Below are 115343 nucleotides of genomic sequence, written 5' to 3'. Positions count from 1 at the left end.
GGCGTGCCAAATGCGTGACCCTCTAGCGACAGAACCGGGCTAACCGGCTGCCGGAGAACGGCAAGGCGAGATCTGGCAATTGACCGACGGCATTCCCGCCTCCTATTTTACTCTCGATATGCCACGCAGCATTCGCTCCTGTTTGACCCCTTTTCCAGGTTTTCCATTGTCCCGCCAAAACATATCGATTGCGACGCCGACCCTCTGTATGCGGCGGACCGCCTCTGCCAGACGTGGGACGGACCGATGCTTCTGAAGGAAATCCGCCGCGGCTTTGGCCTCGGGCCTCGCGCAGGCCTGCCGCAATGGGTCGTGCTGCTTGTTCTTTCCATCGCTATCGTTGTCGTTCTGGAGCAGTTCGCACTGCCGGCATCCCTGCTGATCGGGCCGATGGCCGCGGCCATCGCCCTCGCCTTGCTGAGCCAGCAGCGCTCGGTGGCCGTGCCGCGCTGGCCACTCCTCTTTTCGCAAAGCCTCGTCGGTTTCATGATGGCGCGCAGCATCACGCCTGACATCATTGGCACGATGGCTGCGGATGCACCTCTCTTCCTGACAATGGTGATTGCCGTCATCCTCGTCAGCGCCACTCTCGGCTGGCTGCTCACTCGCTGGCAGGTTCTGCCCGGTACGACGGCGGTATGGGGTTCCTCACCCGGCGCTGCGTCGGCAATGGTCATCATGGCGGAGGCCTATGGGGCGGATGCCCGGCTCGTCGCATTCATGCAATATCTGCGCGTCGTATTCGTCGCCGTCGCCGCCTCGCTGGTTGCCCGCCTCTGGGCGGAAGCAGACGGCGTGGAACCGCCGCCGCTCATTCTGTTTCCTGCGGTTCAGTGGGGCGCATTTGCCGCCACGGTCTCGCTGACCGCCCTCTGCGCGTTCGTTGCGACACGCTTCCGGATACAGGGCGGCACGATCATCCTGCCGCTGGTTATCGGTTCATTGCTTCAGGGCTTCGGCCTGCTGACCATCGAATTGCCGATGTGGCTTCTGGCAGCGAGCTATGCGTTGATCGGCTGGAGCATCGGCCTGCGCTTCACGCGCCCGATCCTGATGCATGCGGCCCGCGCCCTGCCCCGCGTGGCCGGATCGACGCTGCTCCTGATGTCGCTGTGCGGCTGCATGGCCTTCGTGCTGACGAAGGTCGCCGGTGTCGATCCGCTGACCGCCTATCTTGCGACCAGCCCCGGCGGCGCCGATTCGGTCGCCATCATCGCCGCCTCCAGCGATGTGGACCTGCCCTTCGTCATGGCGATGCAGACGGGAAGGTTCCTGATCATCCTCTTCACCGGCCCCATGCTTGCGCGCTTTATCGCCAGGCGGACGGGGCTTGTGGAAAGCCCCGCCTGAGCGCGAGCCAGTGGCCGGGCGTCATGCCGTAGGCCTTCTTGAAATGGCGGTTGAGGTGGCTCTGGTCCGCAAAGCCGGTCGCGAAGGCGATCTCCGCCAGCGGCTCGCCCAGGCCCATCATCGTCCTTGCCCGCTGCAGCCGCCGCATCAGCTGGAAACGATGCGGGCTCGTGGCAAAGGCGACGCGAAAATGCCGTGACAGCATGAAGCGATCGAGCCCCGCGACATCCTCCAGTTCCCTCGAGGAAACGGCGCGCGTCGCGTGGGTGTCGAGGTAGTCTCGCGCCCTGCGCACCTGCCGCCAGGCAACGGCGCCAAGCGGACGCTGCGGAATACGGGCGTGCCGCGTCAGGCCTTCGGCGAGCTGCGAGACAAAATCGTCGACGAAGAGCGGCTCCAGGGCGCTGTCGAGTTCGCCGAGGGCAGCCGCAAGCAGACCTGCCAGCGCCTTGTCCTGGATCACCGGCGTGTCGATGAAGGGCAGGCCGATGCCTTTCCCCTCCAGGCATTCGGTCAGCAGCGCCGGCTCCAGATAAAGCATCCGATATTGCAGCCCCTCCTCCGTGCCGGCACCGCCGTCGTGCTCCTCGTCCGGATGCAGCACGATCACCTGCCCGGGCAGGCTGAAGCGGCGCTCGCCTCGATAGGAGAATGTCTGAACCCCCTTCATGGTGAGACCGAGCCCGTAGGTGTCGTGGCGATGCGGCTCGAATGCGTTGCCGCTGAAGTTCGCTTGCATGCGCTCGATGCCGGGAAACTCCGGCGCGGTGACGATGCCGCTTGCGCCGGGCGTGACGCACAAACGTTCAAGACCCTCGAAGGCACGGCTGTTTAGATCCTGGCTCAACCGCCTTGTGCATCCCGCATGAAAGAAACCGGAATGTTTGATACCAAAATTGCAATCGTCTTGCGAAACAATCTTGCCACCTGGCAGAAGCTGAACGTCACCGCCTTCCTGATGAGCGGCATCGTCGGGCAAAGCCCGCAGATCATCGGCGAAGCCTATCGGGATCGCGCAGGCAATCTTTTCAACGCGCTGTCGATCCAGCCCGTCATCGTGCTTGCCGCCGACGAGGCCGCAATCGCGACGATCCACCGCCGCGCGCTGGAGCGCGAGGTACCGGCTTCCGTTTTCATCGAGGAAATGTTCGCAACCGGCCATGACGTTGCCAATCGCGCGGTCTTCGCCGAATACGCACCGGAGGATGCCAAGGTCGTCGGGATCGCGCTGCGCACGGAGAAGAAGATTGTCGACAAGATCATGAAGGGCGCAACACCTCACCCCTGAAACACGAAAGGCCCCGCGTGGGGCCTTGTCGATTGGCAGATATAGTTTTCCGACCAGAAATGCATGAAAACAACGACTTGGGCAGCTCCTTTCTTCTGGAAGGAACCACCCGTCTGCCGCAAGAGCAGATCAGCTCTGGGTGATCGGGGCAATCTGGATCTCGACGCGGCGGTTCTGCGCGCGTCCGGCCTCGGTCGAATTCGAGGCGATCGGCTGCGACGGGCCGAAGCCGACGGCCGACATGCGGCGCTGGTCGATTCCCTGTCCGCCCAGATAGCCGGCGACGGAATAGGCGCGGCGCTGCGATAGGTCCTGGTTATGCTGCACGCTGCCCGTGGAATCGGTGAAGCCGTTGACGTCGATCAGCGTGCGGTTGAACTTCCGCAGCACGATGGCGACCGAATTGAGCGTCGGATAGAAGCCCGGCTTCACTGCGTCCTGGTCGACGTCGAAGGTGATGTTCGACGGCATGTTGAGAATGATCCGATCGCCGACGCGCGTAACCGAAATGCCCGTTCCCTCGAGCTGCGCACGAAGCTCGGCTTCCTGCTGGTCCATGTAGTTGCCGATCGCGCCGCCTGCGAGCGCACCGACGCCTGCGCCGATCAGCGCCGCATTACGCCGTCCCACCGGAGAACCGCCCACTGCAAGACCGACGAGCGCGCCGCCGACGGCGCCGAGCGCGGCTCCACCTGCCGTATTCGATACCTTCTGCTGACCGGTATAGGGGTCAGTGGTCGTGCAGGCGCTGAGATAGCTGGTCGCAAGCGCGAGCAGGATGAATTTCTTGATCATGGAATCGATTGTCTCCGTTCGGGGCCCATGCGAGGAAATATCAAGGATTGCGGCAACAAGATGAACGATGTTCATCCGATATCGCAAAACTTCGGAAATGGACACACTGTGCTTGCGTTAAGGCAGGGATATCACCAAATTCCTTGTGGTCGACGGGGAGCCGATGCTTTTTCGCAAGACGATACTCGATCGCATCGAGACCGGGGAAATCACGCTGGCCTTCCGGGTATGGAAGCGCCCGACGGTGCGCGCAGGAGGAAGCCTGAGAACATCTGTCGGCGTTCTCGCGATTACAGAGCTGGCGGAGGTCACATGGGCCGAGATTACGCAGCAAGAATTCCGCCAGGCGGGCTACGCCTCGGAACAGGAGGCAAAGGCCGAGCTCATTCCCAAGCCCGACGCACGCCTATTTCGCATCCGGTTCCATCGTGAAGGAAACGATCCGCGTCTCACCCTGCGCGAGCAGGACGCAATCTCGAACGCCGAAATGGAGAGTATCGGAGCAAAGCTGGATCGGCTCGACCGTACCGCAGGCCTGAGATGGACAAGACCGGCTCTGGCGATCATCGCGTCGAACGAGGGATTGGCCGCCACCCAGATCGCAGCGAGGCTCGGCCTTGCAAAGGACAGGTTGAAGGCCGGTCTCCGCCAGGTGAAGGAGCTTGGTCTCACTGAAAGCCTCACCACCGGCTACCGGCTTTCGCCCCGAGGCCACGTCTATCTCCGAATGGCGGGCGTGCCGGAAGCCGCTGACGCCGGCGCTTCCCTCCGGCGATCCTAGATATTCTGGAACAGCTGCCGGATCGTGTCGTAGCTCGCATTGGCGATCTGCAGCGACTGGAGGCCGAGCTGCTTCTGCGTCTGCAGCGCCGTCAGCTTGGTCGATTCCGCCTCCATGTCGGCGTCGACCAAGCGGCCGATACCGGAGGTGTAGGAATCGGAGAGGTTCTTGGCGAATTCGCTCTGCAGGTCGATGCGCCTTTCAAGGGCGCCGAAGGCGGACCCCACCGACGTCATCTGCCGCAGCACCGCGTCGGCAATGCTGATCATCTCGTCGATCTCGCTGTCGCTCGTCGTTGCAGTGAGCCCGATTTCGACCTGGCCCGTCGTATTGCCGCCCTTGCTTAGAATCATCACGTAGTTCTTCGACGCGCCGAGTTCCGTCGCAAAATGATCCGACGTCAAGGCACCGTATTCGCCGGTCCCGCCGCTGCGATCATCGACCATGTAGCGCGCATCCTGCGATGTCGTCACGCCGGTCGAAGGAAGGTCGATGTGGTAGGAAAGCGTGTCGATCGATACCGTGCCGTCGGCTGCGCGAATGTAGGAAGCCGGGATCTGCTTCGGTCGCGTCGGATTGTCCTCATCCGTCAGGACGACCCAATTGTCACCGTTGAAACTCGCAGACTCTGACACCGTACGCAGCTGCGCCTTGAGCTGCGTAATCTCCGCGTCGATCTTTTCCTTGTCGATACCATCCTCGGTCGCCGCCACCAGCTTCGCCTTGATCGCGGAGACAAGGTCGCTTGCGGCGGCCACTGCCGTGTACGCCGTGCCCATGGTTGCAGCGGCGATCCCAAGCGCGTCCTGGATGGCGGCATGCGCCTTGTTATCCGAACGTGCGGTCGTGGCGACCGCCCAGTAGGCAGCGTTGTCGCGGGCCTTCTCGACGCGCAGTCCGGTCGACACCCGGTTTTGCGTCTGCGTCAGATTTCGGTTGATATCGCGCACGATATGCAGCGCCGCATCGACCGATGTGCGTTGAAAGATACTCACGGGACTGAAACTCCGAACACAACTATACGCAACAAACTGACAATGACCGGTCCGCGAAACATCATGTCCGGGCGCTGGGAGCAGCGGAAAATCGATCCTCCGAAACGCTGGAGGCTCTTTCGGTCACAGTGCAATCATTGCGTTTTACACTTAAGAAACAGCTAACAATCAGGATCGGTTTACGCTGTTTCGCAATTCCCCGTTGACCATGCAGAGCGCGCCGCCGAACGGAGGAACAGCGGCGCTGCTGCGACTTAAAGGTCTAGAATTATTCCGCCGCCTCGAGATGACCGGGATCCGGCACCGGCCTCGGGCGAGTCGCAACTGACATCTCCTCGTGCAGCCGCGCTTCCTCGTGGGATTGCGGCTTGGCGAAGCGCGCGATCAGCAGATAGGCAACCGGCGTGATGAACAATGTCACGAGCGTTGCAAATCCGAGCCCGCCCACGATGACCCATCCGAGCGCAACTCGCGCCTCCGCGCCGGCACCATGCGCGAACACCAGCGGAACGCCGCCCAGGATGGTGGCGATCATCGTCATCATTACCGGACGCAGGCGCAGCGCGCAGGCCTTCTCGATGGCCGAGCGCACGCCCTCGCCCCGGTCGCGCAGCTGGTTTGCGAATTCGACGATGAGGATGCCATTCTTCGCCATCACACCGACAAGCAGCACGAGGCCGATCTGGCTGTAGATGTTGAGGCTCGAGCCCGTGATGATCAGCGCAAAGACAGCACAGGCAAGCCCGAGCGGCACCGTCGACATGATGATCACCGAGGAAAGAACGCTCTCGAATTGCGCCGCCAGGACGAGGAAGATAATGACGATGGCAAAGCCGAAGGTCAGCGCCATGCCGCTCGAATTCTCCTCCAGCGTCGCTGCCTCGGCGAGCGGTATCAGCCGGGCGCCGGGCGGAAGGAGCGGCTGCGCAAGCTCTGTCACCTGCTTGACGGCATCGCCAAGCGACATTCCGGGCTTCAGGCCCGCGGTTATCGCGACGGAGGCGAGCTGCTGTTCTCGGTTAAGCTGTGGTGCGACGGCGCCTTCCTTGAGGCTCGCGATCACCGACATCGGCACGATCTTGCCGTCGCCCGTCTTCAGGAAGACGTTCTCGAGATCGGTCGGATCGTCGATCGGCCGGGTCGTGGAAGCCAGGAGGACGGGATATGCTTCGCCGGCCACGAAGACATCGACGACCGACCGGCCCTCGAGAAGCGATTGCATGGCCGTCGAGAGGCCGGTGATGTCGATCCCGAGATCGGAGGCGCGTTCGCGATCTATGGCGACGGAAACCTGCGCCTGCGTCGGCTCGTTGGTCAGCCGCGGCGTGTCGTATTGGCCGGTGGCATCGATCGCCTGGACGAGCTTCGCGGCCGCGGCCGTGAGTGCCTCGTGGTCGTTGCCGACCAGCGCCATCTGCAAGCCGTTGCCCGCCCCGCGGATGCGAAGGCTGTTGGAGGAGATCGCGTTGCCGCGTAGCGCCGGCACACGATAGGCGGCCCGGTTGATATCGGCAACGATCTCGGCCTGCGTCCGATCGCGTTCGCTCCAGGGGGCAAGCGTCAGCACCATGAAGCCGCTATTGGCGGAGCCTCCCTGGCCGGAGATCGAGAAGATGTTGCGGATATCACCGCTGTCGACGAGGGGCTGCAGGTATTCCTCGACGCGCTGGAGCTGGTCGCGCGTGTAATCGAGGCTCGAGCCCTGCGGCGCCGTCAGCCGCATCATGACCATCGCCCGGTCCTCGTTCGGCGTCAGCTCACTCTTCACCGTCGTGAATGCGAAAACCGCCGCCGCCCCGAACAGGGTCGATGCGACGATGACGACGAGAGGCGCATTGAGGCATGCCCTGAGCGACCACTGGTAGAGGCTGGCGAAGGCTTCGCCGAAGCGTCCGAGAGCGCCGTGATCCTCCAACATTTCCCTGGTCAACATGCGCGAGGCGAGCATCGGGCAAAGCGTCAGGGCGACCAGCGACGACAGGCCGACCGAGAAGGCAAGCACGAAACCGAACTCGCGGAAGAGGCCACCGACCTGCCCCGGCAGGAATGAAAGCGGAATGAATACCGCGGCAAGCGTCGCCGTGGTCGCAATCACCGCGAAGAAGACCTCGCGCGTGCCGAGAACCGCCGCGGCGCGCGGCCCCATGCCTTCCGAGCGGCGACGCACGATATTCTCCAGGACGACGATCGCGTCGTCGACGACGAGGCCGGTTGCAAGCACGATTGCAAGCAGCGTCAGGATGTTGATCGAGAAACCGACCATGTAGATAGCCGCCAGCGTGCCGATCAGGGCGACCGGCATCGTTACCGCCGGAATGAGCGTCGCCCGCCAGTCTCGCAGGAACAGGTAGATGACGCCAATGACGATGACCGCAGCGAGAACGAGTGCCAGGACGACTTCATGGATGGCGCCCTGAATGAAGACGGCGTCGTCGCTGGTGATCGCGATCCGCGTGCCCTCCGGCAGCGTCTTCGAAAGCTGTGCCACGGCCGCCTTTACGCCGTTCGAAATGTTGAGCGTATTGGATTGCGCCTGGCGGATAATGCCGAGCCCGATGCCGGGCACGCCATTCGAGCGCAGCGCCGTCGTCCCGTCCCTCGGCCCGAGGGTGACAGTCGCCACGTCGCCCAGCCGCACCTTGTCGTCGACGATGAGGTTCGAGAAATCCTCGGGCTTCTGCAGGTTGGCGGTCGCCCGCACCACGATGTCCTGCGTCGTGCTCTTGAGCGAGCCGGCCGGTACATCGAGCGCCGAGCTGGAAAGCGCCTCGGTCAGGTCGCCGATCGTCAGGCCGCGGCTTGCAAGCGCGCCCTGGTCCACGTCAACGCGAAAGACCTTTTCCTGGTCGCCATAGGTTTCGACATCGGCCACGCCCTCGACGGAAGCAAGACGGTCGATGATCTCGTTGTCGACGAGCAGCGTGAGATCGTCCATCGAGAGTTTGCTGGACGTTACGGCAAGCCGCATGATCGGCTGCGAATCCGAATCGGCCTTGACGATCTGCGGCGGGTCGGCTTCGTCGGGCAGCTGGCCGCTGATGCGGCCGATCGCGTCCCGCACGTCATTGGCGGCAACGGCGAGATCGGTGGCGTCGGAAAATTCGATTGTCACCCGGCTGGAGCCGAACTGCGAGCTGGAGGAAATCGACTTCAGGCCACTGACGCGCGCTACCGCGCCTTCGATCACCTTCGTCAACTCCTGGTCGATCGTCTGCGGCGATGCGCCGTCGAATGTCGTACGCACCGTCACGACCGGCCGGTCGACGTCGGGAAGCTCGCGAACCTCGACGCCGAAATAGGCCGCGAGGCCAGCGACGACGAGAAGCGTGTTGAAGACCAGCGCCAAGATGGGGCGACGAACGAAGAGTGCGGTAAAGGTCTGCTTGCCGGAGGCCGGCTGGGGATGAGGCTCGCCGGTTGCGCTCATTGTGTCGCGACCCCGGCATTCTCTGCGAGTTCACTGGCGACCCGGACGTTGCCGCCCACGCGCACCCGCTGCAGTCCCTCGGTGACGATGGCGTCACCATCCTGGAGGTCGCCCGCCACGAGCACGCGGTCGGGATTGCGCTGGACGATCGTCACGCGCACCTTCTCCGACTTGCCGTCCTTCACCTGCCAGACGAAAGAACCTTCCGAATCCCACTGCACGGACAGGGGATCGACGGCCGGATAGCTCTGCCCTGCAAAACGCATGGTAACGTTGAACGACATGCCGGCACGCAGCTCGTCGGCCTTGTTGTCGATGCGCGCCCTGATATGCATCGTGCGGCTTGCAGCATCGATGCGGTTGTCGATCGCTTCGACGACGCCCTTAAAGACCTGGCCCGGCCGCGCCACCGACGTCGCTTCCACCGGAAGTCCTACTTCGATCGTATTCGCGAAACGCTCCGGCACCCAGTAATCGACCAGCACTTCGGACCGGTCGTCCAGCGTCACGATGCTGGTCGTCGTGGTGACGTTGTCACCGATATTGACGGGAACGATGCCGACGATGCCGTCGATCGGGGCGACGATGTCGCGCCGTGCGAGGTTGAGTTCGGCGGCCTGGAGCTGCAGCCGCGCGCCCTGCTCGGCGATCTCCGCATCGAAGACATCCATGCGCGAAACGCTGGACTTGATGTTGTGGTAGAGCTGCGACTTCTCGACGGCGCTCTTCAGCGCCACCTCTGCCTGGCCGCGGGAAATGATCTGTTCCTCGCTGTCGAGCTTGGCAAGCACCTGGCCGTGCTTCACCCGGTCACCCGACTTGATGAGGATTTCGCGGATCGTGCCTGTTGCCTGCGGCGTAACCGCCACGGAACGGATCGCGTCGCCCGTGCCGATTGCACTCAGTCGGTCGTTGACGACGCCGCGCACCACGGCCTGGGTTACGACCATTGGCGCCGCGTTGCGCCCGCCTTCACGGCGTCCCTGCCCTTGCCCGCCGGCACCTTCGCCCGCCGTCTCGGCACCCTTGGGCGCGACAAGGCCGACCAGCCGCGCTGGCACACCTATCTTTTCCAGCCCTTCGCCTGCCCCGGGCACAAAGGCCACCCAGCCGGCCACACCGGCCAACAGGACAACAACGGACAGGACAGACTGCTTCCAAACTTGCATTCACGTCTCCGGAAGGACCTGAAAAAGGAACATATGGAGGCGGAACAAGCCGCGATTCCCACTCGTATCGCGCAATATCCTTCTTTTGCAGATACCCGGCAAGCTTTGCATGACAAGATGACATAAATGTAATCTTGACATCCTTTCAGGAGACGCGCCCGCCCCGGAACCGGATTGCAGCGCCTTGCCGAAGTCGCCTTCGACGGGCAGGCCTCCCTTTCGCCGCAGAGCCAAAGGATATAGGAATGAAAGCAGAACATCTTTTCTGGTCTTTCCACCCCGAATCACTACATTACGCCGCATGACCATCGGAAATGACGATATTCCCTTCTTCGACGAGGAGCCTGCGCCGCGCGGGCCCGTCGCTTCCGCCGCACCGGTTGCCGGTGGCATAGCCGCCCGGGCCATGGCGGCCCGCGATACCGGAAACAGGCCCGATTATCTGGCGGGACTTAACCCAGAACAGCGCGAAGCCGTCGAAACGATCGAGGGTCCGGTGCTGGTTCTCGCCGGCGCCGGCACCGGAAAGACGCGCGTGCTGACCACGCGTATCGCCCATATCCTTGCCAGCGGGCGCGCCTTTCCCTCTCAGATCCTCGCCGTCACCTTCACGAACAAGGCCGCTCGTGAAATGAAGGAACGCATCGCGCTCCTCGTCGGCGGTGCGGTCGAAGGCATGCCGTGGCTCGGCACCTTCCACTCGATCGGCGTCAAGCTCCTGCGTCGCCACGCCGAGCTTGTCGGCCTGCGCTCGGACTTCACCATCCTTGATACCGACGATGTCGTGCGCCTCATCAAGCAGCTGATCCAGGCGGAAGGCCTCGATGACAAGCGCTGGCCGGCCAAGCAGTTCGCCGGAATGATCGACACCTGGAAGAACAAGGGCCTCGGTCCGGCGGACATTCCCGAGGGCGACGCCCGCGCTTTTGCCAACGGCAAGGGCCGCGAACTCTATTTCGCCTATCAGGCACGCCTGACGACGCTGAACGCCTGCGACTTCGGCGATCTGCTGATGCACCCGATCCATATCCTCCGGAAGAACCCGGATCTGCTGAAGGAATATCACGCCCGGTTCCGCTACATCCTCGTCGACGAGTACCAGGACACCAACACTGCGCAGTACATGTGGCTGCGCCTGCTTGCGCAGCGGCCGAAGGGCGAATTGCAGAATGTCTGCTGCGTCGGCGACGACGACCAGTCGATTTACGGCTGGCGCGGTGCGGAGGTGGACAACATCCTGCGCTTCGAAAAGGATTTCCCGGGCGCCAAGGTCATCAAGCTGGAGCGCAACTACCGCTCTACCGAGCATATTCTGGGTGCCGCGGCGCATCTCATCGCCCACAACGAGGGCCGGCTCGGCAAGACCCTGTTCACCGACCGCACCGATCCCGAAGACGACCGGGTGCAGGTGCATGCCTCCTGGGATTCCGAAGAGGAAGCCCGCGCCATCGGCGAGGAGATCGAGCGGCTCCAGCGCGGCGATGCCGACGGCAAGAAGCACGCCCTCAACGACATGGCCATCCTGGTGCGCGCCTCCTTCCAGATGCGCGAATTCGAAGACCGTTTCGTCACGCTCGGCCTGAATTACCGCGTCGTCGGCGGTCCACGATTCTATGAGCGCCTCGAAATCCGGGATGCCATGGCCTATTTCCGCCTCGTCGCCCAGCCGGCCGACGACCTCGCCTTCGAACGCATAATCAACACGCCGAAGCGCGGTCTCGGGGACACGACCGTCCGGGCGCTGCATGACTATGCTCGCGCCCGCGACATTCCGATGCTTGCCGCTGCCGCCGACATCATCGAGACCGACGAGCTGAAACCCAAGGCGCGCAAGGCCTTGTTCGATGTGATTCAATCTTTCCGCCGATGGCAGGAAATGCTTGAAAAGACTCCGCATACCGAGCTCGCCGAACAGATCCTCGAAGAGTCGGGCTACACCGACATGTGGAAGAACGACAAGAGTGCCGAAGCACCGGGTCGCCTCGACAACCTCAAGGAACTGATCCGCTCGATGGAGAGCTTCGAGTCGATGCGCGGCTTCCTGGAGCACGTCTCGCTGGTCATGGACGCCGAGCAGAACGAGAACCTCGACGCCGTCTCCATCATGACGCTGCATTCTGCCAAGGGCCTGGAATTCGACACCGTCTTCCTGCCCGGCTGGGAGGAGGGCCTGTTCCCTCACCAGCGCTCGCTCGACGAGAGCGGTCGCGCGGGACTGGAGGAAGAGCGCCGTCTTGCGTATGTCGGCATCACCCGCGCCAAGCGGCGCTGCCACATCTGGTTCGTGTCGAACCGGCGCATCCACGGCCTGTGGCAATCGACGATGCCGTCACGTTTTCTCGACGAGCTGCCGGAACCCCATGTCGAGGTCGCCGAGATGGAGCAGAGCTACGGCGGGTACGGCCGCGGCGGATACGGCCAGTCACGCTTCGACAAGACCGAGCCCTTCGCCAACTCCTATTCGACGCCAGGCTGGAAGCGCGCCCAGCAAAACAAGACCGATGCCACGCGCGACAACTGGGGAACGCGTTCAGGGCATGCCGTCGAGCGGATAGGTTATGGTGAAAGCGGACCGAAGGGGCGCACGATCGAAGGCGAACTCGTTGCGCGCTCGACCTCCAATGAACCGTCGCGTTTCACGGTCGGAGACCGCGTCTTCCACATGAAGTTCGGAAACGGCAATATCGCCGCCATCGACGGCAACAAACTCACGATCGATTTCGACAAGGCTGGCCAGAAGCGGGTGCTGGAAGGCTTCGTGGAGCGGGCATGAAGCTAAACAGCTGCCCGCTCAGCGCTTGATCAGCACTCCCGGCCCGGAAACGGCGAGACGTCGCTGCAGCGGCTATGACCCGGAAAGGTCGGACGGGGAGTCTCGGCCACAGGCTCCATGCGGATGGAACCGGTCGTCTGCGGCGAGGTGCCGGGCTCCGTCATATAGCCTGCAACGCCGACGCCGGCGATAAGTGCCAGCACGCAGAAAACAATGACACGCTCGCCAATGGAGAGACTCAGCGTGCGGAGATGATCGAAATACTCATGTTCGCCTTCGCCCCTGTTTTCCGTCGTATCCCGGGCAGCCCGGCGGCGAGACTCGTCAAAATCGTAATCCGTCATATCAAATCCCTCCCGCGACCGGTGAGCGCAGGTTTTCACAAATAGCCCCTAAAAGGCGATGTGAGGTTTCGCAGCAAGAAATTAAAGGGTCGCTAAGCAAACGCACTGTTCGGAAAAAATGACTAATCGACGTAGGCGGTCGTTTCCTGTACGTCGTTCGGAGGTGTCTGCCCTGCACAGCAAGGCTTTTCGTAGCTTTTCCCCAGCCGTAGCCCGCAGAAACCGGGAGCTTTAAAATAAACGTGATCGTCACTACATTTGCAATGCAGCATTGGCACGAGAACACGCTGGAGAATCGCTCGTGAAAGCCCTTCTTCTCATCGATATTCAGAACGGCTTTTGCCCCGGAGGTAATCTGCCGGTGGCGGACGGCCATGCCATCGTGCCGATTGCAAATGCCCTGATCGACAGCGGCAGATACGATCTGATCGTCGCCTCCCAGGATTGGCATCCGCCCGGCCACGGCAGCTTTGCGTCCATGCACCCCGACAAGGAGCCCTTTGAGATGGGCGTGCTTTCCGGCAAGCCGCAGATGTTGTGGCCCGACCATTGCGTGCGCGGCACGCCGGACGCCGAGCTTCATCCGGATCTGAAGGTCGAGGAGATAGATCTGATCCAGCTCAAGGGCGAGAGCCACGGAGTCGACAGCTATTCGGCCTTTCGCGACAACGACAAGGATGCGCTGACCGGGCTTTCGCAATTCATGAAGGACCAAGGGGTCACCGAGCTCGATATCTGCGGGCTGGCGACCGACTATTGCGTCAAGTTCTCGGCCCTGGATGCGATCGAGATGCTGCCGGAGGCGACGATTCGCGTCATCGAGGACGCCAGCCGCGGCATTACGCCGGAAGGCGTCAGCGCCGCGATCGAAGAAATGCGCGAGAATGGAATTGCCATCATCTCCAGCCGGGACGCAATCGCCGCCTGAAGCCTCCCGAAGGCGAATTGCCTTTTTGAACGGCGCGGGTTAGGTAACCCCGCCGTTTGAGGGGCGGCCCAAAGCCGAAGTCTGGAGGAGCCGGCGTGAAAACGATCAGAACCGTCGCAGAACTGCGCGCAAGCCTCGCGGCATATCGCAAGGCGGGCCAGAGCATCGGTTTTGTTCCGACGATGGGCTATCTCCATGCCGGACATATGGAACTCGTCGCCCGTGCCAAGGCGGAAAACCACGTCACGGCCGTCTCCATTTTCGTCAATCCGCTGCAGTTCGGCGCGAACGAGGATCTCTCCAGATATCCGCGCGATCTCGCCCGCGACAGTGCGATGCTTGAAGCAGCAGGCGTCGATATCCTCTTTGCCCCGGACATGCAGGAAATGTATCCCCGCCCCATGCAGACAGTCGTGGACGTCCCGACGCTGGGGAGCGAGCTTGAAGGTGCCGTACGACCCGGCCACTTTGCTGGCGTCGCAACCGTTGTGACCAAGCTCTTCAACCTCGTGCAGCCGGACGCCGCCTATTTCGGCGAGAAGGACTACCAGCAGGTGGCGATCATCCGTCGCATGGTGGAGGACCTGGCGCAGCCCGTGCGCGTCGTCCCCGTGCCCACCGTGCGGGAAGCCGATGGTCTCGCCCTCTCCTCCCGGAACGTCTATCTCTCCAACGAGGAGCGCGCCGCCGCCGTCATTGTGCCGAAGGCCCTTGCCGAGGCCGAGCGACTTTATGCCCAGGGGGTTACTGATCCCGCGGCCTTCGAGGCGGCCTTGCGGAAATACATCGAAGCAGAGCCGCTTGCGGTTCCGGAGGTCGTCGCGGTGCGCGATCCCGAGACACTTGAGCCGCTCGCGTCGTTGGCCGAGCGCGCGATCCTGATCGCCCTCTTCGTGCGCATCGGTTCCACACGGCTGCTTGATAACCGCGTCATTGGCGAGAAACCAGCGAAGGCCTGACCATGAGTACTCCCACCCGGACCAAGCGCACGACGCCCGCCATGATCGAAGCGATGAAAGGCAAGCAGCCCATCGTTTCCTTGACCGCCTACACAACGCCAATCGCGCGCCTGATCGATGCACATTGCGACCTTCTGCTCGTCGGCGATTCGCTTGGCATGGTGCTTTACGGCATGGAATCGACGGTCGGTGTGACGCTGGAAATGATGATTGCCCATGGGCAGGGCGTGATGCGCGGCGTGAAGAATGCTTGTGTCATCGTCGACCTCCCCTTCGGCTCCTACCAGGAATCGAAGGAGCAGGCCTTCCGCAACGCTGCCCGCATCCTCAAGGAGACAGGCTGCGACGGCGTCAAGCTCGAAGGCGGCGAGGAAATGGCCGAGACGGTCTCCTTCCTCACCTCGCGCGGAATTCCGGTTTTCGGCCATGTCGGGCTGATGCCGCAGCAGGTGAACACGACGGGCGGCTACCGCTCGCTCGGCCGTTCGGACAAGGAGGCGGACAAGATCCGTCGCGACGCCAGGGCGATCGACAATGCCGGCGCCTTTGCCGTCGTCATCGAGGGCACCATCGAGCCGCTGGCGCGCGAGATCACTGCCGCGCTTTCGATCCCGACGATCGGCATTGGCGCCTCGCCCGCCTGCGACGGGCAGATTCTGGTCTCCGACGACATGCTTGGCCTTTTCAACGAATTCAAGCCTCGCTTCGTCAAGCATTTCGCAGAACTTGCACCCATCGTCTCGAAGGCTGCGGAGGATTACGCGGCTGAGGTCAGGGCGCGGACATTTCCGGGCATGGAGCACACCTTCCAGCCGAAGCGCTGATGGCTAGCCCTTTTCATGCGGCTCGCGCTCGAGAAGGTAGATCGCCTCACCGAGATCCTCCATCTTCCTGACCAGCGCGGCGTGGGCATCGCGCAGGCCCTGATTGTAGTAGTAGCGCCCTATCTCGGCGGCGAAAAAGTCGAGCAGGAATTCTGCCGGCAGCCGGCCGATCGTCTGGTCCAGCTCGTCTGAGAAATATTGCTGGATCCGGTCGATGGCTGCCGACCGCTCATCCTTTTCGAGCACGATCTTCTTCATTCGCTTCCTTCCCGTCGCCGTTTGCAGCGCAGACAGTTCAGCGAAATCAATTGACTGATCAAGTAAATTCAGTTGCCGCGGCGCCCCGTGGACCTTACGGAGGTCCTCTGTTGTCAGGAAGGACGAAGGCTCATGAAACGAGCGGATTTTTTTGAGGGCCTGCGTGGCGGTTCCGCCGTCGCCCTCGCCTCGGCACCGTTCGCGGCACTCTTCGGCGCGCTAGCCGCGGATAACGGCATGACGCTCGGTGAAATCACCCTTATGAGCGCCAGCATCTACGCTGGCGCAAGCCAGATGGTCGGACTGGAACTCTTCGGTCACAATATCCAGGCTTGGGTAATCGTTGCCTCGATCGTGGCCGTCAACTTCCGCCATGTGCTCTATTCCGCAGCGATCGCGCCGCACATCAAGCACTTCTCGGCGCTCCAGAAGTTCTTCACCTTCTTCCTGCTGGTGGATCCGCAATTTGCGGAAACGGTCAAGCGCGGAGAGTCAGGCCGACCCGTCACCTTTGCCTGGTATCTCGGCTTTGGCATCATCATCTACATACCCTGGGTCATTGTCAGCCTGCTTGGCGGCACGCTCGGCAGCTTTATCGGTGATCCGAAGTCGATCGGTCTCGATATCCTTCTGCCGACATATTTTCTGGGCATCGTCCTCGACTTCCGCCATCGTGACAACTTCCTGCCCGTGGCCTCCGTCAGCGCCGTCGCGTCGATCATCGCCTACCACTACGTCGGTTCGCCCTGGCATGTGAGCCTGGGTGCTGCCGCCGGCATCGTCCTCGCAACCCTGTTTCCGCCCCCGCCGCACGAACAGGAACTCGAATCCGACCTGCACGAGGTATGACGATGACCTTCGATCTTCACATGGTTCTCATCATCCTCGCCGGCGCTGTCGCGACCTATGGAACCCGCATCGGCGGTTATATCCTCATAACCACGATGAAACGGATTCCGCCGCGCATGGAGGCTGCTCTGGCCGCCGTGCCGGCAGCCGTCCTGACCACGCTCGTCGCGCCGGCTTTCTTTGCCGGCGGCTGGGAATCGAAATTGGCCCTTTTGGCCGCGCTTCTGGTCGGCCTGCGCTTTTCGCACACATGGATGCTGGTCGCCGCCTGGGCGGTCGTCATGACCGCCCGTCACTTGCCCATCAGTGGCTGAGCGGCAGCGTCGCGTTTTCGAGCCATGCCCTGACATCGTGATCGTGGATCAGCGGCATCAGCGCCTCGCGCGTGCGGTCGTGATAGTCGTTGAGCCAGTTCAATTCCTCATGGGTGAGCAGGCCGGTGACGACGAGGCTGCGGTCGATCGGGCAATAGGTCAGCGTCTCGAAGCCGTACATCGGCAGGTCGCCACCCTCGATCTCCTCCGCCTCGCGGATGTAGACAAGGTTTTCGATGCGGATGCCGAAGCTTCCGGGACGATAGTAGCCGGGTTCGTTTGAGAGGATCATACCGGGCAGAAACTCCTGCGTCGAAAGGCGGGAAATGCGCTGCGGCCCCTCGTGGACAGAAAGATACGAACCGACGCCGTGGCCGGTGCCATGCGCAAAATCGGCCCCCGCCTTCCACAGCGCGATTCGCGCCAGCGGATCGAGGTCGCATCCGCGTGAACCCTTCGGGAAACGAGCAAGGCTGATCGCGATCATTCCCTTCAATACCAGCGTGAAGAAGCGCTTCTGGTCTTCCGGAACCGCACCGATACCGACCGTGCGGGTGATGTCCGTCGTGCCATTGATATATTGAGCGCCGGAATCGACGAGGAAGAGTTCGCCCGGCTGGATCAGCCGATCGGTCTCCGTCGTCACCCGGTAGTGCATGATCGCGGCATGCTCCCCCGCCCCGGCGATCGTATCGAAGGATATGTCCTTCAGCGGGTTCTGCATGCTTTGGCCGACACGCGCCCGCACGCCTTCCAATTGCTTCGTTGCCGCGATCTCGGTGATCGTCCCCGGCTTCGTCTGGTCGAGCCAGCATAGGAACTCGACCATGGCAGCGCCATCCTGCAGGTGCGCTGCGGCAGAGCCGTTGATCTCCACGGCATTCTTCACGGCACGCGGCAGCTTGGCCGGATCGGCTCCTTCGACCACCTCGCCCCAGGCGCGGCTGATGAGTTCGGTCAGCGCGTAGGGCGTCACATCCGGATCGACGAGAATGCGCCCGTCCTTCGAGACAGCCTCCAGGCGTTCCGAAAGCTCGGCCGGCGGACGCTGTGTGCAGATCTGCGCCAGATAGGCTTCTGCCTCGATACCGGTCTTGCGCTTGTCGAGGAAAAGCTCGGCATTTCCAGAGGCGTCAATGATTGCGCGCGCAAGGGGATGCGGCGTATGCGGCACATCGGCACCGCGGATATTGAAGATCCAGGCTATCGAAGACGGATCGGCGACCAGTACGGCGGTAAGATTCTTCTTTCCGAGGTCGGCGGCAATAGCCGCGATCTTGTCCTTCGCAAGCACGCCTGCCTGTGCGATGTTCTGGATGGCCACTGCGCCGAGCGGCTCGGCCGGGCGATCCGTCCACAGGCGGTCGAGCGGATTGTGCGGCAGGAAGACGAGCGTGCCCCCGACGTCACCGAGCGCCTTCTCAAGCCGGCGCACTTCGGCCCCGGCGTGCAGCCAAGGATCGATGCCGAGGCGCAGGCCCTTCTGGCCGTGGCGGCTGATCCACAGATGCGGCGGCTCGTTGACGAGGTCGCCGCCGGTGAAGACGGTACCATCCACCTGCTCAACAAGCTGCGTCACATAGCGTCCATCGACGAAGACGATCGCCTGCGACTGCGTCACCAGCGCGACGCCGGCAGAGCCCGTGAAGCCCGTCAGCCAGGAGAGACGCTCGGAGCACTTCGGGACGTACTCGCCCTGATATTCGTCGGCGCGCGGCACCAGGAAGGCGTCGATCTCGAGATCGGCGAAGCTTGCGCGCAGCGCGGCAACGCGCTCTTTTCCGAATTGCGGGGTGGAGGTGACTTCGAAGGACTGAAACATGCTGAAAACCCGAATGATTTGAAGTGAATCCACTAGTTGGCTGAACGCCATGTTAGCCGAATTTCCCACCGTTTGGCGATGCGCTGGATCATATTTCCTGGGCTCGCTGTTCATCAGTTAGGCACAAATGCGGCTGGTTGGCGGCAATTTGGCATGCTTCATGCATGCAGCGCATGGCTCCCATGAAAGAAACCCCCTGCCAGAGTTTTCGCAAATAGCTATATAGGCGCCATCAACAGCGTCGGGAACGAACCCGACACGAAAAGGAAATGAAAATGACTGCCTCACTCTCGCGTTTCGCTTACAAGAGCCCGATGCAGGCTGGCGAGCGCCGGACCGTGCGTCATGTAATTGGCTCGCGTGCCCTCGCGGAAGACAGCGTCCGCATGCTCGGCACGACCGGCAAGGAAATTCGCCGCAACGGCGCAAACAGCTACGCGTTCTGATCTTAAGCACCCGTCCGGTCTCTCCTCCTCCCTCACCCGGACACGGTGTTCAGAACAAGTAGGCCCACTTGAGCGCTCCTCCTCCTTAAGCTCGTGGGCGATCAGCTAAACTGATCAGCAGGCGGTGCCATTGGCACCGCCTTTTGCTTTTCTGCTGTCTGTAAACCTTCGTTATGGCCGGTCGAGATGAATGGTGACCCAGCCATTGCGCCAGATCGTGCCCACATGCCGGAGCTTGGCACCGTTATAGGCGGCGAGCACTTTCCAGCGCTGCGCGGCGAGGATACCGGAGAGTATGACCGAGCCGCCCGGCGCCAGATGCGAAACGAGCTGCGGAGCCATCCTTATCAGCGGGCGGGCAAGAATATTGGCGATGATGAGGTCGAATGGCCCATGCGTGGCGAAGGCCGTCGAATGGAATCCGGCCGCCGTCTGAGTCGTGAGGCCTGAGGGAATGCCGTTGCGACGGACATTCTCGCGCGCGACGCGTACTGCAATCGGATCGATGTCGGTTGCAAGGACCGGAATGTTCTTGAGCTTGCGCACAGCGATCGCCAGCACGCCGCTGCCGGTGCCGAGATCGAGCGCATTGCGCACGCGCCGCGCCCGCACGACTTTCTCGATCGTCTCAAGGCAGCCGGCCGTCGTTCCATGATGTCCAGTGCCGAAGGCCTGACCGGCGTCGATCTCGATGGCGATGTCGTTCGGCTGCACCTTGTCGCGGTCATGGGACCCATGGACAAGGAAGCGTCCCGCCCTCACCGGCTTCAGGCCCTCGAGGGATTTCGCAATCCAGTCGATGTCGGGAATGATTTCCCTTTGGATCGCCAGATCCGAAAAGGCAGGCTTCAGCAGCGCATCGAAGCGAAGGTGGACTTCATCCTCCTCGGCGGCCGCGAGATAGATGGACGCTTCCCATATGTCCCTCTTCTCGTCGACTTCCGTGGTCGCGATCGCCAGGTCGTCTTCTTCGAAGGCGTCGGTCATCAGGTCGAGGATCTGCTCGGCCTTCTTTTCGGTCGTGGATACGTAGAGGCGAATTTCACTCACGGTCTGGAACCCTCGGCAAGCAGGAGGCGGCTAAGCCAAAAAAGAAGCGCTGTTCAGGCGCTAACCCTTGCTGATCAGGTTTTCCAGCTTTTTCACGGCGGTGTCGGGATTTTCCCCATAGGCGATCGTCCCGGCGAAGCGGCCGGCCGAATCGAGCAGGAAGACCGAGGCCGTATGGTCCATGGTGTAGTCGCCATTGGGTTGCTTCTCATCGACCGGCACCTTCTTGGCGTAGACCCTGAAGCCCTTGATGACCTCGGCGACCTTGTCCGGCGGGCCCGAAATGCCCGTGATGCGCTTCGATACGTTGGAAACATATTCATTCATCAGTTCCGGTGTATCGCGCTCTGGATCGACGGTCACGAAATAGGCGCGCAGCTTCGTGCCGTCCGGATCTACCTTCTCCATCCAGCCGTTCAGCTCGAAGAGTGTCGTCGGGCAGACCTCTGGGCAATGCGTGAAGCCGAAGAAGACGGCGGACGGCTTGCCGCGCAGCGCGTTCTCGGTGATCGGCTGGCCATCCTGCGCCACGAGCGTGAATGGAACGCCATAGGGAGCTTCCGAGGCGATTTCCTTCGTCTTCGTAATGTCGAGCGTAAGCCAGCCAAGCACGCCTGCCATCAGCAGCACCGCAACCCAGACAGCTATCCGGAACGTTTTCATAAGTCGGCATCCCGATTCGCGAGAAGATCGCTCCGGCCCGCACCGGAGTCTGTCGCCTGATACAGCCTCGACGCCATCAAGGCAATTCAACATCACGTTTGCGGGCCTACCGCGATGATTTGTCTCGCAGTTCGAATAACCAGACATGCGCCGAATGCAGCATATCGGGCGGCCGATACAGTACAGCCCGCGATTTTAAAGCTTATTCAATCTGCCGCCCGCGATTTTAAACCTATCGTAACCTCTGCACGCGAATTTTAGAGTAGCAACGCAACCGCTCGGACAAACGCGCCGCCCGCGGCTACCAACTGGAAGAGTTTTGACCATGACGAATGCCATCAAGCAGTCGGGCGCTTATCTGGAAATCGTGTCCTTTCACCTTGGCGATCAGGAATTCTGCATCGACATCATGGCCATCCGCGAAATCCGCGGCTGGGCGCCGGTGACGCCGATGCCGCATACGCCGCCCTATGTGCTCGGCCTTATCAACCTGCGCGGCGCGGTGATCCCGGTCATCGACATGGCCTGCCGCCTCGGCATGAAGATGACCGAACCGTCCGAGCGCTCTGCAATCATCGTTACAGACATCGCCGGCAAGCTGGTCGGCCTGCTGGTCGAGCAGGTTTCCGACATGATGACGATCCGCGGCGAGGATCTGCAGCCGCCGCCGGAGATTATCCCGGAAGCCCAGCGCGCCTTCTGCCGCGGCATCGTAGCGCTGGAAAAGACCATGGTTTGCTTCCTGAACCTCGACACGGTCATCGCCGACGAGCTCGCGCAGGCAGCCTAAGTCAGCGTTTCAATCTTCGTTCGACAGGCACGGCGCTCACGCCGTGCCTTTTCTTTTTGGGCTTCGCCTGCGCCCGACGCGATTTCCATTTGCGTCCGGATGCAACTTTTCCGCCTCGGCTGTCGTTCAACTGACATGCAACGCAACAGCGATGCGAAGGGACGGGAAACAGATGGAAGAGGAGAACGACATGAAGACCCCGATGAGGATCACGTTGAGCGCGACAATCCTTGCTGGCGCGATGGCGATTTCCGGAGCCGCCTTTGCCGCTCCGGGCGACGGCGAATACTATCAGGGCGCCGAGCGCGGCCCTGTGATGCGCCACTACGGCTGGCAGTATCCCGGCCGGGCCCAGCCCGATACCGGTGACTATTACAGCGGCGCCGGGCGCAATACAGGCGGCTTGGACATGAACAGCACGGGCAGCATCCGCGGCGGATATTACTACGCGCCGCGTCCGCGCTACTATTACGACGACCGCTACTGAGCCGGATCGATCATGCCGAAGAAAAGCCCTGGAACCGGGAAGTTCCAGGGCTTTAGAATGACACGGTGTAGACGATCTTGGGGTGTTTCGCCGACACCGTTGGCAAGTCATCGAACAAGAGGCGAAGCAGAGCCTCTCCTCATGTGCGCCGCAAAATTGCCCTAAAAATTCGGGGGGCGAAAGGTCCAACTGCGGCAAAGCAGTTCTGAGACAGGCTCATTTTCGGACTATTTTTGGGGGCTTCCGGCAAACACACATTTTTTGGCGAAAATTCCGGGAGCCGGCGCGGGGCGCCCCTAGGGTTTGCCATTCTTCCACACGACGTCCTGGCCGTAGAGCGGGATCGTCGAGATCGACATCTTCGCTGAGCCCTCCGTAAGCTCGCGCGAATGAGCGAGGTAGATCAGCGTGTTATTGTCCTTGTCATAGATACGGTTGACGACGAGCGTCTTCCAGATCAGCGACATCCCCTCGCGAAAAACCTCCTGCCCGTCTGCGGAGAGGTCGATGTTGTCGATCTCGATGGGTCCCGTTTGGCGGCAGGCGATGGAGTTGTTCGACGGGTCCTCAAACCATTTGCCGTTCTTGAGCCGGTCGATAAGGCTGCGGTCGAAATAGGTGACGTGGCAGGTGACACCCTTCACCTCCGGGTCGGAGACCGCCTCGATGATGATGTCGTTGCCGATCCAATCGACCCCGACCTTGCCGACGACTTCGGCAGAAGTGGTGCCCGCGGAAGCCGCGACGAAGACGCCGGCGGCAAGGAACAGATTTCGAAGCTTGGACATGACGATCCCCTGAATGATCCCGAAACTTAGATAAGAATCGCCACGGCCTTTGCAAGCAAGCGAGTCAGGCCCTGCGGCAGGTACAGGGCTCGTATCCACGAGACGTCAGCCTGCCGGGCTTCATACCGATCACCGCCGGAATGGAGGCTACCGTCGAGGCCTTGACGACCCTCGCCATCTCGATGGCTGCGGCCGCGCAGACAGCCGCGTCCTCCGCGGCATTGTGATGGACGAAACGCAGGCCGAGATGTTCGGCGATTAGGTTCAGCCGGTGTGAAAGGAAATGCGGCCAGATGCGCTGCGCCATCTTCAGGCTGCAGAGGTAGGTGAGCTCGGGATAGGATTGCCGGTAGAGATCGAGGCTCGCTCGCCAGACGCTGAAGTCGAAGGCTGCATTGTGGGCGATCATCGTCGCATCGCGGAAATCATCATGGAACTCGTCCATCACCTCCGGAAATTCCGGCGCGTCCTCCACATCTTCCGGCCGGATGCCGTGGATGGCGATGTTCATTCCGGAAAAGCGCATGTCTTTCGGGCGGATAAGCCGCTCCTCGACGCGCGTCACGCGGCCGTCCTCGATCCAGGCGAGACCGACCGAACAAGCGCTGCCGCGCTGCTCGTTGGCCGTCTCGAAATCAATGGCAATCGTCTTCAATCCGCAGCTCCGAATCTGTCCACCTCCAGCAATAGCGAGCCGGGGCCGTCCAGGCAAACTTCTCGGGGTGGTTGACTTTTTCGCTCGGACAACGAAACTGCGCGACCATGATCGGCTCGATGACCATTGCAACGCTTATGCACGTTACCACGACCCTTGAAGGGTACGCGGGAGCGATGGCGCGTCAATAGCGATCCGATCATTCCCGAGAACCCTGCCGAGGCGAGCAGGGTTCGGGAACTCTGCTCTCCTCCTCCAAAACCAAGGAGAGCGTTTTGAAATTTTCAGATGAAGATCAATTGCGAAGTCGGCCGTCTGTCGAGGGCCTGACCGTGCGCGCGATGCGCCCGTCCGATGTCGAGGCGGTGACGACGCTCCTCAACATGCCGGGCTTTCGCTTCGGCACCCTCCGCCTGCCGCACCAGACCGTCGAGGAAACGAGGAAGCGCCTGGAGATGGCGCAGCCGGGCAGCATAAGCCTTGTCGCGGTGATCGGCGACATGATCGTCGGCGATGCGGGCATGACACGCCTTCAGGGGCGGCGCAGTCACGCCGCCAGTCTCGGAATGGGTGTCCACGACGCCTACGCCGGCCGAGGCATAGGCAGTGCACTGCTCGGCGAGTTGGTCGACATGGCGGACAACTGGCTGGATCTGAAGCGCCTGGAACTGACAGTCTACACGGACAACGCAGCCGCGATCGGCCTCTACCAGAAGTTTGGCTTCGAAAAGGAAGGACAACTCAAGGCCTTCGGCTTCCGGGCCGGTCAATATGTCGACGCCTACACGATGGCGCGGCTGAAGATCTAAAGCCTGGAGGCAGCCGGCGCGAATGCCGGCTGCCTCCTTGACCCGTTCGCTAGCCGCTGATGAGCGCCAGCCACTCGTCCTCGTCCATCGTCTGCACGCCGAGTTCACGCGCCTTGTCCAGCTTGGAGCCGGCGCCGGGTCCGGCGACGACGATATCCGTCTTCTTGGAGACGGAGCCGGCGACCTTGGCTCCCAGGCTTTCGGCCCTCGCCTTTGCCTCGTCGCGGGTGAACTTCTCGAGCGAGCCCGTGAAGACGACCGTCTTGCCTGCGACCGGACTGCCCGTGGTTACCGGCTGTTCGGCCTCCTGCGGCGTCACTTCCTGCAGCAGGCGGCCGATCACCTCGATGTTGCGCGGCTCCTTGTAGAACTCGACAATTGCGCGCGCGACGATCTCGCCTATGCCTTCGATCGCGTTGAGGTCGTTCCAGGCATCGCCGGAAAGGGGTGCAGCATCCCTCATTGCCGTCGCGAAGGCCTCGTATGTGCCATAGGACCGCGCCAGAAGCCTCGCCGTCGTCTCGCCGACGTGGCGGATGCCAAGCGCATAGATGAAGCGTGGGAGCGCGATGCTGCGCCGCTCGTTGATGGCGGCATAGAGCTTGGCCACGCTGACCTTGCCGAAGCCCTCGATGTTTTCCAGCTTCGTCAGCGAATCGTTCTGTCGCCTTTCGAGCGTGAATATGTCGGGCGCGGTGCGGATCTGAAGTGCCGGATCCTCACTCTCGAAGAAGAAATCCACCTGCTTCGAGCCGAGGCCCTCGATGTCGAAAGCGTTGCGGGAGACGAAGTGCTTCAGGTGCTCCGTCGCCTGTGCCCGGCAGATGAAGCCGCCGGTGCAGCGGGTAACCGAATCGAGCTTGCCGGTCTTCTCGTTCTTCTCGCGCACGGCATGGCTGCCGCAGACCGGGCACTTCTTCGGAAACTCGTAGGGCACGGCATCGGCAGGACGCCTCTCCATCACCACGTCCAGCACCTGCGGAATGACATCACCCGCACGCTGCACGATCACCGTATCGCCGATGCGGATGTCGTGGTCATCATCGCGGATGCGCTCGCCGCTATTGCCGATGCCTTTGATATAGTCCTCGTTATGAAGCGTCGCGTTGGTGACGACGACACCGCCGACGGTGATCGGCTTCAGGCGGGCGACGGGCGTCAGCGCCCCGGTGCGGCCCACCTGGATATCGATGCTCTCCACCTCGGTGAAGGCCTGCTCGGCAGGGAACTTGTGCGCAGTCGCCCAGCGCGGGCTGCGCGAACGAAAGCCGAGGCGGGCCTGCAGCTCGAGACTGTCGACCTTGTAGACAACACCGTCGATATCGTAGTCGAGATCGGGGCGTTCGAGCCCGATCTCATCGTAATGCGCAAGGATATCTTCCACAGAGTTCAGGCGCTTCATCAGCGGATTGACCGGGAAGCCCCAGCTCTTGAAGACCTCGACCATGCCGAGCTGCGTGTCGGCCGGCATCGCCGACATCTCGCCCCAGGCATACGCGAAGAACTTCAGCTTGCGGCTCGCCGTCACCTTCGCATCGAGCTGGCGCAGCGAACCGGCAGCCGTGTTGCGCGGATTGACGTAGGTCTGCTTGCCCTCGGCCTCCATCTGCGCGTTCAGCGCCATGAAGTCGCTCTTGGCCATGTAGACCTCACCACGCACCTCGACGACAGCGGGCGCGCCCTTCGGCAGCTCGTTGGGAATTTCCTTGATGGTGCGGATATTGGCCGTCACGTTCTCGCCGGTCGTGCCGTCGCCGCGCGTGGCACCCGTCACAAGCTTGCCGTTCTCGTAGCGGATCGACATGGAAAGCCCGTCGATCTTCGGCTCGGCGGTAAAGGCGATCGAATTGTCCGGCAGGCGACCGAGGAAGCGGTAGACGCTGGCGACGAAATCCCTGACATCCTCCTGCGAGAAGGTATTGTCGAGCGACAGCATGGGGCGTGCGTGAACGACCTGCGCGAAGGTTACCGATGGTGCCACGCCGACCCGGCGCGAGGGACTGTCGTCACGGACAAGCTCCGGAAACCGCGCCTCGATCGCGTCGTTGCGCCGCTTCAGCGCGTCATATTCCGCATCGGATATCTTCGGTTGGTCCTTGCCGTGATAGAGCTCGTCATTGCTGGCGATCTCCTTCGCCAGCCGCTCGAGCTCCGCAGCGGCATCTTCAAGTGTCAGGTCCTCAACGGCAACGGACTGTGTCGACATGCGGCTTCACTCCCAGAGAATCTGGAATGTTTTTAGAGCAAAATTCCGCGATTGAAAGACGGACCGAGCGTAGTTCCGAGGCAAAGGAGCGTTGACGCCAGCGAGTGACCCGCTCCGCGGGGCGGCTAACCGTTGCCGGCGAGCAGGCGCTTGGCTGCCGCCCGCGCCTCTTCCGTGACCGAAGCGCCGGCGAGCATGCGGGCAATCTCCTCGGTGCGGTCGGAAGGCGCCATCGTCGCGACCCGTGTGGCGATCTTGTCCCCGCCGGTCGTCGAAGGCCCCTTGGAGATAAGGAGATGCGTCGCCGCCCGCGCAGCGACCTGCGGGGCATGGGTAACGGAAAGTACCTGAACACGCTCGGAAAGCCGCTTCAGGCGCTGGCCGATCGCATCCGCCACCGCTCCGCCGACGCCGGTATCGATCTCGTCGAAGACGAGGGTCGGCGCCGAGCCCCGATCCGCAAGCGCCACCTTGAGTGCCAGCAGGAAGCGCGACAGCTCGCCGCCGGAGGCAACCTTCATGATCGGGCCTGGACGCGTGCCAGGGTTCGTCTGCACATGGAACTCGACGACGTCGATGCCATCCGCCGTCGCCTCTTCCTGATTCGTGGTGATTTCGACCATGAACCGCGCACGCTCGAGCTTCAGCGCCGGCAACTCTGCCATGACGGCGCTCGTGAGCGCCTCGGAGGCATGATGGCGCTTCTGCGAAAGCGACAGTGCAGCCGTGCCGTAGCTGGCCTTTGCCAGCGCAACTTCCTTATCCAGCCGCAGAAGCCTCTCCTCGCCGGCATCGAGATCGGCAAGATCGGAGATCATGCGCACGGCAAGAGCCGGAAGCTCGCTCACCGGAACGGAGTATTTCCGCGAAGCGCCGCGGAGAGCGAAAAGCCGCTCCTCGACTCGCTCCAGCTCTTTCGGATCGTACTCTGTCTTGCGCAGTGCCGCCTCGACTTCCATCTGCGCATTCGAAAGCTGGTCCAGCGCCGCATCGAGCAGCGCCACCGTGTCTTCGAGAAGGCCGGGCGCCTCGTGGCTCTTGCGCTCCAGACGGCGAACCAGCGACGCGATATGGGGCACGGGCGAAGCGTTGCCGTTCAGGAACTCTGAGGCCTCGGCGATGTCGCCGGCGATTCGCTCGGCCTTCATCATCCGCGCGCGGCGCTCGGCAAGCTCGTCCTCTTCCCCGTCCTGCGGCGACAGTTTTTCGAGCTCCTCGACAGAGGATCGCAGGTAGTCGGCCTCGCGTGCGGCGCTCTCCACCTTCTCGCGATGCTTCTTCAGCGCCCGTTCGCTGTCCTTCCAGGTGCGGTAGAGCTGCTCCACCGACGAAGCCTCCTCGGCAAGCGACGCAAAGGCATCAAGAAGCGTACGATGAGCATGGATATCGACGAGCGCCCGGTCGTCGTGCTGGCCATGGATCTCGACCAGCATCTGGCCGGCCTGGCGCATCAGTTGCACGCTGAGCGGCTGGTCGTTGACATAGGCCTTGGTGCGGCCGTCCGAGGATTGCTGGCGACGGAAGATCAGGTCGCCTTCGTCATCGATGCCGTTCTCCTGCAGCAGCCTGCGCACTGCATGATCGGGCTCGACGTCGAAGACTGCCGTTACCTGCCCTTTTTCCTCGCCATGGCGAACGAGCCCGCCATCGCCGCGCCCACCGAGCGCAAGCGATAGACTGTCGAGAAGGATGGATTTGCCGGCACCCGTCTCCCCGGTCAGAACGGAAAGCCCGGTCTCGAAGGCAAGATCCAGCCGCTCGATCAGGACGATATCGCGGATCGAAAGCTGGATCAGCATTTTCCTCAGGTACCAAGAAGCAGTTTCTGGCCGGCCCGGGCAATCCACGAGCCCTTGTTTTCGCGCGGCTCCGTGCCGCCGGTCTGCAAGAGCTTGTAGGAGTCCGCGTACCACTGGCTGTCGGGATAGTTATGCCCGAGCACCGCGGCCGCAGTCTGCGCCTCCTCGACGATGCCCATTGCATAATAGGCCTCGGTGAGTCGCGCCAGCGCCTCCTCGATTTGGTTGGTGTTCGGGTACTTCTCGACTACGGTCCGGAAACGAGAGATCGCGGCGAGATATTCCTTCCGCTCCAGATAGTAGCGGCCGATCTGCATTTCCTTGCCGGCGAGCTGATCTCGGGCAAAACGGATCTTTGCCTGAGCATCGTCGACATATTCGGAGTCAGGATAATTGTCGACGACAGCCTGCATGGCGTCGATCGTGCGCTGCGCCGCACGCTGGTCCTGCGTGACGTTGCTGATCTGCTTGGAATAGGACAGGCCGATGAGGTACTGCACATAAGCGGCATCCGCAGAGCGCGGATACTGGTTCATATAGCGCGTTCCGGCCTGCACTGCATCGTCGTAGCGCCCCTGGCGCTGCTTGACGAAGGTGACCATGACAAGCGCCTTGCGGCCCCATTCGGAGAAGGGATGTTCGCGGTCCACGGCCTCGAACTTGCGTCCGGCCTCGGTAATGTTTCCGGCCTTGAGGTTGGCCAGGCCCTGGTTATAGAGGAGTTCCGGTGGATCGGAATCGAGCGGCAGCTTGCTGATGTCGATATCGGGATCCGACTGGCAGCTGGAAATCGCAACACCCGCGCCCAGCACCATCATCACCGCGAGCAGCGCCCGCGCTGTCTTCATCATCCTGTCAGACCTTGCATAACCCATAGAATCATCCCAACTGTCGCCTATATGGGCGACCACCCTCGCAGGCGTTTCTAGCCATAAACGCACCGTGAGAGCAACGCAATGATGATGCAATAACGCATTTTTGTGGCAGCGGCGGCTCTATGTCGGGCTTATCCAACGCCTGATGCGTCGGGACCCCTCGCCGAGGCGAATCGATCGGGCTATTGCGAGAATCGAACGTGCGGCTAAAAAAATGCCGCCTCCCGGAAGAGGCGGCCCTGGCCTTAGAGAATACTGGAGGTCAGGCCGACCAGGGAGCGAATTCCGGAGCGTTCACGGGGATGAATTCCCTGACCGCGACACGCTGGCGAGGAGCCGACGTTTCCACGACTTCATAGGCAGTGGGATCGCTGAGCAGCGCCTTCAGTGCATTGGCGTTCATCTTGTGACCACCGCGGTAGGATCGATAGCAACCGATGAACTGGGCACCAGCAAGCGCAAGGTCGCCGACCGCATCCAAGGTCTTGTGGCGAACGAATTCGTCGCCCGAATAACGCAGGCCCTCGACATTGATGACCGTGTTGTCGTCGGAAATGACGACGGAATTCTCAAGCGAAGAGCCCAGTGCATGACCGGACGCCCAGAGGCGCTCGACGTCCCGCATGAAGCCGAAAGTGCGAGCTCGCGAAAGCTCCGTCTTGAAGGTCGACGCCGTCAGGTCGCCTTCCCACTTCTGGCGGCCGATCAACGGGCAATCGAAGTCGATCTCAACCTCAAAGCGCGTGCCGTCATAGGGACGAAATTCGCTCCAGGAACCGCCTGCCTCGAAGCGCACCGGCTTGACCACGCGGATGTAGCGGCGCTTCACGCCGAGCGAAACGATGCCGGCCTGTTCGATGGCATCGATAAAGGGAATCGAGCTTCCGTCCATGATCGGCATCTCGGCGCCGTTGACCTCGACGGTGACATTGTCGAGACCGGATGCATAGATCGCCGCCATGACATGCTCGACGGTTGCGACAGAGCGTGCCGGGGAAAAGCCGAGCACCGTGCAGAGGTCCGTGTTGCCGACCTGCGACGAAACCGCCTTCAGTTCCGTGATCTCGCCGTTCTCGTGCATACGCTGGAAAACGACGCCGCTTTCGGCCTCCGCCGGGTAGAAGGTTATCGAGACGTCTACGCCCGAATGAACGCCGATGCCCGAAAGCGTAACCGGCTGTGCGATAGTCGTCTGGAACCCTAGCAAACCAATTGCCATGTAAACTCTGCCTTCACTCTCTGCAGCTGGGGCCGAGGCGCCTGCCCATGAAAATGGCGCTTCGATGCCGACCCTGCTGTAACACCCTTGCCGGATTTCCTTTTAGCCAAAAGATTCCCGGTACTTCGGTTACATTCATACGTGCGGGGGCCGCGCATTCCAAATCACTGTTTCTTTCGCTTTGTAACGAAGCCAGCCCTTTGATTAACCTCACCAATTAGCGCTTTCTGCACCACCCTGAAAACAGGAACGCCCGGGGTGAAGCCCCGGGCGTCCACAACTTTGATTCTACGTCGCTCAGTTGGATTGCCGGCGCAGGAAGGCCGGGATTTCCAGCTGGTCGTCCTCGTGCGTCATGCGTGCCTGCGGCACTGCGCGACCCTGATCGTCAAGCTGGCCGCGACGCGGTGCGTAGAGGCTCGCCTCCGGTGAGAGCGGGCGGCGCTGCTGGGAGGCAGCCGCCGGTGCCGAGGTCATTTCCGGAGCCACTTCCTCTTCGCGGCGGCCGAGCGAATTGGTGATTCGCTTCAGCAGACCCATCGGGCCGCGCTCCTCGACGTGCGGCGCCGGCTGGGCACGGTGGTCCATCTCGGCCTGCACGACGGGCGGGAAGTCTTCCACCTTGGGCATCCGGACCTGTTCGACGACCTGGCGGATGATCGGCTGCTGCAGCGGGGCGGCAGGCTGGCTGACCATCTGCTGGACCGGCTGGCTTGCAACCGGAGCTGTCTGGACCGGAGCTACACGAACCGGTGCGGGAGCTTCTGCCGGGGCGCCGGCGAAGATCCTGCTCTGCGGACGGAAAGTGTCGTCACGCATCGGCTGTTGCTGCACCGGAGCGGCCGCACGCTGGGACGGGATCTCGAGTTCGCGCTCAAGATCGGCTTCCGCCTGGCGGATGGTCTGGGCGATCGGATCCACCACAGCCTTCGGTGCCTGCGCTACGGGTGCAGGCTGAACAGCGGCCGCTGCCGGAGCAACGGCCGCGGCGGGACGCACAGCCGGCCTGCTGACCGGACGGAAGTCCATGTTCTTGTCAGCCGCTTGGTTGAGGGCCCGATCGATACCGGTTGCGACCACCGACACGCGGATGATGCCCTCGAGCGATTCGTCGAAGGTAGCACCGAGAATGATGTTTGCGTCCGGATCGACTTCCTCGCGGATGCGGGTTGCCGCTTCGTCGACTTCGAAGAGGGTCAGGTCGCGACCGCCGGTGATGGAGATCAGGAGGCCCTGCGCACCCTTCATCGAGGTCTCGTCGAGCAGCGGATTGGCGATCGCCGCTTCCGCAGCCTGCATCGCACGGCCCTGGCCGGAAGCCTCGCCCGTACCCATCATCGCACGACCCATTTCACGCATGACCGAGCGGACGTCGGCGAAGTCGAGGTTGATGAGACCTTCCTTCACCATCAGGTCGGTGATGCAGGCAACGCCCGAATAGAGAACCTGGTCGGCCATCGCGAAGGCGTCGGCGAAGGTCGTCTTGTCGTTGGCAATGCGGAAGAGGTTCTGATTCGGGATGACGATCAGCGTGTCGACCGACTTCTGCAGTTCCTGGATGCCCATTTCGGCGAGGCGCATGCGCCGGCCGCCTTCGAAATGGAACGGCTTGGTCACGACGCCCACCGTTAGGATACCCTTATTGCGGGCTGCCTGCGCGACGACCGGAGCCGCGCCCGTGCCGGTGCCGCCGCCCATGCCGGCGGTGACGAAGCACATGTGGGTACCGTTCAGATGATCGACGATTTCGTCGATGCATTCTTCAGCGGCTGCGCGACCGACTTCCGGCTGAGAACCGGCGCCGAGGCCTTCGGTGACATTGACGCCGAGCTGGATGATGCGCTCGGCCTTGGTCATCGTCAGTGCCTGTGCGTCCGTATTGGCGACGACGAAATCGACGCCCTGGAGGCCGGCCGTGATCATGTTGTTGACGGCGTTGCCGCCACCGCCGCCGACGCCGAACACGGTGATGCGGGGCTTCAGCTCAGTGATATCTGGCTTCTGCAGCTTGATTGTCATGGTACCCGTTCCTTCTCTTTATGGCCGCATCGCCACGCCGGCCAATTCACTCGATTTTCATCGCCTTGTCCGAAAACCGCCGCAGCGGCCGGGCTCATGCGACTAAAAACTCTCCTTCAGCCAGTGCCCGACGCGGGCAATCCGACTGCTACTTCCCCCAAGCGACGAGAGCAGACCGCTTCCCGCCGCATGTGTCTCCATGTCCGCGACCTGCGGATAAATCATCAGGCCGACCGCAGTTGAAAATGCCGGACCCTTCGCCGCCGTCGGCAGGCCCGAAACGCCCATCGGGCGACCGATCCGGACATTGCGGGCCAGGATGCGGCGCGCCACTTCCGGCAGGCCGGTCAACTGGCTTGCACCGCCCGTCAGCACGACGCGCTTGCCGACGATCGGGCTGAAACCGGAGCGCTGGATGCGGTCGCGGATCAGTTCAAGCGTCTCCTCAATGCGGGCGCGCACGATCCGCGAGACAAGCGCCTTGGGCACCTGCGACGGCTGATCGCGATCGTCCTCGCCGATCGGCGGAATGGAAATCAGCTCGCGCTCATCGGAGGAATTCGGCAGCGCTGAGGCATGGACCGCCTTCAGTCGCTCCGCGTCCTCGATACGCGTCGAAAGTCCGCGCGCAAGGTCGGTGGTCACATGATGCCCGCCGAGACCGACGGCGTCCGTGTGCACCAGCTTTCCCTCGGCGAAGACGGAGATCGTCGTCGTGCCGCCGCCCATATCGATTGCGGCGCATCCGAGTTCGACTTCATCGTCGACAAGCGCTGCAAGGCCGCTTGCATAAGGCGTCGCGACCATGCCCTCGACGGACAGATGTGCCCGGTTGACGCTGAGCTCCAGGTTCTTGAGCGCGGCCCGCTCCGCGGTGACCACATGCATGTCCACGCCGAGAACGTCGCCGAACATCGCCAGCGGATCGCGGATGCCGCGCTCGCCGTCGAGCGAATAACCTGTCGCCAGCGAATGCAGTACGGCGCGGTCCTGGCGCAGCGACTGATGGCATGCGGCTGACAGCACCTTCTTGAGGTCGTTGCTCTCGACTTCCTGGCCGCCGAGATCGATGGTCGCGGTATAGACGTCGCTGCCGAGCCGGCCGGCCGAAACGTTGACGATCAGGCTCTCGACCGTCAGGCCGGCCATGCGTTCGGCCGCGTCGACCGCAAGGCGAATGACGCCTTCGACTGCATCGAGGTCGGCGATGACGCCGGTCTTGATGCCGCGGGAGCGCTGATGGCCGATGCCGATGACCTCGATATTGTGCGTGCGGCCCGGAAGAATCTGGCTTTCCTCGCGGGGCGTCAGCCGGCCGATCATGCAGACGACCTTGGTGGAACCGATATCGAGGACAGAAACGATATGTGACCGCTTCGACGAAAGAGGTTTCAGTCGGGGCAGTCCGAAATGCGACGAACCAAATATGCTCATATATTCTGCCCCGCCTTCTTTAAGGCCTTTGTTCTTGCCTCGAGAGCCGCCTGGCGGCGCTCCAGCGCCTCCGGCGTCAGCTGAATGGTCGTACGGTCATCGAGGCGAAGATCGACGGCAGCGATGTCGCGTTGCAGAAGATTTTCCTCCCTGTCGAGCCTCGACAGCAGGGAGAGAGCATGGTCGATATTGTCTTCCGGCAGCTTGACGACGATGCCGTTGTCGAGATGCAGGTCCCAGCGGCGGCTGGCGACCCGGACGTAGGCCTTCACCCGCGCCCGGATATCGGGCCAGTTGGCGAACTGATCCTCGAAGGAGGCCGCAGCCGTTTCGGCATCCCGGCCGACGAAGAGCGGCAGGGACGAGAACTTGTTATCGCGAAGAGGAGCAATGACGCTGCCGTTCTTCTCGATGAGGGAGAGTTCCGAGCCATGCTGCCAGATTGCAAAAGCCTGCCTCTCCTTCAGATTCACCTCGATCGTCTTCGGATAGATCTTCCGGACTTCGACGCTTTCCACCCAGGGAAGCTTGGCAATCTTCTGGCGCGCCGCGTCGATATCGAGAGCGACGAGCGAGGTCGTGCCGTCGAGGCCAATCAACTGCAGGATTTCGATCTCGGAAGTCTCGGCGTTGCCCGAGACCTTGACGTCCTCGATCGCAAAACCGGCAGCAGCCGTCGTCGCCTGGGCAACGACATCCGTGTGCCCGCCGAGCGACATGCCGTAAAGACCCGTAGCCGCAAGGAAAGCGACGGCAGACACCGTGCCGACATGCGGCGGAATATCGATGCGGCCCGTTCCGAGCCCGACCAGAAAGCGCACGATTCGACGCATCGGACGCGGCAGGACGAACAGGTCGTCAGCTTCGTCCAGGGACGCGACGGCGCGATGGCGGCTGCGCACCATCCTCTTGACCGTCAACGCGAACATGATGCGTCCTCCACCATCCACCGGAGAAATTCACCAAACGAATAGCCGGCATGCGCGGCCATTTCAGGCGCAAGGGAGGTTGGGGTCATACCCGGCTGCGTATTGATTTCCAGCCAGATGACTCCATCTTCGGACAGGCGATCGTCAAAACGAAAGTCAGATCGACTAACCCCGCGACAACCGATTGCTTGATGCGCCCTTAACGCTATTGTTTGTATTTTTTGGTAAATATTCGGTGAAATTTTCGCCGGAAGATCGTGCCTCGAGCCGCCTTTGACATACTTTGCGTCATAGTCGTAGAAACTGTGGTCGAGCGGCACAATCTCGATGACGCCAAGCGCCACATCGCCCATCACCGCACAGGTCAGCTCGCGACCAGGGATATAGCGCTCGACGATTACCTCGTCGCCATAGAGCCATTCCGGGGAACTGACGATCTGGGGCGGATGCGACTGATCCTCCTGCACGATCACCACGCCGAAGCTCGACCCCTCGCGCACCGGCTTCACCACATAGGGAGGCTTCATGGGATGCTCGGAGGTAAACGAGAATCGGCTCATCACGATGGATTCGGCGACAGGAATGCCCGCCGCGGCGGCAACGAGCTTGGCCCGCGACTTGTCCATCGCCAGCGCCGAGGCAAGAACGCCCGAATGCGTATAGGGAATCTGGAGATATTCCAGCACGCCCTGAATCGTCCCGTCCTCTCCAAACGGACCATGCAGGGCATTGAAGACCACGTCGGGCTTCAGCACCGCAAGCTGGGAAGAAACATCGCGGTCGACATCCACCCGCGTGACCCTGAAACCCTCAGCCTCAAGGGCATCCGCGCAAGCCTTTCCCGAAGAAAGGCTCACGGGCCTCTCCGAGGAAAATCCGCCCAATAGAACGGCTACATGCTTGCCACTCATCAACACCCCCAAAGGATAAACCGGAACTCTGCAACTCGACGCTTGCGCCAGACTTGTAGGCCGCGAATCCGGCCTCAGTGCGCTTGACCCATTAGAACAACATTATGGTTAATGAAGCGTTTACTTTCGTTAACCGCCAACCGGCTTGTCGGGCACGACCTTGCATGCGAATCAGGATTAACTCATGGAATCAGAGAGTTGCCTGAATGGCAAGACAAAAGAGATGAGCGCGCTCCGCAACGCGTCTTCCGGGGTCGCCACCTTTCGCGGCGTAATAGCGGCCTTCAGGTCTGTGTTCACGTAGCGTCAGTTGACGCCTCCACACACTTTAGGATGATGGCAAGAATCGCCACGCGGACCATAGGACTGAGCGATCCCGAACGACCGATTTTGATTACTTTCTTGCGGATTTTGCGGTTGCGCCGAACGAAAATTGCGTTAAGACCGGCCGAGCCTCCCAAGGCGCCGTTAATATCCTGAATGGAATGAACATGTCAGACGCGATATCTCCCGTATCGCCGAGCCCAGCCTCTTCGAACGATGCGCAAGTGAATTCGCCGGCGCGCGTCCTGATAGCGAGCCTGGTCGGCACCACCATCGAATTCTTCGATTTCTACGTCTACGCGACCGCCGCAGTCATCGTCTTCCCGCATCTCTTCTTCCCGGCAAGCGATCCGACCTCGGCAACGCTGCAGTCTTTTGCGACCTTTTCGATCGCCTTCTTCGCCCGCCCCTTCGGCGCGCTCGTCTTCGGTCATTTCGGCGACAGGATCGGCCGCAAGGCAACGCTTGTAGCCGCGCTCATGACCATGGGCCTCTCGACCGTCTTCATCGGAATGTTGCCCGGCTATGATGCGATCGGCGTGGCCGCTCCCCTGCTCCTCGCACTGTGCCGCTTCGGCCAGGGCCTCGGGCTTGGCGGCGAATGGGGCGGCGCCGTGCTGCTCGCCACGGAGAACGCGCCTCCCGGCAAGCGCAGCTGGTATGCGATGTTCCCGCAGCTCGGCGCGCCGATCGGCTTCATCCTGTCGGCCGGCTTCTTCCTGATTCTCACGGAGACGATGAGCAACGAGGCTTTCCTTGACTACGGCTGGCGCATTCCCTTCGTTGCGAGCCTGGCGCTCGTTGCGGTCGGCCTCTATGTCCGCCTCAGGATCACCGAGACGCCGGAATTCCAGCGGGCGATCGACAAGCATGAACGCGTTTCCGTTCCGATCGCCGTCATCTTCAGGTCGCATCTGCGCAGCCTCATCCTCGGCACCTTCATTGCCGTGGCGACCTTCGTGCTCTTCTACCTCATGACGGTATTCACCCTATCCTGGGGAACGACGAAGCTCGGCTACTCGCGCGAACAGTTCCTTGTGGTGCAGCTCGTCGGCGTCGTCTTCTTCGGACTGACGATCCCGTTGTCCGGATGGCTCTCCGACCTTTACTCGCGTCGCGTCATCCTCAGCCTGACGACCATCGCGATCGCGATCTTCGGTTTCTTCTACGCGTCGTTGCTGACGGCGGGGCTGCTGGGTGCATTCCTTTGCTCGATCATCGGTCTTGCGCTGATGGGCTTCACCTATGGTCCGATCGGCGCGGCACTCGCCGCCCCCTTCCCGACCACGGTCCGCTATACGGGCGCCTCGATGACCTTCAACCTCGGCGGGATCTTCGGCGCTTCGCTGGCGCCTTACATAGCCACCTGGCTCGCCACGAACTACAGCCTCACCTATGTCGGCTACTATCTCGCCGCCGCGGCCCTGATCTCACTGATATGCATCCTGCTGTCCGGGCGCGAGGAAGTCTGAGTCGCTGACCGGCACACCCTGAAAATCTCGAAGCCGCGGATGAAAATCCGCGGCTTTGTCATATCTGAGCGGCAATTCGTTGCGCCCTGCTGACGGCGCTTCTACCATCGTGCGAATGGAGTGGAGGAAACGGATGCCGGTCACGAGACGTTCTTTCATGCGAGGCGGCCTAGGCACCGGCCTCGCCTTTGCATGGCCCTTCGGCGCCAGGGCGGACCGACCGGCAACGGATGCGACGTTCCTTGTCATCAATGACGTACACGCCTGCCGCATGGACGACGGCCTCAGCCCCAATTGCGAGGCGGAAGGCAAGACGAACGCAAATCTCCTGCGCCACATTGCGGCTCTCAACAACATCCCGGAGCAACGCTGGCCAACGGAGATAGGCGGCAAGCCGACCGGCCTCACCCGAGCCGGGCAGCCTATCGGCAGGCCGCGCGGGGTGATCGTCTGTGGCGATGTCACGGATGACGGCGGCGGACAGACCGCCGAACCGCGCGAGGGCACGCAGCTCCTGCAATTCTCGCACCGCTACCAACAGGGCCAGAGCGCCAACCATATCCACTATCCAGTCTATGTCGGGCTCGGCAATCATGACCTCGACCAGGACGGCCATCCACCGCAGATCGACTGGTATCGTGACGAACTGCGGGACTATGTCCGACTCAATCACAAGCCGAGCGTCTTCTTCAAGCCGCTGGTGCCGGTCGACAGCTACGACACCTTGTCCGACAGCTATTCGTGGAACTGGGGCGGCCTGCATCTTGTCCAGCTGCATCGCTACGGTGGGGATACCAACAAGCGCGCCGCAAGCGGCCTCGAATGGCTCAGGCGGGATCTCGCGCTCTATGCCTCCGATGGGCGGCCGGTGGTGATGTTCCAGCACTACGGGTGGGACCCGTTCTCGCTGGAGCGCTGGGATCCGGCCAACAGGACGTTCAGCGACACCGGCAGCGGTACGCCCCACTGGTGGGACGACGCCGAGCGTGACGCACTCTTCGGCATCATCCGTGGCTATAACGTGGTCGGCATTTTCCACGGGCACGAACACGACACGCCGATGGCCTATCAGGTCAACGGCATCGACATCATCAAGGCAAAGGCGGCCTTCATGGGCGGGTTTGTGCTAGCACGCGCCACGGACACGACCATGGATGTCGTGCTGGGAGAGGCAATCGACGACCGCGGTGGCGTCAAGTTCACCACCGCATTCGCGAAGACCTTCAAGTGACCGCTATTCCGACGTCACGCCCTGGAAGGGACGCACCTCGCGGCCAGGCATGAAAAGACCGAGGCGCTTGATCTCCCATTCCAGCTTGATGCCGGAATGCTCGAACACGCTCTGGCGCACCGTCTCGCCGAGATATTCGAGGTCGTAGCCGGTCGCCTGCCCCATGTTGATCATGAAATTGCAGTGCAGCGACGACATCTGCGCCCCGCCAATGACGAGCCCGCGGCATCCGGCCTCGTCGATCACCTTCCATGCGGAATTGCCGGCCGGGTTCTTGAAGGTCGAGCCGCCGGTCTTCTCGCGGATCGGCTGCACGGTCTCGCGATGGTTTCGCACCGCGTCCATGTCTGCGCGGATCTTCGCCCGGTCCTCGGGATAGCCTTCGAAGATGACGTGGGTGAAGATCAGGTCTTCCGCCGCCGAGGAATGGCGATAGCTGTAGCCCATGTCGGCATTGGAAAGGATGTGCCGGTTGCCCTGTCGGTCGACGGCATGCACCTCGACGAGCCTATCGCGCGTTTCCGAGCCGTTGGCGCCTGCATTCATGCGCGCCGCGCCGCCGATGGCACCCGGAATACCGTAGAAGAAGTGAAAGCCGCCGATGCCGTTATCCATCGCCATCGCCGCCACGTGCTTGTCAGGGCAGATGGCCCCGGCAACGATGCGGTTCTCGCCCGCAAGCTCCACCGAGCCGAAGCCCTTGGCCGAAAGCCGCAGCACGATGCCAGGAATGCCGCCGTCGCGAACCAGGATATTGGATCCCATGCCGACCACGGTCAGCGGCACTTCGGCCGGCAATATCTTCAGGAACGCGACGAGATCCTCGACGTCGTGAGGCTGGAACATGAGCTCCGCCAGTCCGCCGGCGCGAAACCAGGTAACGCGGTCCATCGGGGCATCCGGCGTCAGCCGGCCCCGTATGTCCTTTACGCCCTCTCCCAGAGACGCGAGAAGCTTTTCCCCATTCACCTGTTTCATTCAGACTTTCCCGAAAGGGCTTCCAGTTCCTTTGGCAGCGCCGCCGCCCAATATGTGATGCTCCCAGCCCCCAACAGAACCACAAAATCCCCCGGTTGTGCAATCTCTGCAATCATTGGTGCCAAAAGATCTGGCGATGCAAGGTAGCGAGCATCGCGATGGCCACCGGATTTGATGCGCGCAACCAGTGCCTCGGAATCGGCCCCCTCGATCGGATCTTCCCCTGCCGCGTAGACCGGCGCGAGAAAAATGCTGTCGGCGTCGTTGAAGCAGGCGGCGAATTCTTCGAAGAGGCTCGCAAGCCGGGTAAAGCGATGCGGCTGGTGGACGGCGATGATGCGGCCGCCGCAGGCCTCGCGCGCCGCCTTCAATACAGCCTTGATCTCGACCGGGTGATGGCCGTAGTCGTCGAATATTTTGACGCCGTTCCATTCGCCCGTCAGCGTGAAGCGGCGCTTGACGCCGCCGAAGGAAGCAAGGCCCTTCGCGATGGCCTCATTGGAAATGCCGAGGCGGTTGGCGACGGCGACAGCGGCGGTCGCGTTAGAGATGTTGTGGCGACCCGGCATCGGCATCACCAGGTCCTTGAGCTTGATGACCTGCCCGGTGCGACGCCTGCGGATCTCTACGTCGAAGAGCGACGTTGTGCCGTCAATGCGGACATTCATGAAGCGCACGTCGGCCTGCGGATTCTCGCCATAGGTGATCACCTTGCGGTCCTCGATGCGGGAAACGAGCGCCTGCACCTCGGGATGATCGAGGCAGAGCACGCCGAAGCCATAGAACGGCACGTTCTCGACGAACTGCCGGAAGGCGGCACGCACCGCATCGAAACTGCCGTAATGATCGAGATGCTCGGGATCGATATTGGTGATGACCGCCACGTCGGCGGGAAGCTTGAGGAAGGTACCGTCGGACTCATCCGCCTCGACTACCATCCACTCGCCCTCGCCCATGCGCGCATTGGTGCCGTAAGCGTTGATGATGCCGCCATTGATGACGGTCGGGTCGAGACCGCCGGCCTCGAGAAGCGTGGCAACCAGTGACGTCGTCGTCGTCTTGCCATGCGTGCCGCCGATCGCGATCGCATTGCGGAAGCGCATGAGCTCGGCCAGCATTTCCGCGCGACGCACGACTGGAAGCAGTTTTTCGCGCGCTGCGGCGAGCTCCGGGTTCTTCGGCTTGATCGCCGTCGAGACCACCACCACCTCTGCATCCCCGAGATTTTCCGCCTTATGGCCGACGAAGACCTCGATGCCCTTGTCCCTCAACCGCTGCACGTTGGCGCTGTCGGATTGGTCCGAGCCCTGCACGCGATGACCGAGATTATGCAGCACCTCCGCGATGCCGCTCATGCCGATGCCGCCGATGCCGATGAAGTGAACAAGGCCGATTGCCTTCGGCATTTTCATGCGCGTGTCCCCTTGAAGTCTGAAATTGAACGCTTCGCCGCAATAGCTTCAACCATGTCGGCAAGCAAGCTCGCAGCTTCCGGTCTCCCCGCCTGCTTTGCCGCAGCAGCCATCTGGGCGAGCCGCTCCGGCTCGGTCATCGCCGTGCGCAGAATGGCTGAAAGCTTCTCCGGCGTCAGGTCGGCCTGGGGGATGACCTTCGCGCCCCCGGTCGCCGCCAGCGCCGCCGCATTGGCCGCCTGGTCGTGATCTAGAGCATGGGGATAGGGCACGAGGATGGCCGGGCGCCCGATTACGGAGATCTCCGATACCGTCGAAGCCCCGGAACGGCAGACGACGAGATGCGCGGCAGCGATGCGATCCGCCATATCGTTGAAGAAGGGCGCGATCTCTGCCCCCATCTCGAGCTGGCGCACGCAGGCCCCGACCATCTCCATGTCCTCCGGCCGGGCCTGCTGCGTCACCCGCAGCCGCTTCCGATATTCATCGTCGAGCAGGCTGATCGCGGTCGGGACGGCCGTGGAAAAATACTGCGCGCCCTGGCTGCCGCCGAAGACGACGAGGTTGAACGGCTCGCCTGGGCCAGAGGGTACGTACGGCCGTTCAGCCGCAGCGATCACGGCCGGACGAACCGGGTTCCCGGTTATCACGGTCTTCTCGGGAAATGGGCCGCCACTCTCGGGCAGGAACCCGCCGGCGATCGCCTGGACACGGGGCGCAAGCGCCTTGTTGGCGCGACCCATGACGGCATTCTGCTCATGGATCATCGAGGGCACGCCCATGCGCGTTGCTGCCAGCAGCGGCGGAATGGTCGGATAGCCACCGAAGCCGACGACGACATCGGGTTTCAGCCGGCCGATCAGCCGGCGCGCCACCCGGATGCCGCTCCACAGGCGCCAGAGAGACCGGGCGATCTTGATCGGGTTCTTGCCGCCGATGGTGGCCGACGGGACGATGTGGATCTCATCGGCGGGAAACTTCCCTGCAAAGCGCTCCGCCCTGCTGTCGGTGACGAGGTGCACGGAAAAGCCGCGCTCGCGCAGCTTGTAGCCCAGCGCCTCCGCCGGAAAGACATGGCCGCCGGTACCCCCGGCGGCAAGCAGGATGATGCCCTTGGCCATTTTGCCCTACTCCGCCGGCACGCCGTGCGAAACGCGGAAGACGCTCCGGTCCTGCGCACGCTTTTCCGGCCGGTGGCGCGTCAAGGCCAGAATGAAGCCTGCCGTCACGCAGATGGCGATTATAGAGGAACCACCATAGGAAATCAGCGGCAGCGTCATGCCCTTGGCCGGCAACAGTTCGAGATTGACGCCGACATTGATGATCGACTGCATGCCGATCTGAAGCACGAGCCCCGCAACGGCGAAGCGGTTGAAGTCGTTCCGCTCGCGATATGCATGCGAGAGGCCGCGCAGCACGAGAACGGCAAACAGCGTCACCAGCGCCATGCAGAAGATGACGCCGAATTCCTCGGCAGCGACCGAAAAGATGAAGTCGGTATGCGCGTCAGGAATGATACGCTTGACGATGCCCTCGCCCGGTCCCTGGCCGAACCAGTCGCCGCGGATGATCGCCTCGCGGGCAGTATCGACCTGGAAAGTATCGCCCTCGCCGGTCATGAAGCGATCGATACGTCCCGCCACGTGCGGGAAGATGTAATAGGCACTGATGAAGCCGCCGACCCCGAGCCCGCCGAGCACGATGATCCAGAGCCACGGCATGCCGGCCATGAAGAACATGCTGCCCCAGACAGCGCTGGTGAGGATGGTCTGGCCAAGGTCGGGCTGTGCGACGAGCAGCGCGCCGACGATGCCGAAGAGGATGATGGCGAAGAGATTGCCCGGGATCTCCGGCTGGCGCGCATGCTCGGCAAAGAGCCAGGCGCACACCACGACGAAGGCGGGCTTCATGAATTCGGACGGCTGGATCGAAAGCCCTGCGAGCGTCACCCACCGGCGTGAGCCCTTTACCTCCACACCGAAGAAGAGCGCGAGCAGCATCATGGCGAGCGATACGACGAGGAGCACCATGGCCGTGCGGCGCACCTGGCGCGGCGTGAGGAAGGAGAGTCCGATCATCACGCCGAGAGCCGGCAGCAGGAATGCGGCATGACGCTTGACGAAGTGGAAGGGTTCTAGCCCGATGCGCTCCGCAACCGCCGGCGAGGCAGCGAAGGAAAGCATGAAGCCGATGCCCATGAGCAATATGAACAATGCCAGGAAGAACCGGTCGATCGTCCAGAACCAATCGGCCAGGGGTCCACGTTCCGCGCGACTTACCATGTCATTTGTCCCCCGTTGCCGAGTCGATCAGCATAGTGATTCCGTCCAGCGCCGCCACGTGGCTCACGAAGGCGTCGCCCCTGACTTCAAAGTTCTTGTACTGGTCGAAGCTTGCGCAAGCCGGGGAAAGCATCACCGCGGAAAGCGGGCTATCGTCCTTTGAGGCGTCGTCCGCCGCGTGCATGACTGCCCGTTCAAGCACGCCGGAAATCTCGTAAGGCACGGCATCGCCAAGCGTCGCGGCAAATGCGGGCGCCGCCTCCCCGATCAGATAGGCCTTGGCGATGCGCGGAAAGAGCGGCGCAAGAGAGGTGATCCCCCCTTCCTTCGGCAGACCGCCGGCAATCCAGTAGATGCGGTCGTAGCTGGAGAGCGCGGGAGCAGCGGCATCGGCATTCGTGGCCTTGGAATCGTTGACGAAGACGACCCGTCCCCGGCGGCCAACAGGCTGCATGCGGTGCTTGAGCCCGGGAAAGGACTTCAATCCGGCAGTGATCTCGGCAGCCGAAACGCCAACGGCAAGGCAGGCGGCAATCGCAGCGGCGGCATTCTGGGCATTATGCGAGCCGCGCAGGGTCTGGATTCCGTCGAGATTGGCGATCTCGGAGCCTGTGCCGCCCCGCGCCATGATGATCCGGCTGCCCTCCGCATAGAAGCCATTCGCGAGGACCTGCCGGCGTGAAATCCGGGTCACCTTGCTGCCGGCCCGCTCCAGCCGATCGGCAATCAGTGCGCCGAAGCTGTCGTCGACGCCGACGATGGCGATATCGCTGCCCGCAACCAGCCGCTCCTTGATGTGGGCATAGTGCTGCATCGTCCCATGCCGGTCGAGATGGTCGGGCGTCAGGTTGAGCAGGATGCCCGCCGAGGGATTGAGCGTTGGAGCGAGATCGATCTGGTAGGACGAGCATTCGACCACGTAGAAGCGGCCCGCCTTTGGCGGTTCCAGCGTGAGGATCGCCGTGCCGATATTGCCGCCGAGTTGCGCATCGCGCCCGCTCGACCTGAGGATATGGGCGACAAGCGCCGTCGTCGTCGACTTGCCATTGGTGCCGGTGATCGCGATGAACGGGCAACCGGGCGCGTGAGCCCGCCGCTCGCGAACGAAAAGCTCGACGTCGCCGATGATGTCGATACCCGCCGCATGGGCAAGGTCGACGGTCCAGTGTGGCCGGGGATGGGTGAGCGGCACGCCGGGCGACAGCACCAGCACCGAAATGACGCTCCAGTCTATCTGGCGCAGATCCGCGGTCGGGATCCCCTCCGCGGCCGCCTTCATCACGCTGTCGGGATTGTCGTCCCACGCGGTCACGTCCGCACCGCCCGCCATCAGCGCCCGCGCGGTCGCAAAGCCCGATCCGCCGAGCCCGAACAGCGCGACCTTCTTGTCCCTGAGCGTGGTGACCGGAATCATGCCCGTCTCACCTCAGTTTCAGCGTTGAAAGGCCAACCATAGCGAGGATCACCGCAACGATCCAGAAACGGATAACGACCTGGCTTTCCGTCCATCCTTTTTTCTCGAAATGGTGGTGGATCGGCGCCATCAGGAAGACGCGCCGGCCAGTCATTTTGAAGAAGCCGACCTGGATGATGACCGACAGCGTCTCGATGACGAAGAGGCCGCCGATGATCGCCATGACGATCTCGTGCTTCGTGGCAACCGCTACCGTGCCAATCATGCCGCCGAGCGCCAGCGAGCCCGTATCGCCCATGAAGATAGCTGCCGGCGGTGCGTTGAACCACAGGAAGCCGAGGCCGGCGCCGATGACCGCGCCCATGACGACGGCGAGCTCGCCCGTGCCGGGAACGAAGTTGATCTGCAGATAGTTCGAGAACACGGCGTTACCCGCCAGGTAGGCGATAACGCCAAAGGAAGCCGCCGCAATCATCACCGGAACGATCGCAAGCCCATCGAGGCCGTCTGTCAAGTTCACCGCATTGCCCGCCGCGACGATGACGAAGCCACCGAAGAGAACGAAGAAGATGCCGATGTTGATCATGAAGTCCTTGAAGAAAGGAAATGCGATCGAGGATCCGAAGGTCGAGCCCGCAGGCCCGGATGCCAGCGCCGTGCGCATCATGAAATAGACGGCGATACCGGCAATGATGAATTCGATGGCAAGCCGCGCCTTGCCCGAAAAGCCCTTGTGACTCTGCTTCGTCACCTTGAGATAATCGTCGTAAAATCCGATCGCGCCGAAGCCGAGCGTCACGAGAAGCGCGCAGACCACATAGACGCTCGACAGGTCGGCCCACAGAAGCGACGAGACGACGATGCCGGCAAGAATCATCAGGCCGCCCATGGTAGGCGTGCCGGCCTTCTTGAAGTGAGTCTGCGGCCCTTCGGCGCGGATCGGCTGGCCCTTGCCCTGCCGAACGCGCAGCGACGATATGATGCGCGGTCCGAAGAGGAAGACGATCATGGCTGACGTAAACAGCGAGGCCCCGGTGCGGAACGTTATATACCTGAAAAGGTTGAAGAATTTAAAATAGTCAGACAGTTCCACAAGCCAGATTAGCATACGAGCCCTTTCTCAGCTCTGACGATTGGTTACCGCCCCGTGTCGGGAAACGCCGGATACTTGTCAAGCAACCCCGCGACGATCTTCCCGAAACCGGTACCCAAAGACGATTTGATCATGAGAACATCGCCCGGACCGACCGAAGCAACCGCGAAATCGGCAAGCTCCCCGGTGGTCTCGCGATATTCGACGTGAATATTCTCCGGCAGCGCGTCCTTCAGCGCCGCCATCTCAGGCCCTGCAAGCCAAACGTGCTCGATTCCGGCGGCAACAAGCGGCGCCGCGAGATCGGCATGCATCTTCTGCGCATGGTCGCCCATTTCCAGCATATCTCCGAGAACGGCGATGCGCCTGCCTTTGCCCTCCGGCGACGAAGCCGCAAGCAGCGAGATCGCCGCAGCCATCGAGGTCGGATTGGCGTTGTAGCTTTCGTCGATCAGCGTGAAATGGCGTCCGCCAATAGTCAGCTTGTGGCGCCGCCCCCTGCCCTTTTCCGGCTGCAAGGTGGCAAGGGCCGCAATCGCCTTTTCGAGATCGGCGCCGACCAATGTCACCGCACCCAGCGCCGCAAGCGCGTTCTCGGCGATGTGACGCCCCGGGGCGCCGATCGCAGCTTCCAGCGTCTCGCCGCCGATCGTGAGCCACAGGGTGGAACTCTCGCCGGAACCATTAAACTCGACGAGACGATAGTCGGCCCGCGCGTGCTGGCCGAAGGAGTGGACGTGCTCCACACCGGCCGCCTTCGCTGCTGACTCGAGGAAATCGTACTGGTCGTTGTCGCGATTGAGAACGACGTGCCCGCCCGGAACCAACCCTTCGAATATCTCGGCCTTGGCGGCGGCAATCTCCCTGATGTCGGAGAAGTTGCCGAGGTGCGCTGGCGCGATCGTCGTGATGATCGCGACATGCGGCTGGATCATCGTCACCAGCGGCCGAATTTCGCCGGGATGGTTCATGCCGACCTCGAAGACGCCGAATTCGGTATCATGCGGCATGCGCGCCAGCGTCAGAGGCACGCCCCAATGATTGTTGAAGGAGGCAGCCGAGGCGTGAACATTGCCGGAAGGCGAAAGCACGTGCCGCAGCATTTCCTTGGTGGTCGTCTTGCCGACAGAGCCCGTGACAGCGACGATCTTCGCATGGGTGCGCTGCCGCGCGGCCGCGCCCAGGCGACCGAGGCCGGCCAGCACGTCCTCCACCACGATCATCGGCACCGTGAGCCGACCCATGGCCGGCAGCCGCGCCTCGCTGACGATGAGAAGCGCAGCACCGTGCGCCATGGCCATGCTGGCAAAATCATGGCCGTCGAAGCGATCGCCCCGGATGGCGAAGAAAGCCTCACCCGGCTTGATCGAGCGGCTATCGATGGAAATGCCGGTCACGCCCTCGGGCAGCGTCCCGAACGGACGGCCACCCATGGCTGCAATCATATCTTTCGATGTCCAAAGCAGGCTCACGTCTTCATCTCCTCCATCGCCTTGCGGACTTCCGCATGATCGGAGAAAGGCAAAGTAACACTCCCAACCGTCTGGCCTTCCTCATGGCCCTTGCCGGCGACAATCAGCGTGTCGCCGGAGGCAAGCATCGCCACGGCATGACGGATCGCCGATGCGCGGTCGCCGATCTCCGTGGCGCAGCGCGCTGCCGCCATGATCTCGGCGCGGATGGCGGCCGGCTCCTCGGACCGCGGATTGTCGTCGGTCACGATGACGACGTCGGCCAGGCGGCAGGCAATCTCGCCCATGATCGGCCGCTTGCCACGGTCGCGGTCGCCGCCGCAGCCGAAGACCACGATCACGCGTCCGGTCGTGAACGGCCGCACCGATTCGAGCACGTTCTGTAGCGCATCGGGCTTGTGCGCGTAGTCAACATAGGCGAGCGCGCCGTCCTTGCTATGTCCGACTAGCTCAAGCCGCCCCGAGGCTCCCTGCAGCTTTTCGAGCGCAGCCATGGCGACTGCAGCCGGCACGCCTGTCGAAATGGCAAGCCCGGCGGCGACGAGCGCGTTGGCGACCTGGAAATCACCGGCGAGCGGAATGTCCACCTCGAAGATATCGCCGGCATGATGCACCTCGGCCACCTGCTTGTGGCGGAAATGCTCGACGCGCTTCAATGAGAGGAAATCGCCCTTGCGGCCGACCGTGCGGACGTCGCGCCCGGCAGCCCGCGCGACCGCGATCGCCTTTTCGGACCAGGCATCGTCTGCAAAGATCACGGCCGGCGCGCCCTTGGGCAGCAGCGTATCGAACAGCCGCATCTTGGCCGCCATATAGGATTCGACCGTCGGATGGTAATCCATGTGATCGCGGCCGAGATTTGTGAAGGCCGCTGCGGCAAGCCTCACGCCGTCGAGGCGGAACTGGTCGAGGCCATGGCTGGAGGCCTCCATCGCCGCATGGGTGACACCCTCGCCGGCAAGCTCGGCGAGCAGTTCGTGCAGCGATACCGGATCCGGCGTCGTCAGCGAACCGTACTCGTTGCGTGTCGGCGAAATCACGCCGGTCGTGCCGATCATCGCAGCCGGATGGCCTGCCTGGGCCCAGATCTGCCGCGTGAACGAGGCGACGGAAGTCTTGCCTGCCGTGCCGGTAACGGCAACCATTGTGTCCGGCTGGCGACCATAGAAATGCGCCGCGGCAACGGCGAGGAACCGGCGCGGCTGCGAGACGGCGAGCACCGGGATCGTGGAAGAAGCCTGCGCATGCCCCGAGACGACCACTGCCGCACCACGGGCCGCAGCGTCGGCGATGAAGCCCGCGCCATCAGCCTTCGTGCCCGCAACGGCGACGAAGACATTGCCCGGCACAACCTTGCGGCTGTCGGAGGAAAGTCCCGTGATCTCCAGGTCGCCTGCTGTCCCGCCAAGCTGTGCGTTGAGTTCCGGAAATTCGCTTCCGGCTATATCTCGCAATTTCATCGAAGGTACTTTTTCTCGTTCAAGGCGGTCGCCCCTCGCGAATCGCCTCTCATATTCATTCACATTCAATAAGACACCAGCAAGGCGGAACCGTCCTCACCGAACTTGGGTTCCACACCGAGAATCGGCGCTGCGCGGCTCACGATGTTCTTGATCATCGGCGCTGCCGTATAGGCCGCGATGTTCTGGCCCTTCTCGCCGTTATGGGGCTCGTCGCAGAAGCTGAGGACCACATATTGCGGATTGTCGATCGGGAAGGCTGCGATGAAGGCATTGAAGTTCAGATTGTGCGCATAGCGGCCGTTGACGACCTTGTCGGCTGTTCCGGTCTTGCCGCCGACGTTGAATCCGGGGACGTCGGCGTTGCGGCCCGAACCCTTGATACCGTTCAGCTTGAAGAGATAGCGGATGTCGTCGCTCGTGCTCTTCTTGACCACGACCTCCGCGACATCGTCGGCCTGCTCGCGCGTCCGCGGCAGGAAAGTCGGCTCGATCAGCTTGCCGCCGTTGACCAGCGCCGCGCCGGCAACCGCCGTCTGCAGCGGCGTCGTGGAAACGCCGTGACCGAAGGAAATCGTGATCGAGTTGATCTTCTTCCAGACCTTCGGCTGGCTCGGCGTCTTGATCTCGGGCAGCTCGGTCTGGAGCTTCGTGAGAAGGCCAAGACGGGTCAGATATTCCTTCTGCAGATCCATGCCGACGAGGTCGATCATCCTCGCCGTACCGATGTTGGAGGAATATTCGAAGATTTCCGGCACGGTCAGCCAGCGGCGCTGCCCGTGAAAGTCGTGGATGGTGAAGCCGCCGATGCGGATCGGCTGGCTCGCGTCGAAACTGCTGTTCAGCGTCACCTTGCCACTGTCGAGCGCCATTGCGGTACTGAAGGTCTTGAAGGTCGAGCCCATTTCGAACGTGCCGTTCGACATGCGGTTCAACCAGCCGTCCTTGGCCCCTTCCTGGGGATTGTTCGGATCGAAGTCCGGAGCCGAAGCCATGGCGAGGACCTCGCCGGTATGGATGTCGAGCACGACAGCGCCGGCACCCTTCGCCTCGTAGTTCTTAACCGCGTTGACGACGACGTCACGCACGATGCTCTGGACGCGAAGATCGATCGAAAGCTTTACCGGCTCGAGAGGCTGGTCGCTCGTCATCCCGACCGAGGCAAGATCGGCAAGCCCCTGGTCGTCGATGTACTTCTCCATGCCGGCGACGCCGCGATTGTCGATGTTGACATAGCCGAGGATGTGGGCGGCGGTCGGGCCACCGGGATAGAAGCGGCGCTTCTCCGGACGGAATCCGATGCCGGGGATGCCGAGGGCCAGGATCTGGCTCTGCTGCTTCGGCGTCAGCTGTCGGCGCAGCCACGCGAAGTGCGAGCTCTTGGCGGAGAGCTTCCGGTAGGTGCCCTTCACGTCCAGGTCCGGCAGAACGGAGGCAAGCTTCTCGACCGCCTCATCGGCATCGACGACCTTGTTCGGCTCCGCGTAAAGCGAAACCGTACGAATATCGGTCGCGAGCACCTCGCCGTTGCGGTCGAGGATATCGGGGCGCGAGGCCATCAACCGGTCGGCGGGCATGATGCTGGAGACGGTGTCCGGCTGCGCCATCCCGTATTCGGCCAGGCGTCCGCCGATCACGCAGTAGACGGCGGCGAAGCTCGCGATGATCAGCGCGACGCGGCTCTTGGCCTGGTTCGCCCTCCTCTTGCGCGACCCTTCGAAAGTCTTGTTGTTGGCCGCCCCGCCAAACCGGTTGTAGACGCCAGCGGAGAAATGCGCCTGGCTCTTCAACACCATGATGCGTGAGAGAAAAGACATCAGTCCTCCACCGATCCCGTTGAGATCATGTCTGTTTCCTCGCCGCCCCTCGGCACGGGCAGCGGCATCGTCTTCGCCTTCGCTTCGGCGGCGGCGGCAGGCGGCACTGCCTTGGACTTGCCGTCCTTTGCTTCCAGCTCGTCAGGCTGCGGCAGCTGCGAACGCAGCATCGGCAGCTCGGAGGGATGGACGAGCGAGGTCGATAAGGTGGGCTGCAGTTTCAACTCGGCGCCATAGACATCGGCCAGTCGCTGCAGGCGGTTCGGCTGCGTCAGAAGCGCCCAGTCCGCCCGCAGGAGGTCGATCGTATCCTTCTCGAGCTTGATCTCCGCCTCCAGGCGGTGGACCTCCTCGAGTTTCAGCTCCGCCCGGTGCTTGATCGTGTAGGTCAGTGCCGCCGTAGCGGTCATGACGCCGACAAGGACTATGTCGAAAGTTCTTAGCATGTCAGTTCCCGAGCCTTTCCAGACTGGCGAGATTCGGAAGATCGAAGATGGAAAAATCCGCCGCTTCCGCCGGAGCTGCGGTCCGGACAGCCGCCCGCAGCTTGGCCGAGCGTGCCCTCGGATTGGCCTCCGCCTCCGCTTCGCTAGCAGCCACCATTGGCTTGCCCGCGAATTCGAATGTCGCCGCGCGCTCATGAACCATCGGCATATGGCGCGAACCTGACGCCTTGCCCGACCGGTCAGCGAAGAACTTCTTGACGATCCGGTCCTCGAGCGAATGGAAGGTAACGACGACAAGGCGCCCGCCGGGTTTCAACGCGCGCTCGGCGGCAAAAAGCGCCTGCGCGAGTTCGCCGAGTTCGTCGTTGACGAAGACGCGAAGCGCCTGGAAGACGCGCGTTGCCGGATGGATCTTGTCCTTGGCCTTGCGTGGAGTGACGACCTCGATCAGTCCGGCAAGATCGCGCGTGGTTTCGAAGGGCCGCTCGAGCCGCCGCTTCTCTATGGCATGGGCTATGCGTGTTGCCTGTTTTTCCTCGCCTAGGAAAACGAAGATGCGAATGAGGTCGCCGAGCTTGGCGCGATTGACGACGTCTGCAGCAGAGACCCCGGCGCCCGACATACGCATGTCGAGCGGGCCATTCTTCTGGAAGGAGAAACCGCGCTCCGCCTCGTCGATCTGCATGGAGGAAACGCCGATGTCGAGCACCACGCCATCGAGGCCATCTGTCGGCGCATGATCGGCCAATCGGGAAAATTGGGAGTGGACGAGCCTCAGTCGGCCGCCGCTGTTCGCGACCAGCGCCTCGCCGGCCGCAATCGCCCCGGGATCGCGATCGAGCGCGATGACATCGGCGCCGCGCGCGAGGATCGCCGAGGTGTAGCCGCCGGCCCCAAAGGTGCCATCGAGGATGAGCTTGCCGGGCGCCGGCTCAAGCGCGGCAAGGACCTCGTCGAGAAGAACCGGAATGTGGCGAACCGGTCCGCCATCGGCATCAGAAGAACCTCCGCCAAGATTCGCCGCCATTCCGTTCCCTCGTGTTATCAGGAGCGCGAGCCCGCCAGCTTTCGCTCCTCCCTTGCCTGCGCCTGAGCGGCCTGGAATGCTTCCGGCCGCCAGAGCTGAAAGTGATCCGCCCTGCCGACGAAGGTCACCTCGTTGGTGATGCCGGTGAAGTCGCGGATGAAATCCGTGACCATCAGCCGCCCTTCGGCGTCGAACTTCATAAAGACCCCGCCCCCGTGAATCAGGAGCGACATCTGGTTCGCATCCGGCGCAAACGGATCCGCCGCGCCGATCTGCCGCTCGAATCTCTCGAGCAACTCCGGCCCTCCGGCGCTGATCGCCGGAAACACAAAGTCCTGGAAGCAGTATAGCTCCTGGATATTGCGTCGCGCCAACACGGAGCGGAACGCAGCCGGGACGGATACGCGTCCCTTCGCATCGATCCTGTTGGTCGCATTCGACAGGAAGCGGTCCATCACGCCGTACATCCGTTTCCAAAGACGCCGGCACACCCATCCGCCGGCAGACGCACCCGAAATCAGTCACGAATACGCACGCCGGACGGAACGATCTCCATCCGGCTCTTCCACAAAGGAAGCCGCCAGAACTTTGCGATGATCGGGCCGTGAATTGCCCTAGTGCAGTGTGCTTCTGGGATAGCATGGGACCGTATGGGCGTCAATGGGAACGGCCGCCTGAGAATGGCCGCTGCATCCGATAATTTATGGACTGTTAAGTTTAACAAAGAGTTAGGATCGGGCGTCGGCGCCATGCCAAACGGCCCCGCGAGCATCCCGAAAAGTCATCGGTCAGATTTTCTGGAGATCGAAAAAGAAGCGCCTTTTCAGCAATTTGGAACCGCCCTGCCCGATCGCGATGATCGCTCGTCGGGCATAAAGCGCCAGTTGGCCTGTAAGCCGGGTTCTGTATGGCTCCGGCTTGCGCCGGAACGTGGCAGCCATTCATCTGGGACAGCGCTTACGCACTGCCTCACGCAACCCACCCGGATGACTGGCCCGGAAACAGGCCGGACGGCTTTCGCCGTCCGCGTCATCCCTATTCGGTCTTGCTCCCGGTGGGGTTTACCGTGCCGTTCCTGTTGCCAGGCCCGCGGTGGGCTCTTACCCCACCCTTTCACCCTTACCCCGCCAACTTTTCCGTCGCATTGCTCGCGGCGGAAAAGCAGGCGGGGCGGTTTGCTTTCTGTGGCACTTTCCCTGAGGTCGCCCTCGCCGGACGTTATCCGGCACCGTACTTCCGTGGAGCCCGGACTTTCCTCACCCTACCGCCTTTCGGCATTGGTAAAGCGCGGCTGCCCAGCCAACTGGCAGGGGGTCAATAGCCGAGACTGCCGAGAAATTCCAATAAAATATTCGCCTCGGCGGCGCGACCGTCCTACTGGCGAAAATAGGCTGCAAAATCCGCAGCGTACCCGGCGTCCTTGATTCCACCTCTGAGAAGCAGTTCCGCACCGAGGCGGCCGATCTCGTCGGAACTCTTGGCGGCCGTGCCGCACCCGCCGGTAAGCACCGCGATCCGCGGCGAGGACGTATAGCCGATCATCGGATATCCGCTCGGCGTATAGGAGACGACGCGGCGCCCGTCGTTTCGTGGACGCCTTCGCTACCGGTCGGAAAGGAGAAAAAAGGAAAACGCGCGCTCAGCGCATGGTCGTCCAGGACGCCAGCCTCGACACCCAGCGCCTTGGCGGCCGTCGTCGTGCGCTCGATGAAGTCGCCCTGCCCGCCGCGCTTCGCACCGACGATGAGGCAGCCCGCCGGCTGGTAGAAATCGATCCCGCTCTCGCGGGCGATCTCGTCGTAGCGAGCGATCGAGCGGTTGGCGAGGAGCGCCCAGTCGGCATCCGGATCGATCGTCCGGGTGATGCGACCCTCGTCATAGTGGCTGGCAAAGACCCCGTCGTGGCTCTTGCGGTCGAGGGGTTCATCGGGTCCGATGACACCGACGCCATCCGCCTGCTTCGCCAGATGCCGGGCCGCAGCCGCGCCCATCATTCCTCGTCCAACGACCAGATACTTGAAATCCGCTGCCATGGCCAACCTCGTGCACTATCACGCAGTCGATAGTGCACTATTCGATTGGCCGCAAGCATGCGACATCTTGGCCGTCCAATCCTCAGTCGAGGAGCGCCAGCACCTTGCCGCAATAGGTCTTGGAAACGGGGTTCATGCGTGTGGCGGCATGGCCGGCATTGTACTTGAGGATCGTGTCGCACGTCTCGCCACCGCCGAGTTCATGCGCCGCGGCGAGGTACTTCATGCCGTACTTGATGTTGGTTTCGGGATCGTAGAGGCCCTTGGCCTTCCCGGAATAGCCCATCATGCGTGCCGTGGCCGGCTTGATCTGCATCAGCCCGATCTCGCCATGGCTGCCGCGGGCATTGGGATTGAACCTGCTCTCGACCTGTACGACGGCGGTCGCCAATTCCACCGGGACGCCGTACTGGCCGGCATATTTCGAAATCAGAACAGAGTAAGGATTGTTCATGATATTGGACTGCTCTTCCGAAGCATTCGGCAGAGAATAGCTGACGTTGCGTGTCACCGTCGGCAGTGCTTTCATTTCACCCTCAGCGCCCTTCGGCCCTGCAAATGCGCAATCGTATCCCGTCAGCAGCACGCTCACGCATGCCGCAGCAGCAACAATCATATTTTTCATGTAGTCTTTTGTCTCCGGCCAGAAGGCTTCCTGAGAACGCAAAGCGTCTTTTGTCACGGCCACGCAAACGATATTGCCCCGCGTGCCGCAACTGCCCTCATCGTTTCATTTCACGACCGGTCTCTCACAAACAAACAGGGGAGCATTCGGTCGCCGTTCAGCGGGCGCCGTTAGACCATCGCAATTGGGAGATAATATGGAAATGCTGTGGCGGGCCGATTTCAGGAATATTTTTCTGAATTCACGCCACACAAAGCGAAATTTAAGGAAGATTTCGCTAGGAGTATTGTGGAAGTGCCGTGAGCAGCCGATGCAGCGTGTCGATCGTCGAAAAATCGGCGATTCCGTCGACTCGCTCCTGACGGAAATGACGCTGGAAGGCGGCGACGTCGCCTTCGGTCTCCGGGGAAAACTCTCCCGTTATTTCAGTGCCATAGCCATAGATCGACAGCATTGACTGCAGAGCCTCGACCGGTTGGCCGGCATCGCCCCGCTGGAAGAATCGCCCACCCGCAATCGGCGTCGGCTCGACCCAATGCCCGACCCCTGCCCGATGCAATCTGCCCCAGGGAAATTTCTCGCCCGGATCCACCTTGCGGATCGGTGCCACGTCGGAATGGGCGAGCACCCTTTCCGGCGCGATGGCCCAACGCTGGCCGCAATCGAGACACAATCCGATGACCGCCTCGATCTGCCTGTCAGGGAAGTCCGGAAGGCCGCCGGGATGGCCGGCATTGGCGATCTCTATGCCGATCGACGAAGAGTTGATGTCGCGCTCGCCCTTCCACACGCTTTTGCCCGCATGCCAGGCACGCCGCGCCTCGGGCACGAGCTGCACGACCGTACCGTCCTCGTTGACGAAGTAATGGCTGGAGACCTGGCTCTCGTCCCGACAGAGCCAGGAAAGCGCTCCCTCGGCCGAGGGCATGCCGGTATAGTGAAGGATGATCATGTCCGGCTTGCCGTCGCCCGCGCGCTCGCCGTGATTGGGCGAAGGCTGCACCAACGCTGCGGAGAAATCCGCCGTGAAGGCACTCATGCTGCGCGGCGTTCCTTTTCGATCGCCTCGTATGCTGCGTTCAGCGCAGCCATGCGCTCATTGGCGATCGTCTGGAACTCCTCCGGAACGCCACGCGAGACCAGTCGGTCCGGATGGTTCTCATAGACGAGACCATGGTAGCGGCGGCGGATGGTCGGGAAGTCGTCGTTGCGCGAAACGCCGAGCACCTTGTAGGGGTCCCGGCCATCAATGAAGACGTGCCGGGCACCGATCTGCTCGAACCGTTCCTCGGTCATGCCGAAAATCTCGGCTATGCGGGCCAGAAACGCCATTTCCTTTTCGTGGATCATCCCGTCGGCCTTGGCGATATGGAAAAGACCGTCCAGCACGTCCTCGAGCACAGGGCAATTGGCCGCGCAGGTCACGCAGAGCGACGACAGCTTTTCCGCATATGCCTCAAACCCCGCCACGTCCTGTCGGGCGAGATTGTAGAGACGTGCAACGTTCTTGGCCTGATCAGGCGGAAATTCGAAGATTTCGCGGAATGCCTCGACTTCCTTTTCCGTCACGATGCCGTCGACCTTTGCCATCTTGGCGGAAAGAGCGATTATCGCGACCGAGAAGGCAACCTTCCTGCGGGTCTCCGGATCGCCTTCGAAAAGCGTGCGCACTGCCTCCACCACCGCCGACAAAGCATTGCCGGCCGCTCCACTGACGGCATTGAGCAGTTTTTCCCAGAACGACATCTAAAGGCTCGCAGTTCTAAATCACACATCAACCTTGACCATTTAATCCGCCCCTTTGCAAGCTGGCGATTGATCGCAAACTCGAAAACACTTTTCACAATTCTGTAATGGTTGAACACCGACTGAGCTTCGCGAAAGGCTCCCGGTCGAGCGTGCTGTGCAGTTTTTCTCCATGCTTGCCTTTTCCACAGTCCTTCTCGGCGAGCATGTCGACGTTGAAACGATTATATTCGCGATAGGCGTCGCATCTGCCGTCCGGCCCGGGCAAAAGCCGCGCTTTTCGTAAATTCTTTACTTTACAGCCCTCCTTCCCTGTCGCATCCATGCTGCGAATGGGCAGTTCGTAATGACGCTTTGATGCGCAAGGAGGAAACATGGCCAAGCAGAAAGTCGCAATGCTGACCGCCGGAGGCCTCGCACCCTGTTTGTCTTCGGCAGTAGGCGGGCTCATAGAGCGCTACAGCGACATCGCGCCGGAACTCGAGCTGATCGCATACCGCTCCGGCTATCAGGGCGTCCTGCTTGGAGAAAAGATCGCGATCAACAGCCGGATGCGCGAGCAGGCCCACCTGCTGCACCGCTACGGCGGTTCGCCGATCGGAAACAGTCGCGTCAAGCTGACGAATGCCGCAGATTGCGTGAAGCGCGGCCTGGTCAAGGAAGGCGAAAATCCGCTGCGCGTCGCAGCCGACAAGCTGGCCGAAGACGGAGTGACCATCCTGCATACGATCGGCGGCGACGACACCAATACCACTGCGGCCGACCTGGCCGCCTATCTCGGCGCGAACGGCTATGACCTTACCGTCGTCGGCCTGCCGAAGACTGTCGACAATGACATCGTGCCGATCCGCCAGTCGCTCGGCGCGTGGACGGCTGCCGAGGTCGGCGCGCATTTCTTCGACAACGTCAGCAACGAACAGAGCGCAGCGCCGCGCACCCTCGTCGTCCACGAGGTGATGGGCCGGCATTGCGGCTGGCTGACCGCCGCCACTGCCAAGGCCTATGTCGAGAAGACCCGCGGCAACGAATATGTCGACGGCATGATGATGAGCGCCGAGATGAAGGGCATCGACGGCATCTACCTGCCGGAGATGGCATTCGACATCGACGAGGAAGCCGAGCGCCTGAAAGAGATCATGGAGCGGGTCGGCTACGTCACGCTCTTCGTCTCGGAAGGCGCCTGCCTTGACGCCATCGTTGCGGAACGGGAAGCCGCAGGCGAGACCATCAAGCGCGACGCCTTCGGCCACGTGAAGATCGATACCATCAATGTCGGCAACTGGTTCCAGAAGCAGTTCGCAGCCATCCTCGGCGCGGAACGCTCGATGGTCCAGAAATCAGGCTATTTTGCCCGTTCGGCGCCAGCAAATGACAAGGACCTGCGCCTCATCCAGGGCATGGTGGATCTTGCCGTGGAGAGCGCGCTCAACAAGGTCTCCGGCGTCACCGGTCATGACGAGGGGCAGAACGGCAAGCTGAGGACGATCGAATTTCCCCGCATCAAGGGCGGGAAGCATTTCGACATATCCGTCAAATGGTTCGCCGAAGTGATGGATGGCATTGGCCAAAAATACCGGGAGGCATGATTGACGGATGGCAAAGACGGTGTCTTTGCTTTGCGTCGAAACGTTGGACTCGGGTCGGGGCCGCGCGCTTCGGCCCCTTCGCCGGTTCCTTGGGACGGAGGCCGGCCGGAGGATATCAGGCGAACCTAGCCCAGCGGGTTGCAGTGCATCGTTGCCGTAGGCCTTGCCGGAGCGGATTAGGAGGAGATTCCATGACCATCGAGACGTGGCTCGCGTTCGTTGTCGCATCCGCGATCATGCTGGCAATTCCCGGCCCGACAATTCTTCTTGTCGTCTCCTATGCGCTCAGCCACGGACGGAAGGCCACCCTCGCCACAGTCACCGGCGTCGCGCTGGGCGACTTCACCGCGATGACGGCTTCTCTCCTCGGTCTCGGCGCCATCCTCGCTGCCTCCTCGGCCCTTTTCACAGTCCTGAAATGGATCGGCGGCGCCTACCTCATTTGGCTCGGAATCAAGCTCTGGCGCGCGCCGGTCATTTCGGGACCGATCGGCGACAACGACAACGTGCCGGAAAGCAGGTCGCTGCGGATTTTCGCCCACGCGTTCACCGTCACGGCTCTCAATCCGAAGAGCATCGTCTTCTTCGTCGCCTTCGTTCCGCAATTCCTCGACCCGCATAAAGCCTTCCTTGGCCAGATGCTTGTTTTCGAAGCGACATTCCTCGTCCTGGCGATGGTCAACGCAACCGCCTACGGACTTCTCGCCGACGCGGCGCGCGGCCTGATCCGCAAGGCGAGCGTCCAGCGCGCAGTCAACCGGACCGGCGGAACATTGCTGATTGCAGCGGGTGCGGTGACCGCCGGATATAGGCGCATTGCCGCTTGAAACGCCACAGCTTGCGGCATAGGGGCGAATAGGTTAATTGGGAATCCAGGACTTAAGGTTCCTTAAGGGGATTTGCGCAGCAGGGCAGCGCAATTTTCGAAAGTGGCAGAATGATAGCAATCGGCTTTTCCCGCCTTAGAAGCGGCGTTGCCTTGGGGGCGATTCTGTGCGGCCTGCTCGCAGGATGCCAGAGTGCCGAGCAAGCTTCGAAAGCCGATCTTAAGGCAACGACAGCCGTTGCCTCCACGCCGACACCTGCAACGGACGCCACCGGAAATCCGATAGCTTCCACCGAAGCCGCCCCCTCCCAGATTGCAACTTCTGCAGCAACGGTTGCGCAGCCGGCTACCGGCGTTGAGACGACCACGAGCCAGTTGCCGGGTGTCGAGGCACCAGCCGTGCCGGGTCAACAGCCTGCCGCACCGACGGCGCCGATGATGGCTGCCGTGCCCGTGGCCACGGAAAATACGGCATCCGCACAGACCGCGTTCGCCGCGATCGACCAGCAGACGGGCGCCACGCTCGCCGCCGTCGCGATCCCGCTTCCCAATCCCAATCGCCCTGGCGCCGAGCCGACGCCGCTCGCGACCCCGGTCAATGCCTACAGCGCGATCCCGCTGACGCCCGAGATGACGGCGATGCAGTCGGTGGTTCCGACGCCGCGTCCGAAGAGCGACGGCTATCCGCCGGTTACCGAAGTGGCATTTGCCGCCTCGCCGCAGATCACTGCGCTTGCCGCCCTTTCCGGCATGGACGGCCCGCCGGCGCTCGATTTCAACTTCGACGAATCCGGGCCGACGGAAGTACCCGACCTGGATGACGATTCTGCCCCGACTGCCGAAAAGGGCTATGTTACGCGGCTGATAACCAAGTATTCGAAGATCTACGGTGTGCCGGAGTCGCTGCTTCACCGCGTCGTCCATCGCGAGAGCCGCTACAATTCCAAGGCCTTCAATCGCCGCGGCTACTTTGGCCTCATGCAGATCAAGTACAATACGGCCAAGGCAATGGGCTATGACGGGCCTGCAAACGGCCTCTTCGACGCCGAGACCAACATCAAATATGCCGGCAAGTACCTGCGCGGCGCATGGCTCGTTTCCGATAGCAAGGAAGAAGACGCCGTTCGCCTTTACGCCCGCGGCTATTATTACGACGCCAAGCGCAAGGGCATGGACGACGTAGCCAACGGCAACTACTGACGTCTACGGGGCAGCGACGGCCGCCACGATCTCCTTCAGCAGCGCCTGCGGACGATAGCCCTGCCGGAGCGGCGTCAGGCCGAGGCGAACGACGACAAGGCCAGCCGACGGAACGATCGCCACGCTCTGCCCGTCATGCCCCTGAAGCCAGAACGTATCTTCCGGCAAGCCGGTTTGCGCGCTTGAACTGCCACCGGGGCCTGCAAGCCACGCCTGGACCTGCGTAAAGCGTCCGTTCGATGCCTGCGTCGGCGTGCGCATTGCACCGACAAATCCTTCCGGCAGAAGCCGCTTGCCGTTCCAGACCCCGTCCTGCAGCAGGAAAAGGCCAAAGCGGGCCCAATCCCGTGCAGTCGCGTAGAGGTAGGAACTGCCCACGAAAGTGCCCCTCTCGTCAGCCTCCAGGACGGCGCTCGTCATGCCGAGGGGAGCAAACAGAGCCTCATGCGGATAGGCGAGCGCCGTGCTCTCATCCTTGAGGCGGTTCATCCATATCCGGGCGAGAAGGATCGCCGTGCCGCTCGAGTATCGAAAACGCGCGCCCGGCTGCGCTTCCAGCGGCGCGTTTTCGGGAAGGCTGGCCATGTCCGGTTCCAGATAGAGCATGCGCGTCACGTCGGCGACCGTGCCGTAGTTCTCGTTGAAGGCAAGCCCGCTCTCCATGCTGAGCAGGTCGCTGAGGCGGATGCGCGCGCGGGCATCCCATTCCCATAGCGGCAGGAGATTGGCATCGTCGAAGGACATGCGGCCCTCCTGCATCAGCCGCCCGATGACGGCCGCATTGACCGTCTTCGTCATCGACCAGCCGAGCAGCGGTGTATCGGCAGAAAAGCCCTCCCCGTAGTTCTCGGCAATGATGCGCCCGTCATGGACAACCACGATGGCGCGCATCCCCGGCCCCGCAAGCGACTGGTCGGCAACGAGCGCGGCAATACGGCCTTGCCGGTCGAGTTCGACGCGGTCACCCTCGGGCCATGGTTCCTCGCCGGCGACCGCCTTCGTCGCATCCGGTGCGGGCGCCGCGTTGCGGGCTGCCGTCAGATCACCATCGGGAACCGAAACGCAGCCGAGCTCGCCGCGGTAAAGAGCGTAACCCGGAGCAAACAGGCCGAGGACCCGCGCCGTGACGGTTCCCTGATCCCTGTCGACCGATACCCGGATAAGCCTCAGCAACGGATTGCCGGGCGCCTGGACATCTTCGCCAAGCACCTTCTGCGCGTCGCGCCCCGCGATGAAGACGTTCGAGCAGACGATCTTCGCAGCATAGCCGTCGCCGATCCGCAGCAACTCCGGAGGAAAGACCGCTAGCCATGCCAAGCCGCCCGCAACCGCGACGACGACTGCAGCCGCGAGCCCCTTGGCCAGCTTGACGATCAGCCTCATGCCCGAACCCTCCACCGCCCGGAATGAAGCAGTAAACGCTGTCACACGGAAGCTCCACAAAATAACCAATCCGCCTGTTTCCGCTCAATTTTTCGAGAAGCGGCGATGGATGACGCGCAAAGTGCGTCCGCAGGCGCCCTCCGGTTGCCAACAGCCCACGTCATTAAACTGTAGCAGTGGCGCGCTACACGCGCTGAACGTTAAAAAACGGTGAGTGACAGACTCAGATGACGGACATTGCAAGGGATGCCGGCTTCCGCAAGAACCGGAAACTCAAGGACGCCCTCCTCCGCCACAAGGCTCTCTCCAAGGACGGTCTGTCCGAGCGGCTGTTCGGCCTGCTCTTCTCCGGCCTCGTCTATCCCCAGATCTGGGAAGATCCGGATGTCGACATGCAGGCGATGGAGCTCCAGCCTCATCATCGCATCGTCACGATCGGCTCCGGCGGCTGCAACATGCTGGCCTACCTGTCGCAAGGCCCGGCATCGATCGATGTCGTGGACCTCAACCCGCATCATATCGCGCTGAACCGGCTGAAGCTCGCTGCCTATCGCCGTCTCCCGACCCATGCGGAGCTCGTGCGGTTCCTGGCGACGCCCCGCCTGCCCGGCAACAGCCGTTCCTTCGACCAGTTCCTCCGGCCCCATCTCGATGAGGCAACGGCTGCCTATTGGAATGGTCGTGACTATCTTGGACGCCGCCGCATCAGCGTCTTCAATCGGAATCTGTATGAGACGGGTCTTCTCGGCCGTTTCATCGGTGCTGCCCACCTTCTCGCCCGCCTCCACGGCGTCGACCTGCGCGAGATGACACGCGCCCAGTCCATCCGCGAGCAGCGACAGTTCTTCGATGCGAAGGTCGCCCCGCTCTTCGAAAAGCCGGTCGTTCGCTGGATCACCGGACGCAAGAGCTCGCTCTTCGGCCTCGGCATTCCTCCGCAGCAATATGACGAGCTCGCGAGCCTGGCCGGCGGCGACTCGATCGCGCCGGTCCTCAAGCACCGCCTCGAAAAGCTCGCCTGCCATTTCCCGATGCGGGAGAACTATTTTGCCTGGCAGGCCTTTGCGCGCCGCTACCCGATGGCGGAAGAGGGTCCGTTGCCGACCTATCTCAAGCCGGAGCACTACCTGACGATCCGGGCAAACGTCGACCGCGTCCAGGTACACCACGCTAACTTTACCGAGTTGCTCGCCGGCAAGTCCGCCTCCTCCATGGACCGCTACGTCCTGCTCGATGCACAGGACTGGATGACGGACGAGCAGATGAACGATCTCTGGGCCGAGATCACCCGCACCGCGCGCGAGGGTGCACGCGTCATTTTCCGCACGGCGGCAGAGAAGAGCGTCATCGAGGATCGGCTCTCGCCGGCTATTCGCGAGCAGTGGGTCTATTTCGGCGAGCGTTCCAATGAGCTCACCGTTCAGGACCGCTCTGCGATCTATGGCGCCTTCCACATCTACGGGAAGAAGGCGTGAGCCGGGTGGACGCAGCCACGCAGGCGACCACGGACGGTCACGCCGGCCTGATGGACCGGATGTACCGCTACCAGCGGCATATCTACGACATCACGCGCAAGTACTACCTGCTCGGCCGCGACCGGACTATCAGCAAGCTCGATGTGCCGGATGGCGGAGCGCTTCTCGAGGTGGGCTGCGGCACGGGCCGGAACCTGTTCCTCGCCTATCGTCGCTACCCGAAGGCACGCCTTTACGGTCTTGATATCTCGCAGGAAATGCTGATTTCGGCAAAAGCGACATTCCGTTACGTGATCCCCGTACCGGAATTCCGCGTCGCCGACGCGACGAACTTCAATTCGCGCGAATTCGGCGTGGACGGCTTCGAGCGCGTCCTTATTTCCTACGCACTTTCGATGATCCCGAACTGGCAGGGCGCGGTCGATGCTTCGCTGGCTTCCCTTCGACCCGGTGGCTCGCTGCACATCGTCGATTTCGGTCAGCAGGAGCGTTTGCCAGCCGCTTTCAGGAACCTCCTCGGGGGATGGCTCAGGCGCTTTCACGTCACTCCCCGCGCCGATTTGCGCGAATTTCTCGAAGAGCGGGCGAAGGCACGGAATGCCGATCTGACCTTCGAATCCATCGGCGGCGGCTATGCCTGGCGGGCATGTATTATCACGCGCAGCTAATATTTCGCTTGAAACTAACGGATTTTTTACGTTGATATGGTGAAAGGGAGGTTCTCCTCCCTTGCCGGGTCGCCATCTCACGAAAGCTATCCTGTGGGGAACAGACGTCAATCGCTTCGATATGGGACATCCATGCGCCGGCTTTTGTTCTGCGTTCTGCCGTTGGTTATGATGCTAGGTGGCTGCACGTCATCTGGATATGATTTCCTGGAAACCGCATCGGTAAAGCCCAAGTTCAAGGACACCGATCCGCAGGATTTCGGGGCCAACCACCCACAGAGACATGCCGTTCACGGCATCGACGTGTCCAAGTGGCAGGGCGATATCCAATGGGAGAAGGTGAAAGCCTCCGGCGTTTCCTTCGCCTTCATCAAGGCGACCGAAGGCAAGGACCGCGTCGATAACCGCTTCAACGAATACTGGCAGCGCGCCCGCGCGGTCGGCATCCCCCATGCCCCCTACCATTTCTACTATTTCTGCTCCTCGGCAGACGAGCAGGCCGACTGGTTCATCCGCAATGTGCCGCGGGAGTCGATGCGTCTGCCGCCGGTGCTCGACGTCGAGTGGAACGGCGAATCGAAAACCTGCCGCTTCCGTCCCGACCCGGTGACGGTGCGCGCCGCCATGCAGCGTTTCATGGACCGCCTGGAGGCCTATTACGGCAAGCGCCCGATCATCTACACCTCGGTTGATTTCCACCGCGACAACCTGGCCGGCTATTTCCAGAACTACCACTTCTGGGTCCGCTCGGTCGCCAAGCATCCACAGGTGACCTATACCGACCGCCGCTGGGCCTTCTGGCAATACACCTCGACGGGCGTTATCCCGGGGATCAAGGGCCCGGCGGACATCAATGTCTTTGCCGGCAACGCCAAGAACTGGCAAAACTGGGTCGCGTCCGTTTCCAGGCCCAGTGCCGCCGCCGCACCCCAGATCGCCGTCCAGCAGGCTCCGACGCCGGAGGCCGTGACCCCGCCCGCGATCGCGCCCGCTGCCATGATGCCGGTCAATCCGCCGGTCTCTCCCCCGGTGTCGCTGGGCGCGGTGCCGCCTGCCGACCTGCCCCCGGCCGATCGCAGCTGACCCGAAAACCGACTCCACTTTCTCGGATGATGCGTTAACCTCCGCCGGATTTTCTTGCTTCGGTCACAATCTTCTGTGAAAGCGAAGTAATTCACCAATCAAGGGACCACCCAATGCGCCTGCCCGCCAGCTGCACCGCACTCGCTCTCGTTTTCACCTCCATGATCGCCACCGGTGCCGCGGCCCAGCAGCAGCCGGCCTGCGGCGGTGACCTCTCCGCATTTCTCGATGGCGTGAAGCAGGAGGCGATTGCTGCCGGCGTCCCGGCCGAGGCCGCCGACAGGGCGCTTGCCGGTGCGCAGATCGATCCCAAGGTGCTGAGCCGCGACCGCGCGCAGGGCGTCTTCAAGCAGACCTTCCTCGAATTCTCGCAGCGGACCGTCAGCCAGGCGCGCCTCGATATCGGCCGCAAAAAGATGGACCAGTATGCGGATGTCTTCGCCAAGGCAGAGCAGGATTATGGCGTACCGCCGGGCGTGATTACCGCCTTCTGGGCAATGGAGACCGACTTCGGCGCGGTCCAGGGCGATTTCAACACGCGCAATGCGCTGGTGACGCTCGCCCACGACTGCCGCCGCCCAGAGCTTTTCCGCCCGCAGTTGATCGCCTTGATCGAGATGGTGCAGCACGGCGACCTCGACCCGGCGACGAACACCGGCGCATGGGCCGGTGAAATCGGCCAGGTGCAGATGCTCCCTCGCGATATCATCGCCTATGGTGTGGACGGCGACGGTGACGGTCACGTGCGCCTGAAGCAGAGCAGCCCGGACGCGATCCTGACTGCAGCCAAGTTCATCCAGCATCTCGGCTTCCGCCGCGGCGAGCCGTGGCTGCAGGAAGTTACCCTGCCGGAGACCCTGCCCTGGGAAAAATCCGGCCTTGGCAGCGACATGAAGGCAGGCGACTGGTTTGCCCTTGGCGTAAAGCCGCGTGACGGCGATACGCGCTTCGCCGAGCTGCAGGGCTCGCTCATCCTGCCGCAGGGCCGCATGGGAGCGGCCTTCATCGCCTATCCCAATTTCCAGATCTATCTGGAATGGAACAAGTCCTTCATCTACACGACCTCTGCCGCCTATTTCGGTACGCGGCTTTCCGGCGCCCCGCCCTATCTCAAGGGTACTCCCGAGCAGGGACTGGCGAATGACGACATGAAGGCGCTGCAGACCAAGCTTCAGTCGCTCGGCCACGACGTCGGCGAAATCGATGGCATCCTCGGTTCCGGTACGCGTGTTGCGATCCAGAAGGAGCAGCAGCGCCTCGGCATGCCGGCCGACGGCTGGGCCACGCCTTCGCTGCTGGGCGCTCTCTAGCCGGCTATTGGCGGGGGCGATCCCGCCTCGCCGCCTTTCGATGATAGATTGCCAGCCGCACCGCGCGGTAGCGCACCCGCATCCCGTGGAGGATACGGGCGATCGCGTCACGGCCACGGTTGACTTCATGGATCTCGTGTGAGTAGGCGACGGCAAGTGCCTGCCGGTAGGTCTGGAGCCCCTCGCTCGCCATATTGTCCAGCCGGTGCATGACGCCGACCCAGATCGGCGAGCCAAGAAGCGAGACGGCGGTCACGGCGATTGCAAGCCGATAGAGATCATAGCCGAGGCCACCCACGGAAAGGCCCGCGGCAGCCAGCACGAATGAGAACTCCCCGATCTGCGCCATGGAGAGGCCGGCCACGAGCGCCGTCTGCGGCGGCGAGCCCGTCTTCCTCAGGAGGAAGATGTTGAGCACCGTCTTTGCGGCAAGCACCATCAGCGAGACCGCGAGCACGGCCCACAGATGGTCCCAGATGAAGCGCAGGTCGATCAGCAGGCCGATCGAGAGGAAGAACACGACGAGTAGCACGCTCTGGATCGGCTCGATGACCGGAATGACGCGGCTGCGCAATGTCGAATTGCCGACCAGAATACCCGCCAGGAATGCGCCATAGACCGGCGACAGGCCGGCCAGGCCCGAGACAGCCGCCGCGCCGAAGCAGACGGCGAGCGACCCCAGCGCCAGGATCTCGACCTTGTCCTCCACCTTCTCCGCGAAGGGAACCTTCAGTTTGCCTCGACGGCCGAGCCAGGCCATCAGCCCACCCATCAGGGCAACGGCGGCGACGACCTTGGCGAAAACGGCGCCTGCATTGACCTCCCCTCCGCCAAGGCTTGCGACGAAGATCAACATCGGGATCACCGCAATGTCTTGCGCAATGAGGACGCCGACCGCCACGCGCCCCGCCTCGCCGCGCAGCGAATCCATCTCCTCGAGCATCTTCATCGCGACGACCGTCGAGGACATGCCGATGATGAAGCCGAGAATGATTGCCTCCGACGACGAAGCGCCGGCAACGAGTGCAATGATGATTGCAAGCGCCATGGACGCCAGTAATTGCCCGCACATGACGAGCAGGGCCTGGCGCAACGACAGGACGAAGGCCTTGATCGAAAGCTCCATGCCGATGAAGAAGAGCAGCACGACCACGCCCATCTCGGCGAGCAGGGAAACATTGCCGGAGCTCGCGACGATCCCCGCGCCCGTCGGCCCCAAAGCCACGCCCGCCAGGATGAAGCCTACGAGCGGTGGCTGGCGCAACCACAGGAAACCGAGCCCGAGGATTGCGGCGACGGCGATCACGACCGCGATCGGCACGAGAGCATTGGCGTCCCCGGCGGCCTCGATCGACCCTGTCATGAGTGTGTCCAGCACCACATCTTTCCAATCGAATCGCTGCCTTTCATGATGCATGCGCGGATTCGGGTGGCAATCGGCGAATCTGCCGCTAAGACAAGAAGAAAAGCATGGAGGCGACGATGGGGGGAAGGCAAGAAACCGGCATGGGCGCGCTGGCCTGGGGGCTGTTGCTGCTCCTCGGGCTGATCTGGGGCGGGTCCTTCTTCTTCGCGCGTGTCGCGGTGCAGTACGTGCCGCCGATCACACTCGTCTTCCTGCGCCTGTCGCTCGCAGCGGTCGCTCTGCACGTCTATATCCGCGGGCGCTTCGACATCGTCGGCACCCTGCGCCTACGCTGGCGCGAATTCCTAGTGCTGGGTCTGATAAACAACGCCCTTCCGCACGCGCTGATCTTCTTCGGCCAGAAGCAGATGGGGGCCGGGCTCGCCGCAATCCTGAACGCGACGACGCCGATGTGGACCGTCCTGATCACCAACCACTTCACGGATGACGAGAAGCTCTCCTCCGCCAAGATCGCGGGCTGTCTTGTCGGACTGGCAGGCACGGCAGTCCTGATCGGGCCGAGCGCAATAACCCCGGGCGAAGTTCCGCTCTGGGCACTGCTTCTGCCCGTGCTGGCCGCCGTCTCCTACGGCTTTGCCGCGACCTATGCCAAGCGCTTCAAGGGAACGCCCGCGCCAGTCATCGCAGCCGGCCAGCTCACCGCCTCGTCGCTCGTGATGCTGCCGGTCTCGCTTCTCGTCGACCGGCCATGGACGCTTCCCATGCCGCCGCTCGGGCCGATCCTCGCCATCCTCGGCCTTGCGCTGCTCTCGACAGCCTTTGCCTATATTCTCTTCTTCCGCATCATGGCGCTCGCCGGCGCGACCAATGCGTCGCTCGTCACCCTGCTGGTGCCGCCGAGCGCCATCCTGCTCGGCTTCCTCTTTCTCGGCGAACGGCTCGGCCCTCTTCAACTGTCCGGCATGCTTCTCATCGGCGCGGGGCTGGTGATCCTCGACGGGCGCCTCTACCATCGGCTGCTGAGTACTACCTAAGTTCGATTTTCGCGCCCTGAATTGTGGCAGAGGCGATCGCCGCTCTCCATAATCGTTAAGCCGCCTCCGGATTGTTAACGCGCCATTAAAATGTGTGAACTATCCACAGGCAAATTTTACATAATATAATCAGATATTTATGGATCGAGAGAAGACCAGCTTTTCCTCGCTCTTCGGCACCGCAGCATAGAATGTGCTTTTCAAGTGACACATTTCCGACATACTATCGCACGGTTTACGCGAGGAGGCAGACATGGGACTTACTCAATCCTTGAATGTCCTTTTGGTCAGTGCTGCGTTCGTGTTCGTTGTGACAATGCTTTTCATCTGAGCAGCGAACCTCCTAACTGAAATGCCTAGACTCCTGGAAAACACTACTTCAACCCATTCATAAAAAAGCGCATCCCTCTTCAGGGATGCGCTTTTCCTTATCTCGCAGGGGCTTGTCGCGGGCTCAGGCGGCAGCGCCGGCCCGTCGCCCGGCCTTGCGCTCAAGGCCCAGGCGCTCGAGCACTGCCGAAACCAGGGGCGCGCGGTTCATCGTATAAAGGTGGAATTCGTGGACGCCGCGTCGTGCGAGATCCTCGATCTGCTCCGCAGCAACATCGGCCGCCACCTTGGCCCGCTCCTCAGGCATGTCGTCCAGCCCGGCAAACCTCTCGTCGAGCCAGCCCGGTATGCTCGCGCCGCAAGCTCCGGCAAAGCGCTTGAGCTGCGTCAGGTTCTGGATCGGCATGATCCCCGGCACCACGGGAATGGAGATGCCCGAAGCGCGCACGCGATCGTGGTAGCGCTCGAAGGTGTCGTTATCAAAAAAGAACTGGGTCAGCGCCCGTGTCGCGCCGCTGTCGGCCTTCGCTTTCAGCATGTCGATATCGGCTGCCGTGTCGCGGCTTTCCGGATGCTTCTCCGGATAGGCCGAGACCGATATCTCGAAATCGCCGAGATCGCGCAGCCCTGCGACGAGTTCCGCTGCATTGGCGTATCCGCCGGGATGCGGCTGATAGGCGGTGCCGACGCCGCCTGCCGGGTCGCCGCGTAGCGCGACGAAGTGTCGGACGCCCGTCGCACAGAGTTCCTCGACGACGCGATGGGTATCCTCGCGCGTCGCGCCGACACAGGTCAGGTGCGAGGCGGTGGCGAGCGGCGTCTCGGCAATCAGCCGGCCGACCGTAGTCAGCGTCGGCGCCTTCGTCGAGCCGCCGGCGCCATAGGTCACGGATACGAAATCCGGATCCCAAGCCTGCAGGTCGGCGACGGTCGACCAGAGCTGCGCTTCCATCTCCTCCGACTTCGGCGGAAAGAACTCGAAAGATACGCGGATGTCGCCGCGGCCGTTGACGCCCTTCAAAGCCATATCAACTGTTCCCCGCAAGAATTGATGTAGACGCTTCGTTCCGGCCGCCGGCGATCAGCAGCCGCGGATCGCGCGCGAGCCAGATTGTAACAGTCAGGGCCTGACTGCCCTGTTTTTCGGAGTGAAGGTCGGTAACCTGCTCGACGTCTAGGCCGGCCTTCACGAGCCACTCGCCCATGGTCTGGTGCGAGAAGCCGAGCCGCAGATGCGCATGCTCGTTCCGCAGATATTCGAGAGCATGCGGTGCAAGGTCGACGATCACGAGCCGCCCGCCCGGCCGCAGCATGCGTGACGCTTCGGCCAGCGCCGCCTCCGGCTCGTAGAGGAAGTGCAGCACCTGGTGAATGATGACGAGGTCGAAATCCTGCGCATCGAGCGGCAGGTTCAGGATATCCCCCTGACGGACGGTTGCCTTGGTGATCCCCGACTTGTCGAGATTGGCGCGCGCGACCGCCAGCATGTCGCGGCTGGCGTCGATGCCGATGGCGCGTCGATAAACCCCGGAAAGCAGGAGTAGCATCCGGCCGGTGCCGGTGCCGAGATCGAGGAACGCGTCGACCGGCTGGGAGCCCACGAGCTTGACGATTGCCGCTTCGACATCCTCGTCGGATGCATGCAGGCGGCGAAGCTCGTCCCATTCGGCAGCGTTGCGGCTGAAATAGGCCTGCGCCCTCTCGGCCCGCTGGCGCTTTACCGCTGCGAGGCGCTCGCCATCACGCAGGATGACCGGGTCGTTTTCCGAAGCGTGCCGCAGCAGTGTGCGTGCCAGCGTCACGGCCCGTCCTTCCTGCTTCAGCCGGAAATAGGCCCATGCGCCTTCCTGGTAGCGGTCGATGAGCGCGGCTTCACCGAGGAGTTTCAGATGCCGCGAAATACGTGGCTGCGATTGGCCGAGAATTTCGGTAAGATCGGTAACGGTGAGGTCCCCCGCCGCAAGCAGGGCCAGAAGCCTGAGCCGCGTTGGCTCAGCGGCCGCCTTGAGCACGTCCACCAGTTCGTCGATCCCGAATTTCACCAGGTTGGCCATCCGTCACCCAATCAAGATATAAACATATCTTTATGTGATTTGCCGCGCGATTGCAAGTCTGAAGTGGGTCCGGACCGATCCGGCCGTTCCTGCCCGGCACCGCGCCGCAGAAAGGCAATCACCCAAGTCGGCGTGGCCTTGAGTTCCAACGCCTTCGGCCGCCGATCATTGCCGACGCCGATGCCGTCACGGATGGCCGCAAGGAACGATTGCCCAGGCGGCGGCCCGCAGCACGCAAGCAAAAACCCCGAGCTCGGCCCGGGGTTTGCAGTACTCGGCAGCCTGTCTCGCTTTAGCGAGTCAAGCGCTTGTAGGTCACACGCCTCGGGTTGACGCTGTCGGCGCCGAGGCGGCGGATCTTGTCCTGTTCGTAATCCTCGAAGTTACCCTCGAACCACTCGACGTGGCTGTCGCCCTCGAAGGCGAGGATGTGCGTGGCCAGACGGTCGAGGAACATGCGATCGTGGCTGATGATGACCGCGCAACCAGCGAAGTTCTCGAGCGCATCTTCGAGTGCGGCGAGCGTCTCGGTATCGAGGTCGTTCGTCGGTTCGTCGAGGAGGATGACGTTGCCGCCGGCCTTCAGCATCTTGGCAAGGTGCACGCGGTTACGCTGGCCGCCCGAAAGCGTCCCGACCTTCTGCTGCTGGTCGCCGCCCTTGAAGTTGAAGGCGCCGCAATAGGCACGCGAGTTCACCTCGTGCTTGCCGAGCTTGATGATGTCGTTGCCGCCTGAAATCTCCTCCCAGACCGTCTTGTTGCCGTCGAGCGAGTCACGGCTCTGGTCGACATAACCCAGATCTACGGTATCGCCGACGCGGATGCTGCCGCTGTCGGGCTTCTCCTGGCCGGTGATCATGCGGAAGAGCGTCGACTTGCCGGCGCCGTTCGGGCCGATGACGCCGACGATGCCGCCGGGCGGGAGCTTGAAGTTCAGGCCGTCGATGAGAAGCTGGTCGCCATAGCCCTTAGAGAGGTTCTCGACCTCGATGACCACCTGGCCGAGACGCTCGCCGACGGGAATGACGATCTGCGCGTCGCCAGGACGGCGCTGGTCGGCTGCCTGCACCAATTCGTCATAGGCACGGATACGGGCCTTGGACTTGGCCTGCCGCGCCTTCGGGCTCGATGCGATCCACTCCTGTTCGCGGCTGAGCGCCTTCTGGCGGGAGGCCTCTTCGCGGCCCTCCTGGGCCATGCGCTTGGCCTTAGCCTGCAGGTAGGCAGAGTAATTGCCCTCGTAGGGAATGCCGCGGCCGCGGTCGAGCTCGAGGATCCAGCCCGTGACGTTGTCGAGGAAGTAGCGGTCGTGGGTGATCATCAGGACCGAGCCGGGATATTCGCGCAGGTGCTTTTCGAGCCAGGCGATCGTCTCGGCGTCCAGATGGTTGGTCGGTTCGTCGAGGAGCAGCAGGTCGGGCTGCGCGAGCAGCAGCCTGCAGAGCGCGACGCGACGCTTCTCGCCGCCCGAAAGGGATGTCACCTCGGATTCGCCGGGCGGGCAGCGTAGCGCATCCATTGCCATCTCAACCTGGCTTTCGAGATCCCAGAGGTTCTGGCTGTCGATGATATCCTGCAGCTTCGCGCCCTCTTCCGCCGTCTCGTCGGAATAGTTCATCATCAGCTCGTTGTAGCGGTCGAGGATCGCCTTCTTGGAGGCCACGCCCTCCATGACGTTTTCCAGAACCGTCTTCGAGGCATCAAGCTGCGGTTCCTGCGCCAGATAGCCGAGCGTTGCTCCTTCGGCGAGCCATGCCTCGCCGGTATATTCCTTGTCGAGACCCGCCATGATACGCAGCACCGTCGACTTACCGGCGCCGTTCGGGCCGAGAATGCCGATCTTGGCGTCGGGATAGAAGGAGAGGTGGATGTTTTCCAGGACCTTCTTATTGCCATAGGCCTTGTTGAGGCCGGCCATATGATAGATGAACTGACGTGCCATTGATGCAGTGCTCCGGACGGAAAAGGTAAAGTCGTGGCGCTATGTAGGCGAAACACCGCCTCTCGGCAACGTCGAAACCCCTCCCTCACTCCATTTGTCTGCCGTCCGCCGTGCGGCTTTTAGAAGCCGGCCGCGTCGACGATGCCTTCGTTGCACCCAAATCGCGTCGAGCCGGCCCCCTGCATCAGCGTGGCGAGCCGCGGCCCGTCCGCCTTGGCGGACAGGGCGTCTGCGGAAAGACCGATCGTCAACTCGCTGATGATGCGGCTGTCGCCCATCCTGCGGCAACTCATCCGGACGCGATCACCCGCCCCCTTTGCCGAAGCTCTCGTCGAAGGCTCGCTTTATCGTCGCCTCGTCCAGCGGCTTGCCGATGTTCGCCGCAAAGAGGGCTTGCACCGCCGAGCCGTTCAGCTCGTCAAGCAATTCGACGGACAGCCTGAAATAGTCGTCGGCCGAAAGCCCCGTGCAGCTGCCATGCTTGACCCACTCATGGCGGTCGAGCGACGATTGCGTGCCCGGCATCACCTTTTCAAGCTCGAGCCGCGTCCCCTCGGAAATTTGGACGGTCGGCAGGCTCTCCCATTGCCCTTCCTTATCCGCCTCGCGGATGCCGGCATCGATGCCGCAATAATCCTTCCGCATCGGCCAGAGCCCATGCAAGGAGAAGTTCCGCGCGTCGAAGCGATCCTCCGTCTGGCTCCTGCATTCGGCTTTCTGCCGGTTCGTCGCGCAGAACGCCGGTTGCCAGCTTGCCGCGAGGATAAAGCGCGTCGCCCCTCCTCCGCCTGCATCCTGCGCTGACGCCCCGCCGCCAAGCAGCGTCAGGCCGACCAGCCCCGCTAGAAGATTTCCAAGCCATTGCCTCATTCCCCACCCCCAACAAGAACAAAACTGGAACAAATATGTACCCGCCGCCGAATATTGCAACCCTGAATCGAAAGCGTGCAGCAACTTTATCCCTTGCATAACAAAGGCGGCCCATTGCCATCGCCATTGGAATGGCATTTCTTCCGCACGGGGAAGGACGTTATCATGTTCAGCGACACGATGAGGATGGAAGGCGCAGCGGGCGCGTTGATCGCTGGTCATCACGAGCCGGCGCGCGGAACGCCGCGGGGTATTCTCATCATTTGCCACGGCCTTGTGGAGCACGCCCGCCGCTATCAGCGCGTTGCCGAGGCAATGTCAGCCCGCGGCTACCATGTCTACGCGCACGACCATCGCGGCCACGGCGAGACGACGGCACCCGACGCGCCACTCGGCCGTTTCGCGCGACGGGACGGCGTTGCAGCCGTGGTCGGGGACGTCCTGATGGTTCGCGAGCGAGCAGCGGCCAGACATCCCGGGCTTCCGATCATCCTGTTCGGCCATTCGATGGGCGGCCTCGTCAGCCTGAATGCCGCCGTGTCCCATCCGGAGAAGTTCGATGCGATTGCCGTGTGGAACACGAATTTCCATGTCGCGCTGGCAGGACGCCTGGCACAACTCATCCTGCTTGCGGAGCGCATGCTGAAAGGCTCGGACGTTCCGAGCGGCCTCCTGCCGAGGCTGACATTTGATGCCTGGGGCAGATCGATCCCCGACCACCGGACCGATTTCGACTGGCTGTCGCGTGATCCGGCCGAGGTCGACAAGTACATCGCCGACCCGCTCTGCGGTTTCGACGCCTCGGTCTCGCTGTGGCTGGACATCTTCGAGTTGACCTTTCGGGCGCCGAAAAAGGAACACCTTGACCGGATACCGAAAGATCGCCCGATCCTCCTCGTCGGCGGCGGAAAGGACCCCGCAACGGACTATGGAAAAGCCATCCTCTGGCTCTCAAACCATTTGAAACGCCATGGCTTCTCCCATATCACCACCGAGATATATCAGGACATGCGGCACGAGACGCTGAACGAGATCGGCGCGGCAGCGGCCATTTCCGCCCTTGCCGATTGGTGCGATCGCGCCATCGCACGGTCCTGATCCGAGGACACGACATGACGACCGCATCAACCACGAAGAATGCCGCATCTGAAGTAACAATGGGCCTCCTGCTCATGTTCCTTTCCGTACTCGTTTCGCCGGTGATCGACGTTTTCGCCAAGCTCGCAATCACGACGATCCCGTCCGGCCAAATAACGCTCGCCCGCTTCGTCGTTCAGGCGCTCTGCATGTTGCCGATCGTGATCTGGCGCCGTACATGGACCGCCTTCACCTGGCGCCAGAGCATCCATCACGTCATACGCGGCGGCATCATCACCATTTCCATGATCAGCTTCGTGACCACGCTGAAATACATGTCGGTGGCGGATGCGATCGCCATCTTCTTCGTCGAGCCGATCATCCTTACGATCCTTTCGAGCCTCTTCCTCAAGGAGACGATCGGCTGGCGGCGCTATACGGCCTGCGGCGTAGGCTTCTTCGGCGCCCTGCTCATCATCCAGCCGAGCTTCGAGGAAGTCGGCTTCGTGGCACTGCTGCCTGTCGTCAGTGCCTTCTGCATCGCCATCTTCGCGATGATGACCCGCGTGCTTTCGCACAGGGAAGATCCCTGGGCCATGCAGTTTCAGACCGGCATCTGGGGCATGGTCTTCTGCATCATCCTGCTTGCCCTCGGTCGTGGCAGCGGCTCGGATATCCTCGACCCGGTGGTTCCCTCGGGCACCGCGCTCTTCTATCTCGGCGGCGTCGGCGTGACCGCCGCGATCGCAGGCATTCTCGGGGTCTATGCCTATCGCTCGGCACCCGCCTCGACCCTCGCGCCGCTACAGTATTTCGAGATCGTCTCGGCAACGATCTTCGCTTGGCTGGTCTTCGGCGATTTTCCGGATGCCATCAAATGGCTCGGCATCCTCATCATCGTCGCCTCCGGCCTCTACATCATCTGGCGCGAGCGGCGCTTTGCTTCGAAGCCCGTATCCGATACATCTGAAGCCACACGGGCGCCGTGATCCGTTCTCGGGAGGAACATGACGGTCAACAACAAGAAGCCGCCGCTTTCCGGCATTCGCGTCATCGAGCTTGCCCGCGTCCTTGCCGGGCCGTGGGCTGGGCAGATGCTGGCCGATCTCGGCGCCGACGTCATCAAGGTTGAAAACCCCGAAGGCGGAGACGAGACGCGCCATTGGGGCCCTCCCTTCGTCGAGGGAGAGGACGGCGCGAACCTGTCCGCCGCCTATTATCACGCGACCAACCGCGGCAAGCGCTCCATCACCGCGGACTTCAGGGACCCGGAGGGGCAGGAGCTCGTCCGTCGCCTCACGGCCACCGCAGATGTCGTCATCGAGAATTTCAAGGTCGGTGGCCTCGCCAAATACGGGCTCGACTACGAGAGCCTGAGCCAGGTCAATCCGAAGCTCGTCTATTGCTCCATCACCGGCTTCGGCCAGACCGGACCCTATGCCGGCCTTGCGGGCTATGACTACATCGTCCAGGGCATGTCGGGCTTCATGTCGGTCACCGGCGAGCCGGACGGCCAGCCGATGAAGGCAGGTGTGGCCATCGCGGACATCTTCACCGGCATCTATGCAGTGAGTGCCATCGAGGCCGCCCTCATTCACGCGCTGAAGACGGGCGAAGGCCAGCATATCGACATGGCGCTTCTTGATGTCCAGGCGGCCGTGCTCGCCAACCAGAACATGAACTATCTCGTCTCAGGACGTGCGCCCCAGCGCCTCGGCAATGCGCATCCGAACATCTCGCCCTACGAGGTGGTGCCCACAGCCGACGGCTTTATCATCCTCGCCGTCGGCAATGACGGCCAGTTCCGCAGGCTCTGCGCGCTCCTTGGCATTTCGAGCCTTGCCGATGACGAGCGGTTTGCGACGAACAAGGCGCGGGTCGCCCATCGTGACGAGGTTCGTACCGCCGTCTCGGCCGAAACGGCCCATTGGCAAAAGGCGGTGCTCCTGAAGGCCTGCGAGCAGAATGCCGTGCCTGCCGGCGCAATCAACACGATCGAGGAAATGTTTGCCGATCCGCAGGTCAAGGCGCGTGGAATGCGGATAGACCTTGCCGACGCGGCCGGCACCATGATCCCAGGCGTACGCAGCCCGGTCGTCCTTTCGCAGACGCCGCTGCGCTACGAGCGCCCGAGCCCGCGGCTCGGCGAGCATCAGGAGGAAGTTCTGGCCGAACTCACCGAACTGGAGCGGAGGATGCGCAAATGAGGAAGACAGGCGGCCAGCTCATTGTCGATGCGCTGAAGGCGAACGGCGTCAAGCGCCTGTCCTGTGTGCCGGGCGAGAGCTTCCTTGCGGTTCTCGACGCCCTCCACGACAGCGACATAGATGTGCTTGTCTGCCGGCAGGAAGGCGGCGCGGCGATGATGGCTGATTGCTGGGGCAGGCTGACGGGTGAGCCCGGCATTTGCATGGTCACCCGCGGCCCCGGCGCAACCAACGCCTCGGCCGGCCTCCACGTCGCACGCCAGGACTCCATCCCGATGATCCTTTTCATCGGCCAGGTGCAGCGCGATGCGCGCGAGCGCGAGGCCTTCCAGGAGGTCGAGTTCCGCCGCGCCTTCACCGAATTCGCCAAATGGGTCGGCGAGATCGACGACGCCGCGCGCATCCCCGAATTCGTCACCCGCGCCTTCTCGGTCGCGACCTCCGGCCGCCCCGGTCCGGTCGTCCTTACATTGCCGGAAGACATGCTGCGCGATGAGGTCGAAGTGCCTCATCCGCGCCACTACACCCGGGTGGAAGCCCATCCGGGCCGCAGCCAGATCGACGATCTATATCTGCGCCTCCTCGCTGCCGAGCGGCCGATGGTCGTCCTTGGCGGCACGCGCTGGGACAAAGACGCGGTTGCGGACTTCCAGGATTTCGCGGAGCGCTTCAGGCTGCCCGTCGGCTGCTCCTTCCGTCGGCAGATGCTGTTCGACCACCTTCATCCCTGTTACGTCGGCGATGTTGGCATCGGCATCAATCCCGCGCTCGCAAGGGAGATCCGCGAGGCCGACCTCGTCATCCTCGTCGGGGGCCGCTTCTCGGAGATGCCCTCCTCAGGCTATACGCTCCTCGACATTCCCTATCCGGCGCAGAAGCTCGTCCACGTCCATCCGGACCCCTCCGAACTTGGTCGCGTCTATCGCCCCGATCTCGCGATCTGCGCGAGCCCGGCGGATTTCGTCGCCGCCCTCACGGAGATCGAAGCTCCGGCGGAAGCCCGCTGGGCCGAACGCACGACGCGCATGCACGAAGCCTATCTTGCCTGGTCGACACCGCCAAAGACGGGTCCCGGCATGGTCCAGATGGGACCGATCATGGAATGGCTCGAGGAAAATACGGCAAGCGACACGATCTTCACCAATGGCGCCGGCAACTATTCCACATGGCTGCACCGCTTCCACCGCTTCCGCAGGTTCAATACGCAGGCTGCCCCCGCCTCCGGCTCGATGGGCTACGGCCTGCCGGCAGCGGTCGCAGCCAAGCGGCTCTTTCCGGAGCGAGAGGTCATCTGCTTTGCGGGTGACGGCTGCTTCCTCATGCACGGCCAGGAATTCGCAACAGCCGTGCGCTACGACCTGCCGCTCATCGCGGTCGTCATCAACAACGGCATGTACGGCACCATCCGCATGCATCAGGAGCGTGACTATCCGGGCCGCGTCAGCGCGACCGATCTGACCAATCCGGATTTCGCTGCACTAGCCCGTGCATACGGCGGCCACGGCGAGCGCGTGGAGAGGACCGAGGAGTTCGCGCCTGCCTTCGAGCGCGCACGCGCCAGCCGCAAGCCGGCGATCATCGAGGTCACGCTCGACCCGGAAGCGATCACGCCGACACGCACCCTCAGCGAAATCGCCCAAACAAAAAGCCGGTGAGCCTTCGCCCACCGACAGGTCACCAAGAAATCGCATCTGTGGCGGCTTGAGACACGGCATCCAATCCACCCGTCATTCCGGCCTTGAGCCGGAATCCAGCCGGCGAACGTCTGTGAGCCGAAAAGACGCGTATACTTGGGAGTCTTGCGCACCGCAGACGCGGCGCTGCTGGACCCCGGATCAAGTCCGGGGTGACGGCGCGAAACAGCTCAGCCTTGTGACAATGCCCTTACTGACAGAATAGGCCGGTGAGCTTTCGCCCACCGGCCCTCAGGCATAGCCCAGGCCTCGATCAGTCGATCGCCGCCGTGACGGTGAATTCCACCTTGTACTTCGGCGCGGCAAGCTTGGCTTCGCTCGTTGCACGCGCCGGCGTATTCTTCGGATCGACCCATGCTTCCCACACAGCGTTCATTTCCGCGAAGTAGGACATGTCCGAGAGGTAGATCAGCGTCTGCAGGATCTTGGACTTGTCGGTGCCGGCAGCCGCCAGGAGGCGGTCCACTTCGGCAAGAGCGAACTTGGACTGTTCGGTGACGCTTTCGCCTTCGCCGACCTGGCCAGCCAGGTAAACCGTGTTGCCGTGGATGACGGCGCCGCTCATGCGTGAGCCGACTTCGATGCGCTTGATAGCCATTTCTCTCTCCTGAAGCTGTTTTGAGACAACGAACAAATCAAAAAGCGCAGCCTCCGCCGCGCTTTCGAATGGTGATGATCCAACCGTGCTAGGCGCGGATATGATGGGTCTTCTGGTAGATCGCGGTGGAACGCGCTCCCGACCGGCAGTAGCCGAGCATCGGCCGCGGAAACTCGTCGAGCGCGTCGACCATGCCCTGCACCGCTTCCTCGGTCACACCCATGGGTCCGACCGGCACGTGTGCGATCTCGAGGCCGAGTTCCTTGGCGCGTGCCTCGATTGTCGCAAACTCCGGCTGATCCGGGCTCTCGTGATCGGGGCGATGGCAGACGATCGACTTGAAGCCCAACGCCTTGATCTCATCGAGGTCTTCGAGCGTGATCTGGCCGGAGACCGAGTATTCGTCATCGATCGGGCGAATGTCCATGTCGCATTCCTCTCTAGAATAGTAGACTAAGCTCTACGCCGCACCCGACAGGGCGTCAACCTTGGCGAAACAACCAAAATCATCGGATCAGACGAAGGCGAAAGTGAGTGCAAAGCTGCGGCTCTCGCCGGGCTTCAGCAGATTGAATTCGCCCGCCTGCTCGAGTTCCGCCCGCGGCACCCAACGGTGCGAAACCGGCTCGATGCCGAGCACATTTGCGGGGGCTTTCTGGTTGCGCCACATCTGCAGGAAGGGCAGCGTATCGCTTCGAAAGCGGACCCTCAGCGTCCTGCCGCCGGTAGCGGCAATCGGGCCTAGCCTCAGCTCTGCCCACTCCCCGCCAGCGATGCCTGCCGGTACGCAAAAGACGCTGCCCGGCTCTTCGCCGAAATTCCATGGCGATCCGCCATTCTCCAGCATGGCGCCGGCAAGGCGCACGCCATCGTCGAACCACTTCGCTCCGACATTCATGTGGTACATGAGGAACACCGGCATCGTCTCGCCGCTCGTATTGACGACACGGTCGGCAAGCTGCACCTCGCCGCTTTCGCCATCGATTCGCCAGTGGCGCTCCAGCCTCGCGCTTCGTCCCTCGACCGTCACGAGCGGCACGTCGGCCCGGCACTCGGCATTCCCATCCTCGAATCGGGTCCACAACACCTCGGCCGGATTGGCGGAGAAGGATCCGTGCAGCGGATATTTCTGACCGTCCGCGGCGCCCGGCATCGGCTCGACATGGCGGATATGATCCGGCCCGCAGGTGAAGAGGAAACCCTCGAGCGAATGGTCGATGCGGGGATCGCCGTCATCCGGGATCGCACGGCCCGGCGCAAGGTTGACGCCCTCGACATAACAGGCGCCGATGTCCATGACCGAACTTTCGTCCAGCATGAGCCGTGGGCCTTTCGCAGCCGCAAATTCCAGCATTCGATATCGTCCTCCAGATATGTGGCGCTTGCCGACAAACCGCGCGCACCCTCGAATCCCCTGCACTCCCCGCGGAAATCCCATTGAGGGCTTAGGTCCGACGCCCCCGTTCGTCAATCTCAAAGGCAACCGTCGCAGTCGCCCGGACCCGCCTGAAAAACAGCGGAAACAATTCGAATGCATATGCGTTTTAGAAAGCATTCAAATAGCGGAAATTTTTATGTTTTATTCACCATGGCTTCATAAATTCCACATTAGCGTCAAGATTTGCATGTGTGTGTCGGCCAAGTCACTGTTTGAGGACGAGAAGACGTGAATCGCTATAGCAAAATCAGCTTCGCCTTGGCGCTCCTCGCAGCGTCCTCAGTCATGCCTGAAGCGCAGGCCCAGGAGGGCTACGGCCGCCGGCATAACGACGTGGTCTTCGTCACCCCGAATGGTGAAATTCTCGACTACATCCCGGATAGCCGCGACGTCATCTATGCACGCGATCCCCGTGGCCAGCGCGTGCTGATCGACCATTACGGCAACCTGGTTGCCACCGAAATGCGGTCGGACCGCTATTTCCCGCAACGTCCGCGTGACGCCTATGGCAACGACGGCGCCTACGACAACTACGGCGATACGCGCTACTTGGAACGCGGCGCGGTTACCGGTTCGATTTCACGCTATGGCACTGTTGAGCGCGAGCCGCTCCCCGATCAGTCCTATCCAGATGATAGCGCCGCCCAGCCCTATCCGCAGGACGACAATACCTATGCCTCGATCGAGCCGGAGCAGCAGTCACCCTCGGTGATCGAGCGGAACACGACGCCCAACGAGCCGGTCATAACGCTGAATAACAAGTCGAAGCCCGAGATCGTCGCGTTGCAGGTGTTCCTTGATCGCAAGGGCGCCTCGCCGGGTGTCATCGACGGTCACATGGGCTCGAACGTCACCAAGGCGATCTATGCCTACGAGCAGATGACCGGCGAGAAGCTCGATCCCAACAACACCGAGGCCATCCTCGAAGACCTGCGCATGTCCGGTGGTCTGCCGGTCGTCAACTACACGATCACGCCGGCCGACGTCGCGGGTCCCTATGTCGCCGAGATCCCGGAAGACTACTCGCAGAAGGCGCTGCTGCCCGGCCTCAACTACACCTCGACGACTGAGATGTTTGCCGAGCGATTCCACATGGACGAGAACTTCCTGAAGGAGATGAATCCGGGCGTGGACTTCACTGTTCCCGGCACGGTCATCAAGGTCGTCAATCCGGGTGATCCGAAGGCCGGCAGCGTGGCGCGCATCATCGCCGACAAGGCCCGCAAGCAGGTGTTCGCGTATGACGCCACCGGCGCGTTGATCGCCGCCTATCCGGCGAGCATCGGCTCGAGTGACACGCCCTCGCCTTCTGGCACGGTCACCGTCGAGCGCGTCGCCCTCAATCCGGGCTACACCTACAATCCGAAGATCAACTTCCAGCAGGGCGCGAACGACAAGATCCTGAACATCCCGCCAGGCCCGAACGGTCCGGTTGGCACCGTCTGGATGGCGCTCTCCAAGCCCACCTACGGCATCCACGGAACACCCGAGCCCTCCAAGATCGGCCGCACCCAAAGTCATGGCTGCGTACGCCTGACGAACTGGGATGCAACCGAGCTTGCCAAGATGGTCAAGCCCGGTGTCGTGGTCGAATTTGCTGATTGATGACTGCCCTGCCTGCCGCCTCAGTCGACAGGCTCCGCATTGATAAGCTTCAGGCTGCCGAACGGATATTTTCCGCCAGGTCATTGCGTGCCGAGGCTGGCAGTCTCACCGGGACGATCCCCATCATTTCCTCACAGAAGGCGCGGGCATTCTCCTGCGCCTTTCCGAGATTGCTGACCCGGTTCGCGTCCATCCCGTAGAGCGTGCCGCCGCAGTCGAAGATGTCGCGAAAGGCCGAGCGCTCGATGATCGCGGTATCGAGTACCGGAACCTGGCGCTCGTTCAGGAGCGCCTTCACCGTCTGCAACGCCCGCGTCGTGACCAGCGAATTGACGCGGGTCAGCACCACGGAATAGCCGATCCTGATGCCGGCCTTGTCCTCGAGATATTGCAGGAGTTCGAGCACCTGTGCCCCGCCTCGCGCATCCATGGCGCAACCCTGGATCGGGATTAGGACGTGATCCGAAAGACCGATCGCGGTGGCAAGCAGCGGATTGCGCGCCCCGGGGAGGTCGACGATGAAATAATCGGTACAGTGCCTGTTCTCGCTGAGGTGCTGTGGCAGCGATGCCGTTGTCACGAAATTGATGACCGAGATGTTCTCGACGGCGCCGGAGATCTCGTACCAGCGGGTGATCCAGTGCTGCGGATCGGCATCGAGGATGGTGACCCGATATCCCTTGCGTGCAAGCTCGGTGGCGAGAAGGAGAACGGCCGTAGTCTTGCCCGCCCCTCCCTTGGTGTTGGCAAAAGTGATGACTGCCATTGTGTCGTCCTCGCGGGGATGGCGAGCGCCCAGGATCGCTCTTAAACTACGCACCGGCGCGTTCATGGTGCGGTTAACGCATCCTTTCCCAGTATGGTTAACAAAGCCTTAATCCGAGGGCCGGCTGGACCCGCGACAGCCCGCGCGGATAAGAAAAACCCGGGAAGCGTTGGCTCCCCGGGCAAGTCTGACGGTCCGCCTTTTATGGTTCAGAAGCAGTCGCGGAAAAGCGCCTTGGTATTTTCAAGCGTCATCGGTACCGGGTTGCCGCCCGCGCTCGGGTCCTCGATCGCCATCGCCGACAGTTCGTCGATTCGGTCCGGCGTGATTCCCATTGCGGTCAGGTTGTCAGGCACGCCGAGTTCGGCGCGCAGTTTCAGCACGTAGTCGTAGAAGCCGTCGAAGCCGCCGGAAATGCCGAGATAGGCTGCCGCACGGCCGATCTTCTCCTCTATGGGCTTCCGGTTGAAGCGCAGCACGGCCGGCATGACGACGGCATTCGTCATGCCGTGATGGGTGTTGTAGACGGCGCCGATCGGATGCGACAGCGCATGGATTGCGCCGAGCCCCTTCTGGAAGGCGACGGCACCCATCGCGGCTGCCGACATCATGTTGGCACGGGCCTCGAGGTCGGTGCCTTCCTTGTAGGCGCGCGGCAGGAATTCCTTGACGAGCCGCATCCCCTCAAGCGCGATGCCCGCGGACATCGGATGATAGAAGGGAGAGCAATAGGCTTCGAGGCAGTGGGCGAAGGCATCCATGCCGGTGCCGGCGGTGATGATCTTCGGCATGCCGACCGTCAGCTCCGGATCGGCGATGACGACGCCCGGCAGGAACTTCGGGTGAAAGATGATCTTCTTCACATGCGTCGCCGAATTGGTGATGACACTGGCACGGCCGACCTCCGAGCCGGTACCGGCGGTCGTCGGCACGGCAACGATCGGCGCAATGCCCTGGACGCTCGCGCGCGTCCACCAGTCGCCGATGTCCTCGAAGTCCCAGACCGGCCGTGTCTGCCCCGCCATAAAGGCAATGCACTTGCCGAGGTCGAGACCGGAGCCACCGCCGAAGGCGACGACGCCGTCATGTCCGCCATCCTTGAAGGCCTTCACGCCCGCATCGAGGTTCTTCTCGTTCGGGTTCGGATCGACATCGGCGAAGATCGCGCGGCCAAGGCCAGCCTCTTCCAGAATGTCGAGCGCATTCTTCGTGATCGCCATGGAGGCAAGTCCCCGGTCGGTGACGAGGAGTGGCTTCTTCATGCCGAGACTCTTGCACGCGTCCGCCAGTTCCTTGATGCGACCTCGGCCGAGCTTGAAGGCGGTCGGATAGCTCCAGTTTGCGGTGATGTTGCTGCTGCTCATGCTGTGACTTTCTTGAGATGGAAGGATTTCGGGCGCGTCAGGTTGTGGAGGCCGATGATGGAGAGCGAGCCGCCGCGGCCGGTTTCCTTGACGCCGGTCCAGCAAAGCGCCGGATCGAGATAGTCGGCGCGGTTCATGAAGACGGTGCCGGTCTCGATCTCCCGGCCGAGCCGCCCTGCCCGCTCCGGATCCTTGGTCCACAGCGAGGCCGTTAGCCCGTACTGGCTGTCGTTCATCAGCCCCAGCGCCTCTTCGTCGCTCTTCACCTTCATGATCCCGACGGCGGGACCAAAGGTTTCCTCGCGCATGAAGGGCATGGAGTGATCGACATTGACGAGGATCTGCGGGGCGAGATAGGCGCCGCCGTCATCGGCCGGGAAGAGCTTGGGGTCGACGAGCGCCTTGGCGCCCTTGGAGACGGCATCGGCGACCTGTTCGCGCACCACCTTGGCGAAGCGCTTGTTTGCCATCGGGCCGAGCGTGGTCTCCGGGTCGAGCGGATTGCCGAGCTTGTAGTTGGAAACCCAGGCGACCGACTTCTCGACGAAGGCGTCGTAGAGCGATTCATGCACATAGATGCGCTCGATGCCGCAGCAGCATTGGCCGGAATTGTAGGTTGCCCCGTCCATCAGCGTATCGACGGCGGCGTCGAGGTCGGCATCCTCCATCACATAGCCCGGATCCTTGCCGCCGAGCTCGAGCCCGAGGCCGGTGAAGGTGCCGGCGGCTGCCCGCTCCATCGTCCGGCCGCCCTCGACCGAGCCGGTGAAGTTGATGAAGTTGAAGCTGCCGGCGGCAATCAGCGCCGAAGTCGTGTCATGATCGAGGAAGACGTTCTGGAAGACATCCTCCGGAACGCCCGCCTCGACGAAGGCCTGCACCAGCCGTTCGCCGACGAGCAGCGTCTGGCTCGCATGCTTCAGCACCACGGTATTGCCGGCCATCAGCGCCGGGGCGACCGTGTTGATCGCCGTCATGTAGGGATAGTTCCATGGCGCGATGACGAAGACGACGCCATGCGGCTCCCGCTCGATGCGGCGCTCGAAGCTGGCGCTGTTCTCGACGATCATCGGCGACAGCGCATCGGCGGCAATCGAGGCGACATAATTCGAGCGTTCGTTGAAGCCACGATACTCGCCGCCATACTTGATCGGACGCCCCATCTGCCACGCGAGCTCCGGCACGACGACATCGGACATCTCGTTCAGGCGTGCGACACCCTTGAGGACGAGCTGCACCCGCTCTTCCAGAGGTCGCTTCGCCCAGGTCTTCTGCGCCTTGCGGGCACGCGCCACCGCATCCTTGGCGGCTTCCAGCGAAAGCGCCGGACGCTCGGCGTAGACCTCCCCGTTTACCGGGGAAACACATGTGATCATGCTCATGATCGAAATCCTGTCGTTCTATTCGTTCAATTTGATCCGGCAACGGCCGGAAATGCGCCGTGCGGACACCCATCCGCCGCCGTCCGTTGTGACAGGAAAAGGGGCGGGATTGCCGCCACCCTTACGCCCTTTCGAATCCTCTCGCCACCTCCCAGTCGGTCACGCGGCGATCATATTCCTCCTGTTCCCATTCCGCGGCGCGGGTGTAGTGATCGATCACCTCGTCGCCGAAGGCGGCGCGCAGCATCTTCGAGCCGGTCATTGCCTCGGTCGCGGAGCGCAGCGTGCGCGGAATCTCGCGGATATCCTTGCCGTAATAGGCGTCGCCGACGAAAGGCGCCTCGAGCTCCATCTTGTTCTCGATGCCGTCGATGCCCGCCGCAAGCAACGCTGCAAATGCGAGATACGGATTGAGGTCGGAGCCGCCGACGCGGCATTCGATGCGGATTCCCTTGGTCTCCTCGCCGCAGAGACGATAGCCGGCGGTGCGGTTATCCTTGCTCCAGATTGCCTTGGTCGGCGCGAAGGTGCCGGCCATGAAGCGCTTGTAGGAGTTAATGTAAGGCGCCAGGAAATAGGTGATTTCACTTGCGTGGCTGAGAAGCCCGGCCACGTAGTTCTGCATAAGCGGCGACATGCCGTACTTGCCGGTGTGGTCGAAGAACAGCGGCTTCTCCTCCAGGCTCCACAGCGATTGATGGATATGGGAGGAGCTTCCTGCGGCCGTATAGCTCCACTTGGCAAGGAAGGTGATGGCCTTGCCCTTCGACCAGGCGATTTCCTTGCAACCGTTCTTGATGATCGCGTGCCGGTCCGCCATGGCGAGCGCGTCGGCATAGCGCACGTTGATCTCTTCCTGCCCGGCGGATGCCTCGCCCTTGGAATTCTCGACCGGGATCCCGGCGCCCTGCAGCCCGGTGCGGATCGCCCGCATCACCTCTTCCTCCTTGGTCGTCTGGAAGATGTGGTAGTCCTCGTTATAGGCGCTGGCGAGCTTGAGGTTGCGGTAGCCGGAAGCCTGCGCCGTCTCATAGCTCTGGTCGAAGAGGAAGAACTCGAGTTCGGAGGCCATGTAGGCCTTCATGCCCATCGCCTCCAGGCGCTTGACCTGCTTCTTCAAGATGGCGCGCGGTGAATGCGGCACCTCCTCATGGGTGTGGTGGTCGAGGAGATCGCACAGCACAAGCGCCGTGCCTTCGAGCCAGGGGATGCGTCGGAGCGTCGAAAGATCCGGCTTCATCGTGTAGTCGCCATAGCCCTTCTCCCAGCTCGTTGCCTTGTAGCCGGATACCGTCTCCATCTCCATGTCGGTGGCGACGAGATAGTTGCAGCTATGGGTCTCCTTCCAGGCGCTTTCGATGAAATATTCGGCCTGGAAGCGCTTGCCCATCAGCCGGCCCTGCATGTCGACCTGACACGCCAGGACCGTATCGATGCGCCCCTCGGCAACATCCTTTTTGAGATCGTCGAAAGTATAGCTGGTGCTCATGTTTGATCCGCCAATTCGCTGAGTCCGTCGAGGGCCGCGGCTTCGCGGCCCTCGGATCGATCAATGCCGTTTACTTCTCGCCTACCGCATGCTCGGCAGCGGCAATCTCCGCCTGGCGCCTCGCAATAGCGTCGCCGATCGGCGGACCCTGGAAGCGGCGGCTTTCGAAGCCGAACCAGACGATACCCGTCAGCACGAGGAAGCCGACCGTGATGTAGAGCGCCCAGTCGTTCGGCGGCTGGATGCCGAGCACGAAGATCAGGATCATCGCGATGATCGACAGGACAGCGAAGAGCTTGAAGACGCCTTCGCCCAGGTTCCACGGACCCATCTTGTCCCACTTCGAGGTTCCCCAGGCGAACAGGCCGAGCGTGATCGGGATCGCAAAGGAGAAGAAGAGGAAGATGACGGTGCACGAAACGACGATCGAATAGACCGGCGTCTCGCCGATCGAGACGAGCGAAGAGCCCCATACGAAGAGCACCGAGAGGATCGAGCCCGTCCAGATCGCGGCAACCGGTGTGCGGTGCTTCGGGCTGACCTTCGCGAGCGCCTTGGAGGCCGGCAGGCCGCCGTCACGCGAGAAAGCGAAGATCATGCGCGAGACCGAGGTCACCGTCGCGAGACCGCACAGCCACTGGCTGATGAAGATCGCGAAGTAGAGCAGGTCCTTGACGACCGGGTGCACCTGAGCATCCATGGCCCAGAAGAAAACGTTCCAGCCCTGCTGGGCCGCGTCGTCCATGTTCGGGATCATGAGCACGAAGGCGCACAGCATGATGTAGCCGAACAGAGCGGACCACAGAACCGACGCGACCATGCCGCGCGGCACGGAATGCGCTGCCTTGACTGTCTCTTCGGAAGTATGCGCCGAAGCGTCATAGCCGGTGATCGTGTAGATCGGCAGCAGCAGGCCGAGCAGGAAGACCCAGGCACCCGAGGTCGACGGCCAGACGCCACCGCCCGCATCACCCGAGTAGTTGGAGAAGGTGAAGAGCCGGCCGAACTCGTAGGAAGGTGCTGCAAGCAGGCACACCGCCGCAAGAACGATCGCCGTTGCGAAGATCAGATAGCCGGAGAAGTCCGTGAGCTTCGCCGTCAAGCCGATACCCATGTGGTTCACCAGCGCCTGAAGCCCGGTGATGATCACGAGGAAAACGATGCGCGTCAGCGTCGTGTCCACGAGGCCGAGATAGGTCGTCCCGAAGGCACCCATGAAGAAATAGTATGTACCGACGTTGATGGCGCCGAGAACCGTGACGAGACCCAGCAGGTTGAACCATGCGGTCAGCCAGCCGGTGAACCGGTTGCCGAGGATCGAGCCCCAGTGATAGAGGCCGCCGGCCGTGGGATAGGCGGAGCCGATCTGTGCCATCGCTACCGCAAATACCAGGGAAACGAAGCATCCGAGCGGCCAGCCGATGCCGATCGCGGCACCGCCCGCGCCCGATGTCGCCTGCGCCAGCGAGTTGATGCCGCCCGACAGGATGCAAATGATGGAGAACGACACTGCGAAGTTGGAGAACTGACTCATTCGTCGCTCCAACTCCTGGGCATAGCCCATGGAATGCAGGACCTGCATGTCCTGCTTTTTGTCTGTTTCTGAATAGTCCGACATGACTTCCCCCTGTAACCGATCATCCGCGGAATTGCGGATCATCCCGTGCAAGCGGCCCGCGGCGTTTTTTCACCGATGGCCTGAACGCAGCTAAACTGCTCCCTGGGGTCTTTCTGTTTTAAGCTTCGAGACTCTTCTGAAGGAGTCCCGTGAGATAGTCGGCCACGACCCCTTGGCCGACCTTGTCTCCGATGAGGTCGTTGCGGACCTCGATCATCACGTTGCGCAGACCGTTTTCGAGTCCATGGAGCCGCAGCGTGTGGGTAACGCCGTCCGTCGGCCCGTAAGGCTCGTTGCGTTCTGTCCTGTAAAGCGGTGCATCTGCTGCCGCTTCGAGCATCCGGTTTGCCAGCCGGTCGTCCGTATCGTGCAATATGCCGAGTTCCACCAGTCTCGGCTTGCCGTTGTAGACGGGCGTAAAGCTGTGCATCGTCATGATGACGCTGTCCTGTCCGCGCGCGCTGCGCTCGCCGATGATTGAGCGTATGCGTTGGTGGAAAGGAATGTAGATCGCTTCGGTGCGCGCCGTCTTCTCCTCGTCGGAGAGGCCCTGATTTCCGGGCACGGCGTAGATTTCGCTCATCTCCGGCATGGCGCCCGGTGATTCGGGCGGCCGGTTGCAGTCGTAGATCAGACGGCTGAAGCGCTGATGTATCAGTGTGGCGTCCAGCGCAGCCGAAATCCCCTGCGCTACCGCAAGCGCACCCGGGTCCCAGGCGATATGGCTGGAAAGCGCCTCTTCGGAAAGCCCGAGATCGCCGAAGCGGATGGGTATGCGGTTGGAGGCATGTTCGCAGATAAGCAGGACCGGGCTCTTGCCATCGGGCCTTTCGACACCGACGCAGTCCCCTTCCGCCTCCGTCAAAACCGTCTGCCGAACCAGCATCGGCCCCCTGCCAGCCTTAATAAAATATTTATAAGAAAAGAATTCTTCAGCTTTCGGGAAGTGTCAAGCGCACTCTGAAAATTTCTTTTCATGACAACAGTTGACATGGATTGTGACAGCGTTGTTAACTTTCAGTGGGAAAGTGGCATCTGCGCGCTGAGGAAAGCGCGAGGAACAAAACAAGCCAATCCCGGGGAGCAATTAGGGTGACAACTGCGTCGAAGACAGTGTCTGACGTAATCCATGCGCATTTCGACGCGTTGACCCGCGCCGAGAGGCAGTTGGCTGAAAGCCTCCTGGACAACTATCCGGTTTCCGGTCTCGGCAGCATCACGACGGTGGCGGAAAACGCCGGCGTCTCGACGCCCACCGTCGCCCGCATGGTCCAGAAGCTCGGCTTCAAGGGCTACCCCGACTTCCAGGCGCGCCTCCACCAGGAGGTCGAAGCCACCATCTCCAATCCGATTGCCAAGCACGACCGCTGGGCCTCGAACGCTCCGGGAACGCACATCCTCAACCGCTTCGCCGACGCGATCATCGGCAACCTGCGCCAGACGCTCTCCGATCTCGATACCGCGACCTTCGACAGCGTCGCAGCACTCCTTTCCGATCGCAAGCGCGGCCTCTATTTCGTCGGCGGCCGCATCACCGGGGCGCTCGCCGAATATTTCTTCACGCACATGCAGGTCATCCGGCCGAGTACGACGCTGCTGTCGCCGAATTCCAGCTCATGGCCGCAATACGCGCTCAATATGAATGCGGCCGACATTCTGATCATCTTCGACATCCGTCGCTACGAGCATGAGATCGTCAGCCTTGCCGCCGCCGCCCGCAAGCGCGGCGCCGAGATCATCGTCTTCACGGATCAATGGGCATCGCCTGCCGCCAAGCACGCAAGGCATACGTTTCGCGTGCAGATCGAGGCGCCGTCCGCCTGGGATTCATCCGTCGTCACGATGTTTATCGTCGAGGCCCTCATCGAGGCCGTGCAGAACTCGATGTGGGACGAGACAAAGGAGCGCATGAAGACATTGGAGGGTCTGTTCGAACAGTCGCAGCTCTTCCGCAAGCTGGGGTAGGAGGAAAAAGAGTTCAGTCAAATCACCGCGACGTTTCGCGCAATCGTTGCGAGTGTCGCAAATGAAACATTGAGTACAAATGCTTGCGGCTCATAGATAAATTATCGTCATCTATCTGTCACACAAGCTTCACGTTAGGTCAGTAACAGCATCGCCAGACACTGAAACCCGAAGGAGAACAACAGTGATCTCTAACATTTCCAAAATGCTCTCGCTCTCTACTGCGATGATCGTGGCCTCGACCGCGATCGCCGCTGCTGAGCCGAGCGCAGAACTGATCGCGGCCGCCAAGAAGGAAGGCACGCTGACGACCATCGCACTGCCCCACGACTGGTGCGGCTACGGCGACGTCATCGCAGGCTTCAAGGCCAAGTATGGTCTCGAAGTCAACGAACTGAACCCGGATGCCGGTTCGGGCGACGAAATCGAAGCGATCAAGGCCAACAAGGGCAACACCGGCCCGCAGGCTCCTGACGTTATCGACGTCGGCCTCTCCTTCGGCCCCTCTGCAAAGGCCGATGGCCTGATCCAGCCCTACAAGGTCTCCACCTGGGATTCCATTCCGGATAGCGCCAAGGATGCAGACGGCTACTGGTACGGCGACTACTACGGCGTCCTCTCCTTCCTGGTGAACAAGGACCTCGTCAAGGAATCGCCGGCTGACTGGCCGGATCTCCAGAAGAGCGACTATGCCAACATGGTAGCACTCGCAGGCGACCCGCGTACCGCCAACCAGGCCGTACAGGGCGTTTACGCTGCAGGCCTCTCCGCTTCGGGCGGCGACGCCGCAAAGGCCGGCGAAGCTGGTCTGCAGTTCTTCGCGGAACTCAACAAGAAGGGCAATTTCGTGCCCGTCACCGGCAAGGCTGCTCCGTTTGCACAGGGTTCCACGCCGATCATCATCGCCTGGGACTACAACGCCCTGTCCTGGGGCTCCGGCCTGAAGGGCAACCCGCCGTTTGAAGTCGTCGTTCCGAAGACCGGCGTCGTTGCCGGCGTTTACGTCCAGGCGATCTCGGCATTTGCCCCGCACCCGAACGCTGCGAAGCTCTGGATGGAATACCTCTATTCGGACGAAGGTCAGCTCGGCTGGCTGAAGGGCTATTGCCACCCGATCCGCTTCAACGATCTTGCCAAGAACAACAAGATCCCGAAGGACCTCCTCGACGCGCTGCCGCCGGCCGCTGCCTACGAAAAGGCCGTGTTCCCGACGCTCGAAGAGCAGGCAGCAGGCAAGCAAGCCATCACGACGAGCTGGGACTCCGTCGTCGGAGCCAACGTTCAGTAAGACCTGACCCGACCTCCCCGCCGAAAGGCGGGGAGGTTTTTTTCCTCGCCAACGCCCCCTTGGATGAGCTTGATGAGCACTGTTTCAACACCAATGGCTAATACGGCGCCGATGATCAACAAGGACCGCGTGATCGACTGGCTGGGCATCCTGCCCTTCACCATCTTCGCGCTGCTTTTTCTCATCGTTCCGACCCTTTATCTCGTTGCCGGCGCCTTTCTGACGCCTGAGGGCGATTTTACCCTGAAGAATATCGGGGACCTTTTTACGCCATCCATTATGGGTGCTTACTGGATCAGTATTCGTGTCTCGGTCGCGTCTGCGGTCGGCGGCGCGGTGATCGGCTTTTTCCTAGCCTGGGCGATCGTTCTCGGCGGTCTTCCGTCGTGGGTGCGCTCGTCGCTGCTCACTTTTTCCGGTGTCGCCTCCAATTTCGCCGGCGTTCCGCTGGCCTTTGCCTTCCTCGCCACACTCGGACGCACGGGCCTCGTGACGCTGTTTCTGCGCGACTGGTTCGGCTTCAATCTCTACGGCACCGGCTTCAACCTGCTGAGCTTCTTCGGCCTCACCATCACCTACATCTATTTCCAGATCCCGCTGATGGTGCTGATCCTGACGCCGGCGCTCGACGGCATGAAGAAGGAGTGGCGCGAAGCCGCGGAAATCCTCGGCGCAACCAACCGCCAGTACTGGACGATGGTTGCCCTGCCTATCCTCTGGCCGAGCCTGCTCGGCACGACACTGCTCCTGTTTGCAAACGCCTTCGGCGCCATCGCGACAGCCTACGCCTTGACCGGCAGTTCACTGAACATCGTCCCGATCCTGCTTTATGCGCAGATCCGCGGCGACGTTCTCCACAACGCCAATCTTGGCTATGCGATCGCGCTCGGCATGATCGTCATCACCGGTGTCTCCAACGTCCTTTATCTCATGCTGCGCATGCGCGCTGAACGGTGGCAAAAATGAAGGCACAACGTCTCGGCGCCTGGATCGCCATAATCCTGGGCGCATCCTATTTCGTCATTCCTCTCATCGGCACGATCGAGTTCTCGCTGCGTATGCGGCGCGGCACCTACAGCTTCGACGCTTACCGGTCGGTCTTTTCCGAGGCCCAGTTCCGCGAGACCTTCGGCTATTCGATGTTGATGGCGCTGCTTACCATCATCTTCGGCATGCTGCTCGTCGTGCCCACGGCCTATTGGGTGCGGCTACGCCTGCCGCAGATGCGCCAGGTCGTGGAGTTCATCACCCTCCTGCCTCTGGTTATCCCGGCAATCGTCATCGTCTTCGGGTATTTGCGCCTGTACAACTCGTCGTCGATCCTGCCGCTCACGGGCTACACGACCGGCACGAACATCCTTCTCGTGTGCTCGTACATCACGCTCTCGCTGCCCTACATGTACCGCGCCGTCGACACCGCCATGCGCGCCATCGACGTCCGCACGCTAACGGAAGCCGCCGAGAGCCTGGGCGCAAGCTGGACGACAATCATGGTTCGCTGCATCTTCCCCAATGTCATGAGCGGTGTTCTCTCGGGCGCCTTCATCACGCTCGCGATCGTCATGGGCGAATTCACCATGGCCGCGCTCCTCAACCGCCCCGCCTTCGGTCCCTATCTGCAGCTTGTCGGCGCCAACAGGGCTTACGAGCCTTCGGCGCTCGCGGTCATCGCTTTTGCGATCACATGGCTCAGCATGGGCCTGCTCAACCTCGTTTCCCGCTTCGGCAAAGCCGCCCCGGCAAAGGCTTAAGGTATTCGGCTCATGTCTTTTCTTACACTCAGCAACATCCAGAAGTCCTTCGGCCAGGTCCAGGTCGTCAAAAACTTCAACATGAACATCGAAAAAGGCGAGTTCGTCTCGTTCCTCGGCCCGTCTGGCTGCGGCAAGACGACGGTCCTGCGCATGATCGCCGGCTTCGAAACGCCGACCGGCGGCACGCTCACCATCAACGGCAAGGACCAACGTCCGCTGAAGCCGAACCAGCGCAACATCGGCATGGTGTTCCAGGCCTACGCGCTCTTTCCGAACATGACGGTGCACGACAACGTCGCCTTCGGCCTCAAGGTCGCCGGCACTCCGAAGACGGAGATCGACGCCCGCGTCAAGGAAATGCTCGGCCTCATCAAGCTCGACCATCTGGCGGACCGCTATCCCTACCAGATGTCAGGCGGCCAGCAGCAGCGCGTGGCCCTCGCCCGTGCGCTTGCCGTCAAGCCGCAGGTCCTGCTCCTCGACGAGCCGCTCTCGGCGCTCGACGCCAAGATCCGCGTATCGCTGCGCGAGGAAATCCGTGCGATCCAGCGGCAGCTGGGCATCACCACCGTCTTCGTCACCCACGACCAGGAAGAAGCGCTCTCGATCTCCGACCGCATCGTCGTCATGAATGCCGGCAAGGCGGACCAGATCGGCTCGCCCTTCGAGATCTACAACACGCCGGCCACGCGTTTCGTCGCCTCGTTCGTCGGCACGCTGAACCTCATCGAGGCGAAGGTGGTCGACCCGGCCGCAAACCGCATCCAGATCGGCAACCAGGGCGTGACGCTGAGGCAGTCGGTGCAGACCTACAAGGCGGGAGACACGGTCCAGCTGGCGCTGCGTCCGGAAGCGGGCTCGCTATCGGAAGACATCAAGAGCGATACGGCGCTGACCGGTGAGGTCGTCTCCGCCCACTTCCTCGGCTCGGTCATCCGCACCCGGATGAATGTCGGCGGCAACGTCATTTCCTTCGACATGTTCAACAGCCCCGGCGTCACCCCGCCGCAGGCTGGGGAAACCGTGACCCTGCGCTTCATGGCAGCCGATCTGCTCGTTATCCGCGATTGAGTTGAAGTCCCATCAACACAAGAGGCGCCGCTGGACGGCGCCTCACGCTGCGGACAAAGCCCTCAACTCGATTGATTGTTTGGAGAGCAGCAGAATACCCACCGCCGTCATACCGGCCTCGCGCCGGTATCCAGCGCGATCAAGTCCTTGATCGCGAAAGACTCTTTTGCCGCGCAGACGCGCGGCTGGCTGGATTCCGGCTCAAGGCCGGAATGACGGAGAAGCAAGCTGTGCCGGAGCCGATTAGATTTGCAGCTCAACGCGACCTGCAATCTCCTCCGGCTCTCAGCGGATCGCCCGGTCATTCGCGTCGAAGCGATGCATATGCCCCCGATCAGGCGTCGCATGAACGATCTCGTCCGGCTCGTACTTGTGCTCGCCGAAGAGACGCACCGTGATCAGGCCGCACTGTTCGGATTCGAGGTAGATGATCGTGTCGGCGCCGAGATGCTCGACGTGGACGACCTTGGCAGCCCATGTTCCCCCTTCGCGCGACAGCGTTATGTGCTCGGGACGGATGCCGATCGTCTTGGCGCTGGCGTCATCGAGCTTGTCGGCCGGAATGAAATTCATCTGCGGCGAGCCGATGAAGCCGGCGACGAAGGTGTTGGCCGGACGGTTGTAGAGCTCCATCGGCGAGCCGATCTGCTCGATCGCGCCGGCATTCAGCACCACGATCTTGTCGGCGAGCGTCATCGCCTCCACCTGGTCGTGCGTGACGTAGATCATCGTCGCCTTCAGGCTCCGGTGCAGGCGGGCGATCTCGAGGCGGGTCTGGACGCGCAACGCCGCATCGAGGTTCGACAGCGGCTCGTCGAAGAGGAAAAGATCCGGCTCGCGCACGATGGAGCGGCCGATCGCAACGCGCTGGCGCTGGCCGCCGGAAAGCTCGGCCGGCCGCCGGGCGAGATAGGGCGCAAGCGACAGCATGTTCGATGCCTTCGTCACCCGCTTGTCGATCTCCTCCTTGGCCGTCCCGGCCTGCTTCAGCCCGAGGCCCATATTGTCCTTGACCGTCAGGTGCGGATAGAGCGCGTAGGATTGGAACACCATGGCGATGCCGCGCTTGGCAGGCGGCGTCACCGTCACGTCCTTGCCGTTGATGACGACGGCGCCGGAGGTCACGTCTTCGAGCCCCGCGATGCTACGCAGAAGGGTCGACTTGCCGCAGCCGGAGGGTCCGACGAAGATGACGAATTCGCCGTCCTTCACTTCGAGGTCGATGCCCTTCAGCACCTCGTGCGTGCCATAGGCCTTGCGGATGGATTTGAGTTGAAGCGATCCCACTATTCCTAACCCTTACAGTTTGACCGGCCCGTCACAGCTTGACGGGTTTGCCGGTGCGCACGCTCTCGTCGGCGGCAAGGCAGATGCGAAGCGACTGGACCGCATCCGCCATGTGGCGGCCGAGGTCCAGGTCCTCGCGGATGGCCTTCAGCATGAAAGCCTGCTCGAGGTCGCAGAGCTCCTGGTGGCCCGGCTCTCCGTCCATTCTCATGTCCTGGTCCGGGCGGATGAACTTGCCGTCGGGCCCGGTTTCCGCCGTATGCAGCCGGATCACCGAGGTCTTCGTATGCGTGTCGATGTCGTCGGACTTTGCATTGGGGTCCATGACGATCGAAACCGCGCCGTTCGGCGACATGACGTCCTTCACGAAGAAGGCCGTCTCCGAGATCATCGGCCCCCAGGCGGCCTCATACCAGCCGACCGATCCGTCTTCGAACATCACCTGCAGATGGCCGTAGTTGTACATGTCCGGCGCGATCTCTTGCGACATGCGCAGGCCCATGCCGCGCACCTCGACAGGCTTGGCATCGGTGATCTGACACATGACGTCGACATAATGCACGCCGCAATCGACGATCGGCGATGTCGTCTTCATCAGCGACTTGTGCGTTTCCCAGGTCGGCCCGCTCGACTGCTGGTTCAGGTTCATGCGGAAGACATAGGGGCCGCCGAGCTTGCGGGCTTCCGCGATCAGCCGCACCCATGAGGGGTGGTGACGCAGGATATAGCCAATCACCAGCTTGCGCCCTGCCGCCTTCGCTGCGGCAACCACGCGCTCTGCGTCGGCAACCGTCGTCGCCAGCGGCTTTTCGACAAACACGTCGCATCCGGCCTCGAAGGCGGCAACCGCATAGTCGGCATGGCTGTCGGAATAGGTGTTGATCGAGCAGAGGTCCGGCTTCAGCTCGGCAAGCGCCTTCCTGAAGTCGGGATGGATCTCGTAGCCGGAAAGCTCCGGCGCCAGCACGGGCTTCGAACGATTGACGAGGCCGACGATCTCGAAGCCCGGATTGTTGTGATAGGCGAGCGCGTGGCTGCGGCCCATGTTGCCGAGTCCGGCGACGAGAACGCGGATCGGCTTTTCGGATGAACTCACTTGACCGCTCCTGAAGTGATGCCGCGGATAAGCTGCCGCGAGAAGATGACGTAGAGGACGAGGACCGGAAGGATCGCCAGCGAAAGGGCCGCGAGCACCGCGTTCCAGTTGGTGACGAACTGGCCGATGAAAATCTGCGAACCGAGGGTCACGGTTTTCGTCGATTCGCCCGGCGCGAGGATCAGCGGGAACCACAGGTCGTTCCAGATCGGGATCATGGTGAAGACCGCAACCGTCGCCATGGCGGGCCGCACGAGCGGCAGCACCAGCCGGAAGAAGATCGCATATTCGGAAAGTCCGTCGATGCGCCCGGCATTCTTCAGGTCGTCGGAAACGGTCCGCATGAATTCCGAAAGGATGAAGATCGCAAGCGGAATGCCCTGCGCCGTATAGACGAGGATCAGCGCCGTCAGCGTATTGACGAGGCCGGCCGCGACCATGCCCTGCAGGATCGCGACGGTGCCGAGGCGGATCGGGATCATGATACCGATCGCAAGGTAGAGCCCCATCATCAGGTTGCCGCGGAAGCGATATTCCGAAAGCGCGAAGGCGGCCATTGCGCCGAAGAGCAGCACGAAGAAGATCGAGGCGACGGTGACGATGACGCTATTCTGGAAATAGGTGGCAAAGTCACCCTGCCCCAGCACCGTCTGATAGCCGATGAGGCTGAAGGAGGATGGCGTCGGCACCGTCATCGGCGACCGGAAGATCGAGTTGCGGTCCTTGAAGGAATTGATGATCGTCAGGAACACCGGAAACAGCGCGATGAGCGTATAGGCAATCAGCGCCAGATGCACGAAGCCGGAGCGGACGAGAGATGTGCGTGCCTGGGACATGACCGTCCTCCCCTCAGAACTGGTAGCGGCGGATGCGCCGCTGGATGATGAAGAGATAAAGCGAAACGCCGGCGAGGATGATGAGGAACATGACCGTCGCCACCGTCGCGCCCATGGAGCGATCTCCAAGCTGCAACTGGAAGCCGAAGAACGTGCGGTAAAGCAGCGTACCGAGGATGTCGGTGGACATGTCAGGTCCGGCAAGCGCGCCCTGCACCGTGTAGACCAGGTCGAAGGCGTTGAAGTTGCCCACGAAGGTCAGGATCGAGATGATGCCGATCGCCGGCAGCACCAGCGGCAGCTTGATCTTCCAGAACTGGCTCCAGCCGGTGATGCCGTCGCATTCAGCAGCCTCGATGACCTCCTCCGGAATGTTGAGAAGCGCCGCATAGATCAGCATCATAGGAATGCCGACATATTGCCAGACCGAGATCAGCGACACCGCGATGAGCGCGCTGCCCGGCCTTCCGAGCCAGGGCGCAAACAGCGACTTCATGCCGACGAGATCCATCATCCATGGCGCAACGCCCCAGATCGGCGACAGGATCAGCTTCCAGATGAAACCAACGATAACGAAGGAAAGCAGTGTCGGCAGGAAGATCGCCGTCCGGTAGAAGGTCACGAAACGCAGCTTAGGAATGGAAAGCATCGCCGCAAGCGCAACGCCGATCGGGTTCTGCACGCACATGTGGATGATGAAGAAGATCACGTTGTTCTTCAGCGCGTTCCAGAAGTCATGCGCCCAGCGGGCGTCACCGAACAGGACCTTGTAATTTGCAAGGCCGACGAAAGCCGGCTGCCCGTCGACCGTGTTGTAGAACGAAAGCCGAAGTGTCTCGATCAGCGGCAGGATCATCACGGCCGAATAGACGATGAAGGCCGGCAGAAGGAAAACGACGATGTGCCAGCGCATTTGGCGCTTGATCGGAGTCACGTCGATCGCGGCGTTTTCGGCTTCGTTCATGGCTCTTGCCTGTTGTTGTTGGCCGTCGCAGGCACGGCGCAGAAATATCATGGACAGGAAAGAGAAGCCCTTTCTCCGTCCTTTCGGACATTTTCCCCGCAGTCGAGAAAAGGGCGCCCCCGGAAACCTTCCGTGCGATGCTGGCGATTGCCAGATCCCTCTCCCCAATCGTGGGGAGAGGGTTGCAGTTTCGAACCGACCACGGACCGTGGCCCGTGGCGGGTCTTCTTACTTCGCCGGCTTGTACCAGCCGTCGAGACCCTTCTGCAGCTTGTCGGCGGCTACGTCCGGCGCGTCGGTGCCGTTGATGACGTTTGCCGATTCAACCCAGGTCTCGTTTTCGAGGTTCGGGGTGCCGCGCGACAGAATCTGGTAGGTCGAGCGGATGGTCGGCTTGCACTTCTCGCGCCAGGAAACGAATTCCTGCGCCAGCGGGTCGTTCATCTTCACCGGCGTCGAGTTCAGGCTGAAGAAGCCCGGCAGCGAGTTGGCATAGATTTCGGCGAATTCCGGCGAGGCAACCCAGGTGAGGAACTTCTTGGCTTCCTCGGAATGGGTGCTCTTCGTATTCAGGCCGATGCCGATGTCGTTGTGGTCGGAGATGTAGCAGCTGTCGCCTGCGGTCTTCACCGGTGGCGGGAAGGCGCCCATCTTGAATTGGGCCTGCGTGTTGAACAGGCCGATTTCCCACGAGCCGGCCGGATAGATGGCGGCGCGGCCGAGGGTGAAGAGGTTCTGGCTGTCGGCATAGGTCTGTGCCTCGAAGCCGTCACCGAGATAGTCCTTCCACTTGGCGAGAACTTCGTAAGGCTCGACCCACGGCTTGTCGGTCAGCTTCTGCTCGCCCTTGATGAGGGCAGCACGGCCTTCCTCGCCCTTCCAGTAGGTCGGGCCGATGTTCTGGTAGCCCATGGTCGCGGCTTCCCAGAGGTCCTTCGTGCCCATGGCCATCGGAATGTAGGTGCCGTCGGCCTTGATCTTGTCGAGGGCGGCGAAGAACTCCGCTTCCGTCGTCGGGATCGCGATGCCGAGCTTGTCGAAGGCATCCTTGTTGTAGATGAAGCCGTGGATGACCGAGGCCATCGGCACGCAGAAGGTCGTCTTGCCGTCGTCCGTGGTCCAGGCCGACTTGGCGACCGGTGAGAAATTCTCCATGCCCGGCAAGTCGTTCAGGCCGGCAATGTTGCCCTTCTCAAAGAGAGCCAGCGACTTGTCGAAGGGACGGCAAGTGATCAGATCGCCAGCGGTACCCGCAGCGAGCTTGGCGTCCGTTGCTGCGTCATATTCCGTCGGCGCGGTCGGCGCGAATACGATCTTGATGCCCGGGTTCTTGGCTTCGAACGCAGGGATGATCTTTTCCTGCCAGATCGACAGGTCGTCGTTGCGCCAGCTGTCGATCGTCAGCGTCACATCCTCCGCATGGGCAAGACCTGCCGATGCAAGGATGCTCGATGCGAGGAGCAAGCCTTTCAGAGCACTATTCTTCATTTCCCTCTCCTGTTTTAAGCGCCTTTGCAGCGCTGTCTTCGGTCTGAAACAAGCAATTGCGGTGCTCGAGAAAACACGCAACGCTCCGGAGGGGCCGCCAGGACTGCCGACCCCGAAAGCTCCACGTCCGCCTCGAGGCAAGCCTCCGCTGCGTCCGCATGTTCGCGCCTTGCCGGCAAAGCCGCAGGCGCGTGCATTCATCGAGGGAACCCAGATCGATAGCTGTTGCGACACGAACGGACTACCGTCCGCACGTCGAAACGCAGCGGCCGAAGTCCGCTACCCTTCATCAGGCATCCGGCTTTTTCTTGTCCGCCGGTTTTGTCATGCCCGTTCGCTCTGTTCCCTGTATCGAATTAAGTCCAAAAAAATACCAATTGTCCAGTCGAATTTAACTCTTTCACCCCTCAAAAGTTATGAAAACTTTTTTAGCGCACAAAATCAATGTGATAGAGAGGCCGCAAAAAACGCTGATTGTCTATTGGTAAATGGTATTTTTTTGGTATGGTAATAAAAAACCAACGGGACGGCGGCATTTCGGAGGCTCCGATGACGGAATTTGCAATCGGCATTGACGGCGGCGGCTCGAGCTGCCGCGCCGCGATTGCCGACAGGATGGGCAAGATCATCGGCCGCGGCAAGGCCGGTGCAGCCAACATCCTTTCCGATCAGGAAACATCGCTTGTCAATATCATTCAGTCTGCGCGGGAGGCCTGCCGTGACGCCGGTCTCGATCCGCAGGTGGTGGCTTCGGTTTCCGCTGTCGTCGGCGTTGCCGGTGCCAATGTCGGCGACTACGGCAAGCGCGTCCAGGCAGCACTCCCCTTCGCTCGCGCGCAGGTCGTCACCGATGCGCTGATCGCCCTCCAGGGGGCGCTCGGCGATGGCGACGGCGTCGTCGGGGCCTTCGGCACCGGCTCCGTCTATGGCGTGCGGCGCGATGGCAAGACGCGGGAGATCGGCGGCTGGGGCCTTATCGTCGGCGATCAGGCAAGCGGCGCACGCCTCGGGCGCGATCTTCTGGAGGCCGCGCTTCTTTCCCATGACGGCGTGCGCCCCGCATCGGTATTGACGAAGAAGATCATGGCCGAGTTCGGCAATGATCCCGAGCAGGTCGTCGAATTCGCCCATGTTTCCAAGCCGAAGGATTTCGCGCGCTACGCGCCGGTGATCTTTGAACATGCCGAACAAGGCGACACGGTGGCCGTCGCCATTGTCCGCACGGCTGCGCTTTCCATCGGCGAGAGCCTTGATGCCCTCCTCTGGCCGGAGTGCCGGACGATCTGCCTGCTCGGCGGACTTGCCCCCGCCTACCGCAACTGGCTCGATCCGAAATATGCCGGCATGCTCTCCGAACCGAAGGGAGACAATCTTCAGGGCGCGGTCTCCTTTGCGGTCCAGCTTGCACAAGGCAAGGGGGCGGCCGCATGACGGAGGATCTCACCCTCATCTTCTCTCCCGAGCGGCTGCAGACCGGCGGCACCGGCCCGCTCTACGTCAAGCTGCGCCGCACACTGGAAGAGGCGATGAAGGCCGGCACCCTGAAACAGGGCGACGCCCTGCCCCCGGAACGCGACATCGCCGAATATGCGGCCGTCAGCCGTGTAACCGTCCGCAAGGCGATCGACGATCTTGTAGCCGACGGTCTTCTCGTCCGCCGGCATGGGTCGGGCACTTTCGTCACGCGGCCCGTATCGAAGGTCGAGCAGAGCCTGTCGCAGCTCACTTCCTTCACCGAGGACATGGCCCGGCGCGGCATGAAGGCCCGCTCAGAGTGGCTGCACAAGGGCGTCCACACCCCCTCGCCCGACGAGATGATGATCCTCGGCCTCGCCGCCGGCACCAAGGTCTCGCGCCTCAGCCGCCTGCGCATTGCCGACAACGAACCGCTCGCGATCGAGCATGCCAGCGTCTCCGGCGAATTCCTGCCCGATCCCTCGGCGGTCGGCACCTCTCTCTATGCCGAACTCGAAAGGCGGCAGGTGCGCCCCGTCCGCGCGGTCCAGCGCATCTCGGCCACGAACATGAAGGAAGCCGACGCCCATCTGCTCGGCGTTCCGGCAGGCTCCGCCGGCCTCTCCATAGAGCGCATCTCCTACCTGGCTTCCGGCCGCGCAGTGGAGTTCACCCGCTCACTTTACCGCGGCGACGCCTATGACTTCGTTGCGGAACTGACGATCGGGGCGAGCTGAACCTACCAGAGTCGGGCAACCCAGCCGTCACGCCCGGCGAGCATGTCGAAAACCATGTCGGCCGAGACGAGGGGCACTCGGTTGTCGATCGCCGTTGCGGCAAGCAGCCTGTCAAACGGATCGCGGTGGGCCCAATCAAGCAGTGCTGCGTTCAGGCATATCTCGGGCGTCAGTGCCGCCGTCCGTCCGCCCTGTTCCTCGAGGAGTTGCGGGAGATGGCCCACGAATGGCTCCATCTCGGGCCATTTGCCGATCCGCACTTTCTGTGCGACCTCGAATAGGCTGATGGGACTTATGAAGACGGCCTCGGCCTGTTCGATCAGTCCGATCGCATTGGCTGAAAGTCGCTTATCGCCCGTGAGCGACCATGCCCAGACATGCGTGTCAAGCAGAAGGGAATTCAATCGACACCTTCCCAAAGCCCCAGATCACCTGATTCCATCGGCTCGAAGAAATCAGGTCCCTTCCCGGTAACCTTCCCTTTCAGGAGGCCGATGGTAAAAGTCGACTGAGCGATAGGTACGATCTTCGCGACCGGCTTCTTGCCCTTCGCAATAACCACTTCCTCGCCGGACAACGCCGCATCGATGAGCTTCGACAGGTTTGTCTTTGCCGCATGAATGGTGACCTGCATCACAATGCTCCACTTAGCTAACTTAGCCATATGTAGCGCATTGTCACCGACTTTTCCAGACCGGCGAAAGCGGCAGGATATGAACCTCGATCCCGCCAACAGCGTATTTTATGCTGCGTCCTCGACCGCGTCGTTGCCCTTAGCCGGCACGTAATTCAGCACCGGGCCCAGCCAGCGCTCGACTTCAGCAACCGACATGCCCTTGCGCGCCGCGTAGTCCTGAACCTGGTCGCGCTCGACCTTGGCGACGCCGAAGTAGTAGCTTTCGGGATGGCCGATGTAGAGGCCGGAGACGGACGATCCCGGCCACATCGCATAGCTTTCCGTGAGCTTCACGCCGGCCGCAGCCTCCGCATCGAGCAGCCGGAACAAGGTCGCCTTCTCCGTGTGGTCGGGCTGCGCCGGATAGCCGGGCGCCGGGCGGATCCCGGCGTAGGCTTCCGAAAGCAGATCTTCGCCGCTCAGGTTCTCGTCCTTGGCATAGCCCCAGAACTCGCGGCGCACCCGCTCGTGCATCCGCTCGGCAAACGCTTCCGCGAAACGGTCGGCGAGCGCCTTGACGAGGATCGAGGAATAGTCGTCGTTCGCCCGCTCGAAACGCTCGGCGATCGCCACTTCCTCGATGCCGGCCGTCACCACGAAGCCGCCGACATAGTCCTGTACGCCGCTTGAAACCGGCGCCACGAAATCCGAAAGCGCCACGTTCGCGCGGCCGTCACGCTTCGAAAGCTGCTGGCGCAAGGTGTAGAAGGTCGCAAGCTCTCGCGCCCGGCTGTCATCGGTGAAGAGACGGATATCGTCGCCCACCGCTCCTGCCGGCCAGAAGCCGATCACGGCGCGCGGCCGGAACCACTTTTCCGCAATGATCTTGTCCAGCATCGCCTGCGCGTCGGCATAGAGCTGGCGCGCCGCCTCGCCCTGCTTCTCGTCCTCGAGGATCGCCGGGAAACGGCCCTTCAACTCCCAGGTCTGGAAGAAGGGCGTCCAGTCGATGTACCCGGCAAGTTCCGCCAGGTCGTAGTTCTCGAATACCTTGGTGCCGAAGAACTGCGGCTTTACCGGCTGGTGCGACGACCAATCGATCTTGTGGGCATTCTCCCTTGCGCGGGCGAGCGGCAGGCGAACTTTCTCCGCCTCGCTGCGGGCATGCGCTGCCGCGACCTTGGCATATTCGGCGCGGATCGTATCGACATAGCCGCTCTTGGCATCGGGCGAAAGGAGCGCCGAGACAACGCCGACGGCGCGGGACGCATCGGTCACATAGACCGTCTGCCCCTTCTCGTAGCTCGGGTGGATCTTCACCGCCGTGTGCACCCGGCTCGTCGTCGCCCCGCCGATCAGGAGCGGAATGTCGAAACCCTGCCGCTCCATCTCGGCGGCGACATGAACCATCTCGTCGAGCGAGGGCGTGATCAGGCCCGAAAGGCCGATGATGTCCACCTTCTCCTTGACCGCCGTCTCGAGGATCTTGGTTGCCGGCACCATGACGCCGAGGTCGATGATCTCGTAGTTGTTGCAGGCGAGCACGACGCCGACGATGTTCTTGCCGATGTCATGCACGTCGCCCTTGACGGTCGCCATCAGCACCTTGCCGGCAGCCTGGCGCTCGCCGCTGCCGCCATTGGCAAGCTTTTCCGCCTCCATGTAGGGCAGGAGCACGGCGACCGCCTGCTTCATGACGCGGGCAGACTTCACCACCTGCGGCAGGAACATCTTGCCGGAACCGAAGAGGTCGCCGACCACGTTCATCCCGGCCATCAGCGGTCCTTCGATGACGTGCAGGGGCCGGTCGGCCTTCTGCCGCGCCTCCTCCGTATCGGCCTCGATATATTCGGTAATGCCGTTGACGAGCGCGTGCTCCAGACGCTTCTCGACCGGCCATTCGCGCCAGGCGAGATCCTGTACCTTGGCTTCCCTGGTGCCGGCGCCGCGGAAACGCTCCGCAACCTCCAGCAGCCGCTCGGTGCCATCGGGACGCCGATTGAGCACGACGTCCTCGCAGGCCTCGCGCAGTTCCGGATCGATCTGGTCGTAGACCGCAAGCTGGCCGGCATTGACGATGCCCATGTCCATGCCCGCCTGGATGGCGTGATACAGGAACACCGCATGCATCGCCTCACGCACCGGCTCGTTGCCTCGGAACGAGAAGGAAAGGTTCGACACACCGCCCGAAATATGGACAAGCGGCATGGTCTGCCGGATCGTCCGCGTCGCTTCGATGAAGTCGACGCCGTAGTTGTTGTGTTCTTCGATGCCGGTCGCGACCGCGAAGATGTTCGGATCGAAGATGATGTCCTCAGGCGCAAGCCCCGCATCCTCGGTCAGAAGCTTGTAGGCGCGGCTGCAGATCTCGACTTTGCGCTGATACGTATCGGCCTGGCCCTGCTCGTCGAAGGCCATGACGACGACGGCTGCGCCATAGTTGCGCAGCAGCCGTGCCTGCTTCAGGAAATTCTCCTCGCCTTCCTTGAGCGAGATCGAATTGACGATCGGCTTGCCCTGCACGCACTTCAGCCCGGCCTCGATGATCGAGAATTTCGACGAGTCGATCATGACAGGCACGCGGGCGATATCCGGCTCGGCGGCGATCAGGTTGAGGAACTCGACCATCGCCTTCTCGGAATCGATCAGGCCCTCGTCCATGTTGATGTCGATCACCTGCGCGCCGTTCTCGACCTGGTCGCGGGCGACATCGAGCGCGGCCGTGTAATCCGCGTTGGTGATCAGCTTGCGAAACCTTGCCGAGCCGGTGACGTTGGTGCGTTCGCCGACATTGACGAAGGGAATATCCTTGGTCAGCTCGAATGGCTCGAGGCCCGACAGCGACATGAACGGGCGATGCTCGGGAAGCGCGCGCGGCTTGTGTTTCGAGACCGCCTCGGCGATCGCGGCAATATGCTCCGGCGTCGAACCGCAGCAGCCGCCAACGATATTGACGAGCCCCTCGCGGGCAAATTCCTCGACCTGCTTGGCCATCATTTCCGGCGTTTCGTCGTACTGGCCGAATTCATTCGGCAGACCAGCATTCGGATAGGCGCAGATGAACGTGTCGGATACCCCGGAGAGTTCCTGCAAGTGCGGACGCATCGCGTTCGCGCCGAGCGCGCAGTTGAGGCCGATGGTGAACGGCCTGGCGTGGCGCACGGAATTCCAGAAGGCGGTCGGCGTCTGGCCGGAAAGCGTGCGGCCGGAAAGGTCGGTGATCGTACCGGAGATCATCACCGGCAGGCGGGTGCCCTTCGCCTCGAAGCGTTCCTCGCACGCAAAGATCGCCGCTTTGGCGTTCAGCGTGTCGAAGATCGTCTCGATCAGGATGATGTCGGCGCCGCCGTCGATCAGCCCGTCAATCTGCTCGCCATAGGCAAGGCGCAGGTCGTCGAATGTCACCGCCCGGTAACCGGGATTGTTCACGTCCGGAGAGATCGAGGCCGTGCGGTTCGTCGGGCCGATGGCGCCGGCGATGAAGCGGCGCTTGCCGTCCTCGCGTTCGGCGCGAATGGCTGCGCGGCGCGCGACTTCCGCACCTTCCTTGTTGAGATCGTAGACCGCGCCTTCCATCTGGTAGTCGGCCTGGGCGATGCGCGTCGAAGAAAACGTATTTGTTTCAAGGATGTCCGCGCCCGCCTTCGCGTAGCGATAGTGGACCTCCTCGATCGCATCCGGTTGCGTCAGGATCAGCAGGTCGTTGTTGCCCTTCTGGTGACAGGCGCAACCGATGAAACGGGACCCGCGGAAATGGTCCTCGTCGAAACCAAGCCCCTGGATCTGCGTGCCCATCGCACCGTCCAGAATGAGGATACGTTCGCTGGCGGCCTTGCGCAGGGCGGCAAAGACGTCTCTGCCATCTCGTCCTGCCGCCTCGGGTCCGAAGAGTTCATCAAACACGAGCGAATTCCTTTGTCTTGATTGCGACCTAGCACAGATCACATAAAGATATCTTTATGTCAACATATGTTTCATTGCAAACGCAATTGCGGGCGGAGGGGGCACTGCGCCCGTGACAGGTCGAGCCCTGCCCTATATAGGATTGGCGGCAAAAGCATCCAGGAATCGGAGGAATACGGGTGATGAATATCGAGGCTGAATCGCCAAATCTCGGCAACTGGAGCACGCGCTCCTATCACCGGCGCTGGCTTCTCGATCAGGCGGACGCCCTCTTCAATTTCTTCCAGCTGAATTCACTGAATCCCAAGGGTGGCTTCTACGACATGGACGATCTCGGCCGTCCGCTTGATGCCGAGGGCCAGGTCCGCGGCATCCATATCGCCGCCCGCGCCGTGCACTGCTTTTCGATCGGCACGCTTCTCGGTCGCCCCGGAGCATCCGATATCGTCGACCACGGGATGGACTATCTCTGGAACCACCATCGCGACAGGAAGAACGGCGGCTACTTCTGGTCGTTGAACAATGCCGGCCCTGTCGATTCCAACAAGCAGGGCTATGGCCACGCCTTCGTGCTTCTCGCAGCCTCATCGGCCAAGACGATCGGCCATCCGCTGGCCGATGGCATGCTGGCGGATATCACCGAAGTGCTGAACACCAAGTTCTGGGAGCCGCGCCATGGCGCAATTGCCGAGGAGTTCACTGCCGACTGGCAGCCGCTCGAAGGCGGCGCCTATCGTGGCCAGAATTCCAACATGCACCTGACCGAGGCCCTAATGGCCGCCTTCGAGGCGACAGGCGACAAGAACTATCTTTCGAAGGCGGAAAGCATCGCCGACCTCATCATCCGCCGTTCGGCCGGTTCCGTGGACTGGCGCGTCGCCGAGCATTTCGATGCCGACTGGAACCTCGACAAGGCCTACTACCATCCGAACGAGATGTTCCGCCCCGCCGGCACCACGCCGGGACACTGGCTGGAATGGGCGCGCCTGCTGCTGCAGCTTTGGTCGCTCGGCGGCAAGCGCCACGACTGGATGCCGGACGCGGCGAAGGCGCTCTTTGCCCAGTCCATGTCACTGGGTTGGGACGATGAGAAAGGCGGATTCTTCTATACGCTGGATTGGGAAGACGTGCCGGCCAAGCGCAACAAGCTTTGGTGGCCTGCCTGCGAGGGCGCCGCGGCCGCACACTTCCTCAACGAGCATGTGCCGAGCGATTTCCACGAGGAGAGCTACCGCAAGATCTGGAATGTCATCGGCCGCTTCTTCATCGACCACCGCAATGGCGGCTGGCACGAGGAACTGACCGAAGACCTCGTTCCCTCGCACACGCTGTTCCCCGGCAAGGGCGATATTTACCACGCCCTTCAGGCCTGCCTCATTCCGCTCTTCCCGGCCACCGGCAGCCTGACCAAGGTCATCCCAGAGGCCGGCGGGAAGATCTAAGCGGCTTCTCAAACGAGCCAGCGCCGCAAGCACCGATCATGCGCCTGTTCCCGCCTTCGACGCGGGAACAGGCGCTAACCATCGAACCTCAAACCAGCCGCAGCGTATCGAGATCCTTGGCGAGCATGAGCGCCAGCGCCTCGACGACGAGGTTATGATCATCACGCTGGGGAAGTCCGGAAACGGTTACAGCACCGATGCAGCCGGTTCCCTTAACGTTGATCGGAAAGCTTCCGCCGTGCGACGCAAAGTCGGCGCCGGAAAGACCATTGTCCTCAACCGTCTTGCCGTCTTTCCTCAACCTGAGGCCGGAGGCATAGCTGCTGCGGAAATAGCGGAACACCATATTGCGCTTGCGCCTGACCCAATGGGCATTATCGGGCTTGGAGCCGGGAAGCGCCGCGTAGAAGGCAGGCATGGAATGCAGCGTCACGTCGATGGCGACCGGCAGGTCGCGATCCGTCGCAAGCTCCTGCAGCAGTCTGCCGAGCTGCAATGCCGTCGAGAGATCGAAGGCGTCGAAGCGCAAGGCCTCTTCCTGTTCCTCAAGACGGCTGAGATCCTCATCGATCAACATGGTGTGCCCCTCCCATTCCATTATTTCGAACGGCAGCGAACATCTTCATCCGAGACTGGAATGTAAAGAGAAATCTTGCCGACCACCCGCATGGCGCGCGGAGGCATATAAGCATCTGCGCGCGCTCTCGGCTCTGGATGCTTCCCGGGAAGGCGCCGAGGTCAGAGTGCGTCACGGCTGGCAGACTGCCCATTGCTGTCCTGCTTGGCGGGCACGTTTCCGTTTCTCTCGGCGCGGTCGCGATGCAGGGCCGCGCGGGCAAGCAGCATGAAGGTTATCGGCGTCGTCACGGTAACGAAGATGCCGATCAGGATTTCGTGGACAACCGGCCGCGACGACGCGGCGGAAAAGTAGATCATCGAAGCGAGCATCACGCCGCCGATGCCCCAGCTCGTCCCAAGCGTCGGCGCATGGATGCGCTCGTAGAAGGTTGGCAAGCGGAGGAAGCCGATCGAGCCGATCAGCGCCAGCGATGCGCCAACCAGAAGGAAGAAGGCGACGGAGAAGGCCGCCCAAAGTGGAATGTCGGCCGCAATCTGCATCATTCGATCACCTCACCGCGCATCAGGAACTTGGCAAGCGCCACGGTGGCCACAAAGCCCAGCATGCCGATTACCAGCGCTGCCTCGAAATAGACCACCCTCCCCGTTCCTATCCCGAAGATCACGAGCAGGAGCATGGCATTGATGTAGAGGGTGTCGAGGCCGATGATCCGGTCCTGCGCGCGAGGCCCCCGGAACATGCGTATCGACGCGATCGCCATCGCCGCCACGATCATCAGCTGAGCGATCGAAACGGCCGTGTAGAGAATGATGGCACTCATGCGAATATCTCCATCAGCAGTCTCTCGTATCGGTTCTTGACCGTGTCGCGCCATGCGGCCTCGTTGTCGATGTCGAGAACATGGAGGAGCACGGTATTGTCGTTGGAATCATATTCCAGCCAGGCCGAACCCGGCGTGCTCGTCAGCACGACGGCCAGTATGGCGATTGCAAACTGGTTTCGGATCTCCAGATGGATCGTCAGGAAGCCGGGATTGTGCCGCCGCGCCCCGCTCCTCAGGATGATGCCCGCAACGGCGATGTTCGACTTCACGATGTCGTAGAGCACGATGAAGAAAAGCTTCGGCAGCAGATACCACTTCGAAAGGCGCGGCTTTTCCGGGCGCAGCGATGCCATGGCCCAGGAGGCGAAGACCGCAACCAGGATGCCGAGGACGAGTTGGCCGAGGCTGAAGCCGTTCAGCAGCAGCCACATGATGACGAGGGAAAGCGTGAGGAGCGGATAGGGCAACATCACTCGCTCCTCGTCCCATCGGCAGACGTGCCGTCATGGTCGGGAACCACGGCTGCCCCCTGCACTGCGTCAATATAGATCTTCGGCGTGCTCAGCATCCGGATGGTCGTGTCCATGTATTGCATGGTCGGGCCGGCCTGCACCGTAAGCCCCAGCGTCAATGCTATCAGGAACATGACGGGGACGATCTCGATGACCAGGACTCGCGGAACCGTTCCCTCGATGGAGCTCCAGAAGGTGCGAATGCCGGCGCGCGTCATCGATATCAGCGCCGCAATCCCCGAGAGGATCACCAGGAAGATCAACGTCCAGACGGCGGCGTCGGGCGGCACTCCGATCGCTCCCGTGCCCATCATTGCCGACAGCATGGCAAACTTCGCGATGAACCCGGAGAGAGGCGGCAGGCCGGAGAGAAGGATGCCGCAGGCGGCAAAGCAGGTACCGAGAACTGCCATCGTCCCCGGCATGGCCACGCCGGCATCGCCCTCCTCGGGCTCGTCCTCATCCGCGTCGCCATAGGCCTCCATGGTAACTGCGAGAACGTTGGCGCCGGCGTCCTGGCCGCGCTCGACCAGCTCGATCAGCATGAAAAATGCACTGATCGTCAGCGTGGAACTAACGAGGTAGAGCAGTGCGCCCGAGGATATCGCCCCGTCATTGATGCCTAGCACCATCAGCAGCGTTCCCGAGGAGACCAGCACCGAAAAGCCCGCAAGGCGGCCGAGCGCCTGCGAAGCAAGGACGCCTATGGTACCGAATATCAACGTTGCCATTCCGCCATAGAGCAGGAAATCGGACCCGAAACCCGCCGATGGCCCCTCTCCGAAGAGCAGCATGGTCAGACGCAGGATGACATAGATCCCAAGCTTGCTGAGGATCGCGAACATGCCGGCGACCGGAGCGGAGGCGGCGCTATAGGCTGTCGGCAGCCAGAAGCAGAGCGGCCACATGCCTGCCTTGATCAGGAAGGCGACACCGAGCACGCCGGCGCCCGCCTCCATCAGCATGCGTCGATCCGCCGGCATATCGTTGAGGCGGGCGGCGAGATCGGCCATGTTGAGTGTCCCCGCCGTGCCGTAGATCAGGCTGACCCCGATGAGGAAGAGAAGTGCTGCAGCAAGGTTGACGGCGATGTAGTGCATGCCCGCCTTGACGCGCAGCGGGCCGGAACCGTGCAGCAGCAGCCCATAGGAAGCAGCAAGCATCACCTCGAAGAAGACGAACAGGTTGAAGAGGTCCCCGGTCAGGAACGCACCGTTCACCCCCATCAGCAGCAGCTGGAACATGGTGTGGAAATGGGCACCCACCGTGTGCCAGCGGGCAAGCGAATAGACGAGCGCCGCTAACGCTACCACGGCTGTCAGCATCAGCATCAGGGCCGACAGCGCGTCGAGGACCAGCACGATCCCGAATGGCGCTTTCCAGTTGCCGAGCAGATAGGCACCTTCAAATCCGTTGGGCGCGCTTTCGATCCGGAACAGGATGAAGGCGACGGCAGCCAGCAGGATCGTCGCCGCGAGGCTGATCATCGCCTTGGCCACGCGCTGGCGCTCATCGACGAAAAGCAGGAGCGCCGCCGCGACGAGGGGGATGAGGATCGGCGCAATGATCAGGTGATGCGTCCAGCCCATCATTTCCGATCGCTCCTGCCATCGACATGGTCGGTGCCCGTCAGCCCGCGCGAGGCAAGCAGAACGACCAGAAACAGCGCGGTTGTCGCGAAGCCGATGACGATTGCCGTCAGGACCAGCGCCTGTGGGACCGGGTCGGCAAAGGTCGAAATGGCAACGCCGTCCTCGAGGATGGGCGGGACATTCGTCTTCACCCCACCGACGCCGAAGATGAACAGGTTCACGGCATAAGACAGGAGCGAGAGCCCGACGATGACCTGATAGGTGCGCGGGCGAAGGATAAGCCACACGCCGCAGCTGGTCATCACGCCGACTGCGATGGACAGGACAATCTCCATCAGTCTGCCCTCGCCTTCTCGGCCTCGATCGCACGCAGGCGGTTGATGCGGATGGATTGGTGCGCAAGCGCGACGAGAATGAGCACGGTGGATCCGACCACCAACAGGAAGACGCCGAGATCGAAGAGCAATGCGGATGCCGCGGGCACCTTTCCGATAAGAGGCAGCTCCAGATACCGGAAATGGGAGGTAAGGAACGGATAACCGAGGAACCAGGCGCCAGCCCCCGTCGCCGTCGCCGTCAAGAGCCCGGCCCCCATCCAGCGCAGCGGCAGGATGCGTATGCGATCCTCCGCCCAGCGCGTGCCGCCGGCCAGATATTGCAGCAGGAAGGCGATCGAAAGCGTCAACCCCGCCGAAAAACCGCCGCCGGGAAGGTCATGGCCACGCATGAAGATATAGACGGAAAAGGTGATGATGACCGGGAACATCCATTGCATGATGACCGATGGCACGAGCAGGTAGTCGCGCACCGTATCCCCGGCCGATCGTTCCGGCCGCTCCTCGTCAAAGCGGTTCTGTATCTTCTGCTGCTCGGGCATATCCATACTGTCCGGAGCCGGGCGAAAACGCCGCAGCAGCGCATAGACGGTAAGCGCCACCACGCCCAGGACCGCGATCTCGCCGAGCGTGTCAAAGCCGCGGAAATCGACGAGAATGACATTGACGACGTTGCGCCCGCCCCCCTCGGAATAGGCGTTCTCGAGGAAGTAGTTGGCGATGGCATCGGGCACGGGCATCGTCATCACCGCGTAGGCAACGAAAGTCATTCCGATGCCGCAGATGACCGCAAGCGCCAGGTCGCGGAAGCGGCGGAAACGCGCGCGCAACGTAATCTTGTCGTCGATTCCTTCCGTCCGCTTCGGCAGCCAGCGCAATCCGAGCAGAATGAGGACGGTGGTGACGATTTCGACCAGAAGCTGGGTGATCGCAAGATCGGGTGCGGAAAGCCAGACGAAGGTGACGCAAACGATGAGGCCGACACCGCCCAACATTACCAGCGATGCAAGCCGGTGGTATTTCGCAAGATAGGCAGTGCCGAAGGCCAGGCTTATCCCCAGCAGCCAGATGAACGCGAAAGCAGGATCGACGCCGGTGAAGACGAACGGTCGCGGCTGGAAGCCGGAGAGATAGAGCGGCAGCAGCCCGGCCATGAAGCCGGTCACGACAACCCAGCGAAGCTGCGGCTGGAGACTGCGGGTGCCGAGCCGCTGTTCGGCCATGCGCGCCCAGCGCCACGAGACCTCGACGATCACGCGCTCGAATATGCGCTGCCCCTTCAGCCTCCGTATCAGCGGAGGGCCATCCTCGCATCGTGCAAGATAGTCCTTGAACAGGAAGTAGAAGACAGTCCCGCCGACCAAGGCGATCGCGCTCATGATCAGCGGCAGGTTGACCCCATGCCAGAGCGAGAGGCTGTATTCCGGCGTATCCGCATGAAGGACGCTGACGACGGCGGTGTGGAGGAACGGACCGACTGATATCGCGGGAACTACGCCGACGATCAGGCAGAGGACGACGAGAAACTCGATGGGGAAGCGCATCCAGCGCGGCGGTTCGTGCGGCTTTTCGATCGGCAGGTCGGTGGGCGGCGGGCCGAAGAAGACCGTGTGGATGAAACGCAGCGAGTAGGTCACGCTGAAGGCGCTCGCGAGCGTCGCAACGTATGGCAGGATGCGGTCGAGGATCGAATCCGCGTGTGTTTCCACCGCCTCAGCAAAGAACATTTCCTTCGACAGGAAGCCATTGAGAAGCGGAACGCCGGCCATTGCCGCGCTGGCAACGATCGCCAGCGTCCCAGTAAACGGAAGGTAGCGAAACAGCCCGCTCAGGCGTCGCATGTCGCGCGTGCCCGTCTCGTGATCGATGATCCCGGCGGCCATGAAAAGCGACGCCTTGAACAGGGCGTGGTTCAGCATGTGGAAAATCGCCGCGACCGTCGCCAGCGGGCTGCCGAGGCTCAGCAATGTCGTGATCAGGCCGAGGTGACCGATCGTCGAATAGGCGAGCAGCCCCTTCAGGTCCTGCTGGAACATCGCGAAATAGGAGCCCAGCAGCAGCGTGATCATGCCGGCCGCACCCACGAGCCAGAACCACTCATAGGTCCCCGACAGGACCGGCCAGAAGCGCGCCAGCAGGAAGACGCCGGCTTTGACCATGGTTGCGGAGTGCAGCAGGGCCGAAACCGGCGTCGGCGCTGCCATGGCATTCGGAAGCCAGAAGTGGAAGGGGAACTGGGCGCTTTTCGTCAACGCGCCGAGCAGGATGAAGATCAGCGCCGGCAGATACAGCGAATGCCCGCGGATGATGTCGCCGGATTCCAGGATCTTGTCGAGGTCATAGCTGCCGACAATGTTGCCGAGCAGAAGCAGGCCGATCAGCAGGCAGAAACCGCCTATACCGGTGATCGTCAATGCCATGCGAGCGCCGTCTCGCGCTGCTGCGC

General features: G+C 62.1%; 100 protein-coding genes, 1 other RNA gene and 3 pseudogenes (1 of these 104 running past the window's edge). 36 read left to right on the top strand and 68 right to left on the bottom strand.

Annotated features, from left to right (window positions below; all coding sequences use genetic code 11):
- The first annotated feature begins 246 nt into the window (after nt 1–246).
- Nucleotides 247–1350 (top strand): AbrB family transcriptional regulator, encoded by a 1104-nt coding sequence (locus tag EV286_RS06870; protein ID WP_132956259.1) that lies wholly within the window; start codon nt 247–249, stop codon nt 1348–1350.
- Here the strand turns inward: EV286_RS06870 and EV286_RS06865 are convergent.
- A complete protein-coding gene (locus tag EV286_RS06865; protein ID WP_132956258.1) occupies nt 1310–2197 on the bottom strand; it encodes an AraC family transcriptional regulator in 888 nt (295 codons plus the stop codon). The two genes, EV286_RS06870 and EV286_RS06865, sit on opposite strands and share 41 nt — an antisense overlap.
- Before the next feature lie 33 nt (nt 2198–2230).
- Between EV286_RS06865 and EV286_RS06860 the strand changes: the two genes are divergently transcribed.
- The gene (locus tag EV286_RS06860; protein ID WP_132956257.1) at nt 2231–2638 is read left to right on the top strand and encodes a DUF2000 family protein; all 408 of its coding nucleotides are present in this window, start codon (nt 2231–2233) and stop codon (nt 2636–2638) included.
- Nucleotides 2639–2767: 129 nt separating this feature from the next.
- Here EV286_RS06860 and EV286_RS06855 read toward each other — a convergent pair whose 3' ends face one another.
- Nucleotides 2768–3433, bottom strand: coding sequence for an OmpA family protein (locus EV286_RS06855; RefSeq protein WP_132956256.1), 666 nt, complete (start codon nt 3431–3433; stop codon nt 2768–2770).
- A 163-nt stretch (nt 3434–3596) separates the two neighbouring features.
- Here EV286_RS06855 and EV286_RS06850 point away from each other — a divergent pair, with 163 nt between their 5' ends.
- Nucleotides 3597–4214, top strand: coding sequence for a hypothetical protein (locus EV286_RS06850; RefSeq protein WP_132956255.1), 618 nt, complete (start codon nt 3597–3599; stop codon nt 4212–4214).
- On the opposite strand, the gene EV286_RS06845 is transcribed toward EV286_RS06850, so the two are convergent.
- From EV286_RS06845 to EV286_RS06835, 3 genes are all read right to left on the bottom strand, one after another.
- Nucleotides 4211–5209, bottom strand: coding sequence for a flagellin (locus EV286_RS06845; protein WP_132956254.1), 999 nt, complete (start codon nt 5207–5209; stop codon nt 4211–4213). The genes EV286_RS06850 and EV286_RS06845 overlap by 4 nt on opposite strands.
- 268 nt (nt 5210–5477) lie before the next feature.
- Nucleotides 5478–8636, bottom strand: a complete 3159-nt coding sequence (locus EV286_RS06840) for an efflux RND transporter permease subunit (RefSeq protein ID WP_132956253.1) — start codon at nt 8634–8636, stop codon at nt 5478–5480.
- Nucleotides 8633–9805 carry an efflux RND transporter periplasmic adaptor subunit gene (locus EV286_RS06835; protein WP_132956252.1) on the bottom strand — a complete coding sequence of 391 codons (1173 nt, stop codon included), beginning with the start codon at nt 9803–9805 and terminating at the stop codon, nt 8633–8635. Before EV286_RS06835 ends, EV286_RS06840 begins: the two co-directional genes overlap by 4 nt.
- A 301-nt stretch (nt 9806–10106) precedes the next feature.
- Between EV286_RS06835 and EV286_RS06830 the strand changes: the two genes are divergently transcribed.
- A complete protein-coding gene (locus EV286_RS06830; RefSeq protein WP_132956251.1) occupies nt 10107–12578 on the top strand; it encodes a UvrD-helicase domain-containing protein in 2472 nt (823 codons plus the stop codon).
- A gap of 29 nt (nt 12579–12607) precedes the next feature.
- Here the strand turns inward: EV286_RS06830 and EV286_RS06825 are convergent, their stop codons facing one another.
- Nucleotides 12608–12922, bottom strand: coding sequence for a hypothetical protein (locus tag EV286_RS06825; protein ID WP_132956250.1), 315 nt, complete (start codon nt 12920–12922; stop codon nt 12608–12610).
- A gap of 301 nt (nt 12923–13223) precedes the next feature.
- On the opposite strand from EV286_RS06825, the gene pncA reads away from it, so the two are divergent.
- The 3 genes from pncA (at nt 13224) to panB (ending at nt 15633) form a co-directional block, all read left to right on the top strand.
- Nucleotides 13224–13850, top strand: coding sequence for a bifunctional nicotinamidase/pyrazinamidase (pncA, locus tag EV286_RS06820; protein ID WP_132956249.1), 627 nt, complete (start codon nt 13224–13226; stop codon nt 13848–13850).
- A gap of 95 nt (nt 13851–13945) precedes the next feature.
- Nucleotides 13946–14809 carry a pantoate--beta-alanine ligase gene (gene panC / locus EV286_RS06815; protein WP_132956248.1) on the top strand — a complete coding sequence of 288 codons (864 nt, stop codon included), beginning with the start codon at nt 13946–13948 and terminating at the stop codon, nt 14807–14809.
- Nucleotides 14810–14811: 2 nt separating this feature from the next.
- Complete coding sequence (gene panB, locus EV286_RS06810; protein WP_132956247.1) at nt 14812–15633, top strand: 3-methyl-2-oxobutanoate hydroxymethyltransferase; 822 nt, start codon at nt 14812–14814, stop codon at nt 15631–15633.
- A 3-nt stretch (nt 15634–15636) separates the two neighbouring features.
- Here panB and EV286_RS06805 read toward each other — a convergent pair whose 3' ends face one another.
- Nucleotides 15637–15891 (bottom strand): DUF2164 domain-containing protein, encoded by a 255-nt coding sequence (locus EV286_RS06805; protein WP_132956246.1) that lies wholly within the window; start codon nt 15889–15891, stop codon nt 15637–15639.
- 132 nt (nt 15892–16023) lie between these two features.
- Between EV286_RS06805 and EV286_RS06800 the strand changes: the two genes are divergently transcribed.
- Nucleotides 16024–16740, top strand: a complete 717-nt coding sequence (locus EV286_RS06800) for an AzlC family ABC transporter permease (protein WP_132956245.1) — start codon at nt 16024–16026, stop codon at nt 16738–16740.
- Between the two features lie 2 nt (nt 16741–16742).
- The gene (locus tag EV286_RS06795; protein ID WP_132956244.1) at nt 16743–17054 is read left to right on the top strand and encodes an AzlD domain-containing protein; all 312 of its coding nucleotides are present in this window, start codon (nt 16743–16745) and stop codon (nt 17052–17054) included.
- On the opposite strand, the gene EV286_RS06790 is transcribed toward EV286_RS06795, so the two are convergent.
- Nucleotides 17044–18876, bottom strand: coding sequence for an aminopeptidase P family protein (locus EV286_RS06790; RefSeq protein ID WP_132956243.1), 1833 nt, complete (start codon nt 18874–18876; stop codon nt 17044–17046). The genes EV286_RS06795 and EV286_RS06790 overlap by 11 nt on opposite strands.
- A 275-nt stretch (nt 18877–19151) precedes the next feature.
- Here EV286_RS06790 and EV286_RS31890 point away from each other — a divergent pair, with 275 nt between their 5' ends.
- The gene (locus EV286_RS31890; protein ID WP_165932794.1) at nt 19152–19322 is read left to right on the top strand and encodes a hypothetical protein; all 171 of its coding nucleotides are present in this window, start codon (nt 19152–19154) and stop codon (nt 19320–19322) included.
- Between the two features lie 171 nt (nt 19323–19493).
- Here the strand turns inward: EV286_RS31890 and EV286_RS06785 are convergent, their stop codons facing one another.
- Together EV286_RS06785 and EV286_RS06780 are read right to left on the bottom strand one after the other, a co-directional pair.
- Nucleotides 19494–20372 carry a 50S ribosomal protein L11 methyltransferase gene (locus EV286_RS06785; protein ID WP_132956242.1) on the bottom strand — a complete coding sequence of 293 codons (879 nt, stop codon included), beginning with the start codon at nt 20370–20372 and terminating at the stop codon, nt 19494–19496.
- A gap of 60 nt (nt 20373–20432) precedes the next feature.
- Nucleotides 20433–21035, bottom strand: coding sequence for an SCO family protein (locus EV286_RS06780; RefSeq protein WP_132956241.1), 603 nt, complete (start codon nt 21033–21035; stop codon nt 20433–20435).
- Between the two features lie 325 nt (nt 21036–21360).
- On the opposite strand from EV286_RS06780, the gene EV286_RS06775 reads away from it, so the two are divergent.
- The gene (locus EV286_RS06775; RefSeq protein ID WP_132956240.1) at nt 21361–21825 is read left to right on the top strand and encodes a chemotaxis protein CheW; all 465 of its coding nucleotides are present in this window, start codon (nt 21361–21363) and stop codon (nt 21823–21825) included.
- A 190-nt stretch (nt 21826–22015) separates the two neighbouring features.
- A complete protein-coding gene (locus EV286_RS06770) occupies nt 22016–22312 on the top strand; it encodes a hypothetical protein (RefSeq protein WP_132956239.1) in 297 nt (98 codons plus the stop codon).
- A 296-nt stretch (nt 22313–22608) separates the two neighbouring features.
- Here EV286_RS06770 and EV286_RS06765 read toward each other — a convergent pair whose 3' ends face one another.
- Together EV286_RS06765 and EV286_RS06760 are read right to left on the bottom strand one after the other, a co-directional pair.
- Nucleotides 22609–23100, bottom strand: a complete 492-nt coding sequence (locus EV286_RS06765; protein ID WP_132956238.1) for a CreA family protein — start codon at nt 23098–23100, stop codon at nt 22609–22611.
- A 64-nt stretch (nt 23101–23164) separates the two neighbouring features.
- Nucleotides 23165–23755 (bottom strand): 3'-5' exonuclease, encoded by a 591-nt coding sequence (locus EV286_RS06760; RefSeq protein ID WP_132956237.1) that lies wholly within the window; start codon nt 23753–23755, stop codon nt 23165–23167.
- A gap of 275 nt (nt 23756–24030) precedes the next feature.
- Between EV286_RS06760 and EV286_RS06755 the strand changes: the two genes are divergently transcribed.
- Nucleotides 24031–24564: a GNAT family N-acetyltransferase gene (locus tag EV286_RS06755; RefSeq protein ID WP_132956236.1), complete on the top strand. Its 534-nt coding sequence runs from the start codon at nt 24031–24033 to the stop codon at nt 24562–24564.
- A 49-nt stretch (nt 24565–24613) separates the two neighbouring features.
- Here the strand turns inward: EV286_RS06755 and ligA are convergent, their stop codons facing one another.
- The 8 genes from ligA to EV286_RS06715 all read right to left on the bottom strand — a co-directional run bounded on the left by ligA (nt 24614) and on the right by EV286_RS06715 (nt 35956).
- The gene (ligA, locus tag EV286_RS06750; RefSeq protein WP_132956235.1) at nt 24614–26770 is read right to left on the bottom strand and encodes an NAD-dependent DNA ligase LigA; all 2157 of its coding nucleotides are present in this window, start codon (nt 26768–26770) and stop codon (nt 24614–24616) included.
- A 125-nt stretch (nt 26771–26895) separates the two neighbouring features.
- Nucleotides 26896–28569: a DNA repair protein RecN gene (gene recN, locus EV286_RS06745; RefSeq protein ID WP_132956234.1), complete on the bottom strand. Its 1674-nt coding sequence runs from the start codon at nt 28567–28569 to the stop codon at nt 26896–26898.
- A gap of 5 nt (nt 28570–28574) precedes the next feature.
- Nucleotides 28575–29444 (bottom strand): outer membrane protein assembly factor BamD, encoded by an 870-nt coding sequence (locus EV286_RS06740; RefSeq protein ID WP_207909761.1) that lies wholly within the window; start codon nt 29442–29444, stop codon nt 28575–28577.
- Nucleotides 29445–29706: 262 nt separating this feature from the next.
- Entirely contained in the window at nt 29707–30663 is a 957-nt protein-coding gene (gene lpxC, locus EV286_RS06735) for a UDP-3-O-acyl-N-acetylglucosamine deacetylase (protein WP_132956232.1), read from the bottom strand.
- Between the two features lie 297 nt (nt 30664–30960).
- Nucleotides 30961–32682, bottom strand: coding sequence for a cell division protein FtsZ (ftsZ, locus tag EV286_RS06730; RefSeq protein ID WP_132956231.1), 1722 nt, complete (start codon nt 32680–32682; stop codon nt 30961–30963).
- A gap of 102 nt (nt 32683–32784) precedes the next feature.
- Nucleotides 32785–34116, bottom strand: a complete 1332-nt coding sequence (gene ftsA / locus EV286_RS06725; RefSeq protein ID WP_132956230.1) for a cell division protein FtsA — start codon at nt 34114–34116, stop codon at nt 32785–32787.
- Complete coding sequence (locus EV286_RS06720; protein WP_132956229.1) at nt 34113–35045, bottom strand: cell division protein FtsQ/DivIB; 933 nt, start codon at nt 35043–35045, stop codon at nt 34113–34115. The genes ftsA and EV286_RS06720 overlap by 4 nt, the downstream gene beginning before the upstream one ends.
- On the bottom strand, nt 35033–35956 hold the full coding sequence (locus EV286_RS06715; protein ID WP_132956228.1) for a D-alanine--D-alanine ligase: 924 nt from the start codon (nt 35954–35956) through the stop codon (nt 35033–35035). Before EV286_RS06715 ends, EV286_RS06720 begins: the two co-directional genes overlap by 13 nt.
- Nucleotides 35957–36447: 491 nt before the next feature.
- Here EV286_RS06715 and EV286_RS06710 point away from each other — a divergent pair, with 491 nt between their 5' ends.
- The gene (locus tag EV286_RS06710; protein WP_132956227.1) at nt 36448–37752 is read left to right on the top strand and encodes an MFS transporter; all 1305 of its coding nucleotides are present in this window, start codon (nt 36448–36450) and stop codon (nt 37750–37752) included.
- A 133-nt stretch (nt 37753–37885) separates the two neighbouring features.
- Nucleotides 37886–38983: a metallophosphoesterase gene (locus EV286_RS06705; protein ID WP_245500629.1), complete on the top strand. Its 1098-nt coding sequence runs from the start codon at nt 37886–37888 to the stop codon at nt 38981–38983.
- Nucleotides 38984–38986: 3 nt separating this feature from the next.
- On the opposite strand, the gene murB is transcribed toward EV286_RS06705, so the two are convergent.
- The 18 genes and pseudogenes from murB to EV286_RS06615 all read right to left on the bottom strand — a co-directional run bounded on the left by murB (nt 38987) and on the right by EV286_RS06615 (nt 57170).
- Nucleotides 38987–39961 carry a UDP-N-acetylmuramate dehydrogenase gene (gene murB, locus EV286_RS06700; RefSeq protein ID WP_132956225.1) on the bottom strand — a complete coding sequence of 325 codons (975 nt, stop codon included), beginning with the start codon at nt 39959–39961 and terminating at the stop codon, nt 38987–38989.
- Complete coding sequence (gene murC, locus EV286_RS06695; protein ID WP_132956224.1) at nt 39958–41373, bottom strand: UDP-N-acetylmuramate--L-alanine ligase; 1416 nt, start codon at nt 41371–41373, stop codon at nt 39958–39960. Before murC ends, murB begins: the two co-directional genes overlap by 4 nt.
- Nucleotides 41370–42494, bottom strand: a complete 1125-nt coding sequence (gene murG / locus EV286_RS06690) for an undecaprenyldiphospho-muramoylpentapeptide beta-N-acetylglucosaminyltransferase (protein ID WP_132956223.1) — start codon at nt 42492–42494, stop codon at nt 41370–41372. Before murG ends, murC begins: the two co-directional genes overlap by 4 nt.
- Nucleotides 42495–42500: 6 nt before the next feature.
- On the bottom strand, nt 42501–43655 hold the full coding sequence (gene ftsW, locus EV286_RS06685) for a putative lipid II flippase FtsW (RefSeq protein ID WP_132956222.1): 1155 nt from the start codon (nt 43653–43655) through the stop codon (nt 42501–42503).
- A gap of 1 nt (nt 43656) precedes the next feature.
- A complete protein-coding gene (gene murD, locus EV286_RS06680; protein ID WP_132956221.1) occupies nt 43657–45069 on the bottom strand; it encodes a UDP-N-acetylmuramoyl-L-alanine--D-glutamate ligase in 1413 nt (470 codons plus the stop codon).
- 7 nt (nt 45070–45076) lie between these two features.
- On the bottom strand, nt 45077–46177 hold the full coding sequence (gene mraY, locus EV286_RS06675; protein WP_132956220.1) for a phospho-N-acetylmuramoyl-pentapeptide-transferase: 1101 nt from the start codon (nt 46175–46177) through the stop codon (nt 45077–45079).
- Between the two features lie 29 nt (nt 46178–46206).
- The gene (locus EV286_RS06670; RefSeq protein ID WP_132956219.1) at nt 46207–47634 is read right to left on the bottom strand and encodes a UDP-N-acetylmuramoylalanyl-D-glutamyl-2,6-diaminopimelate--D-alanyl-D-alanine ligase; all 1428 of its coding nucleotides are present in this window, start codon (nt 47632–47634) and stop codon (nt 46207–46209) included.
- Complete coding sequence (locus tag EV286_RS06665; RefSeq protein ID WP_132956218.1) at nt 47631–49094, bottom strand: UDP-N-acetylmuramoyl-L-alanyl-D-glutamate--2,6-diaminopimelate ligase; 1464 nt, start codon at nt 49092–49094, stop codon at nt 47631–47633. Before EV286_RS06665 ends, EV286_RS06670 begins: the two co-directional genes overlap by 4 nt.
- Before the next feature lie 65 nt (nt 49095–49159).
- Nucleotides 49160–50911, bottom strand: coding sequence for a penicillin-binding protein 2 (locus EV286_RS06660; RefSeq protein ID WP_132956217.1), 1752 nt, complete (start codon nt 50909–50911; stop codon nt 49160–49162).
- Nucleotides 50911–51357 (bottom strand): hypothetical protein, encoded by a 447-nt coding sequence (locus EV286_RS06655; protein ID WP_132956216.1) that lies wholly within the window; start codon nt 51355–51357, stop codon nt 50911–50913. Before EV286_RS06655 ends, EV286_RS06660 begins: the two co-directional genes overlap by 1 nt.
- A gap of 1 nt (nt 51358) precedes the next feature.
- Nucleotides 51359–52384: a 16S rRNA (cytosine(1402)-N(4))-methyltransferase RsmH gene (rsmH, locus tag EV286_RS06650; RefSeq protein ID WP_132956215.1), complete on the bottom strand. Its 1026-nt coding sequence runs from the start codon at nt 52382–52384 to the stop codon at nt 51359–51361.
- Between the two features lie 17 nt (nt 52385–52401).
- On the bottom strand, nt 52402–52839 hold the full coding sequence (mraZ, locus tag EV286_RS06645; protein WP_245500640.1) for a division/cell wall cluster transcriptional repressor MraZ: 438 nt from the start codon (nt 52837–52839) through the stop codon (nt 52402–52404).
- 421 nt (nt 52840–53260) lie between these two features.
- Nucleotides 53261–53691: RNase P RNA component class A (gene rnpB / locus EV286_RS06640), an RNA gene on the bottom strand.
- Nucleotides 53692–53758: 67 nt separating this feature from the next.
- Nucleotides 53759–54417 (bottom strand): annotated as a pseudogene (locus tag EV286_RS06635) (FAD-dependent oxidoreductase).
- An 82-nt stretch (nt 54418–54499) separates the two neighbouring features.
- A complete protein-coding gene (locus tag EV286_RS06630; protein ID WP_132956213.1) occupies nt 54500–55042 on the bottom strand; it encodes a transglycosylase SLT domain-containing protein in 543 nt (180 codons plus the stop codon).
- Between the two features lie 277 nt (nt 55043–55319).
- Complete coding sequence (locus tag EV286_RS06625; RefSeq protein ID WP_132956212.1) at nt 55320–56081, bottom strand: N-acetylmuramoyl-L-alanine amidase; 762 nt, start codon at nt 56079–56081, stop codon at nt 55320–55322.
- Nucleotides 56078–56788, bottom strand: coding sequence for a DnaJ family molecular chaperone (locus tag EV286_RS06620; RefSeq protein WP_132956211.1), 711 nt, complete (start codon nt 56786–56788; stop codon nt 56078–56080). Before EV286_RS06620 ends, EV286_RS06625 begins: the two co-directional genes overlap by 4 nt.
- 94 nt (nt 56789–56882) lie before the next feature.
- Nucleotides 56883–57170 carry a hypothetical protein gene (locus EV286_RS06615; protein ID WP_132956210.1) on the bottom strand — a complete coding sequence of 96 codons (288 nt, stop codon included), beginning with the start codon at nt 57168–57170 and terminating at the stop codon, nt 56883–56885.
- Here EV286_RS06615 and EV286_RS06610 point away from each other — a divergent pair.
- The 3 genes from EV286_RS06610 to EV286_RS06600 all read left to right on the top strand — a co-directional run bounded on the left by EV286_RS06610 (nt 57163) and on the right by EV286_RS06600 (nt 60400).
- The gene (locus tag EV286_RS06610) at nt 57163–58374 is read left to right on the top strand and encodes a pyrophosphate--fructose-6-phosphate 1-phosphotransferase (protein WP_132956209.1); all 1212 of its coding nucleotides are present in this window, start codon (nt 57163–57165) and stop codon (nt 58372–58374) included. The two genes, EV286_RS06615 and EV286_RS06610, sit on opposite strands and share 8 nt — an antisense overlap.
- A gap of 191 nt (nt 58375–58565) precedes the next feature.
- Nucleotides 58566–59201: a LysE family translocator gene (locus EV286_RS06605; protein WP_132956208.1), complete on the top strand. Its 636-nt coding sequence runs from the start codon at nt 58566–58568 to the stop codon at nt 59199–59201.
- A 110-nt stretch (nt 59202–59311) separates the two neighbouring features.
- Nucleotides 59312–60400, top strand: coding sequence for a lytic transglycosylase domain-containing protein (locus EV286_RS06600; protein ID WP_245500628.1), 1089 nt, complete (start codon nt 59312–59314; stop codon nt 60398–60400).
- Nucleotides 60401–60403: 3 nt separating this feature from the next.
- Here the strand turns inward: EV286_RS06600 and EV286_RS06595 are convergent, their stop codons facing one another.
- The gene (locus EV286_RS06595) at nt 60404–61783 is read right to left on the bottom strand and encodes a serine hydrolase (protein ID WP_132956207.1); all 1380 of its coding nucleotides are present in this window, start codon (nt 61781–61783) and stop codon (nt 60404–60406) included.
- Nucleotides 61784–62010: 227 nt separating this feature from the next.
- Here EV286_RS06595 and EV286_RS06590 point away from each other — a divergent pair, with 227 nt between their 5' ends.
- The 4 genes and pseudogenes from EV286_RS06590 to EV286_RS06575 all read left to right on the top strand — a co-directional run bounded on the left by EV286_RS06590 (nt 62011) and on the right by EV286_RS06575 (nt 66319).
- Nucleotides 62011–63258, top strand: a complete 1248-nt coding sequence (locus EV286_RS06590) for a DUF3419 family protein (protein ID WP_132956206.1) — start codon at nt 62011–62013, stop codon at nt 63256–63258.
- Between the two features lie 50 nt (nt 63259–63308).
- A complete protein-coding gene (locus EV286_RS06585) occupies nt 63309–63926 on the top strand; it encodes a class I SAM-dependent methyltransferase (protein ID WP_132956336.1) in 618 nt (205 codons plus the stop codon).
- 132 nt (nt 63927–64058) lie between these two features.
- A pseudogene (locus EV286_RS06580) lies at nt 64059–64847 on the top strand (GH25 family lysozyme); the annotation flags it as partial.
- Nucleotides 64848–65122: 275 nt separating this feature from the next.
- Nucleotides 65123–66319, top strand: a complete 1197-nt coding sequence (locus tag EV286_RS06575) for a lytic murein transglycosylase (RefSeq protein WP_132956204.1) — start codon at nt 65123–65125, stop codon at nt 66317–66319.
- A gap of 4 nt (nt 66320–66323) precedes the next feature.
- Here the strand turns inward: EV286_RS06575 and EV286_RS06570 are convergent, their stop codons facing one another.
- Nucleotides 66324–67697 carry a cation:proton antiporter gene (locus EV286_RS06570; protein WP_245500627.1) on the bottom strand — a complete coding sequence of 458 codons (1374 nt, stop codon included), beginning with the start codon at nt 67695–67697 and terminating at the stop codon, nt 66324–66326.
- Nucleotides 67698–67801: 104 nt separating this feature from the next.
- Here EV286_RS06570 and EV286_RS06565 point away from each other — a divergent pair, with 104 nt between their 5' ends.
- The gene (locus tag EV286_RS06565; protein WP_245500626.1) at nt 67802–68719 is read left to right on the top strand and encodes a DMT family transporter; all 918 of its coding nucleotides are present in this window, start codon (nt 67802–67804) and stop codon (nt 68717–68719) included.
- A gap of 454 nt (nt 68720–69173) precedes the next feature.
- Here EV286_RS06565 and metF read toward each other — a convergent pair whose 3' ends face one another.
- The 4 genes and pseudogenes from metF to EV286_RS06545 all read right to left on the bottom strand — a co-directional run bounded on the left by metF (nt 69174) and on the right by EV286_RS06545 (nt 73915).
- The gene (gene metF / locus EV286_RS06560; RefSeq protein WP_132956203.1) at nt 69174–70076 is read right to left on the bottom strand and encodes a methylenetetrahydrofolate reductase [NAD(P)H]; all 903 of its coding nucleotides are present in this window, start codon (nt 70074–70076) and stop codon (nt 69174–69176) included.
- Between the two features lies 1 nt (nt 70077).
- Entirely contained in the window at nt 70078–71103 is a 1026-nt protein-coding gene (locus EV286_RS06555) for a metalloregulator ArsR/SmtB family transcription factor (protein ID WP_132956202.1), read from the bottom strand.
- A 292-nt stretch (nt 71104–71395) separates the two neighbouring features.
- Complete coding sequence (gene ettA / locus EV286_RS06550; protein WP_132956201.1) at nt 71396–73045, bottom strand: energy-dependent translational throttle protein EttA; 1650 nt, start codon at nt 73043–73045, stop codon at nt 71396–71398.
- Between the two features lie 119 nt (nt 73046–73164).
- Nucleotides 73165–73915 (bottom strand): annotated as a pseudogene (locus tag EV286_RS06545) (ribonuclease).
- Between the two features lie 165 nt (nt 73916–74080).
- Here EV286_RS06545 and EV286_RS06540 point away from each other — a divergent pair.
- The 4 genes from EV286_RS06540 to EV286_RS06525 are packed head-to-tail and all read left to right on the top strand — an operon-like array spanning nt 74081 to nt 78854.
- Nucleotides 74081–75013, top strand: coding sequence for an alpha/beta hydrolase (locus EV286_RS06540; protein ID WP_132956200.1), 933 nt, complete (start codon nt 74081–74083; stop codon nt 75011–75013).
- Between the two features lie 14 nt (nt 75014–75027).
- The gene (locus EV286_RS06535; RefSeq protein WP_132956199.1) at nt 75028–75981 is read left to right on the top strand and encodes a DMT family transporter; all 954 of its coding nucleotides are present in this window, start codon (nt 75028–75030) and stop codon (nt 75979–75981) included.
- 18 nt (nt 75982–75999) lie between these two features.
- Nucleotides 76000–77199, top strand: coding sequence for a CaiB/BaiF CoA-transferase family protein (locus tag EV286_RS06530; protein WP_132956198.1), 1200 nt, complete (start codon nt 76000–76002; stop codon nt 77197–77199).
- On the top strand, nt 77196–78854 hold the full coding sequence (locus tag EV286_RS06525; RefSeq protein ID WP_132956197.1) for a thiamine pyrophosphate-binding protein: 1659 nt from the start codon (nt 77196–77198) through the stop codon (nt 78852–78854). Before EV286_RS06530 ends, EV286_RS06525 begins: the two co-directional genes overlap by 4 nt.
- A gap of 292 nt (nt 78855–79146) precedes the next feature.
- Here the strand turns inward: EV286_RS06525 and EV286_RS06520 are convergent, their stop codons facing one another.
- The 3 genes from EV286_RS06520 to EV286_RS06510 all read right to left on the bottom strand — a co-directional run bounded on the left by EV286_RS06520 (nt 79147) and on the right by EV286_RS06510 (nt 80845).
- Complete coding sequence (locus EV286_RS06520) at nt 79147–79491, bottom strand: RidA family protein (RefSeq protein ID WP_132956196.1); 345 nt, start codon at nt 79489–79491, stop codon at nt 79147–79149.
- An 88-nt stretch (nt 79492–79579) separates the two neighbouring features.
- Nucleotides 79580–79918 carry a TIGR01244 family sulfur transferase gene (locus tag EV286_RS06515; protein ID WP_132956195.1) on the bottom strand — a complete coding sequence of 113 codons (339 nt, stop codon included), beginning with the start codon at nt 79916–79918 and terminating at the stop codon, nt 79580–79582.
- Nucleotides 79919–80005: 87 nt separating this feature from the next.
- Nucleotides 80006–80845: an aldose 1-epimerase family protein gene (locus EV286_RS06510; RefSeq protein ID WP_132956194.1), complete on the bottom strand. Its 840-nt coding sequence runs from the start codon at nt 80843–80845 to the stop codon at nt 80006–80008.
- Between the two features lie 312 nt (nt 80846–81157).
- Here EV286_RS06510 and EV286_RS06505 point away from each other — a divergent pair, with 312 nt between their 5' ends.
- Nucleotides 81158–82534, top strand: coding sequence for a L,D-transpeptidase (locus tag EV286_RS06505; protein WP_132956193.1), 1377 nt, complete (start codon nt 81158–81160; stop codon nt 82532–82534).
- Nucleotides 82535–82583: 49 nt separating this feature from the next.
- Here the strand turns inward: EV286_RS06505 and EV286_RS06500 are convergent, their stop codons facing one another.
- From EV286_RS06500 to EV286_RS06475, 6 genes are all read right to left on the bottom strand, one after another.
- Entirely contained in the window at nt 82584–83300 is a 717-nt protein-coding gene (locus EV286_RS06500; protein WP_132956192.1) for a ParA family protein, read from the bottom strand.
- Nucleotides 83301–83509: 209 nt separating this feature from the next.
- The gene (locus EV286_RS06495) at nt 83510–84664 is read right to left on the bottom strand and encodes an iron-containing alcohol dehydrogenase (RefSeq protein ID WP_132956191.1); all 1155 of its coding nucleotides are present in this window, start codon (nt 84662–84664) and stop codon (nt 83510–83512) included.
- Complete coding sequence (locus EV286_RS06490) at nt 84661–86046, bottom strand: aldehyde dehydrogenase family protein (RefSeq protein WP_132956190.1); 1386 nt, start codon at nt 86044–86046, stop codon at nt 84661–84663. The genes EV286_RS06495 and EV286_RS06490 overlap by 4 nt, the downstream gene beginning before the upstream one ends.
- Before the next feature lie 121 nt (nt 86047–86167).
- Nucleotides 86168–87535, bottom strand: a complete 1368-nt coding sequence (locus EV286_RS06485; protein WP_132956189.1) for a glutamine synthetase family protein — start codon at nt 87533–87535, stop codon at nt 86168–86170.
- A gap of 70 nt (nt 87536–87605) precedes the next feature.
- Nucleotides 87606–89153: an amino acid permease gene (locus EV286_RS06480; protein ID WP_132956188.1), complete on the bottom strand. Its 1548-nt coding sequence runs from the start codon at nt 89151–89153 to the stop codon at nt 87606–87608.
- A 118-nt stretch (nt 89154–89271) separates the two neighbouring features.
- A complete protein-coding gene (locus tag EV286_RS06475; RefSeq protein WP_132956187.1) occupies nt 89272–90039 on the bottom strand; it encodes an N-formylglutamate amidohydrolase in 768 nt (255 codons plus the stop codon).
- 206 nt (nt 90040–90245) lie between these two features.
- On the opposite strand from EV286_RS06475, the gene EV286_RS06470 reads away from it, so the two are divergent.
- The 5 genes from EV286_RS06470 (at nt 90246) to EV286_RS06450 (ending at nt 95231) form a co-directional block, all read left to right on the top strand.
- Nucleotides 90246–91118, top strand: a complete 873-nt coding sequence (locus EV286_RS06470; RefSeq protein ID WP_132956186.1) for a MurR/RpiR family transcriptional regulator — start codon at nt 90246–90248, stop codon at nt 91116–91118.
- Between the two features lie 184 nt (nt 91119–91302).
- A complete protein-coding gene (locus tag EV286_RS06465; protein ID WP_132956185.1) occupies nt 91303–92406 on the top strand; it encodes an ABC transporter substrate-binding protein in 1104 nt (367 codons plus the stop codon).
- Between the two features lie 72 nt (nt 92407–92478).
- Nucleotides 92479–93372, top strand: a complete 894-nt coding sequence (locus EV286_RS06460; protein WP_132956184.1) for an ABC transporter permease subunit — start codon at nt 92479–92481, stop codon at nt 93370–93372.
- Nucleotides 93369–94157 carry an ABC transporter permease gene (locus EV286_RS06455; protein ID WP_132956183.1) on the top strand — a complete coding sequence of 263 codons (789 nt, stop codon included), beginning with the start codon at nt 93369–93371 and terminating at the stop codon, nt 94155–94157. The genes EV286_RS06460 and EV286_RS06455 overlap by 4 nt, the downstream gene beginning before the upstream one ends.
- Nucleotides 94158–94169: 12 nt before the next feature.
- Nucleotides 94170–95231: an ABC transporter ATP-binding protein gene (locus EV286_RS06450; RefSeq protein WP_132956182.1), complete on the top strand. Its 1062-nt coding sequence runs from the start codon at nt 94170–94172 to the stop codon at nt 95229–95231.
- A gap of 285 nt (nt 95232–95516) precedes the next feature.
- Here EV286_RS06450 and ugpC read toward each other — a convergent pair whose 3' ends face one another.
- The 5 genes from ugpC to EV286_RS06425 form a co-directional block, all read right to left on the bottom strand.
- Nucleotides 95517–96518, bottom strand: a complete 1002-nt coding sequence (ugpC, locus tag EV286_RS06445) for a sn-glycerol-3-phosphate ABC transporter ATP-binding protein UgpC (RefSeq protein ID WP_132956181.1) — start codon at nt 96516–96518, stop codon at nt 95517–95519.
- A 31-nt stretch (nt 96519–96549) separates the two neighbouring features.
- Complete coding sequence (locus tag EV286_RS06440) at nt 96550–97614, bottom strand: Gfo/Idh/MocA family oxidoreductase (RefSeq protein WP_132956180.1); 1065 nt, start codon at nt 97612–97614, stop codon at nt 96550–96552.
- Entirely contained in the window at nt 97611–98450 is an 840-nt protein-coding gene (locus EV286_RS06435) for a carbohydrate ABC transporter permease (protein ID WP_132956179.1), read from the bottom strand. Before EV286_RS06435 ends, EV286_RS06440 begins: the two co-directional genes overlap by 4 nt.
- Before the next feature lie 13 nt (nt 98451–98463).
- Complete coding sequence (locus EV286_RS06430) at nt 98464–99414, bottom strand: sugar ABC transporter permease (protein ID WP_132956178.1); 951 nt, start codon at nt 99412–99414, stop codon at nt 98464–98466.
- A gap of 228 nt (nt 99415–99642) precedes the next feature.
- Entirely contained in the window at nt 99643–100902 is a 1260-nt protein-coding gene (locus tag EV286_RS06425; protein ID WP_132956177.1) for an ABC transporter substrate-binding protein, read from the bottom strand.
- A 549-nt stretch (nt 100903–101451) separates the two neighbouring features.
- Here EV286_RS06425 and EV286_RS06420 point away from each other — a divergent pair.
- The gene (locus tag EV286_RS06420) at nt 101452–102333 is read left to right on the top strand and encodes an N-acetylglucosamine kinase (protein WP_132956176.1); all 882 of its coding nucleotides are present in this window, start codon (nt 101452–101454) and stop codon (nt 102331–102333) included.
- Nucleotides 102330–103094: a GntR family transcriptional regulator gene (locus tag EV286_RS06415; protein WP_132956175.1), complete on the top strand. Its 765-nt coding sequence runs from the start codon at nt 102330–102332 to the stop codon at nt 103092–103094. Before EV286_RS06420 ends, EV286_RS06415 begins: the two co-directional genes overlap by 4 nt.
- A gap of 2 nt (nt 103095–103096) precedes the next feature.
- Here the strand turns inward: EV286_RS06415 and EV286_RS06410 are convergent, their stop codons facing one another.
- The 3 genes from EV286_RS06410 to metH form a co-directional block, all read right to left on the bottom strand.
- A complete protein-coding gene (locus EV286_RS06410; RefSeq protein WP_132956174.1) occupies nt 103097–103498 on the bottom strand; it encodes a type II toxin-antitoxin system VapC family toxin in 402 nt (133 codons plus the stop codon).
- The gene (locus EV286_RS06405) at nt 103495–103728 is read right to left on the bottom strand and encodes a type II toxin-antitoxin system prevent-host-death family antitoxin (RefSeq protein WP_132956173.1); all 234 of its coding nucleotides are present in this window, start codon (nt 103726–103728) and stop codon (nt 103495–103497) included. Before EV286_RS06405 ends, EV286_RS06410 begins: the two co-directional genes overlap by 4 nt.
- Nucleotides 103729–103836: 108 nt before the next feature.
- Nucleotides 103837–107613 (bottom strand): methionine synthase, encoded by a 3777-nt coding sequence (metH, locus tag EV286_RS06400; protein ID WP_132956172.1) that lies wholly within the window; start codon nt 107611–107613, stop codon nt 103837–103839.
- A gap of 182 nt (nt 107614–107795) precedes the next feature.
- Between metH and EV286_RS06395 the strand changes: the two genes are divergently transcribed.
- The gene (locus EV286_RS06395; protein WP_132956171.1) at nt 107796–109055 is read left to right on the top strand and encodes an AGE family epimerase/isomerase; all 1260 of its coding nucleotides are present in this window, start codon (nt 107796–107798) and stop codon (nt 109053–109055) included.
- 88 nt (nt 109056–109143) lie between these two features.
- Here the strand turns inward: EV286_RS06395 and EV286_RS06390 are convergent, their stop codons facing one another.
- The 7 genes from EV286_RS06390 to EV286_RS06360 all read right to left on the bottom strand — a co-directional run.
- Nucleotides 109144–109632, bottom strand: coding sequence for a heme-degrading domain-containing protein (locus EV286_RS06390; RefSeq protein ID WP_132956170.1), 489 nt, complete (start codon nt 109630–109632; stop codon nt 109144–109146).
- A 161-nt stretch (nt 109633–109793) separates the two neighbouring features.
- Complete coding sequence (mnhG, locus tag EV286_RS06385) at nt 109794–110177, bottom strand: monovalent cation/H(+) antiporter subunit G (protein ID WP_207909754.1); 384 nt, start codon at nt 110175–110177, stop codon at nt 109794–109796.
- Nucleotides 110174–110455, bottom strand: a complete 282-nt coding sequence (locus EV286_RS06380) for a K+/H+ antiporter subunit F (protein WP_132956169.1) — start codon at nt 110453–110455, stop codon at nt 110174–110176. The genes mnhG and EV286_RS06380 overlap by 4 nt, the downstream gene beginning before the upstream one ends.
- A complete protein-coding gene (locus EV286_RS06375; RefSeq protein WP_132956168.1) occupies nt 110452–110928 on the bottom strand; it encodes a Na+/H+ antiporter subunit E in 477 nt (158 codons plus the stop codon). The genes EV286_RS06380 and EV286_RS06375 overlap by 4 nt, the downstream gene beginning before the upstream one ends.
- Nucleotides 110928–112562, bottom strand: a complete 1635-nt coding sequence (locus EV286_RS06370; RefSeq protein ID WP_132956167.1) for a monovalent cation/H+ antiporter subunit D — start codon at nt 112560–112562, stop codon at nt 110928–110930. The genes EV286_RS06375 and EV286_RS06370 overlap by 1 nt, the downstream gene beginning before the upstream one ends.
- Complete coding sequence (locus EV286_RS06365) at nt 112559–112897, bottom strand: Na+/H+ antiporter subunit C (protein ID WP_132956166.1); 339 nt, start codon at nt 112895–112897, stop codon at nt 112559–112561. Before EV286_RS06365 ends, EV286_RS06370 begins: the two co-directional genes overlap by 4 nt.
- Nucleotides 112897–115343, bottom strand: partial view of a monovalent cation/H+ antiporter subunit A gene (locus EV286_RS06360; protein WP_132956165.1) — the 3' portion only. Its footprint extends 475 nt past the window's final position; 2447 of the gene's 2922 nt are visible here — the last part of the coding sequence; its start codon lies beyond the right edge, outside the window — the gene reads right to left on this strand; its stop codon occupies nt 112897–112899. The genes EV286_RS06365 and EV286_RS06360 overlap by 1 nt, the downstream gene beginning before the upstream one ends.

The organism is Rhizobium sp. BK251, from assembly GCF_004345245.1.
GTDB lineage: Bacteria > Pseudomonadota > Alphaproteobacteria > Rhizobiales > Rhizobiaceae > Rhizobium.
The sequence above is the reverse complement of the archived record's forward strand: the minus strand, read 5'-3'. Positions and strand labels throughout refer to the sequence as shown.

Coding starts and splice junctions, on each gene's coding strand:
- EV286_RS06375 (WP_132956168.1), bottom strand. CDS start 110,928: ATGTTGCCCTATCCGCTCCTCACGCTTTCCCTCGTCATCATGTGGCTG.
- EV286_RS06835 (WP_132956252.1), bottom strand. CDS start 9,805: ATGCAAGTTTGGAAGCAGTCTGTCCTGTCCGTTGTTGTCCTGTTGGCC.
- ftsZ (WP_132956231.1), bottom strand. CDS start 32,682: ATGACAATCAAGCTGCAGAAGCCAGATATCACTGAGCTGAAGCCCCGC.
- EV286_RS06390 (WP_132956170.1), bottom strand. CDS start 109,632: ATGTTGATCGATGAGGATCTCAGCCGTCTTGAGGAACAGGAAGAGGCC.
- EV286_RS06585 (WP_132956336.1), top strand. CDS start 63,309: ATGGACCGGATGTACCGCTACCAGCGGCATATCTACGACATCACGCGC.
- EV286_RS06575 (WP_132956204.1), top strand. CDS start 65,123: ATGCGCCTGCCCGCCAGCTGCACCGCACTCGCTCTCGTTTTCACCTCC.
- lpxC (WP_132956232.1), bottom strand. CDS start 30,663: ATGGCAATTGGTTTGCTAGGGTTCCAGACGACTATCGCACAGCCGGTT.
- EV286_RS06405 (WP_132956173.1), bottom strand. CDS start 103,728: ATGCAGGTCACCATTCATGCGGCAAAGACAAACCTGTCGAAGCTCATC.
- EV286_RS06655 (WP_132956216.1), bottom strand. CDS start 51,357: ATGCTAAGAACTTTCGACATAGTCCTTGTCGGCGTCATGACCGCTACG.
- EV286_RS06530 (WP_132956198.1), top strand. CDS start 76,000: ATGACGGTCAACAACAAGAAGCCGCCGCTTTCCGGCATTCGCGTCATC.
- EV286_RS06620 (WP_132956211.1), bottom strand. CDS start 56,788: ATGTCGTTCTGGGAAAAACTGCTCAATGCCGTCAGTGGAGCGGCCGGC.
- EV286_RS06415 (WP_132956175.1), top strand. CDS start 102,330: ATGACGGAGGATCTCACCCTCATCTTCTCTCCCGAGCGGCTGCAGACC.
- EV286_RS06365 (WP_132956166.1), bottom strand. CDS start 112,897: ATGGAGATTGTCCTGTCCATCGCAGTCGGCGTGATGACCAGCTGCGGC.
- EV286_RS06795 (WP_132956244.1), top strand. CDS start 16,743: ATGACCTTCGATCTTCACATGGTTCTCATCATCCTCGCCGGCGCTGTC.
- EV286_RS06720 (WP_132956229.1), bottom strand. CDS start 35,045: ATGTTCGCGTTGACGGTCAAGAGGATGGTGCGCAGCCGCCATCGCGCC.
- EV286_RS06625 (WP_132956212.1), bottom strand. CDS start 56,081: ATGAGTGCCTTCACGGCGGATTTCTCCGCAGCGTTGGTGCAGCCTTCG.
- ettA (WP_132956201.1), bottom strand. CDS start 73,045: ATGGCACGTCAGTTCATCTATCATATGGCCGGCCTCAACAAGGCCTAT.
- EV286_RS06850 (WP_132956255.1), top strand. CDS start 3,597: ATGCTTTTTCGCAAGACGATACTCGATCGCATCGAGACCGGGGAAATC.
- EV286_RS06380 (WP_132956169.1), bottom strand. CDS start 110,455: ATGAGTGCCATCATTCTCTACACGGCCGTTTCGATCGCTCAGCTGATG.
- EV286_RS06830 (WP_132956251.1), top strand. CDS start 10,107: ATGACCATCGGAAATGACGATATTCCCTTCTTCGACGAGGAGCCTGCG.
- metF (WP_132956203.1), bottom strand. CDS start 70,076: ATGGCTTTGAAGGGCGTCAACGGCCGCGGCGACATCCGCGTATCTTTC.
- EV286_RS06870 (WP_132956259.1), top strand. CDS start 247: ATGCTTCTGAAGGAAATCCGCCGCGGCTTTGGCCTCGGGCCTCGCGCA.
- murB (WP_132956225.1), bottom strand. CDS start 39,961: ATGAAACAGGTGAATGGGGAAAAGCTTCTCGCGTCTCTGGGAGAGGGC.
- EV286_RS06430 (WP_132956178.1), bottom strand. CDS start 99,414: ATGAACGAAGCCGAAAACGCCGCGATCGACGTGACTCCGATCAAGCGC.
- EV286_RS06520 (WP_132956196.1), bottom strand. CDS start 79,491: ATGGCTATCAAGCGCATCGAAGTCGGCTCACGCATGAGCGGCGCCGTC.
- EV286_RS06860 (WP_132956257.1), top strand. CDS start 2,231: ATGTTTGATACCAAAATTGCAATCGTCTTGCGAAACAATCTTGCCACC.
- murG (WP_132956223.1), bottom strand. CDS start 42,494: ATGGCCAAGGGCATCATCCTGCTTGCCGCCGGGGGTACCGGCGGCCAT.
- EV286_RS06740 (WP_207909761.1), bottom strand. CDS start 29,444: ATGGGTTATGCAAGGTCTGACAGGATGATGAAGACAGCGCGGGCGCTG.
- EV286_RS06790 (WP_132956243.1), bottom strand. CDS start 18,876: ATGTTTCAGTCCTTCGAAGTCACCTCCACCCCGCAATTCGGAAAAGAG.
- EV286_RS06450 (WP_132956182.1), top strand. CDS start 94,170: ATGTCTTTTCTTACACTCAGCAACATCCAGAAGTCCTTCGGCCAGGTC.
- EV286_RS06715 (WP_132956228.1), bottom strand. CDS start 35,956: ATGAGTGGCAAGCATGTAGCCGTTCTATTGGGCGGATTTTCCTCGGAG.
- EV286_RS06425 (WP_132956177.1), bottom strand. CDS start 100,902: ATGAAGAATAGTGCTCTGAAAGGCTTGCTCCTCGCATCGAGCATCCTT.
- rsmH (WP_132956215.1), bottom strand. CDS start 52,384: ATGGCGGCGAATCTTGGCGGAGGTTCTTCTGATGCCGATGGCGGACCG.
- EV286_RS06490 (WP_132956190.1), bottom strand. CDS start 86,046: ATGAGCATGATCACATGTGTTTCCCCGGTAAACGGGGAGGTCTACGCC.
- mnhG (WP_207909754.1), bottom strand. CDS start 110,177: ATGATGCAGATTGCGGCCGACATTCCACTTTGGGCGGCCTTCTCCGTC.
- EV286_RS06770 (WP_132956239.1), top strand. CDS start 22,016: ATGAAGACCCCGATGAGGATCACGTTGAGCGCGACAATCCTTGCTGGC.
- EV286_RS06710 (WP_132956227.1), top strand. CDS start 36,448: ATGTCAGACGCGATATCTCCCGTATCGCCGAGCCCAGCCTCTTCGAAC.
- EV286_RS06565 (WP_245500626.1), top strand. CDS start 67,802: ATGGGGGGAAGGCAAGAAACCGGCATGGGCGCGCTGGCCTGGGGGCTG.
- EV286_RS06610 (WP_132956209.1), top strand. CDS start 57,163: ATGGCCAAGCAGAAAGTCGCAATGCTGACCGCCGGAGGCCTCGCACCC.
- EV286_RS06780 (WP_132956241.1), bottom strand. CDS start 21,035: ATGAAAACGTTCCGGATAGCTGTCTGGGTTGCGGTGCTGCTGATGGCA.
- mraY (WP_132956220.1), bottom strand. CDS start 46,177: ATGCTAATCTGGCTTGTGGAACTGTCTGACTATTTTAAATTCTTCAAC.
- EV286_RS06660 (WP_132956217.1), bottom strand. CDS start 50,911: ATGTCTTTTCTCTCACGCATCATGGTGTTGAAGAGCCAGGCGCATTTC.
- EV286_RS06370 (WP_132956167.1), bottom strand. CDS start 112,562: ATGATGGGCTGGACGCATCACCTGATCATTGCGCCGATCCTCATCCCC.
- EV286_RS06605 (WP_132956208.1), top strand. CDS start 58,566: ATGACCATCGAGACGTGGCTCGCGTTCGTTGTCGCATCCGCGATCATG.
- EV286_RS06395 (WP_132956171.1), top strand. CDS start 107,796: ATGAATATCGAGGCTGAATCGCCAAATCTCGGCAACTGGAGCACGCGC.
- EV286_RS06595 (WP_132956207.1), bottom strand. CDS start 61,783: ATGAGGCTGATCGTCAAGCTGGCCAAGGGGCTCGCGGCTGCAGTCGTC.
- EV286_RS06420 (WP_132956176.1), top strand. CDS start 101,452: ATGACGGAATTTGCAATCGGCATTGACGGCGGCGGCTCGAGCTGCCGC.
- EV286_RS06515 (WP_132956195.1), bottom strand. CDS start 79,918: ATGGACATTCGCCCGATCGATGACGAATACTCGGTCTCCGGCCAGATC.
- EV286_RS06825 (WP_132956250.1), bottom strand. CDS start 12,922: ATGACGGATTACGATTTTGACGAGTCTCGCCGCCGGGCTGCCCGGGAT.
- ftsW (WP_132956222.1), bottom strand. CDS start 43,655: ATGGTAAGTCGCGCGGAACGTGGACCCCTGGCCGATTGGTTCTGGACG.
- EV286_RS06540 (WP_132956200.1), top strand. CDS start 74,081: ATGTTCAGCGACACGATGAGGATGGAAGGCGCAGCGGGCGCGTTGATC.
- EV286_RS06805 (WP_132956246.1), bottom strand. CDS start 15,891: ATGAAGAAGATCGTGCTCGAAAAGGATGAGCGGTCGGCAGCCATCGAC.
- EV286_RS06535 (WP_132956199.1), top strand. CDS start 75,028: ATGACGACCGCATCAACCACGAAGAATGCCGCATCTGAAGTAACAATG.
- EV286_RS06600 (WP_245500628.1), top strand. CDS start 59,312: ATGATAGCAATCGGCTTTTCCCGCCTTAGAAGCGGCGTTGCCTTGGGG.
- EV286_RS06630 (WP_132956213.1), bottom strand. CDS start 55,042: ATGAAAAATATGATTGTTGCTGCTGCGGCATGCGTGAGCGTGCTGCTG.
- EV286_RS06480 (WP_132956188.1), bottom strand. CDS start 89,153: ATGTCGGACTATTCAGAAACAGACAAAAAGCAGGACATGCAGGTCCTG.
- EV286_RS31890 (WP_165932794.1), top strand. CDS start 19,152: ATGACTGCCTCACTCTCGCGTTTCGCTTACAAGAGCCCGATGCAGGCT.
- EV286_RS06485 (WP_132956189.1), bottom strand. CDS start 87,535: ATGAGCACCAGCTATACTTTCGACGATCTCAAAAAGGATGTTGCCGAG.
- EV286_RS06855 (WP_132956256.1), bottom strand. CDS start 3,433: ATGATCAAGAAATTCATCCTGCTCGCGCTTGCGACCAGCTATCTCAGC.
- EV286_RS06455 (WP_132956183.1), top strand. CDS start 93,369: ATGAAGGCACAACGTCTCGGCGCCTGGATCGCCATAATCCTGGGCGCA.
- EV286_RS06840 (WP_132956253.1), bottom strand. CDS start 8,636: ATGAGCGCAACCGGCGAGCCTCATCCCCAGCCGGCCTCCGGCAAGCAG.
- EV286_RS06590 (WP_132956206.1), top strand. CDS start 62,011: ATGACGGACATTGCAAGGGATGCCGGCTTCCGCAAGAACCGGAAACTC.
- EV286_RS06765 (WP_132956238.1), bottom strand. CDS start 23,100: ATGTCCAAGCTTCGAAATCTGTTCCTTGCCGCCGGCGTCTTCGTCGCG.
- murC (WP_132956224.1), bottom strand. CDS start 41,373: ATGAAAATGCCGAAGGCAATCGGCCTTGTTCACTTCATCGGCATCGGC.
- ligA (WP_132956235.1), bottom strand. CDS start 26,770: ATGTCGACACAGTCCGTTGCCGTTGAGGACCTGACACTTGAAGATGCC.
- panB (WP_132956247.1), top strand. CDS start 14,812: ATGAGTACTCCCACCCGGACCAAGCGCACGACGCCCGCCATGATCGAA.
- recN (WP_132956234.1), bottom strand. CDS start 28,569: ATGCTGATCCAGCTTTCGATCCGCGATATCGTCCTGATCGAGCGGCTG.
- EV286_RS06460 (WP_132956184.1), top strand. CDS start 92,479: ATGAGCACTGTTTCAACACCAATGGCTAATACGGCGCCGATGATCAAC.
- EV286_RS06800 (WP_132956245.1), top strand. CDS start 16,024: ATGAAACGAGCGGATTTTTTTGAGGGCCTGCGTGGCGGTTCCGCCGTC.
- murD (WP_132956221.1), bottom strand. CDS start 45,069: ATGATTCCGGTCACCACGCTCAGGGACAAGAAGGTCGCGCTGTTCGGG.
- mraZ (WP_245500640.1), bottom strand. CDS start 52,839: ATGGACCGCTTCCTGTCGAATGCGACCAACAGGATCGATGCGAAGGGA.
- EV286_RS06510 (WP_132956194.1), bottom strand. CDS start 80,845: ATGCTGGAATTTGCGGCTGCGAAAGGCCCACGGCTCATGCTGGACGAA.
- EV286_RS06500 (WP_132956192.1), bottom strand. CDS start 83,300: ATGGCAGTCATCACTTTTGCCAACACCAAGGGAGGGGCGGGCAAGACT.
- EV286_RS06435 (WP_132956179.1), bottom strand. CDS start 98,450: ATGTCCCAGGCACGCACATCTCTCGTCCGCTCCGGCTTCGTGCATCTG.
- EV286_RS06555 (WP_132956202.1), bottom strand. CDS start 71,103: ATGGCCAACCTGGTGAAATTCGGGATCGACGAACTGGTGGACGTGCTC.
- EV286_RS06775 (WP_132956240.1), top strand. CDS start 21,361: ATGACGAATGCCATCAAGCAGTCGGGCGCTTATCTGGAAATCGTGTCC.
- EV286_RS06705 (WP_245500629.1), top strand. CDS start 37,886: ATGCCGGTCACGAGACGTTCTTTCATGCGAGGCGGCCTAGGCACCGGC.
- EV286_RS06525 (WP_132956197.1), top strand. CDS start 77,196: ATGAGGAAGACAGGCGGCCAGCTCATTGTCGATGCGCTGAAGGCGAAC.
- ftsA (WP_132956230.1), bottom strand. CDS start 34,116: ATGAGCATATTTGGTTCGTCGCATTTCGGACTGCCCCGACTGAAACCT.
- EV286_RS06665 (WP_132956218.1), bottom strand. CDS start 49,094: ATGAAATTGCGAGATATAGCCGGAAGCGAATTTCCGGAACTCAACGCA.
- EV286_RS06495 (WP_132956191.1), bottom strand. CDS start 84,664: ATGAGCAGCAGCAACATCACCGCAAACTGGAGCTATCCGACCGCCTTC.
- EV286_RS06475 (WP_132956187.1), bottom strand. CDS start 90,039: ATGCTGGTTCGGCAGACGGTTTTGACGGAGGCGGAAGGGGACTGCGTC.